Source organism: Stenotrophomonas sp. Iso1 (assembly GCF_027497995.1).
In the GTDB taxonomy this organism is placed as follows: domain Bacteria; phylum Pseudomonadota; class Gammaproteobacteria; order Xanthomonadales; family Xanthomonadaceae; genus Stenotrophomonas.
The window spans coordinates 1-115,343 of sequence record NZ_JAODBT010000003.1 but is presented as its reverse complement, the minus strand read 5'-3'; the positions used below and the strand labels follow the sequence as shown (position 1 = coordinate 115,343).

Annotated in this window: 95 protein-coding genes, 3 tRNA genes and 2 pseudogenes (1 of these 100 running past the window's edge); 68 read left to right on the top strand and 32 right to left on the bottom strand. The window is 63.0% G+C overall.

From position 1 onward, the window contains the following. From PAN08_RS13440 to PAN08_RS13420, 5 genes are all read left to right on the top strand, one after another. A protein-coding gene (locus tag PAN08_RS13440; RefSeq protein WP_269792016.1) for a phosphoglycerate kinase crosses the window boundary here: on the top strand, positions 1–1,092 show its 3' portion. Its footprint begins 87 nt before the window's first position; only the last 1,092 of its 1,179 coding nucleotides appear in the window; the start codon falls outside the window, past its left edge; its stop codon occupies positions 1,090–1,092. Then, positions 1,089–1,733, top strand: a complete 645-nt coding sequence (locus PAN08_RS13435; protein WP_269792015.1) for an HAD hydrolase-like protein — start codon at positions 1,089–1,091, stop codon at positions 1,731–1,733. The genes PAN08_RS13440 and PAN08_RS13435 overlap by 4 nt, the downstream gene beginning before the upstream one ends. A gap of 455 nt (positions 1,734–2,188) precedes the next feature. Next, positions 2,189–3,655 (top strand): pyruvate kinase, encoded by a 1,467-nt coding sequence (gene pyk, locus PAN08_RS13430; RefSeq protein WP_269792014.1) that lies wholly within the window; start codon positions 2,189–2,191, stop codon positions 3,653–3,655. Positions 3,656–3,815: 160 nt separating this feature from the next. Next, on the top strand, positions 3,816–4,820 hold the full coding sequence (locus PAN08_RS13425; protein WP_269792013.1) for a class I fructose-bisphosphate aldolase: 1,005 nt from the start codon (positions 3,816–3,818) through the stop codon (positions 4,818–4,820). 198 nt (positions 4,821–5,018) lie between these two features. After that, positions 5,019–6,347 (top strand): M1 family metallopeptidase, encoded by a 1,329-nt coding sequence (locus PAN08_RS13420; protein ID WP_269792012.1) that lies wholly within the window; start codon positions 5,019–5,021, stop codon positions 6,345–6,347. Positions 6,348–6,473: 126 nt separating this feature from the next. Here the strand turns inward: PAN08_RS13420 and PAN08_RS13415 are convergent, their stop codons facing one another. The 3 genes from PAN08_RS13415 to cysG form a co-directional block, all read right to left on the bottom strand. Beyond that, on the bottom strand, positions 6,474–7,049 hold the full coding sequence (locus PAN08_RS13415) for an O-acetyl-ADP-ribose deacetylase (protein WP_269792011.1): 576 nt from the start codon (positions 7,047–7,049) through the stop codon (positions 6,474–6,476). 171 nt (positions 7,050–7,220) lie between these two features. Beyond that, positions 7,221–8,180 carry a cysteine synthase A gene (cysK, locus tag PAN08_RS13410; protein ID WP_269792010.1) on the bottom strand — a complete coding sequence of 320 codons (960 nt, stop codon included), beginning with the start codon at positions 8,178–8,180 and terminating at the stop codon, positions 7,221–7,223. A gap of 21 nt (positions 8,181–8,201) precedes the next feature. After that, positions 8,202–9,677 (bottom strand): siroheme synthase CysG, encoded by a 1,476-nt coding sequence (gene cysG / locus PAN08_RS13405; protein ID WP_269792323.1) that lies wholly within the window; start codon positions 9,675–9,677, stop codon positions 8,202–8,204. Positions 9,678–9,830: 153 nt separating this feature from the next. Here cysG and PAN08_RS13400 point away from each other — a divergent pair, with 153 nt between their 5' ends. The 6 genes from PAN08_RS13400 to PAN08_RS13375 all read left to right on the top strand — a co-directional run bounded on the left by PAN08_RS13400 (position 9,831) and on the right by PAN08_RS13375 (position 15,252). Then, positions 9,831–10,814, top strand: a complete 984-nt coding sequence (locus PAN08_RS13400) for a LysR family transcriptional regulator (protein WP_269792009.1) — start codon at positions 9,831–9,833, stop codon at positions 10,812–10,814. Between the two features lie 15 nt (positions 10,815–10,829). Next, the gene (locus PAN08_RS13395) at positions 10,830–11,129 is read left to right on the top strand and encodes a hypothetical protein (RefSeq protein ID WP_269792008.1); all 300 of its coding nucleotides are present in this window, start codon (positions 10,830–10,832) and stop codon (positions 11,127–11,129) included. A 213-nt stretch (positions 11,130–11,342) separates the two neighbouring features. Then, positions 11,343–12,044, top strand: a complete 702-nt coding sequence (locus PAN08_RS13390) for an alpha/beta hydrolase (RefSeq protein ID WP_269792007.1) — start codon at positions 11,343–11,345, stop codon at positions 12,042–12,044. Positions 12,045–12,162: 118 nt separating this feature from the next. Continuing rightward, entirely contained in the window at positions 12,163–12,600 is a 438-nt protein-coding gene (locus tag PAN08_RS13385; protein WP_269792006.1) for a DUF2946 family protein, read from the top strand. A 72-nt stretch (positions 12,601–12,672) separates the two neighbouring features. Next, positions 12,673–14,733 carry a TonB-dependent copper receptor gene (locus tag PAN08_RS13380; RefSeq protein WP_269792005.1) on the top strand — a complete coding sequence of 687 codons (2,061 nt, stop codon included), beginning with the start codon at positions 12,673–12,675 and terminating at the stop codon, positions 14,731–14,733. An 87-nt stretch (positions 14,734–14,820) separates the two neighbouring features. Beyond that, complete coding sequence (locus tag PAN08_RS13375) at positions 14,821–15,252, top strand: BLUF domain-containing protein (protein WP_269792004.1); 432 nt, start codon at positions 14,821–14,823, stop codon at positions 15,250–15,252. Positions 15,253–15,465: 213 nt separating this feature from the next. Here PAN08_RS13375 and PAN08_RS13370 read toward each other — a convergent pair whose 3' ends face one another. The 3 genes from PAN08_RS13370 to PAN08_RS13360 all read right to left on the bottom strand — a co-directional run bounded on the left by PAN08_RS13370 (position 15,466) and on the right by PAN08_RS13360 (position 19,829). Next, on the bottom strand, positions 15,466–16,197 hold the full coding sequence (locus PAN08_RS13370; protein WP_269792003.1) for a phosphoadenylyl-sulfate reductase: 732 nt from the start codon (positions 16,195–16,197) through the stop codon (positions 15,466–15,468). Then, on the bottom strand, positions 16,194–17,900 hold the full coding sequence (cysI, locus tag PAN08_RS13365; protein WP_269792002.1) for an assimilatory sulfite reductase (NADPH) hemoprotein subunit: 1,707 nt from the start codon (positions 17,898–17,900) through the stop codon (positions 16,194–16,196). Before cysI ends, PAN08_RS13370 begins: the two co-directional genes overlap by 4 nt. A gap of 90 nt (positions 17,901–17,990) precedes the next feature. Continuing rightward, complete coding sequence (locus PAN08_RS13360; protein WP_269792001.1) at positions 17,991–19,829, bottom strand: assimilatory sulfite reductase (NADPH) flavoprotein subunit; 1,839 nt, start codon at positions 19,827–19,829, stop codon at positions 17,991–17,993. A gap of 79 nt (positions 19,830–19,908) precedes the next feature. Here PAN08_RS13360 and cysD point away from each other — a divergent pair, with 79 nt between their 5' ends. The 7 genes and pseudogenes from cysD to PAN08_RS13325 all read left to right on the top strand — a co-directional run bounded on the left by cysD (position 19,909) and on the right by PAN08_RS13325 (position 30,773). Next, complete coding sequence (cysD, locus tag PAN08_RS13355; RefSeq protein WP_269792000.1) at positions 19,909–20,937, top strand: sulfate adenylyltransferase subunit CysD; 1,029 nt, start codon at positions 19,909–19,911, stop codon at positions 20,935–20,937. Next, positions 20,937–22,802, top strand: a pseudogene (gene cysN / locus PAN08_RS13350) (sulfate adenylyltransferase subunit CysN); the annotation flags it as partial. The gene cysD and the pseudogene cysN, both read left to right, overlap by 1 nt. A 773-nt stretch (positions 22,803–23,575) precedes the next feature. Further along, the gene (locus PAN08_RS13345) at positions 23,576–24,658 is read left to right on the top strand and encodes an efflux RND transporter periplasmic adaptor subunit (RefSeq protein WP_269791998.1); all 1,083 of its coding nucleotides are present in this window, start codon (positions 23,576–23,578) and stop codon (positions 24,656–24,658) included. After that, positions 24,655–27,780 carry an efflux RND transporter permease subunit gene (locus PAN08_RS13340; protein WP_269791997.1) on the top strand — a complete coding sequence of 1,042 codons (3,126 nt, stop codon included), beginning with the start codon at positions 24,655–24,657 and terminating at the stop codon, positions 27,778–27,780. Before PAN08_RS13345 ends, PAN08_RS13340 begins: the two co-directional genes overlap by 4 nt. Beyond that, on the top strand, positions 27,773–28,318 hold the full coding sequence (locus PAN08_RS13335) for a GNAT family N-acetyltransferase (protein WP_269791996.1): 546 nt from the start codon (positions 27,773–27,775) through the stop codon (positions 28,316–28,318). The genes PAN08_RS13340 and PAN08_RS13335 overlap by 8 nt, the downstream gene beginning before the upstream one ends. A gap of 88 nt (positions 28,319–28,406) precedes the next feature. After that, positions 28,407–29,909 (top strand): alanine/glycine:cation symporter family protein, encoded by a 1,503-nt coding sequence (locus PAN08_RS13330; protein ID WP_269791995.1) that lies wholly within the window; start codon positions 28,407–28,409, stop codon positions 29,907–29,909. 15 nt (positions 29,910–29,924) lie between these two features. Continuing rightward, positions 29,925–30,773 (top strand): TrmH family RNA methyltransferase, encoded by an 849-nt coding sequence (locus tag PAN08_RS13325; protein ID WP_269791994.1) that lies wholly within the window; start codon positions 29,925–29,927, stop codon positions 30,771–30,773. A 403-nt stretch (positions 30,774–31,176) separates the two neighbouring features. On the opposite strand, the gene PAN08_RS13320 is transcribed toward PAN08_RS13325, so the two are convergent. From PAN08_RS13320 to PAN08_RS13305, 4 genes are all read right to left on the bottom strand, one after another. Further along, complete coding sequence (locus PAN08_RS13320) at positions 31,177–32,592, bottom strand: M20/M25/M40 family metallo-hydrolase (protein ID WP_269791993.1); 1,416 nt, start codon at positions 32,590–32,592, stop codon at positions 31,177–31,179. Positions 32,593–32,688: 96 nt separating this feature from the next. Further along, a complete protein-coding gene (gene mscL / locus PAN08_RS13315) occupies positions 32,689–33,102 on the bottom strand; it encodes a large-conductance mechanosensitive channel protein MscL (protein ID WP_269791992.1) in 414 nt (137 codons plus the stop codon). Positions 33,103–33,160: 58 nt separating this feature from the next. Beyond that, a complete protein-coding gene (locus PAN08_RS13310) occupies positions 33,161–33,865 on the bottom strand; it encodes a fumarylacetoacetate hydrolase family protein (protein WP_269791991.1) in 705 nt (234 codons plus the stop codon). A gap of 155 nt (positions 33,866–34,020) precedes the next feature. Continuing rightward, positions 34,021–34,302, bottom strand: coding sequence for a hypothetical protein (locus tag PAN08_RS13305; RefSeq protein ID WP_269791990.1), 282 nt, complete (start codon positions 34,300–34,302; stop codon positions 34,021–34,023). 183 nt (positions 34,303–34,485) lie between these two features. Here PAN08_RS13305 and PAN08_RS13300 point away from each other — a divergent pair, with 183 nt between their 5' ends. Next, positions 34,486–34,824 (top strand): Rieske (2Fe-2S) protein, encoded by a 339-nt coding sequence (locus tag PAN08_RS13300; RefSeq protein ID WP_269792322.1) that lies wholly within the window; start codon positions 34,486–34,488, stop codon positions 34,822–34,824. 70 nt (positions 34,825–34,894) lie between these two features. Here PAN08_RS13300 and PAN08_RS13295 read toward each other — a convergent pair whose 3' ends face one another. The 4 genes from PAN08_RS13295 to thiS all read right to left on the bottom strand — a co-directional run bounded on the left by PAN08_RS13295 (position 34,895) and on the right by thiS (position 38,761). Further along, the gene (locus PAN08_RS13295) at positions 34,895–36,742 is read right to left on the bottom strand and encodes an SLC13 family permease (RefSeq protein ID WP_269791989.1); all 1,848 of its coding nucleotides are present in this window, start codon (positions 36,740–36,742) and stop codon (positions 34,895–34,897) included. 110 nt (positions 36,743–36,852) lie between these two features. Continuing rightward, a complete protein-coding gene (gene trmB, locus PAN08_RS13290) occupies positions 36,853–37,611 on the bottom strand; it encodes a tRNA (guanosine(46)-N7)-methyltransferase TrmB (RefSeq protein ID WP_269791988.1) in 759 nt (252 codons plus the stop codon). Continuing rightward, complete coding sequence (locus PAN08_RS13285) at positions 37,611–38,405, bottom strand: thiazole synthase (RefSeq protein WP_269791987.1); 795 nt, start codon at positions 38,403–38,405, stop codon at positions 37,611–37,613. Before PAN08_RS13285 ends, trmB begins: the two co-directional genes overlap by 1 nt. 155 nt (positions 38,406–38,560) lie before the next feature. After that, complete coding sequence (thiS, locus tag PAN08_RS13280; protein WP_269791986.1) at positions 38,561–38,761, bottom strand: sulfur carrier protein ThiS; 201 nt, start codon at positions 38,759–38,761, stop codon at positions 38,561–38,563. Between the two features lie 171 nt (positions 38,762–38,932). On the opposite strand from thiS, the gene PAN08_RS13275 reads away from it, so the two are divergent. The 6 genes from PAN08_RS13275 (at position 38,933) to PAN08_RS13250 (ending at position 44,834) form a co-directional block, all read left to right on the top strand. After that, on the top strand, positions 38,933–40,720 hold the full coding sequence (locus PAN08_RS13275) for an autotransporter domain-containing protein (RefSeq protein WP_269792321.1): 1,788 nt from the start codon (positions 38,933–38,935) through the stop codon (positions 40,718–40,720). A gap of 141 nt (positions 40,721–40,861) precedes the next feature. Further along, a tRNA-Gly gene (locus tag PAN08_RS13270) sits at positions 40,862–40,935 on the top strand. Between the two features lie 189 nt (positions 40,936–41,124). Next, entirely contained in the window at positions 41,125–42,000 is an 876-nt protein-coding gene (gene rimK, locus PAN08_RS13265; protein ID WP_269791985.1) for a 30S ribosomal protein S6--L-glutamate ligase, read from the top strand. Positions 42,001–42,219: 219 nt separating this feature from the next. Continuing rightward, the gene (locus PAN08_RS13260) at positions 42,220–42,684 is read left to right on the top strand and encodes a hypothetical protein (RefSeq protein ID WP_269791984.1); all 465 of its coding nucleotides are present in this window, start codon (positions 42,220–42,222) and stop codon (positions 42,682–42,684) included. A 145-nt stretch (positions 42,685–42,829) separates the two neighbouring features. Next, positions 42,830–43,507, top strand: coding sequence for a response regulator transcription factor (locus tag PAN08_RS13255; RefSeq protein ID WP_269791983.1), 678 nt, complete (start codon positions 42,830–42,832; stop codon positions 43,505–43,507). Continuing rightward, positions 43,500–44,834, top strand: coding sequence for a HAMP domain-containing sensor histidine kinase (locus PAN08_RS13250; protein ID WP_269791982.1), 1,335 nt, complete (start codon positions 43,500–43,502; stop codon positions 44,832–44,834). The genes PAN08_RS13255 and PAN08_RS13250 overlap by 8 nt, the downstream gene beginning before the upstream one ends. 57 nt (positions 44,835–44,891) lie before the next feature. Here PAN08_RS13250 and PAN08_RS13245 read toward each other — a convergent pair whose 3' ends face one another. The 4 genes from PAN08_RS13245 to PAN08_RS13230 all read right to left on the bottom strand — a co-directional run bounded on the left by PAN08_RS13245 (position 44,892) and on the right by PAN08_RS13230 (position 48,193). Continuing rightward, on the bottom strand, positions 44,892–45,071 hold the full coding sequence (locus PAN08_RS13245) for a hypothetical protein (protein WP_269791981.1): 180 nt from the start codon (positions 45,069–45,071) through the stop codon (positions 44,892–44,894). Between the two features lie 160 nt (positions 45,072–45,231). Continuing rightward, positions 45,232–45,876, bottom strand: coding sequence for a dephospho-CoA kinase (gene coaE, locus PAN08_RS13240; RefSeq protein WP_269791980.1), 645 nt, complete (start codon positions 45,874–45,876; stop codon positions 45,232–45,234). Between the two features lie 189 nt (positions 45,877–46,065). After that, a complete protein-coding gene (locus tag PAN08_RS13235) occupies positions 46,066–46,926 on the bottom strand; it encodes an A24 family peptidase (protein WP_269791979.1) in 861 nt (286 codons plus the stop codon). A 7-nt stretch (positions 46,927–46,933) separates the two neighbouring features. Next, entirely contained in the window at positions 46,934–48,193 is a 1,260-nt protein-coding gene (locus tag PAN08_RS13230; protein WP_269792320.1) for a type II secretion system F family protein, read from the bottom strand. 624 nt (positions 48,194–48,817) lie between these two features. Between PAN08_RS13230 and PAN08_RS13225 the strand changes: the two are divergent. The 3 genes and pseudogenes from PAN08_RS13225 to pilB form a co-directional block, all read left to right on the top strand. Beyond that, positions 48,818–48,907: pseudogene (locus tag PAN08_RS13225) on the top strand (prepilin-type N-terminal cleavage/methylation domain-containing protein); the annotation flags it as partial. A 526-nt stretch (positions 48,908–49,433) separates the two neighbouring features. Then, complete coding sequence (locus PAN08_RS13220) at positions 49,434–49,766, top strand: prepilin-type N-terminal cleavage/methylation domain-containing protein (RefSeq protein ID WP_269791978.1); 333 nt, start codon at positions 49,434–49,436, stop codon at positions 49,764–49,766. A gap of 111 nt (positions 49,767–49,877) precedes the next feature. Next, positions 49,878–51,608: a type IV-A pilus assembly ATPase PilB gene (pilB, locus tag PAN08_RS13215; protein ID WP_269791977.1), complete on the top strand. Its 1,731-nt coding sequence runs from the start codon at positions 49,878–49,880 to the stop codon at positions 51,606–51,608. 189 nt (positions 51,609–51,797) lie between these two features. Here pilB and PAN08_RS13210 read toward each other — a convergent pair whose 3' ends face one another. Both PAN08_RS13210 and PAN08_RS13205 read right to left on the bottom strand, forming a co-directional pair. Next, complete coding sequence (locus PAN08_RS13210) at positions 51,798–53,195, bottom strand: sigma-54 dependent transcriptional regulator (protein ID WP_269791976.1); 1,398 nt, start codon at positions 53,193–53,195, stop codon at positions 51,798–51,800. A gap of 60 nt (positions 53,196–53,255) precedes the next feature. Further along, positions 53,256–54,875 (bottom strand): ATP-binding protein, encoded by a 1,620-nt coding sequence (locus PAN08_RS13205; protein ID WP_269791975.1) that lies wholly within the window; start codon positions 54,873–54,875, stop codon positions 53,256–53,258. 257 nt (positions 54,876–55,132) lie between these two features. Here PAN08_RS13205 and sucC point away from each other — a divergent pair, with 257 nt between their 5' ends. Further along, positions 55,133–56,302: an ADP-forming succinate--CoA ligase subunit beta gene (gene sucC, locus PAN08_RS13200; RefSeq protein WP_269791974.1), complete on the top strand. Its 1,170-nt coding sequence runs from the start codon at positions 55,133–55,135 to the stop codon at positions 56,300–56,302. Positions 56,303–56,327: 25 nt separating this feature from the next. Beyond that, positions 56,328–57,203, top strand: coding sequence for a succinate--CoA ligase subunit alpha (sucD, locus tag PAN08_RS13195; RefSeq protein WP_269791973.1), 876 nt, complete (start codon positions 56,328–56,330; stop codon positions 57,201–57,203). Between the two features lie 228 nt (positions 57,204–57,431). Here the strand turns inward: sucD and PAN08_RS13190 are convergent, their stop codons facing one another. Then, positions 57,432–57,803, bottom strand: coding sequence for a hypothetical protein (locus tag PAN08_RS13190; protein ID WP_269791972.1), 372 nt, complete (start codon positions 57,801–57,803; stop codon positions 57,432–57,434). Between PAN08_RS13190 and PAN08_RS13185 the strand changes: the two genes are divergently transcribed. Further along, positions 57,802–58,182 carry an endonuclease domain-containing protein gene (locus tag PAN08_RS13185; RefSeq protein ID WP_269791971.1) on the top strand — a complete coding sequence of 127 codons (381 nt, stop codon included), beginning with the start codon at positions 57,802–57,804 and terminating at the stop codon, positions 58,180–58,182. The two genes, PAN08_RS13190 and PAN08_RS13185, sit on opposite strands and share 2 nt — an antisense overlap. A gap of 1 nt (position 58,183) precedes the next feature. Then, on the top strand, positions 58,184–59,821 hold the full coding sequence (locus PAN08_RS13180) for an NAD+ synthase (RefSeq protein WP_269791970.1): 1,638 nt from the start codon (positions 58,184–58,186) through the stop codon (positions 59,819–59,821). Positions 59,822–60,190: 369 nt separating this feature from the next. Here PAN08_RS13180 and PAN08_RS13175 read toward each other — a convergent pair whose 3' ends face one another. Further along, positions 60,191–61,072, bottom strand: coding sequence for an outer membrane protein assembly factor BamD (locus tag PAN08_RS13175; protein WP_269791969.1), 882 nt, complete (start codon positions 61,070–61,072; stop codon positions 60,191–60,193). 113 nt (positions 61,073–61,185) lie between these two features. On the opposite strand from PAN08_RS13175, the gene rluD reads away from it, so the two are divergent. From rluD to PAN08_RS13155, 4 genes are read left to right on the top strand one after another with little or no spacing between them, the layout of a single operon-like run. Continuing rightward, a complete protein-coding gene (gene rluD, locus PAN08_RS13170; RefSeq protein ID WP_269791968.1) occupies positions 61,186–62,175 on the top strand; it encodes a 23S rRNA pseudouridine(1911/1915/1917) synthase RluD in 990 nt (329 codons plus the stop codon). Then, on the top strand, positions 62,175–62,954 hold the full coding sequence (gene pgeF / locus PAN08_RS13165) for a peptidoglycan editing factor PgeF (protein ID WP_269791967.1): 780 nt from the start codon (positions 62,175–62,177) through the stop codon (positions 62,952–62,954). The genes rluD and pgeF overlap by 1 nt, the downstream gene beginning before the upstream one ends. Beyond that, positions 62,951–63,490 (top strand): DUF4166 domain-containing protein, encoded by a 540-nt coding sequence (locus PAN08_RS13160; RefSeq protein WP_269791966.1) that lies wholly within the window; start codon positions 62,951–62,953, stop codon positions 63,488–63,490. The genes pgeF and PAN08_RS13160 overlap by 4 nt, the downstream gene beginning before the upstream one ends. Beyond that, positions 63,480–63,884 (top strand): thiol-disulfide oxidoreductase DCC family protein, encoded by a 405-nt coding sequence (locus PAN08_RS13155; RefSeq protein WP_269791965.1) that lies wholly within the window; start codon positions 63,480–63,482, stop codon positions 63,882–63,884. Before PAN08_RS13160 ends, PAN08_RS13155 begins: the two co-directional genes overlap by 11 nt. 13 nt (positions 63,885–63,897) lie before the next feature. On the opposite strand, the gene otsA is transcribed toward PAN08_RS13155, so the two are convergent. From otsA to PAN08_RS13130, 5 genes are all read right to left on the bottom strand, one after another. After that, complete coding sequence (gene otsA, locus PAN08_RS13150; RefSeq protein WP_269791964.1) at positions 63,898–65,268, bottom strand: alpha,alpha-trehalose-phosphate synthase (UDP-forming); 1,371 nt, start codon at positions 65,266–65,268, stop codon at positions 63,898–63,900. Then, positions 65,265–67,046, bottom strand: coding sequence for a glycoside hydrolase family 15 protein (locus PAN08_RS13145; RefSeq protein ID WP_269791963.1), 1,782 nt, complete (start codon positions 67,044–67,046; stop codon positions 65,265–65,267). Before PAN08_RS13145 ends, otsA begins: the two co-directional genes overlap by 4 nt. A 16-nt stretch (positions 67,047–67,062) precedes the next feature. Next, on the bottom strand, positions 67,063–67,818 hold the full coding sequence (otsB, locus tag PAN08_RS13140) for a trehalose-phosphatase (protein ID WP_269791962.1): 756 nt from the start codon (positions 67,816–67,818) through the stop codon (positions 67,063–67,065). Between the two features lie 311 nt (positions 67,819–68,129). Next, positions 68,130–69,461: an OmpA family protein gene (locus tag PAN08_RS13135; RefSeq protein ID WP_269791961.1), complete on the bottom strand. Its 1,332-nt coding sequence runs from the start codon at positions 69,459–69,461 to the stop codon at positions 68,130–68,132. A 209-nt stretch (positions 69,462–69,670) separates the two neighbouring features. Next, positions 69,671–72,106 (bottom strand): TonB-dependent receptor, encoded by a 2,436-nt coding sequence (locus PAN08_RS13130; RefSeq protein WP_269791960.1) that lies wholly within the window; start codon positions 72,104–72,106, stop codon positions 69,671–69,673. A 187-nt stretch (positions 72,107–72,293) separates the two neighbouring features. Between PAN08_RS13130 and PAN08_RS13125 the strand changes: the two genes are divergently transcribed. The 6 genes from PAN08_RS13125 (at position 72,294) to PAN08_RS13100 (ending at position 80,766) form a co-directional block, all read left to right on the top strand. Next, positions 72,294–72,776: a DUF3574 domain-containing protein gene (locus tag PAN08_RS13125; RefSeq protein ID WP_269791959.1), complete on the top strand. Its 483-nt coding sequence runs from the start codon at positions 72,294–72,296 to the stop codon at positions 72,774–72,776. Positions 72,777–72,831: 55 nt separating this feature from the next. Further along, positions 72,832–73,713, top strand: a complete 882-nt coding sequence (locus PAN08_RS13120) for an SH3 domain-containing protein (protein WP_269791958.1) — start codon at positions 72,832–72,834, stop codon at positions 73,711–73,713. Between the two features lie 64 nt (positions 73,714–73,777). Next, positions 73,778–75,358: a hypothetical protein gene (locus PAN08_RS13115; protein ID WP_269791957.1), complete on the top strand. Its 1,581-nt coding sequence runs from the start codon at positions 73,778–73,780 to the stop codon at positions 75,356–75,358. A gap of 90 nt (positions 75,359–75,448) precedes the next feature. Then, complete coding sequence (locus PAN08_RS13110) at positions 75,449–76,264, top strand: DUF3014 domain-containing protein (RefSeq protein WP_269791956.1); 816 nt, start codon at positions 75,449–75,451, stop codon at positions 76,262–76,264. 176 nt (positions 76,265–76,440) lie between these two features. Next, positions 76,441–79,029: an ATP-dependent chaperone ClpB gene (gene clpB, locus PAN08_RS13105; RefSeq protein ID WP_269791955.1), complete on the top strand. Its 2,589-nt coding sequence runs from the start codon at positions 76,441–76,443 to the stop codon at positions 79,027–79,029. Positions 79,030–79,479: 450 nt separating this feature from the next. After that, complete coding sequence (locus PAN08_RS13100; protein WP_269791954.1) at positions 79,480–80,766, top strand: aminotransferase class V-fold PLP-dependent enzyme; 1,287 nt, start codon at positions 79,480–79,482, stop codon at positions 80,764–80,766. Positions 80,767–81,114: 348 nt separating this feature from the next. Here the strand turns inward: PAN08_RS13100 and PAN08_RS13095 are convergent, their stop codons facing one another. Beyond that, the gene (locus PAN08_RS13095) at positions 81,115–81,765 is read right to left on the bottom strand and encodes an NAD(P)H-binding protein (RefSeq protein ID WP_269791953.1); all 651 of its coding nucleotides are present in this window, start codon (positions 81,763–81,765) and stop codon (positions 81,115–81,117) included. A gap of 123 nt (positions 81,766–81,888) precedes the next feature. Between PAN08_RS13095 and PAN08_RS13090 the strand changes: the two genes are divergently transcribed. Both PAN08_RS13090 and PAN08_RS13085 read left to right on the top strand, forming a co-directional pair. After that, positions 81,889–82,815 carry a LysR family transcriptional regulator gene (locus PAN08_RS13090; protein WP_269791952.1) on the top strand — a complete coding sequence of 309 codons (927 nt, stop codon included), beginning with the start codon at positions 81,889–81,891 and terminating at the stop codon, positions 82,813–82,815. Between the two features lie 43 nt (positions 82,816–82,858). Continuing rightward, the gene (locus tag PAN08_RS13085) at positions 82,859–83,746 is read left to right on the top strand and encodes a GyrI-like domain-containing protein (protein WP_269791951.1); all 888 of its coding nucleotides are present in this window, start codon (positions 82,859–82,861) and stop codon (positions 83,744–83,746) included. Here the strand turns inward: PAN08_RS13085 and ybaL are convergent. Next, complete coding sequence (gene ybaL, locus PAN08_RS13080) at positions 83,716–85,434, bottom strand: YbaL family putative K(+) efflux transporter (RefSeq protein ID WP_269791950.1); 1,719 nt, start codon at positions 85,432–85,434, stop codon at positions 83,716–83,718. The genes PAN08_RS13085 and ybaL overlap by 31 nt on opposite strands. A gap of 281 nt (positions 85,435–85,715) precedes the next feature. Beyond that, positions 85,716–88,094, bottom strand: coding sequence for a TonB-dependent receptor (locus tag PAN08_RS13075; protein ID WP_269791949.1), 2,379 nt, complete (start codon positions 88,092–88,094; stop codon positions 85,716–85,718). A 310-nt stretch (positions 88,095–88,404) separates the two neighbouring features. Between PAN08_RS13075 and PAN08_RS13070 the strand changes: the two genes are divergently transcribed. Further along, positions 88,405–90,282: an ATP-binding cassette domain-containing protein gene (locus PAN08_RS13070; protein WP_269791948.1), complete on the top strand. Its 1,878-nt coding sequence runs from the start codon at positions 88,405–88,407 to the stop codon at positions 90,280–90,282. A gap of 138 nt (positions 90,283–90,420) precedes the next feature. Here PAN08_RS13070 and PAN08_RS13065 read toward each other — a convergent pair whose 3' ends face one another. Beyond that, positions 90,421–91,296: a LysR family transcriptional regulator gene (locus tag PAN08_RS13065; protein ID WP_269791947.1), complete on the bottom strand. Its 876-nt coding sequence runs from the start codon at positions 91,294–91,296 to the stop codon at positions 90,421–90,423. A gap of 166 nt (positions 91,297–91,462) precedes the next feature. Here PAN08_RS13065 and bla point away from each other — a divergent pair, with 166 nt between their 5' ends. The 3 genes from bla (at position 91,463) to PAN08_RS13050 (ending at position 96,044) form a co-directional block, all read left to right on the top strand. After that, positions 91,463–92,353, top strand: a complete 891-nt coding sequence (bla, locus tag PAN08_RS13060) for a class A beta-lactamase (protein ID WP_269791946.1) — start codon at positions 91,463–91,465, stop codon at positions 92,351–92,353. 202 nt (positions 92,354–92,555) lie between these two features. Continuing rightward, positions 92,556–95,195 carry a serine/threonine-protein kinase gene (locus tag PAN08_RS13055; RefSeq protein ID WP_269791945.1) on the top strand — a complete coding sequence of 880 codons (2,640 nt, stop codon included), beginning with the start codon at positions 92,556–92,558 and terminating at the stop codon, positions 95,193–95,195. A 264-nt stretch (positions 95,196–95,459) separates the two neighbouring features. After that, positions 95,460–96,044, top strand: a complete 585-nt coding sequence (locus PAN08_RS13050; protein ID WP_269792319.1) for a hypothetical protein — start codon at positions 95,460–95,462, stop codon at positions 96,042–96,044. A gap of 52 nt (positions 96,045–96,096) precedes the next feature. On the opposite strand, the gene PAN08_RS13045 is transcribed toward PAN08_RS13050, so the two are convergent. Further along, positions 96,097–97,041, bottom strand: a complete 945-nt coding sequence (locus tag PAN08_RS13045) for a DUF3011 domain-containing protein (RefSeq protein ID WP_269791944.1) — start codon at positions 97,039–97,041, stop codon at positions 96,097–96,099. Positions 97,042–97,228: 187 nt separating this feature from the next. Between PAN08_RS13045 and aspS the strand changes: the two genes are divergently transcribed. The 20 genes from aspS (at position 97,229) to PAN08_RS12945 (ending at position 114,395) form a co-directional block, all read left to right on the top strand. Then, positions 97,229–98,983: an aspartate--tRNA ligase gene (gene aspS, locus PAN08_RS13040; RefSeq protein ID WP_269791943.1), complete on the top strand. Its 1,755-nt coding sequence runs from the start codon at positions 97,229–97,231 to the stop codon at positions 98,981–98,983. A gap of 79 nt (positions 98,984–99,062) precedes the next feature. Beyond that, positions 99,063–99,581, top strand: coding sequence for a GNAT family N-acetyltransferase (locus PAN08_RS13035; protein WP_269791942.1), 519 nt, complete (start codon positions 99,063–99,065; stop codon positions 99,579–99,581). 262 nt (positions 99,582–99,843) lie between these two features. Further along, positions 99,844–100,494, top strand: coding sequence for an alpha/beta hydrolase (locus PAN08_RS13030; protein WP_269791941.1), 651 nt, complete (start codon positions 99,844–99,846; stop codon positions 100,492–100,494). 64 nt (positions 100,495–100,558) lie between these two features. Continuing rightward, on the top strand, positions 100,559–101,287 hold the full coding sequence (locus PAN08_RS13025) for a YebC/PmpR family DNA-binding transcriptional regulator (RefSeq protein WP_269791940.1): 729 nt from the start codon (positions 100,559–100,561) through the stop codon (positions 101,285–101,287). A gap of 67 nt (positions 101,288–101,354) precedes the next feature. Then, on the top strand, positions 101,355–101,876 hold the full coding sequence (ruvC, locus tag PAN08_RS13020; RefSeq protein WP_057632726.1) for a crossover junction endodeoxyribonuclease RuvC: 522 nt from the start codon (positions 101,355–101,357) through the stop codon (positions 101,874–101,876). 136 nt (positions 101,877–102,012) lie between these two features. After that, entirely contained in the window at positions 102,013–102,600 is a 588-nt protein-coding gene (ruvA, locus tag PAN08_RS13015) for a Holliday junction branch migration protein RuvA (protein ID WP_269791939.1), read from the top strand. Positions 102,601–102,638: 38 nt separating this feature from the next. Then, a complete protein-coding gene (locus tag PAN08_RS13010) occupies positions 102,639–104,555 on the top strand; it encodes a potassium transporter Kup (protein ID WP_269791938.1) in 1,917 nt (638 codons plus the stop codon). Between the two features lie 141 nt (positions 104,556–104,696). Continuing rightward, a complete protein-coding gene (ruvB, locus tag PAN08_RS13005; RefSeq protein ID WP_269791937.1) occupies positions 104,697–105,734 on the top strand; it encodes a Holliday junction branch migration DNA helicase RuvB in 1,038 nt (345 codons plus the stop codon). Then, positions 105,727–106,149: a tol-pal system-associated acyl-CoA thioesterase gene (ybgC, locus tag PAN08_RS13000; protein ID WP_269791936.1), complete on the top strand. Its 423-nt coding sequence runs from the start codon at positions 105,727–105,729 to the stop codon at positions 106,147–106,149. The genes ruvB and ybgC overlap by 8 nt, the downstream gene beginning before the upstream one ends. A gap of 20 nt (positions 106,150–106,169) precedes the next feature. After that, entirely contained in the window at positions 106,170–106,949 is a 780-nt protein-coding gene (gene tolQ, locus PAN08_RS12995) for a protein TolQ (protein ID WP_269791935.1), read from the top strand. Between the two features lie 38 nt (positions 106,950–106,987). Beyond that, a complete protein-coding gene (gene tolR / locus PAN08_RS12990; protein WP_269791934.1) occupies positions 106,988–107,416 on the top strand; it encodes a protein TolR in 429 nt (142 codons plus the stop codon). Then, on the top strand, positions 107,406–108,479 hold the full coding sequence (gene tolA, locus PAN08_RS12985; RefSeq protein ID WP_269791933.1) for a cell envelope integrity protein TolA: 1,074 nt from the start codon (positions 107,406–107,408) through the stop codon (positions 108,477–108,479). The genes tolR and tolA overlap by 11 nt, the downstream gene beginning before the upstream one ends. A gap of 172 nt (positions 108,480–108,651) precedes the next feature. Beyond that, positions 108,652–109,971 carry a Tol-Pal system beta propeller repeat protein TolB gene (tolB, locus tag PAN08_RS12980; RefSeq protein WP_269791932.1) on the top strand — a complete coding sequence of 440 codons (1,320 nt, stop codon included), beginning with the start codon at positions 108,652–108,654 and terminating at the stop codon, positions 109,969–109,971. Between the two features lie 65 nt (positions 109,972–110,036). Continuing rightward, on the top strand, positions 110,037–110,555 hold the full coding sequence (gene pal / locus PAN08_RS12975; protein WP_269791931.1) for a peptidoglycan-associated lipoprotein Pal: 519 nt from the start codon (positions 110,037–110,039) through the stop codon (positions 110,553–110,555). A 3-nt stretch (positions 110,556–110,558) separates the two neighbouring features. Beyond that, on the top strand, positions 110,559–111,365 hold the full coding sequence (ybgF, locus tag PAN08_RS12970; protein ID WP_269791930.1) for a tol-pal system protein YbgF: 807 nt from the start codon (positions 110,559–110,561) through the stop codon (positions 111,363–111,365). A gap of 40 nt (positions 111,366–111,405) precedes the next feature. Beyond that, the gene (gene queE / locus PAN08_RS12965) at positions 111,406–112,095 is read left to right on the top strand and encodes a 7-carboxy-7-deazaguanine synthase QueE (protein ID WP_269791929.1); all 690 of its coding nucleotides are present in this window, start codon (positions 111,406–111,408) and stop codon (positions 112,093–112,095) included. 192 nt (positions 112,096–112,287) lie between these two features. Then, positions 112,288–112,953 carry a 7-cyano-7-deazaguanine synthase QueC gene (gene queC / locus PAN08_RS12960; protein ID WP_269791928.1) on the top strand — a complete coding sequence of 222 codons (666 nt, stop codon included), beginning with the start codon at positions 112,288–112,290 and terminating at the stop codon, positions 112,951–112,953. Positions 112,954–113,014: 61 nt separating this feature from the next. Further along, positions 113,015–113,090: transfer RNA gene (locus tag PAN08_RS12955), tRNA-Lys, on the top strand. Positions 113,091–113,539: 449 nt separating this feature from the next. After that, positions 113,540–113,752: a hypothetical protein gene (locus PAN08_RS12950; RefSeq protein ID WP_269791927.1), complete on the top strand. Its 213-nt coding sequence runs from the start codon at positions 113,540–113,542 to the stop codon at positions 113,750–113,752. A 548-nt stretch (positions 113,753–114,300) separates the two neighbouring features. After that, positions 114,301–114,395 (top strand) — tRNA-Lys (locus PAN08_RS12945). Positions 114,396–115,343: the final 948 nt, after the last annotated feature.

The window sequence follows — 115,343 nt, the reverse complement described above, 5'->3', positions numbered from 1 at the left end:
GGCAAGATCACCTCCGAGCAGCGCATCACCGCGTCGCTGCCAACCCTGAAGCTGGCGCTGGAAAAGGGGGCCGCCGTGCTGGTCACCTCGCACCTGGGCCGCCCGAAGGAAGGCGTCTGGAGCGAGGCCGATTCGCTCGCGCCGGTGGCCAAGCGCCTGTCCGAACTGCTCGGCGTGGACGTGCCGCTGGTCAAGGATTGGGTGGACGGCGTTGAAGTAGCCCCGGGCAAGATCGTGCTGCTGGAAAACTGCCGCATGAACGTGGGTGAGGGCAAGGATGACGAGGCGCTGTCGAAGAAGTACGCCGCGCTGTGCGACGTGTTTGTGATGGACGCCTTCGGCACCGCGCACCGCGCGCAGGCGTCCACCCACGGCGTGATCCGCTTCGCCCCAGTTGCTGCCGGCGGCCCGCTGCTGATGGCCGAACTGGACGCGCTGGACAAGGCGTTGGCCAACCCGGCGCGCCCGCTGCTGGCGATCGTCGCCGGCTCCAAGGTGTCGACCAAACTGGAACTGCTGTCCAGCCTGGTAAGCAAGGTTGACCAGCTGATTGTGGGCGGCGGCATCGCCAACACCTTCATCGCTGCCGAAGGCCACGGCGTGGGCAAGTCGCTGGTGGAGAATGATCTGCTCGACACCGCGCGCAAGATCGACGCCGACACCAGGGCGCGCGGCGCTGAAATCCCGTTGCCGATCGACGTGGTGGTGGCCCCGGCTTTCGCTGCCGATGCGCCAGCGACGGTCAAGGCGGTCAACGCGGTGGAAGCGGACGACATGATTCTGGATATCGGCCCGCAGACGGCTGCGCAGTACGCCGAGCTGATCGCCAAGGCCGGCACCGTGGTGTGGAACGGCCCGGTCGGCGTGTTCGAGTTTGATGCATTCGGCAAGGGTACTGAGGCGATGGCGCGGGCGATTGCCAGTTCCAGCGCGTTCTCGATTGCCGGCGGTGGCGACACGCTTGCAGCGGTCGACAAGTACGGCATCGCCAAGCAGGTGAGCTACATCTCCACCGGTGGTGGCGCGTTCCTGGAGTTCCTGGAGGGCAAGACCTTGCCGGCCGTCGCGGCCCTGGAGGCTCGCGGTTCGTGAGCCGCGATGTGTTCTTCTTTGATCTGGACGGCACGCTGATTGATTCCGCCGTCGGCATCACCAGCTGCGTGGCTTATGCGCTGGAAAAACTGCAGCAGCCGGTGCCGCCGATGGTTGAGCTACGCAAGTGGATCGGCCCGTCGCTGCGTACCAGCTTCACGCCGTTGTTGGGTGATGCGCAGCAGGTGGAACACGCGGTCGCGTTGTACCGCGAACGCTTCGAGGTGATTGGCTGGCAGGAGCACGACATCTACGCCGGTATCGGTGATGTGGTGCAAGGCCTGCACGCGGCGGGGCATCGCTTGGCCGTGGTCACCGCGAAAAACGAACCGCACGCACGCCGCATCGTCGAGCATCTGCCGTTCGGTGGTTGCTTTGAAAATGTGATTGGCGCAACGGAAGACGGCTCGCGCAGCAACAAGCCAGAGTTGATCGCCGAGGCATTGCAACGGTTGTCGTTGCAGCCTGCACAGTGCTGGATGATCGGCGACCGACGCATGGATATCGAAGGTGCGCGTCATCACGCCATGCGCAATGTGGGCGTGGCGTGGGGCTTTGGTGGCCGTGAGGAGCTGGAAGCGGCGGGCGCCGGGGCGGTGGCTTCGACGCCGGATGAGCTGGCGGTATTGCTGCGCGGCTGATTGGATCGCACGTGATGGGATTCAGGGCTCCGGTTTCCGGAGCCCTTGTTCTTTGAGGGGTGTCATTTTCTTCGATTCGTTATTCCCGCCTGCGCAGGAAGGGCGATCCGGCCATTGGCAAGGGAGCTCACACACCAACGTCGCACGCGACACGCTCCCGTTTCATGGCCCGGCCATGTCTTCTCTGTCCGCAGCTAACGACAATGCATGTCCGTCCATTCCGCCCACGTCATCGCGGTGTAACGGCAGCTTCCATTGCGGGCTGTCGCCAGAATCACCATGGCCTGATCAAGCCGGTGATAGGACTCGCGTTGTCATACCGTACGGTATGTCCAGACAGGCTGTCCGGACTGTCTTTGGGACAGCGCAGAAAGTGTTTTATGAAATCGTATGCGACATCGTTGTCATGCAGTGGATGTGCTAATTTCGATGGCTTCATAGGGAGATTGAGCACCATGACCGAACGCCAGCGCCGCACCAAGATTCTTGCCACCCTCGGACCGGCTACGGATGCGCCAGGGGTGCTGGATGAGCTGTTCCGCGCCGGCGTCAACGTGGTCCGCCTGAACTTCTCCCATGGCGATCCGGCCGGCCAGGCAAAGCGTGCCGCCGACGTGCGCGCCGCCGCCCAGCGTGTGGGCGTGGAAGTGGGCATCCTGGCGGACCTGCCGGGCCCGAAGATCCGCATCGAGCGCTTTGCCGAAGGCAAGGTGCAGCTCAAGGCCGGTGATCGCTTCGACCTGATCGCCAGCAGCACCGCTGTACCGGGCGACGCCACCCAGGTGGGTGTGAGCTACCTCGGCCTGCCGCAGGACGTGGGCCCGGGCGACGTCCTGCTGCTCGACGATGGCCTGATGCAGCTGCAGGTGGTCGAAGTGCAGGGCGAGCGCATCATCAACACCGTGCTCAACGACGGCGTGCTGTCCGATCGCAAGGGCCTGAACAAGCAGGGCGGCGGTCTGTCGCTGGGCGCGTTGACCGAGCGCGACAAGGAATTGATCGGCATCGTCGCCAAGATTGGCGTGGACTTCATTGCCGTGTCGTTCTGCCGCAATGCGCAGGACATGAACGATGCCCGCGCAATCGCCGAATCACATGGCTGCTACGCCGCGTTGGTCTCCAAGATCGAGCGCACCGAAGCCATCGAGAACCTGGAAGAAATCGTTGACGCCAGCGACGTGGTGATGGTGGCGCGTGGTGATCTGGGCGTGGAAATCGGCGATGCCGAACTGCCAGGCCTGCAGAAGAAAATCATCAAGGCCTCGCTGGCGCAGAACAAGGTGGTGATCACCGCCACGCAGATGCTGCAGTCCATGGTCGAAAGCCCGATCCCGACCCGTGCTGAAGTGCTGGACGTGGCCAACTCGGTCATCGACGGTACCGATGCAGTGATGCTGTCGGCCGAAACTGCCGCCGGTGCGTATCCGGTGAAGGCCGTCGAGGCGATGGCCCGCATCTGCCTGGGTGCCGAGCGCCAGTTCCAGACCGAGACCGACTTTGGCGCGTCGCCGCGCAACCTGGAACGTGCCGATCAAGCCATCGCCATGGCCACCATGTTCCTGTCCCAGCACGTGGGCGTTCGCGCGATTGTGGCGATGACTGAATCCGGTGGTACCGCGCGTTACCTGTCGCGCTTCCGTGCTTCGGCCCCGGTGTTTGCGGTAACCCGCCACGACGGCGCGCGCCGGCAGATGGCGCTGATGCGCGATGTATTCCCGATCAACTTCGACAGCCGCGGCTTCACCCCGCGCGAAGCGGCACGCGGCAGCATCCGCCTGCTGGTCGAGGCTGGGTTGCTGGAAGCGGGTGACCGCGTGGTGTTCACCAGCGGCGAACACATGGAAACCCACGGCGCCACCAACACCCTGCGTCTGCTGGAAGTGGGCGCCGATGGGCGTGCCAGCGGCCTCGGCGGCCTCTGAGCGGACAAAGCAAGCCACCGCCCCGGTCAAAAGCTGATCGGGGCGGACAGGAATTGTCCCAGCGACAGCTTGAAAGCGGTTCCAGACCTCGCGGGCAGCCAGCCCACGAGCGGGGCGGGCTATAATCCCGGTTTTCCCGCACCTTGGTTACAGGAATCTCATGAGCATCGAACTGCTGGCTGAAACCGCCCAGGCAATGGTCGCCCCGGGCAAGGGCATCATCGCCATTGACGAATCCACCGGCACGATTGCCAAGCGCTTTGCCAGCGTGGGCATCGAGAACACGGAAGAGAATCGCCGTGCTTACCGCGAGCTGCTGCTGACCACGCCCAAGCTCAACGAGCACATCTCCGGCGCGATCCTGTACGACGAAACCATCCGTCAGTCGACCAAGGACGGCGTGCCGTTCGCCAAGTACATGACCGACAACGGCATGATCCCGGGCATCAAGGTCGACAAGGGCGCGCACCCGCTGGCCGGTTGCCCTGAAGAGCTGGTGACCGAAGGCCTGGACGGCCTGCGTGAGCGCCTGCAGGAGTACTACAAGCTCGGTGCCCGTTTCGCCAAGTGGCGTGCGGTGATCAACATCGGCGAAAACATCCCGTCTGGCACCTGCATCGAGTCCAACGCCCACGCGCTGGCCCGTTATGCAGCCCTGTGCCAGGAATGCGGCCTGGTGCCGATGGTTGAGCCGGAAGTGATCATGGACGGCGACCACGACATCGAGACCTGCTACGAAGTCACCGAAGCCACCCTGCGTTCGCTGTTCGACGCCCTGTACCAGCAGAACGTGGTGCTGGAAGGCACCATCCTGAAGGCTTCGATGGTCATTCCGGGCAAGCGCTGCGACGAGCAGGTTGACGTGGAAGAAGTGGCCGAGTCGACCGTGATGTGCCTGAAGTCGACCGTGCCGGCAATCCTGCCGGGCATCGTGTTCCTGTCCGGTGGCCAGAGCGACGAGCAGTCCACCGCTCACCTCAACGCCATGAACCAGATGGGCAACCTGCCGTGGCCGCTGAGCTTCTCCTACGGCCGTGCCATGCAGCAGGCTGCACTGAAGCTGTGGGCCAAGGACGTCAAGGGCAACTACGCCGCCGCACAGAAGACCGTGTACGAGCGCGCCAAGGAAAACGGCCTGGCTGCACTGGGCAAGTGGGAAGACTGATAGGTCTTTCTGCGTGATGTGATCAAAACGCCGGCCCTGTGCCGGCGTTTTTTGTTGTCGGCCCCGCGCATCGCAGGGTCACTGCGGGAAAGGGGCAAGCGGCCCAGCTTGCAGGCCGTTCCACTTCATCACTGCGTAGACGGGGGAGAAAGGCGCATTGACATGCCTACAATCGGCGTTTCCGTTCAGGGCAGTCGGATGCGAAGCAAGATCAATCGCGGATTGTGCATGGCCGTGTCGATGGCGCTGGCGGTACCGGTGTTCGCCGCACAAACGCGGGCCTTCGATGTCCTGCACTACGCGGCCACGCTGGACTTCGATATTCCTGCGGGCGAAGTGCGCGGTGAAGCAACGCTGCGCTTCCGCGCCGGAGAGACGCCGCTATCGCAGTTGTCGCTGGACAGTGGAGAACTGGTGATCGATTCGGCCACGCAGAACGGCGTGCCACTGGCTTTCGAGCACGCGGAGGGAAAGCTTTCCATCACGTTGTCCGAACCATTGCGCGCCGGTGGCGAAAGCCGCGTGACCCTGCGTTACCACGGCAAGCCCGCCTATGGTCTGGAGTTTGCTGCCGAGCGCAACGAGGTCTACACGATTTTTTCCACTAGCCAGTGGATGCCATCGGTGGATGCGCCGGACGAGCGCGCCACACTGGAACTGGCCTTGCGCCTGCCGAAGCATCTTCAGGCAACCGCAGTGGGAGAGGCATTGCCTTCGCGACGGCTGGAGGATGGACGCATCGAGCACCGTTGGCATCTGCGCGCGCCCATGCCTGGCTATGTGTATGGTTTCGCGGCTGGTCCGTATCAACACGCCGTGCAGGCGCACGGCGGTAAGCAATTGCACTACTACGCGGTGGACCGTTCCCCGGCGGAACTGCGCGAGGTGTTCGCCGCCAGCGGCGACATGCTGGACTTCTTCGCTGACCGCGCCGGGCTCACCTATGAAGGTGATTACCACCAGGCGTTGGTGGCGCGCACCATCGGCCAGGAAATGGCGGGTCTGTCGCTGATGTCCGAGGCCTACGGAAAGCGCGTACTGGACGATCCCACGCAGTTGGGCCTGATGGCGCATGAGGCCGCGCACCAGTGGTGGGGTAACCGGGTGACCTGCGCGGGTTGGGAGCACTTCTGGCTCAACGAGGGGTTTGCCAACTTCATGACCGCTGCGTGGCTGCAGCATGCGCAAGGTGAAGCGGCTTACCAGCAGATGGTGACGGGGTGGCGTACCCGCGTACTGGCGTTGCGGGAAAAGGGCGCGGACCGCGCGCTGGTTTTCCCGGATTGGAACAAGCCCACGGCAGATGACCGCGCCGTGGTCTACCAGAAGGGGGCCTTGGTGTTGCACCTGCTGCGTCAGGAACTGGGCGAAGAGGTGTTCTGGCGTGGGCTGCGGGCTTATACGCAGGCCCATGACGGTCGCTCCGTGGTCACTGCGGATTTCCAGCAGGCAATGGAAACGGCAGCCGGTCGCTCGTTGCAGCCGTTCTTTGACGATTGGGTCTATGGAGCCGCTGGCCGCCTCTGAAATGGGCAGCCATCAGCGGGTGCGGCCACGCGGTCGCGTTGATGGCTGTCTGAGCGCGGAGTGGCCGCTACAGCGTTGTGGTGATGGAGAACATTGCAGTCCTTCGCCCAATCGCCAACGATGGGCTCAGCCCATTGCCGGTTTCAGATCATCAAGGAAAAGGTTTTTCTGTGACCCGCCCGCGTCCGCCAAGGCCTGTTGGTAGATCTTGAAGGCTGCTGCGTTGTAGGCGACCAGAATGATCCGCAATGGGCGCGCGTGGCTCTTCTGCCACGTGACGGTTTCGGTGACAGCGATGTTGGCGGCTTGATGCAGTGGGTAGCCATACACGCCACAGCTGATCGCGGGGAAGGCGATGGATTCCAGTTCCATGCGTTCGGCCAGACGCAACGATTGCCAATAACAGTTGGCCAGTAGCGCGGCTTCATCATGGCGGCCATCACGCCACACCGGGCCGACGGTATGGAACACGTGCCGGGCCGGCAACGCGTGCCCGGCGGTGGCGCGGACCTCACCGGTAGGGCAACGGATGCCGGAGCGAAGCTCCGGCAACTGCTCGCACTCGGCCAGCAGGCCGGGGCCAGCTGCACGATGGATAGCACCGTCCACGCCACCCCCACCCAGCAGGGTTTCGTTGGCCGCGTTGACGATGACGTCAACGGCCAATTGGGTGATGTCGCCTTGCCAGACTTCGATGCTCATGGGTGTGATCTTCCGCCGCCGTGTATGAGAGAAACGTGACGGGCGTATGCATCCACCCGGCGCCGGCAAAGCCTGACTGTGCGGCGTCTCACCGTGCGCGATTGGCGGCGACGGAAAGCACAAAGGCCGCGCGTGGCGGCCTTTGTACGGTATCAAAAACAGTAGCTGGAATTACGGAATGCCGGCCAACCAGTCGTCGTCCGAACCGTCGTTGATATCGGCGAACAGCGGCGTGGAGAAATAGCGTTCGCCGGTATCGGGCAGCACCGCCAGGATCACCGAGCCGGCCTGCGCCTTGGCCGCCACTTCCAGCGCGGTGGCCACGGTGGCACCAGCGGAGATGCCGACGAAGATGCCTTCTTCGGCAGCCAGGCGGCGCGAGGTTTCGATGGCGCGTTCATCCTGGATCGAATACAGCTCGTCGTAGACCTCACGGTTGAGCACTTCCGGCACGAAGTCCGGGGTCCAGCCCTGGATCTTGTGCGGGGTGAACTCCTTGCCGGCCAACAACGCGGCGCCGGCCGGTTCGGTGGCGATGATGCGGGTATCGGGCCGCGCAAGTTTCAACACTTCGCCCACGCCGGTGAGGGTGCCGCCAGTGCCCCAGCCGCTGACGAAGTAATCCAGGCGCTTGCCAGCGAAGTCACGCAGGATTTCGGCGGCAGTGGTCTGGCGATGGAAGGCCGGATTGGCGGGATTGGTGAACTGGCTGGCCAGGAACCAACCATGCTGCTGCGCCAGCTCCGCCGCCTTGCGCACCATGCCGGTGCCGCGCTCGGCGGCCGGGGTCAGGATGACCTTGGCGCCGTAGGCACGCATCAGCTTGCGACGTTCAATGGAGAAGGTTTCCACCATCGTCGCCACGAACTTGTAGCCGCGCGCTGCGGCGACCATGGCCAGTGCCACACCGGTGTTGCCGGAGGTCGCTTCGACAATGGTGTCGCCGGGCTTGAGCAGGCCTTTCTTCTCAGCGTCGAGAATGATGGCCAGCGCCAGGCGGTCCTTCACCGAGCCGCCCGGGTTGAACGATTCAACCTTGGCGTAGACATCCACGCCCGCCGGCGCCAGACGGTTGAGCTTGACCACCGGGGTGTTGCCGATGGTGTCCAGAATGCTGTTGTAAATGGCCATTGGGATCTCCGGTAAAGGCAATCAGGCGGCGTCGGCCAGTGTGGTCGTCGACGTCTTTGCGGGAAGTGAGGAAACGGTGGGCAAGGCGTGCAGCGGGGCATTGCCGAACCAATGCAGTTCGTCAGCCAGCGCCGCTACGTCGCCCAGAATGAGCAGGGCCGGGGACTGCACCTGATGGTGGCGGGCGGTACCGGGCAGATCGCGCAGTTGACCGGTGACCACGCGCTGATTGCTGCGTGAGCCGTTTTCGACCAGTGCGAAGGGCGTGCTCGCCGACAGCCCGGCGCCGGTCAGACGCTGTTGGATCTGTTCCAGCGCGGCCACGCCCATGTAGAACACCAGCGTTTGCCGGGCCTTGGCCAGTTCCGGCCAGTCCAGCGTGTCCATCGAATCCTTGCAGTGCGCGGTGACCAGACGCAGCTGCTGCGCGTGGTCGCGATGCGTGAGCGGAATGCCGGCATAGGCCGCGCAGGCCAGTGCGGCGGTGATGCCGGGTACCACTTCGTAGGGCACGTCATGGGCACGCAGGAACTGCAATTCCTCGCCGCCACGGCCAAATACGAAGGCATCACCGCCTTTGAGTCGCACCACCCGGCGGCCTGCACGGGCGTGTTCCAGCATCAGCGCATGAATGTGCTCCTGCGCGGTGCTGTGGCCCTGCGCGGATTTGCCGACTTCCACGTAGTCGGCATCGCGACGCGCCAGCTGCAGCACTTCAATGCTGACCAGACGGTCATAAAGAATCACGTCGGCCTGGTTGAGCGCGCGCAGGGCGCTGAGCGTGAGCAGGCCGGGATCGCCCGAGCCGGCGCCGACCAGCACTACCGAGCCTTTGCTGGTAGCGCTGTGGCCGGCAATCGTCTGTGACAACAAGGCCTGGGCTGCCCCGTCCTGACGGCGACGCAGCAGACCCAGCAAGGGGCTTTCAATCAGGCGGTCGAAGAACTGGCGACGTGGGCCCAGTTCGGGAAAACGGCTGCGGATGGCGCTGCGGTGTTGGCCCACCAACTCCACCAGCTGGCCCCATGCATGATCGAACAGCTGCTCCAACTGACGGCGGACATGGCGCGCGACCATTGGTGCTGCGCCGCCGCTGGAAATGGCGATCTGCAGCGGGCCGCGTTCGACCACGGCAGGCACATGGAACGTGGACAACTGGGCATCGTCGACCACATTCACAAACAGGCGACGTGCTTCAGCGGCTTCGGCGACCGCACGGTTGGTGGTGGCGTCGTCGGTGGCAGCGATCACCAGCCAGATATCGTCAGCCAGCCATTGCGGATCAAACCGGCCCGACAGCCACTGCACACGCTGTGTCTGCGCCAGTTCAGTTAGCGCGGGCGACAGCTCGGGTGAGCCGATACGGGGCAGGGCACCGGCATGCAGCAGGGCCAGCACCTTGCGTTCGGCCACCGCACCACCGCCAACCACCAGCACAGCCCGGCCTTTGAGGGCGGCAAACAGGGGAAACAGGGCGGTGTCCAAGGCAGTCGGCAGGCTCAACAGGAGGCCGCTGACCGTAGCGCTGGGCTTGCCAGCCCCGGAAATGACTTGCGTCGCGAATTAAATAACTTTCGGTTATAAGAACGAACGGAAATTTGACCTACAGTCAGCCGACACCTTCTTTTGACGTTTTCCGATGACGCCGCAATGACCCTGACCCAATTGCGCTACCTCGTTGCCATTGCCGATGCCGAGCTCAACATCACGCTCGCTGCAACGCGGGTGCATGCTACACAGCCGGGTTTGTCCAAGCAGCTCAAACAACTGGAAGACGAGCTGGGCTTCCTGTTGTTCGTGCGCAAGGGGCGCAGCCTGGAAACGGTGACGCCGGCCGGTGAGGAAGTCATTGCCCGGGCGCGCGCTGTACTGGCGGAAGCCAACAATATCCGTACCTATGCCGCCAACCAGCGCCGCGAAAGCCACGGCCAGTTGATCCTGACCACCACGCATACGCAGGCGCGCTTCGTCCTGCCGCCAGCGGTGGCGCGCATCAAGCTGGCGTACCCGCAGGTCAGCGTGCACCTGCAGCAAGCCGCCGAAAGCGATGCGCTGGATCTGTTGAGCCAGGGCGATGCGGATATCGCCATCATCAGCACCGCCGGCAGCGAGCCGACCACCGGCATCGCGGTGCCGCTGTACCGCTGGCGACGGCTGGTGCTGGTGCCCAAGGGACACGCGCTGGATCGTGCCGGCAAAACCCCGGACATGGCTGCATTGGCTGAGCACCCGTTGATCAGTTACGAATCCTCCACGCGTGCGAGTTCGTCACTGCGACGTGCATTTGCCTCGCAGCAATTGGAGCCGGACCTGGCGCTGACCGCGCTGGATGCGGACCTGATCAAAACCTATGTGCGCGCGGGGCTTGGTGTGGGCCTGCTGGCGGAAATGGCCGTCAGCGGCAACGACACCGATCTGCGGGCCTGGCCGGCTCCCGCAGCGATTCCCGAGTGCATTGCGTGGGCCGTACTGCCGCGTGATCGCGTGCTACGCGACTACGCATTGGAACTGGTGCATGTGCTGGCACCGCAGATCGACAAGCGCGACCTGCGCCGTGTGCTCGATGGCAACCAGAGTGCGAACTGGCCATTGCCGCCAACGTGGGAATCGTTGACGCAGACGATTACGAGTTGAGTCGAGGCACTCGGCGTGACCTTTTTCCGGGTAAAGCTTTCGGGTTCGGGGATTTGCCTGCCGTTTGACGATCCGTCTGGCGACATCATTGGCTTCTTCGTCACGCGCCAGGTCCGTGCCAAGAGCGTAGAAGAAGCGGGCATTCTCGCCAAGCGCCTAGTCCTTTCCGAATGGCAGCCAGGTGCGCTCTATGCAGAAGCAAACAAGGGATCGTCGCTCGAGCCGCTGATAGAGGAGGTCTGGAAGGTGGGTTTCCTCGTGGGGATATTGCAGCGCGATTTTGGCGGTTACACCTTCTATCAGCGTGATGATTGAATGAGAAAGGCTGCTTTGCAGTCTGCCCCACGTTGCATTGGGCATGGCCCCTTAGGTGATACTTCGATGAAGCAGGGGCCTGACTGACTTGCATCACGGGTGTCGGTCATCCGTATCCTCACTATCCATCATCATGACGAACATGAACTTGTAGACGATGAAGTCACAGATGGCGGTGACCATACGTGTCGTCCCTGACAGCGGAAGGCTGCCATGACCGAGCTCGTTATTCTTCCCGGCCTGGATGGCACAGCAACGTTGCACGCAACGTTCATTGCTGCACTCGGTAGTGCGTTCGATTCGGTGCATGTGATGCGGTATCCCGTCGATGAGATGTTGGACTACGCGGCGCTGGAGCGGCGGGTCCGCGACGGGTTTCCTACTGCCAAGCCGTTTGTCTTGCTGGGGGAATCCTTCTCCGGGCCGCTGGCCATTTCCATTGCTGCCGATCCACCGGCCAACATGGTGGGCCTGATCCTGTCCACGACCTTTGCCAAGGCACCAATCCCACTGTCCGGCCTGTTAGGGCCGTTGGCGTCTTTCGCGCCGGTGCGGAGCGTGCCGCTGTCCGTGATGACCTGGATGCTGCTCGGACGATGGAACTCTCCCGAGCTTGAAGAAGGCTTGCGCCATGCTTTGAAGAGTGTCAGCCCGAAGGTGCTGCAGCACCGTGCCGGTCTCACGATGCGGGTCGATGTGTCCGCGCTTCTGGATAAGGTAAAGCTCCCTACGCTTTATCTGAGGGCAGTCGACGATCGATTGTTGTCGTCATCAGCGCATCGCTCAATCGCATTGGAGATCGAACATTGCACCGTGGTTGATGTGACCGGCCCGCATCTGTTGCTGCAGGCCGCTGCTGCTGAATGCGCGGAAATCGTGAAGCGCGCGGCGCGTGAGCATCGTTGGCTGCGATGAGGCGTACAAGGCAATGACGACCGGATGCGTGGTCGAGCTGCATCTCAACGTCATGCGTCAAACGGTCGCACCTCACCTGAGCGGGAGAATCCCCGCTCCCCGCTAGAATTGCGCGGTCATGCGTTCCGCCCGTTTCCAATCCTTCCTGCTCCTGCTGGCATTCGTCGCTGCGTTGTTGATGGCGGTGGCGCCGGTGGTCAGCCGCTGGGTGCAGGCCGGGCATACGCAACATGCGGCGATGATGGAAATGGCACCTGCGGCAACGAGTAGTGTGCATGCCGGCCATCACGACATGACTGCCGAGGAACATGCGCGGCATATGGCGGCGGCTGCACCCGCCAACATGCCGCAGGCTCCAGTCGATCCGCACGCCGCACATGGCGAAGCCTGCGACTACTGCACCATGGCGTCGCGCCTGCTGCCTTGGCTGGCGGTCTTGCTGGTGCTGGCACCGCTGTTGTATCGGCTTGCGCCCGAATCTCCCCGCACCCTCCGCTTGCCAGCCGATCTGCGCTGGCCGGCACATCTGGCGCGCGGGCCACCGCAGTTCTCCTGAAAGACACCCACCTTTCTTTTCGTCGCGCGCTGCCCACCGGCAAGGCGTGACGGTGTCGTATTGGAGAACCTTATGTACGTTGCTTCCCGCATGCCGGGTGTCCCGGCGTGTTTGTCTGTCTGCGTCTGTATCGCGCTGTTTCCTTTGCTCGCCCGTGCTGACGAGCGCGCTTCCACTCAAACCCTGGACACGTTGGTGGTTACCGCCGCTGCGCCTTCCTCGCCGCTGCATTGGGAGACCGATCCGCGTCTGCCACGGCAACCGGTGCCGGCCAGTGATGGCGCCGATTACCTGAAGACCATCCCCGGTTTCGCGGCTATCCGAAATGGCGGCACCAATGGTGATCCAGTGCTGCGCGGCATGTCCGGTTCGCGGCTGAATATCCTCAGCAACGACGGCAATCTGATTGGCGCCTGCCCGTCACGCATGGACAATCCGTTGTCGTACATTGCGCCGGAAACCTACGACCGGTTGGTCATCATCAAGGGCCCGCAAAGCGTGCGCTGGGGCGCGGGTGCGTCAGCAGGCACGGTCCGGTTTGAACGCGACACGCCGCGCTTCGATGCGCCGGGGATGGAGCTGAAGGCGAGTGCGTTGGTCGGTTCCAACAACCGCAACGATCAGATGCTTGATGGCAGTTTTGGCAGTACATCGGGCTATGTACGGATCAACGGCAATCGTTCCGAGTCCGACGATTACCAGGATGGCAACGGCGACGTGGTGCCATCGCGCTGGCGTAAATGGAATACCGATGCCGCCATCGGCTGGACGCCCGATGCCGACACGGTGCTGGAACTCAACGCCGGCACCGGCGATGCACTGGCACGCTACGCCGGGCGCGGTATGGACGGCGCATCGTTCAAGCGCAACAGCTACGGCCTGCGCTTTGAGAAGAACAACCTGCCCGGTGCGTGGGACAAGTTGCAGGCCAATCTGTACTACAACAGCGCCGACCACCTGATGGACAACTACACGCTGCGCACGCCCAACCCTGACAGCAGCATGCCCATGCCGATGGCATCGAACGTGGAACGGCGCACCACCGGCGGCCGCGTGGCGTCGGAATGGCGCTGGCAGGAGGTGGCGATCGTCGCCGGCATCGATGCCCAGGAAAGCCGCCATCGCCAGCGTAATGGCATGGGCCGTAATACCTGGCAGCAGCAACCGTGGACCCGCGATGCCGACTTCAGCACGCAGGGCGTGTTCACCGAACTCACCCTGGGTGAGGGCACCGCGCAACGCTGGCTCAGCGGACTGCGCCTGGACAAGGCAGAAGCCAAGGATCTGCGTTTGAGCACCGGCATGATGAACATGCCCAACCCCACCGCCGGGCAGACACGAAAGGAGACGCTGGGTAGCGGTTTCCTGCGCTACGAGCGCGATTACGGCCAGGCGTGGACCTGGTACGCCGGGCTTGGCCACAGCGAACGCATGCCCGACTACTGGGAACTGTTCTCCGCCGACGCCGGCCCGACGGGCAGCGCGAATGCCTTTGCGGGCGTGAAACCGGAAAAAACCACACAGTTGGATTTCGGCCTGCAGTTCCGCAGCCAAAAACTGGATGCCTGGGTGTCGGCGTATGCCGGTCAGTTGCAGGACTACATCCTGTTCAACTACCGCAGCGGCGGCATGATGGGGAGCAGTACGCAGGCGAGCAATGTTGATGCACGTATTGCCGGTGCCGAAGCGGGTGTGGAATGGCGACCGTCGCAGGGGTGGAAACTGGGCAGTACGCTGGCCTATGCCTGGGGTGAGAACCGCGATCAGAACCGTCCGCTTCCGCAGATTCCGCCACTGGAAGCCCGCTTGAACGCGAGCTACGAGCGGGAGCGCTGGTCGGCCGGTGCGCTGTTGCGTGCCGCTACCCGCCAGAACCGCGTGGCACCGGATCAAGGCAATGTGGTCGCCCGAGACCTCGGCCCGAGTGCGGGTTTTGCCACGCTGTCGCTCAATGGTGCCTATCGCATCAACCAGGGCCTACGCGCCAGCGTCGGTGTGGACAATCTTTTCGACCGCGTTTACGCCGAGCACCTGAATCTTGCTGGTAGCGCCGATTTTGGCTTCCCGGCGGACCCAGTGCGGATCAACGAGCCGGGGCGCGCATTCTGGTTGAAGCTGGACTATCGCTACTGATCGTCGCCCACAGCGCCCCGCGACGGCTTACCGCCAGCGGGGCGCTGTGGCATGCTCGCCGCACCTGAGCAAGAAGTGATACCGCGCATGAGCAACCGTGCAGTGGCCTATGTGAGCACCGCTGTGTCCGGGTTGACCCCGGTCGAGATCGACCACCTGTTGGTGGATGCGCGCGCACACAACCAGCTGGCCGGCGTTACCGGCGTGCTGCTGTATGACGGGCAGCAGTTTTTCCAGTATTTCGAGGGGCCGGAAGAGGGCATGGCGCGCATCTACGAGCGCATCCGCAATTCACGCATGCATGTGCACCTGCAGGAGCTGCACAACGGCCCGGTCGAGAGCCTGTACTTCAGCCATTGGCATATGGGTTGCAGCCTGACCGACGGCAGCATGTTGCAGAAGATCAGTACCCAGCAATGGGAGCATGAAGTGGGAAACCTGCAGGACGACATTGCGCAGGATGCCGCATCGCCGGCGCTACGTGAGTTGCTGGCGTTCTGGGAGCAACAGCCGCAGTGAGGTGGCGGCAACGCAGCCGTGCCCAACCGGGGGAGTCATGCCGAGCATGGCCCGGTATGACAGAGGGTGCTGTTGGAGACTGCACCTCATCAAGAAATTCAATGAACCGATGCTCGTCGGTTGAAAGCCCCGCGTATGCGGGGATGGCGGGATTCTGCACGCCGGGCTTCTTTTCCAGCAGCCCGGTTCCCCCGGTCCTTCACTGCATCCTGCTCAGATCTCTTCGTGCAGCCCGCACTCGCGCTTGAGGCCGAAGAAGCGGGTGTCCTCTTCGCGCATGCCCGGTTCCCAGCGGCGGGTGGTGTGGAAATCGCCGATCGAGACGTAACCCTGCTCCCATAAGGGGTGATAAGGCAGCTGGTGCTCCTGCAGGTACTTCCACACGTCGCGATCATTCCAGTCGGCGATCGGGTTGACCTTGTAACGCTCGCCACGACGCTGCAGCACTGGCGTGCTGGAGCGGCTTGCCGACTGGCTGCGGCGCAGGCCGGTGAACCAGGTGCCGACCTGCAGGTCATCCAGCGCCCGCTTCATCGGCTCAACCTTGCGCAGGTTGTTGTACTGCTCGATGCCAACCACGCCTTGTTCCCACAGGCGACCATGGCGGGCTTCCATCCACGCGCGGCTGACCAGCGGGCGGTAGACCTTGAGGTTGAGCTTGAGGCGGTCGGTCAGTTCGTCGGCGAAGCGGTAGGTTTCCGGGAACAGGTATCCGGTGTCGATCAGGATCACCGGGATGTCCGGGTGCTGGCTGGCCAACAGATGCAGGGTCACGGCTGACTGCGCGCCAAAACTCGACGACAGGACATGCGCGCCAGGTGCGTTCTGCAGTGCCCAGCGCACGCGGGCTTGCGCATCCATTGCATCCAGTTCGGCGTTGAGCGGGCCCAGGTCGTCCGGCAGCGTGGTAACGGAATCGTTCAAGGATCGGGGCAGGGCGCTCATGCGTGCAGTTCCACGGGAATCTGGCGGTGGGTAGGGTAGGACGGCAGGCCGACGATGCCGGCGCGGTGGAGAAAGTCGCCGAAGCCCTCATCACGGGAACGCTCGCCGGCATAGCGTGCGAATAGCGGTTCCAGCGCGGCAAGGATGTCCGGCTCGGTGATGTTTTCGCGGTACAGCGTGTTCAAGCGCTGGCCGCGGTGGTCGGCACCGAGCATCAGGTTGTAGCGGCCCGGTGCTTTGCCGACGAGGGCGATTTCGCCCAGGTACGGGCGCGAACAGCCGTTCGGGCAGCCGGAAATGCGCAGCAGGATCGGTGCGTCGGCCAGCCCATTCTGTTCAAGCAATGGCTGCAGTTTTGCGCTGAAATCTGGCAGGTAACGCTCGGCTTCGGCCATTGCCAAGCCGCAGGTGGGCAGGGCAACGCAAGCCATCGCCGCGCGTGCCAATGCAGTGGGGGCTTGATTGCCAGCATCCAGGCCGGCGTCCTTCACCAGCGCATCAACGCGGTCGCGCTGATCGGCCGGCACGCCTGCGATGACCAGGTTCTGGTTGCCGGTCATGCGGAATTCGCCTTCGTGGAAGCGAGCGATTTCGCGCAGTGCGGTCAGGTGCGATGCGCCTGGCAGGTCGGCGATGCGGCCGGCCGGCAGCGACAGGGTCAGATGCCAGCGGCCATCGTCACCTGCATTCCAGCCATAGCGGTCACCGTTATGGGCGAACGGTTGCGAGCGGCTGGGTACAAAAGCGATGCCTGCGCGGCGCTCGATCTCGGCGATCACGGTGTCCAGACCATGATCGTCGATGGTGTACTTGAAGCGCGCACGCTTGCGCAGCTCGCGGTTGCCAAGGTCGCGTTGGGTGGTGACCACGGCGGTGGCGACATCCAGCAGCGCGTCGCGCGGAATGAAACCGACGAGGTTGGCGATGCGAGGATAGGTTTCCGCATCACCATGCGTAGCGCCCATGCCACCGCCGATGCTGACGTCATACCCCAGCAGTTCACCGGCGCCGTCCATCACGCCGATGAAGCCCAGGTCATTGGCGAACACGTCCACGTCGTTGACTGGCGGTAATGCAAAGCCAATCTTGAACTTGCGCGGCAGGTAACGGTCGCCGTAGATCGGCTCTTCCTCGGCACCACTGCCGGCCACGCGTTCTTCATCCAGCCAGATTTCGTAATAGGCGCGGGTGTTGGGCAGCAGGTGCTCGGAGGTGCGCGCCGCATCGGCATACAGGGTTGCATGGGCGCTGGACAGCAGTGGGTTTGCGGCCACCAGCACGTTGCGATTGACGTCGCCGCAGGCGGCCAGCGTGTCGATCAGCGCGGCATTGATCGCCTGCATGGTCGCCTTCAGTTCGCGCTTGATCACGCCGTGGAACTGGAATGCCTGGCGGGTGGTGATGCGCAGCGAATGATTGCCGTAGCGGGTGGCGATGCTGTCCAGCTTGAGCCACTGCGCCGGGCTGATGACACCGCCGGGCGTGCGCGTGCGGATCATGAACTGATAGGCAGGCTCCAGCTTCTGGCGGCGGCGCTCGTCGCGTACATCGCGGTCATCCTGCTGATAGCTGCCGTGGTACTTGATCAGGGTCTGGTCGTCCTCACGCAATGCGCCGGTGATCGGATCGGCCAGACTCTCCAACAGCGAACCACGCAGGCGGTTGCTTTCGGCTTTGATGGATTCGACGGAGTGGGTGCTCATGTTCTGTTCGCCATGCTTGGAACGTGTGTAGGAACGCCTTTCAGGCGCAAAGCCCGCATCGCCGCACGTCGCGGCGACACCGCTCAACCGTCAATACACATCCCGGCCATAACGCCCCTCCGTGTGCAGCTGTGTCAGGTAGTCGCGGGCGCCGTCTTCATCCAGCCCGCCGTGCTCGCGCAGCACGTCCAGCAGGGCGGCGTGCACATCCTTGCCCATGCTGATGGCGCCGCACACGTACAGGTGCGCGCCGTTCTGCAGCCAGTCGTACAGGTCGCGCCCACGTGTGCGCAGACGCTGCTGCACATACACTTTGTCGGCTTGGTCGCGCGAAAACGCCAGATCCAGACGATGCAGTTCCTTGCGGCGCAGCGCGTCCTGCCATTCGGTTTGGTAGAGGAAATCGCTGTTGAAGTGGCGTGCGCCGAAGAACAGCCAATTTCGGCCGGTTGCGCCAATCTCCGCACGTTCCTGCACAAAGCCACGGAACGGCGCCACACCTGTGCCCGGGCCAATCATGATGACGTCGCGGCTGCTGTCGGCCGGGACCCGGAAGCGTTCATTGGGCTCGATGAAGACCGGCAGCTGGCTGCCTTCTTCGAGTGCTGCCAGGAAGCTGCTGGCAGCACCTTGATGTGCACTGCCATGCGCGTCATAGCGCAGTTCATCGACGGTGAGATGGACTTCCTCGCCCACGCGCTTGCGGCTGGAGGCGATGGAATACAGGCGATGGGTTGCAGGGCGCAGGGTGCTGACCAGTGCATCGGCGCTCCAGTCCGCTGGCCAACGGCGCAGCACATCGACCAGTTGGTGATCATCGAACACACGGGTCAGTTCGGCCTTGTGTTCCGGCTCCAGCAGGCGTGCCAGTTCGGCATGCGCGCTGCGCTCGCCCACATTGATCAGCAGTGGGCGCGAGATGCGGGTGAGTTCGCGGTGCTCGGCCAGCCACAGCGACAGCGGCCGACTGTGACCGTCGTGGGTGACCTCGGTATCGCCATTCAGGCCGGTGGCAGCCAGCACCGACGCGACCAGCGCCTGCGGGTTGCGATGCACGATGCCCAGCGCATCGCCCGGCTCGTAGTGCAGCCCGCTACCTTCCAGCGACAGCTCCAGGTGATGCACCCATTTGTCGGCAACGCCGTAGCGGGTATAGGCCGGGCCCTTGAAGTCGCGGCCGCTGATGACCTGTCGCGACAACACTTCGGCCGTGAACGGATGCTGCGCGCTGTAGGTGCTGGCATGGCGCAACGGGGTGACATTGCTGGGCGCGGGGCTTGCTGCTTCGCTGATGTTGGACCGGGCATCGGCCAATGCCTGGCTGCGCCACGGAGTGGCCACGGTCTCGATGTCCAGGTCGGCTTCACCGGCTGGCTGCAGACGGGTGGCGCCCAGTTCGGCCAGACGTGTGTCCAGCTTGCGGGCGATGCCGCAGAACTCGGCATAGCTGGAGTCTCCCAGACCGAGCACGGCGTACTTGAGCTGCGGCAACTTGGGCGCGCGCTTGCCGGCGATGAATTCGACCAGACCGATCGCATCATCCGGCGGGTCACCTTCGCCCTGCGTGCTGATGACGATGTACAGCAGGCGCTCGGTGGCCAGCTCACGGGTGGGGTAGGCGTCGGCGCGCAGCAGCCGCACCGGCAGACCGGTGGCCTCCACATCGGCGGCCAACTGCTCGGCGGCACGGCGGGCGTTGCCGGTCTGGCTGCCGTAGATCACCGTAAGCCGCGACTGCGGGGCTGGTGCAGCGGCTTGGCCGCCGGGGATGATCGCCAGGGACGGGGGAGGGTTTCCCTGGGCCAACCCGGCGGCAAAGCCGGACAGCCACCACAAACTGTTGCCATCCAAGCCTTCCACCAGTCGCGACAGCAGGACCTTGCGGTCCTCGGGCAAGGGGCTGGGTGGAACGATGGCGGCGGCGGTCATTTCCGGTCCGGTCTGGGGTGGGATGAAGGATGCTAGATAGCTCTTTGGTCCAGCGGAAAGGACCAGCGGTTATCGCTTCATGCCCTGCGTTTATTTCAACCGGCCCGGCCGCCGGCCCACACTCGCCGTCCTGCCCCGGGTCCACCCGGCCACGCTGTTACCCTTCATCTGGGCTTCGCCTCCAAATCGCCACGCAATGACTGCCAACGCACCTCTGTCGCACCTGGACCGGCTGGAAGCCGAAAGCATCCACATCCTGCGGGAAGTCGCCGCAGCCTTTGATAACCCGGTGTTGCTGTACTCGGTGGGCAAGGACAGCTCGGTGCTGCTGCATCTGCTGATGAAGGCCTTCGCCCCCGGCGTGCCGCCGATCCCGCTGCTGCATGTGGATACGCGCTGGAAGTTCGGCGAGATGATCGCCTTCCGCGACCGCCGCGTGGCCGAGACAGGCACCGAGCTGCGGGTGCATATCAACCCGGACGGCATCGCCCAGAACATCGGCCCGGTGACGCACGGCGCCAGCGTGCATACCGATGTGATGAAGACCCAGGGCCTGAAACAGGCGCTGGACAAGTGGAAGTTCGATGCCGCCATTGGCGGCGCACGGCGCGACGAAGAAAAGTCGCGGGCCAAGGAGCGGGTGTTCTCGTTCCGCAATGATCGCCACCGCTGGGACCCCAAGAACCAGCGTCCGGAGCTGTGGAACCTCTACAACGCCCGCATTCACCAGGGCGAAAGCGTGCGCGTGTTCCCGCTGTCGAACTGGACCGAGCTGGATATCTGGCTCTACATCTACCGCGAGAATATCCCGGTGGTGCCGCTGTATCTGGCGGCCGAGCGGCCCGTGGTCGAGCGCGACGGCAGCCTGATCATGGTTGACGACGAACGCCTGCCGTTGCATCCGGGTGAAGTACCGCAGCTGCGCAAGGTGCGTTTCCGCACGTTGGGTTGCTACCCGCTGACCGGCGCCATTGAATCAGACGCCGACACGCTGGAAAAAATCATTGCCGAGATGCTGGTGTCCACCAGCTCCGAACGACAGGGCCGCTTGATCGACCACGACCAATCCGCCTCGATGGAAAAGAAGAAGCTGGAGGGCTATTTCTGATGAGCGCGGTTGCCACTTCTTCCGATATCTCGGCCTACCTGCAGCAGCATGAAACCAAGCCGCTGCTGCGTTTCATCACCTGCGGCAGCGTGGATGACGGCAAGAGCACCTTGATCGGCCGCCTGCTGTATGAAAGCAAGCGTCTGTTCGATGACCAGCTGGCCGCATTGGAGGCGGACAGCCGACGCCATGGCACGCAGGGCGAGCGCATTGATTACGCGCTGTTGCTGGATGGCCTGGCCGCCGAACGCGAGCAGGGCATCACCATCGACGTGGCCTACCGTTACTTCGACACCGACCGTCGCAAGTACATCGTCGCCGACTGCCCGGGGCATGAGCAGTACACCCGCAACATGGCTACTGGCGCATCCACGGCGGATGTCGCGGTGGTGCTGGTGGATGCACGCAAGGGCCTGCTGACGCAGACCCGTCGCCACAGCTACATCATTTCCCTGCTGGGCATCGACCAGGTGGTGCTGGCGGTGAACAAGATGGACCTGGTCGACTACGACGCCGAGGTGTTCACGCGTATCCGCGAGGAATACCAAGCGCTGGCCGAGCAGCTCGGCATCGCCCATGTGCAGGCCATTCCGTTGTCAGCACTGGAAGGGCAGAACCTGTCCGCGCGTTCGGCATTGATGCCGTGGTATGCCGGCCCCAGCCTGATCGAGCATCTGGACACGGTGCAGCTCAGTGAGCGTGACGCAGCCAGCGGCCTGCGCCTGCCGGTGCAGTGGGTCAATCGCCCCCATCAGGACTTCCGTGGCTTTGCCGGCACCATCGCCGGTGGGCAAGTGCGTGTGGGTGACGCGGTGGTGGTGTTGCCTTCCGCGCGCCGCTCCACGGTCAAGCAGGTGCTGGGCGCGGATGGCCCATTGGACCTTGCGATTGCCGGGCAAGCGGTGACGCTGACGCTGGCTGATGAAGTGGATGTCAGCCGTGGTGATGTGATCGCGGCCGCCGACGACCCGCCAGAAGTGGCTGACCAGTTTGCAGCACATGTGCTGTGGATGGACGATGCCGCACTGCTGCCCGGCCGCCCCTACTGGCTGCAGATTGGCAGTCGCACCGTTTCGGCCAGCATCAGCGAGATCAAGCACCGCGTGGATGTGAACACGCAGGAGCGGCTGGCCGCCAAACGCTTGGAATTGAATGAAGTGGGCTACTGCAATCTGGCGTTGGACGAGCCGGTGGCATTCGCTCCGTATGCGCAGAATCGGGCCTTGGGCGGATTCATCCTGATCGACCGGCAGACCAATGCTACGGTCGCCGCCGGGACGCTGGATTTTGCCCTGCGCCGGGCCGGCAACGTGCACTGGCAGCATATGGACGTGGACAAGCCCGCACGTGCTCGTATCAAGGGCCAGCAGCCCAAGGTGCTGTGGTTCACCGGCTTGTCCGGCGCTGGCAAGTCCACCGTTGCCAACCAGGTGGAGAAGCGCCTGCACGCACAAGGCCGGCACACCTTCCTGTTGGACGGTGACAACGTCCGTCATGGCCTGAACCGCGACCTGGGTTTCACCGACGAGGACCGCGTGGAGAATATCCGCCGCGTGGCCGAAGTGGCGCGGCTGATGGCCGACGCGGGGTTGATTGTGCTGGTCAGCTTCATCTCCCCGTTCCGTGCGGAGCGGCAGATGGCGCGCGAGCGTTTCGAGCCGGGCGAATTTATTGAAGTGTTCGTCGACGTCCCGCTGGAAGTCGCCGAAGCCCGCGACGTGAAGGGCCTGTACCGCAAAGCGCGGGCAGGGCAGATCCCCAATTTCACCGGTATCGATTCACCCTACGAAGCGCCGGAAACCCCGGAGCTGCATCTGCGCGCTGACAGTGACAGCGTACCGGCGATGGTGGAGCAGGTGCTGCAGGCGTTGGAGCGGAGCTGATAGGGAGGCGCTGCGAGACCGATTCGCTGGTGTTTTTGGGCCGTCCTTTCTCCCGATGGGGGAGAGGAGGCCATTGGGCTACTGCGAGCGGTGAGCATCGGCATCACGGCGGTAGGCGTGAAGAGCTCCCCTCATCCGGTGCTGCGCACCACCTTCTCCCGTAAACGGGAGAAGGGAGCAGCGGAGCCAGTGCTAAAAGGCCAAAGCCAAAGCCAAAGCCAAGGCCAAAGCCAAAGCCAAGGCCAAGGCCAAAGCCAAGGCCAAAGCCAAGGCCAAAGCCAAAGCCAAGGCCAAAGCCAAGGCCAAAGCCAAAGCCAAGGCCAAAGCCAAGGCCAAAGCCGAAGCCGAAGCCGAAGCTCAGGGCCGACAGATGCCGGGGCAATGCCGTTACGCCTGACGTCCCTTCTCCCGCGTGCGGGAGAAGGTGGTGCGCAGCACCGGATGAGGGGCATCTGTATGAGGGGCATCTGTGGCGCGCTGTCGCAATGCCGGCAAATAGCAGACCTCATCCGCCTTGTGGACATCGCGCTCCTGCGCGGGGTTCAGCCACACGTGGGCCAGTCGCTCGTAAGCCGTATGCCTTCACCTCGCAAACGGGAGAAGGGGGGCAGAGCCGAAGCAAAACGCAGACCGCCCAAGGCATGGTTTTGGCGCACTCCAGTTCAGACACAAGTCGGCATTCCCCCCCTAACGGCACATTCGGCCGACATCTACCGTCGTTAGACTGCTGGATCGTGTATCAGGCGGGACTGCGTATGTTGGGGCGTTTTGCCGTCACCGTTGTGGGTGGCACTGTCTTGGCGCTGGCATTGGCCGGTTGCAATCGAAAGAGCGCTGAAGCACCGCGTAGCGCGGGCGAGGCGGTGCTTGTCACCACCCAGTTGGTGCAGACATCGGCATGGAGCGACACGCTGCAGGCCATTGGTACCGCCAAGGCGCGTGAGTCGATCATCGTCACTGCCAAGGTCAGCGAGATCGTGGATAAGGTGCATTTTGAAAGCGGCCAGCAGGTCACTGCGGGTACACCGCTGGTCACCCTGCGCGGCGACGCACAACAGGCCGCGCTGGCCCAGGCCCAGGCGACTTTTGCCGAAGCTGACCGGCTGTACCTGCGGCAACGTGAATTGGCCGCGCAGCAATTGGTGGCGCACTCCACATTGGATACGCAGAAGTCGATCCGCGACGGCGCCGAAGCCCGCGTGCGGCAGATGCGTGCGGACATCACCGACCGTCAGGTACGGGCGCCATTTGCTGGCGTCATGGGCATCCGCCAGATCAGTCCCGGTTCGCTGGTCAGCCCGACCACCACTATCGCCACGCTGGATGACATCTCGCGCGTGCACGTTGATTTCCATGTGCCTGAGGCCGAATTGGCCTCGCTCAAGCCGGGCGACAAGGTCACGGGCAGCAGCATCGCCTACCCAGGCCGTAGCTTTGAAGGTGAGGTGAGCACGGTCGAGGCTCGGGTGGATCCGGGCAGTCGCGCGGTCACCGTGCGCGCCGATTTCGCCAATGCAGACCACGCCCTGCGACCGGGCATGCTGCTGGACGTGCGCCTGTTCCGTCCCGAGCGCCAAGCGTTGGTGATTCCGGAAATCGCGGTGGTGCAGGTCGGGCGTGACTCCTTTGTCTATCGGGTGAAGGACGATGCCAGCGTTGAGCGCGTGGATGTCCGCACCGGCACCCGTCGCTCCGGCGTGGTGGAAATCGTCGAGGGCCTGAGCGCTGGAGATCGCATCGTGATTGATGGCACCGGCAAGTTGCGCCCAGGCATCCGTATCCAGGATGCCAAGCCGGCCAAGGCCGCTGCGCCGGTTGCACAGGCGACCGCCGGATGAAGCTGTCCGATCTTTCGATCAAGCGGCCGGTACTGGCCGTGGTGATGAGCCTGTTGTTGGTAGTGCTGGGCGTGATGTCGTTCAATCGCCTGACTCTGCGTGAGTTGCCGGCCATCGACCCGCCCATCGTTTCGGTGTCGGTGGATTACACCGGTGCTTCGGCGGCGGTGATCGAAAGCCGTGTCACCCAGGTGCTGGAAGACGCGCTGGCCGGTATCGAAGGCATCGATACTATCAACGCGCGCAGCACCAATGGCCGCGCTTCAGTGAGCATCGAGTTCACTGCCAACCGCGATATCGAAGCGGCCGCCAACGATGTGCGTGACGCGGTCAGCCGCGTTGCTGATCGCATGCCGGAAGAAACCCGCCCGCCGGAAATCGCCAAGGTTGAAAGCGATGCCGATCCGATCATCTGGTTCAACATGTCGTCCTCGGCGATGGACACGCTGGAGCTCAGCGACTACGCCGAGCGTTACGTGGTGGACCGCTTTTCCAGCATTGATGGTGTAGCGCAGGTACGCATCGGCGGCCGTCAGCGTTATGCCATGCGCATCTGGTTGGACCGCGACCAGTTGGCCGCGCGTGGGCTGACCGTCGGCGAGGTGGAAACCGCGCTGCGCAACGAGAACGTGGAACTGCCGGCCGGCCGCATCGAGTCGGCTGACCGTGATTTCACCCTGCGCGTGGAGCGCAGCTATGTCGCGCCAAGTGACTTTGCCAGCATCCCGCTGGGCAAGGGCAACGACGGTTACGTGGTGCGGCTGGGCGATGTGGCCAAGGTGGAACTGGCGTCGTCCGAGCGCCGTGCCTATTACCGCAGCAACGGCGAACCGGGTATCGGCCTTGGCATCGTCAAGACCTCCACCGCCAACGCGTTGGATGTGGCCCGTCTCACCCGCGCTGAGGCCGAGCGCATCGGCGCAACCCTGCCCAAGGGCACGCAGATTTTTGTCGCCTTCGACAACACCACCTTCATTGAGGCGGCCGTCGAGCGCGTGTATTGGACGCTGGCCGAAGCCATGGTGCTGGTGCTGGCGGTGATCTGGCTGTTCCTGGGCAGCCTGCGCGCGGCGCTGATTCCAGCGGTGACGGTACCGGTCTGCCTGGTGGCTGCGTTCATCGCGCTGTTCGCGTTCGGGTTCTCGATCAACCTGTTCACTTTGCTGGCGCTGGTGTTGTGTATCGGCCTGGTCGTGGATGACGCCATCGTGGTGGTTGAGAACGTGCAGCGCCGCATCGACCTTGGCGAGCCGCCGTTGGTTGCCGCCCGTCGCGGCACCACGCAGGTAGCCTTCGCGGTGATTGCCACCACGGCGGTGCTGGTGGCGGTGTTTCTGCCGGTAGGCTTTCTGGAAGGCAATACCGGGCGCTTGTTCCGCGAGCTGGCGGTGGCCTTGGCGTCGGCGGTGGCGTTGTCGGCCTTCGTTGCGTTGACGCTCACCCCGATGATGGCGTCCAAGCTGCTCAAGCCGCACAGCGAACAGAAGACCAGCCGTCTACATGGCTTCATCAATCGCCAGCTGGGGCATGTGTCGGCTGCTTACGGTCGGGTGCTGGACAAGCACGTGCAGCGCACCTGGATCTTCGGCCTGGTGATGCTGGCTGCACTCGGTACCAGCTGGGGCTTGTTCAAACTGCTGCCGTCGGAGCTGGCCCCGGCCGAAGACCGTGGCTCGTTCCAGATCACGATCGATGGCCCGGAAGGTGCGGGTTACGACTACACCGTCGGCCAGGTGCAGCAGGTCGAGCAGATCGTCTCGCGTTTCGTCGGGCCGGACGAACCCATCGTCCGCGCCAACCCGCGCGTGCCAGGTGGCTGGGGTAACAGCGAGGAAATGCACACCGGCCGCATCAGCGTGTTCCTGCAGCCATGGCGCAACCGCAGCGAAGCCACCACCGATGTGGCCAATGACCTGCAGAAAGAACTCAACAACCTGAGCGGCGTGCGGGTGCGCACGATGGTCGGTGGCGGCCTGGTGCGCAGCATGGGCCAACCGTTCCAGATCGTACTGGGTGGCCCGGAATACGCAGAGATCGCGCAATGGCGTGACCGCTTGTTGGAGCGCATGGCCGATTACCCCGGCCTGGTTGGCGCCGATTCGGATTACAAGGAAACCCGGCCGCAGATGCGGGTCAACATCGACCGCCAGCGTGCGGCCGACCTGGGTATCTCGGTCACCGACATCGGCCGGGCACTGGAAACCATGATGGGCTCGCGTCGCGTCACCACCTTCGTCGACAACGGCGAGGAATATGACGTGCTGGTGCAGGCCGGTCGCGAAGGCCGTACCTCGCCGGCAGATCTGGCCGCTATCCAGGTGCGTGCGCGTTCGGGCGAACTGGTGCCGCTGTCCAACCTGGTCAGTCTGAGTGAAGTCGCCGAGGCCGGCAGCCTCAACCGCTTCAACCGCCTGCGTGCGATCACCATCAGCGCCAACATCGCGCCCGGGCACACGCTGGGTGAAACCATTGCCTGGGTGCAGGACGTGGCGCGCGAGGAATTGCCGGACTACGCGCAGATCGACTGGAAGGGCGAATCACGCGAATACCAGAGTGCGGGCGGCGCGGTGCTGCTGACCTTCGCCATGGCATTGCTGGTGGTGTACCTGGTGCTGGCCGCACAGTTCGAGAGCTTCATCCACCCGTTGGTGATCATGTTGACCGTGCCATTGGGTGTGCTCGGTGCGTTTGTCGGCCTGTATATCAGTGGCGGCACGCTCAACCTGTTCAGCCAGATCGGTATCGTCATGCTGGTGGGTCTGGCGGCCAAGAACGGCATCCTGATCGTCGAGTTCGCCAACCAGTTGCGCGACGAGGGTCGCAACGTGCATCAGGCCATCGTCGAGTCTTCGGTGGTGCGTCTGCGGCCGATCCTGATGACCTCCATTGCCACGGTGGTTGGCGCGATTCCATTGGTAGCCGCAGGCGGCCCGGGTTCGGCCAGCCGCGGCACCATTGGTATCGTGGTGATCTTCGGTGTTGCCGTTTCCACGTTCCTGTCGTTGTTCGTGGTGCCGGCGTTCTACGCATTGCTCGCGCCGTACACGCAGTCGCCGGAAACGGTGGCCAACGAGCTGGAGAAACTGGAGCAGCAGACCCCGTCGGTGGGCGGCCATGCCTGACCGCGACTGGCGGGTGCATGAGGACCGCGTACAACTGCGGCCATGGCAGCAGGACGATCTCGAATCCCTGTTGCTGCATGCCAACGATGCCGCTGTGTCGCGGGGCCTGAGCACACGCTTCCCCTATCCCTACACGCACACCGATGGGCAGGACTTTCTGGCGGGCAGGGTGATTGATCTGACCGGGCCGGTGTTCGCACTGGTCATTGACGGCCACGCCTGTGGCGGGATCGGCGTCACCCAGGGGCAGGGCGAGCGTCGCTTCGGAGCGTCACTGGGTTACTGGCTCGGCCAGCGGCATTGGGGGCAGGGCATCATGACCTCGGTGGTTGCCGCCTATGCACCGTGGGTGATGCGGGAGCGGGGTCTGGCGCGGTTGGCGGCGCAGGTCATGCTGCACAACCCGGCCTCGGCGCGGGTATTGCTCAAGAACGGATTCGTCGAAGAAGGCGTGGAGCGCCAATCGGTGTTCAAGGACGGGGCGTTGCATGACATGCGCTGCTTCGCCCGTTTTGAGTCATTTAAGCAATTGCCGTAAGGGCTCTGCACATCACGGCTTAATCGTGGAAGAATCGGTCGGTCCCGGGACCCGGGGCTTGCTCACCTTCAGCTTTCCGGGGAACTACGTGGAATCTATCGTCGAATACATCAACGGCATCATCTGGAGCAATGCGCTCATTTTCATGTGTCTGGGCGCGGGCCTGTGGTTCACCGTACGCACCCGCTTCATGCAGATCCGTGGCTTTGCTGAAATGTGCCGTCTCACCGTGCGCGGGCAGAAGTCCGAAGCCGGTGTGTCCTCTTTCCAGGCATTGGCCATGTCGATGGCGGGGCGCATGGGCATCGGCAACATCGCCGGCGTGGCCACGGCCATTGCCTACGGTGGCCCGGGCGCAATCTTCTGGATGTGGGTGATGGGCTTCCTCGGCGCGTCCACGTCCTACGTGGAATCCACGCTGGCGCAGATCTACAAGGTCAAAGACGCCGAAGGCCGTTACCGTGGCGGCCCGGCGTATTACATCGAAAAGGCCATGGGCCTGAAGTGGTATGCCGCTGCCTTCGCGGTGGCTACCATCATCGCCACCGGCTTCCTTCTGCCGGGCGTGCAGGCCAATGCCATTGCTGACAGTGCGGTCAACGTGCTGTGCAAGGGCGCCGAGGCCTGTGCTTCGGTCGGTGGCGTCGCCAGCATGAAGCTGTGGATCGGCCTGGCTGTCGCACTGCTGCTGGGTGTGATCATCTTCGGCGGTGTCAAGCGCATCGCCAGCTTCGCTGAAGTGATCGTGCCGTTCATGGCACTGGCCTTCATCCTGATGGCCGTCGTGGTGATGATGCTCAACGCCAGCAAGGTGCCGACGATGTTTGCCGACATCTTCAGCAGTGCGTTTGGTGCGCATGCGGCATTTGGCGGCATCATCGGCCAGGCCATCGCCTGGGGCGTCAAGCGTGGCATCTACGCCAACGAAGCCGGCCAGGGCACCGGCCCGCACGCCGCCGCCGCCGCCGAGGTCTCGCACCCGGCCAAGCAAGGTTATGTGCAGGCGTTCGCCATCTATTTCGACACCATGCTGGTGTGCACCTCCACCGCGTTCCTGGTGCTGTCCACGGGCATGTACAACGTGTTCCGTTCGGTAACGGTGGACGGTGTGGAGAAGCTGGAAGCCATTGTCACCGGCGTACCGGGCGTGGCCCCGTCCGAAGGCGCGTTGTTCACTCAGGCGGCCGTGGAGTCGGTGATGCCGGGCTGGGGCGCGGGTTTCGTCGCGCTGGCGTTGTTCTTCTTCGCCTTCACCACGATCATGGCCTACTACTACATGGCCGAAACCAACCTGACCTATCTTGCCGGCAGCAACCGCACCCATCCGGCGGCGACGCTGGTACTGCGCCTGGGCATCATGGGCATGGTGGTGTTTGGCGCGTTCCACAATGCCAAAATGGCGTGGGCGCTGGGTGACATCGGCGTTGGCCTGATGGCTTGGCTGAACGTCATTGCCATCCTGATCCTGCAGAAGCCGGCCATGCTGGCCCTGCGCGATTACGAACAACAGAAGAAACAGGGCCTTGACCCTGTTTTCAATCCGGATGCCCTGGGCATCAAGAACGCCGATTTCTGGCGCAGCAACAAGTAAGCGAGCACAACAGCAGTGAGCAACCCCTGGAACAACCGTCGTCCTTCCGTCCGCCCGCCGCGGGCAACGCCAATGCCGGCCGGCACCCGCGACAATGCCGGTGCCGGCGGCCCGCCAGTGCGCGGCAGTGATGAGCTGCGCCTGTACGGCTTCAATGCCGTGCAGGCCATGTTTACCCGTCGCCCGGAGGCCTTGCGCAAGCTGTATCTGGCCGAGGACATGATCCCGCGCATGCAGCCGGTGTTGAAATGGTGCGTGGACAATCGCGTGGGTTACCGCGTGGTAGCCGACGGCGATCTCAACAAGCTCGCTGCCACCACGCATCACGAAGGCGTCGTCGCTGATGTCGTGCGCCAGGAGCCGTTGGCATTGGCCGCATGGCTGGCAACGGTGGGAGAGGAAGGCCCGGCACTGGCCCTGTGGCTGGATGGCGTAGGCAACCCGCACAACTTCGGCGCCATTCTGCGCTCGGCCGCGCATTTTGGTGTTTCAGCCATTCTGCTGCCGGCCGAATCGACCCTGGCCTTGTCCGGGGCCGCCGCGCGCGTGGCCGAAGGCGGCGCGGAATCCGTACCGCTGGTGCGTTTGCCGGCGCTGCCGCAAGCCGTTGCGCAGCTGCGTGATGCCGGCTTCCATCTGGCTGCAACCCTGGTGGAAGACGGCGAGAACCTGTTCACCACCGCCTTGCCTGAGCGCATGGTCTACGTGATGGGCGCCGAAGGCGAAGGCATGGACCGCAGCTTCGCGCAGAGTTGCGATCTGCGTCTGTCCATTCCGGGTACGGGTGCGGTAGAAAGTTTGAACGTGGCTTCTGCCACGGCGGTGTTGCTGTCCAGCTGGTGCAGCCGCCAAGCCAAGCGCTGATCCGTTTGGTTGTTTGAACAGAAAAGGCGCCTTTGGCGCCTTTTCTGTTTCTTTCGGGGACTGGAACCCTGCCGCCTAAGAGTGGAAATGCCTGAGAGTGGGAATGCCTAGGCTTGTCCCTTCTCCCGTTTACGGGAGAAGGTGCCCGAAGGGCGGATGAGGGCCGCTTTTTGACACTGTCGTAAGCTCGGCATTCATTGCGGATAGGCCGGCCATTGACGCATTTGATCTGGCTTCGACGGCCGCTCTGCCCACCCTCCGCTCCATGTCCCGGCCCTTGCGTTGTCGCAAGCTGGCTTCGCCCCGCAACGGGAGAGTGGTCAGGCCCCATATGCGGAAACGGTAAAAAGAAAAGGCGCCCTGCGGCGCCTCTTTTTTCGTTCACGCGGTCAACGTGCGGCCCTCATTCCTTCGGTGGCACCACATCCTTGGCTTCGCTGCCAAACGTACCGTCCGACTCGGCGGCCAGATAGGCAAACACGGTGTAAGCGGCAACGTTCTGCGCCAGTGCTTTGGGATCGATCTTGTCCAAGGTGTCATCCGGGGTGTGGTGCAGGTCGAAGTAATCCGTCCCGTCCTGCGCCAGCCATGCCCATGCGCCGCCCTTGGCAGCCAGCGGGCCGACGTCCGGGCCGGGGCCGCCTTCGTTGGGACGGTATTCGATGCCCAGTGGTGCCAGTGCTTCGCCGATCTGACGAGTCGCCTCGCGCGAATCCGCGGGATTGCCCGAGCCGGTATTGAACGCATAGATGCGTCCGGCACCGAAGTCACTTTCGGCAGCGATGTGCTGCTGGACGATCTCGCCAGCCTTCGCGCGCGCAGCGGCATACGCCTTGCCGCCGAACAGGCCCTGTTCCTCATTGGCGAAGGCGATCACGCGGATAGTGCGCTTGGGTGCCTGCTTGAGCTGGCCGATCAGATGACCGGCGGCCATAGTGATACCGACGCCGGCACCGTCATCAATCGCGCCGGTGCCCAGGTCCCACGAATCCAGGTGGCCACCGATCACCACCACTTCCTTGGGCAGGCTGCGGCCGGTGATTTCGCCGATCACGTTCTGCGAGGTGTAGCTGCCATCCCAGCCGCAATCCAGCGCGATGCGGATGCGGGTGGCACCACGTGCGACCAAACGATTGAGCTGGTCGGCATCAGGGCCGGACAATGCCGCCGCTGGTACCGGTGTCAGGCCTTCATCGAAACGGGTGATGCCGGTATGCGGCATGCGATGCGAATCGGTGCCGGCCGAACGCATGATGTAGCCGATGGCGCCCTTGCGAATGGCCTCGGACGGACCACGGCTGCGCACGGTGCCACCGATGCCGTAGTCCTCACCGCTGCGACTGCGGTTCATGGTGAAGTCGACGTAGGCGATCTTGCCGGCCAACGAACCTTCCGGTGCGGCCTTCAGTGCATCCAGACCTTCGAAGCGCACCACTTCTGCTTCAACGGTGCCCGCTGGGCTGCCGCCAAGTGCGGTGATGGTCAACGGCTGCGGATGTGCGCCGAGCACCGAGGCATGTTCACTGCGGCGCTCCCACTTCGGGAAAGTAACCGGCTCGGTCCACACCTTGTCGAAGCCCAATGCCTTGAACTTTTCCTTGGCCCATTCCACGGCGCGTGCATCGGCTTCGCTGCCGGCCATGCGCGGGCCGATTTCGGTGGTCAGCGATTCCACGACCTGCCAGCCGGTGTTGTCGGCCAACGCCTGTTCGCGCAATTGCGCGGCCTTGGCGAGCGCCTCCTGCGGGATGGCCGTCGGCGCGGCGTACGCTCCGGCGCAGGCGAGGGTGGCGGCGATGGCAAGTGCAAGGCGACGCATGGCAGGCTCCAGAAACAGGGAAGCGGCGAGCATAGCGCTCGCAGCTCCGCTGTTACCGTGCTGGACGTCACCCGCAGGTGACGCGGCATGCCGGGCTTACTTCTTCAGGTTGTCGCGGATTTCGCGCAGCAACAGCACTTCCTCGCTCGGCTCCGGCGGTGCGGCCGGTGCTTCATCCTTCTTGCGCGAGAGCCTGTTGAGGGCCTTGATCACCATGAAGATGGCGAACGCCACGATGATGAACTGGATCAAGGTGTTGATGAAATCGCCGTAGCCGATCGCCACTGCGGGGATTTCCTTGCCGTCAGCGCCGATCTTGGCATCGGCCAAGGTCCACACCAGGTTGGAGAAATCGACCTTGCCGATCAACATGCCCAGTGGCGGCATGATGATCTTGTCCACCAGTGAGGTGACGATCTTGCCGAATGCGCCACCAATCACGACACCGACCGCCAGGTCGATGACGTTGCCGCGCATGGCAAATTCCTTGAATTCGCTGATCATACCCATGTGTTTTTCCTATGGTTGCAACTGGGGGAGCTGGCGCAGCGTACTCCACTGCATGTCATCAGGCGATCACGCCTTCGCAGCGGGCCAGATCACCCAGCCGTGCGCTGAAGTGATCGCCGCGCTGCAGGGCCGCGACTCCGGCCGGGGTGCCCATGTACACCAGGTCGCCAGCACGCAGGGCATACAGCTTGGACAACTCGTGCAGGATATCGGCCACGTTCCAGATCATCTGGTCCAGCGTGGATTTCTGTCGCAGCTGTCCGTTGATTTCCAGCGACAGTGGCAGCGAAGACAACTCGCCCACCTGGTCGGCCAACACCAGCGTGCTGACCGGTGCCGAGTGGTCAAACCCCTTGGCGATATCCCACGGGCCACCTTTGGCTTTGGCGGCGGCCTGCAGATCGCGGCGGGTCAGATCCAAGCCGACGCCGTAGGCCAGCACCAGCGACATCGCATCTTCGATGGGAAGTACACCGGCCGCTGCGTCCTTGCCGAGCGCGACGACCAGCTCCACTTCGTGGTGCAGGTCGGACGTGCCTGACGGGTAGGGTACGGGCGCATCGCCAATGACCACCGCATCGGCAGGCTTCATGAAGAACATCGGCTGGCCACGCTCGGCAGCAGAGGCGGGGGCTGCGGCGCCCATTTCGCGAGCGTGATCGGCGAAGTTGCGGCCCACACAGTAGATGCGGTGCACGGGGAAGGTGCCGCCACCAGCTACCGGTATGCGGGGTTGGGGCAGGGCGGGAATCAGATCGGTCATGGTTTGTGTCCGCAGTGAAACGACAGCGAAGTCTAGCGGATCAACTCATCAGGTCTGCGGCACGTTGCACGCCGTACGCGTACAAACAAAAGATCCCGCCTATAGCGGGATCTGGAGGGTTGCCAATAGCGGGCAGCGTGCCCGGTGCGTCGCGCTTAGTGCGGCTGCGGCAACGCGGCCTTGCGGACCACACGATATTCGGCGTCCACCACATTGGGCTCGGCCTTGCGAACGGCGCGCGCCTTGCGCGAGGCCACCAGCTTCCAGCCCAAACCGACGAGGATCATCGCTGCGCCTACAAACACGCCGGCCACGATCAACACCGCCAGAATCGCCAGGCCGAGCAGGCCCAGAGCGATCCGCACGAGCGGATTACGCGGCTTGCGCGGTGCGAACAGGTTGCGAAGTTTGGAAAATTGGACGTAGCGAATGTGCATGAAGATCTAATGACAGTGTGTCTGCGTGGAGTATCGGTGCCGACGCCGTCCAATGCGTAAAGTTGTCGTTAAATTTTGGCCACTTAGCGGTGGGGACACGTGTCGGGTCATGCGTCGTCCATCTGAGCGGCGCACGCATGCGACAATCGCGCCCCTGATTGTTGCGGTGTTCCAATGACCACGATCCACTCTCCCGAAACTGAATTGGCGCGGCTTGATGCCTTGCCGGATCAGGGCTTCCATGCGGTGACGGCAGTGCTCGATGGCGATGCGGAAACGCTGGTGCTGTATCGCGATGGTGATCAGGTACGTGCCTGGTTGAACGTCTGCCCGCATGCCGGCCGCGCGCTGGATTGGGCGCCCGGGCAGTTCCTCAAGAGCCGCGAAGGTCATCTTGTCTGCGCCGTCCACGGTGCTTCGTTCGAGTTGCAGGGCGGCGTTTGCGTGGCCGGGCCATGCCGTGGCGATTCGCTGCGTGCGGTGCCGGTGCAGGTGCGCGAAGGGCGCGTGTTGTTGGGCTGAGCGGAAGATTAGGCGTTTGCTGATCGCTGGTTTCGCGGTTGAAGCCGCTCCTGCACAAGCGGATTGATGCTTAGAACATGATGTTGATCATCACCACGACGATCAGCGTGTAGAGCAACGACAGCGGCCCTGCCACACGCCACATTTCGCGGGGCGTGTATTTGGCCGGGCCCATCGCCATCGAGATGACCGGATTGGATGCGGTCATCAGGTTGTTGGACGCCGACAGTGCCACGATCAACGCGAATGCGGTGGGGTTGCCGCCAGCCGCCAAGGCCAGGTTCACCGCGATAGGGACCATCACGATGGTTGCGCCGACATGGCTGATCACCAACGAGAACGCGGTGGTCAACAAGGCCAGTGCCAGTTCCAGCACCCACACCGGAATGCCGCTGGGCAATTTGTCGATGGTGTGGCCTGCAATCCATGCCGCTGCGCCACTGCTGTCCATGGCCCAGCCCAGCGGAATCAACCCGGCCATCATGAAGATGGTTTTCCAGTTGATCGCCGCATAGGCCTCGTCCATGCGCAGTACTCCGGTCAACAACATGCCGGCCACGCCGGTGAGCAGGGTCAGGGCGACTGGCAGGTGCGAGGTGAGCGCGATGATGATGGTGATGGCGAAGATCGCCATGGCGATCTTGAACTTGTGCGGACGCTGCTCGCCTTTCGGGTAGTCAGTAACCACCACGAAATCGCGGCTCTCTGCCGCAGTGGCCAGGTCCTGCCAGATGCTGTGGAACACCAACATGTCGCCGGCGCGCAGCGGCGTGTTGCGCACGTCTTCGCGAATCACCTGCTTGTCGCGGTTGATCGCCAGCAGGCTGATGCCGCGCTCCTTGCGCAGACGCAACTCACCAGCGGTCTTGCCGATAACGCGCGAGGTGGGCGGAACCACCGCTTCGGAGATGCCGGCGCGGGCCGGGTTGAACAGGTCGCCCAACTGTTTGAGGCGCGAGGACATGCGCAGGAACTGGTTCTGCGCGAAATCGGAAACCTGTTGTCGCGGCCCCATCACGCCGATGGCGCTGCCGACCCAGATACGCATGTCCGCAGGTGGCGACAAGCGCGTGTCGTCGCCGGTTTTCAGGGCGAGCAGCAAGGGGGCGTCAAACAGATTTTCTGCCTCGCCGACTGTCATGCCGACCAGCGGGCTTTCGGCAGTCACCAGCAGTTCAAAGACATCGCCTTCGATGCCGTATGCCTTGGCAAAATAGCTTTCGGTGCGCGCCGGGGCTTGGCCGTCTTCGCTGGCGCCTTCTTCTTCTTTCAGCTTGGCGCTGCCGTAGAAACGGAAATACAGCAACGACGCGATCAGCAGTGCCAAGCCGATCGGCAACGGCGCGAACATGCGCAGCGGCTCGATGGTCGCGCTGCCAGAGGGCAGATTGTTGTTGGCCGATACCAACAGATCGTTGAGCAGGATCAGCGGCGAGTTGCCGACCATGGTCAGTGCACCGCCCATCACGATGGCTGCCGAAATCGGCAGCAACTGGCGCTTGAGAGTGAGTGCGGTGCGTGATGCCAGGCGCGACGCCACAGGCAGATACAGCGCCATCACGGACGGATTCTGCATGAACGAAGAGTTCAAGCCGGCCGTGGCACTGGTGAGAAACAACAACCGTTTTTCCAGCCCATGCGAGCGTCGCAGCAGCCAACCGGCCAGGCGATTCAGGGCCCCGGTGCGGTCGAGCCCAGCGCCAAGAATCGTGGTGGCGATGATGCTCATCACCGCGTTGCCGGAGAAGCCGCCGAAGATTTCCTCCGGCGCGATCAGCCCGGTCACGCCCAGCACCACCATCACTACCAACGCCACCACGTCGGCGCGGATGCGCTCGAACAGGAACATCGCCATCGTGAAACCGACCAGCCCGAGGACGAGCTTCATGTCGGTGGTCAGCGTCAGCGCGGTATCCATTTAGGGTTGGGTGCGGCGAGTGGGGAACAGGGAATATGACACCCGCCGCGTGTCAGGCTGTGCTTCACAGCCAACGTTTGAGCGGATTTGCATTTCGCGTGACGTCGTCATTACGCCGTTTCCCCGTTCCCGGTTCCCTGCTTGTCATACAGCAGATCCCAGACGCCGTGGCCAAGCTTCTGGCCGCGGGTCTCGAAATGCGTCTGCGGGCGCCAGTCCGGGCGCGGCACCGCGCCACGTGGGCCGGCACGGTTGGTCAGCCCTGCGGTGGCGTCGAGCACGTCCCACATCTGTTCGGCATAGTCTTCCCAGTCGGTGGCGCAATGCAGGCGGCCACCGTCGCGCAGCTTGCGCACCAGCAAGTCGGCGAAGGCCGGCTGCACCAGGCGACGCTTGTTATGACGCTTCTTGTGCCACGGGTCTGGGAAGTAGATGCGCACTTCATCCAGCGTACCGTCGGCGATTTCCTTCTCCAGCACTTCCACCGCATCGTGGTGGTAGAGCTTGACGTGTTGGGCATTGTCATCAGCCAGTGCATTGAGCAGGCGGCCTACGCCGGGTGCATGCACTTCGATGCCGATGTAATCCTTCGAAGGATCGAACTGCACTGCATAGCGCAGCGCGGCGCCGTTGCCGAAACCAATCTCCAGCACTTTGGGCGCAGTGCGGCCAAAGGTGGCATCAAGGTCGCGCGGTTCACCATTGAAATCCAAGCCGAAGCGCGGCCAGCGTTCGTCGAACGCGCGCTGTTGGGCGGGGGTGAAGCGGCCTTGGCGCAACACGAAGCTGCGGATTTCACGGCGCCCTTCCTGGACGGTGAACGGCTTGGGCGGGGCCTTGGAACCAGCGCTTTCAAAGGGATTGGTCATCAGCCGATCAACCCTTCAAGCGGGGAGGAGGCGTTGGCGTAGCGCTTGCGCGGGATGCGACCGGCCAGGAAGGCCTCGCGGCCGGCTTCCACTGCTTTGCGCATGGCACTGGCCATCAGCACCGGGTTGCGGGCGCCTGCGATGGCGGTGTTCATCAGCACGCCGTCGCAGCCCAGCTCCATGGCGATGGCCGCATCGGACGCGGTGCCGACGCCGGCGTCGACGATGATCGGCACCTTGGCGTTCTCGATGATCTCGATCAGGTTGTACTTGTTCTGGATACCCAGCCCGGAGCCGATTGGCGCGGCCAGCGGCATCACCGCAGCGCAGCCGATTTCTTCCAGACGCTTGGCCAGGATCGGGTCGTCCGAGGTATAGACCATGACGTCGAAGCCGTCCTTGACCAGTTGCTCGGCGGCCTTGAGGGTGGCCATCACGTCTGGGTACAGCGTCTTCTGGTCGCCCAGTACTTCGAGTTTGGTCAGGTTGTGGCCGTCGAGCAGCTCGCGTGCCAGGCGACAGGTGCGCACGGCATCTTCGGCGGTGTAGCAGCCAGCGGTGTTGGGCAGGATCGCGTAGCGGTCCGGTGGCAGCACATCAAGCAGGTTGGGCTCGCCCGGGTTCTGGCCGATGTTGGTGCGGCGGATGGCCACGGTGACGATCTGGGCGCCAGCGGCCTCGGTGGCCAGGCGGGTTTCTTCCAGATCCTTGAACTTGCCGGTACCGGTCAGCAGCCGGGAGGAATAGGTTTTGCCGGCGATGACCAGCGAATCAATAGGTGCATTTGCGTTCATGCGTCGAATTATCACCCATCGACGCCTGCACCGGGCTGTCGTGGCAGTCACATTGATGGCAGCGGGACGTGTGGCGGTGGTGTCGCCACGCGCAATGGAAGCCTTGCCCGGACAGCTCCAGCACACCCTCACTCGCCGGTGCACCCGGGCTCCGCTCAGCCGCCTCCCAATGCATGCACGATCTCGACCACATCGCCGTCCTTGAGCCGATAGTCGCCGTGCTGGCTGCGCGGCACGATTTCATTGTTGACCTCCACTGCGACCCGGCGCTCGGCCAGGCCTTCTGCTTCCAGCAGTTCGATCAAAGTAACAAGGCCGGAAAGGGGGCGGGATTCGCCGTTGAGCTGGATGTTCATGCGGCCATTTTCGCCAGTGCCGCAACAAAAGCCCAGCGGTCATGCGGCGGCGCAGCGTGTGAGTCTTACGCCAGAATGAAAAACTAACACCGTGCGGCGGCGTATGCGCCCCGTTTCCCCTCACACCAGGAGTTCCACATGTCCGTTGTTTCCCGTCCGCTGCGTTCGGCCATGGCCCTCGCAATTGCGTTGGCAGCCGTGCCAGCCATGGCACAGTCGCCGTTTTCCAAGACCGTGTTCTTCGGCGACAGCCTGACCGACACCGGCTACTTCCGCCCGGTACTGATGAAGCTGGACCCGAATGCCGCCGTTGTTGGCCGCTTCACCACCAACCCGGGCTGGGTGTGGTCGGACTACCTGGCTGACCACTACGGCACCAACTCCCAGCCCAACGGCAATGGCCAGAGCGGTGACAACTACGCCGTCGGCGGTGCCCGCGTGGGCGTGGACGAAATCGGAGCGCTGGGCCCGACGCCGTCGCTGAAGACGCAGGCGGCAGGCTACCTGGCCGCCAATGGCGGCAAGGCCGATGCGAACGTGTTGTACACCGTGTGGGGCGGCCCGAACGATCTGTTCGCCGCACAGAAGGCACCTGCGCAGGCGCAGGCCATCATCGGTGCGGCGGTGAAGGACCAGATCACCCTGGTCGGAGGCTTGAAGGCCGCAGGCGCTGAATACGTGCTGGTGCCCAACCTGCCGGACATCGGCCTGACCCCGGACGCACGTGCCGGCGGCGCGCTGGGCATGGGCCAAGGTACGGCCATTGCCAAGCTCTACAACGACGCGCTGTATGGCGGACTGAAGCAGGCGGGCATCGAATTCATTCCGCTGGACACCTTCACCATCCTGCAGGAAATCGTCGCAACTCCGGGCGCCTATGGCTTCACCAACGTCACCGATAAAGCCTGCACCACGCCGTCGTCAGTGCTGTGCAACCCACTGACCCTGGCCAGCCCGAACGCAAACAACACCTATGTGTTCGCTGATGGCGTGCATCCGACCACGGCGGCCCACCAGATTCTGGGTGAGTACGCCATCTCGGTGCTGGAAGCCCCGCGCTTTCAGCAGATCCTGACGCATTCGGCGCAGACCACTGGCCGTGCTCGTGCCGACCAGGTGGGCATGCATTTGGCTGGCCGCCCGGCTGATGGCCTGAGCTGGTGGGGCAACGTGCGTGGCGACATGCAGCGTTACGCGCACGCCGACCTGTATGACGGCATGGCACCCGCCGGCCTGTTCGGCGTGGATTGGGCGCGCGACGGCATGGTCGTGGGCGGCTTTGCCGGCTACGGCCGCATGAATGCCGACTTCGGCAACAGCAAGGGCGACTTCACCCAGGACGACACCACGCTGGGCCTGTTCGCCGGCTGGTATGGCGACAACATGTGGGTCAACGGCCAGCTCAGCTACAGCTGGCTGGGTTATGACGTGACCCGCAAGGTGCAGCTTGGCCCGGTCACCCGTGAGCACACCGGTTCGCCGGACGGCAGCAATCTGACCGCTGCGATCAATGCGGGCTACGAGTTCGGCCAGCAGGGCGGCTTCCGCCACGGCCCGGTCGCTGCGGTGATCTGGCAGAAGGTCAAGCTCGATGGCTATACCGAGAGCAACACCAGCGCCACGGCGTTGGGCTATGGCGACCAGGATGCGGATTCCACCGTTGGCCGCATCGGCTGGCAGGCTCGTTTTGATGGCGGCACCGTGCAGCCTTACGTGCAGGTCACCTACGACCACGAGTTTGAAGACGGCCAGCAGGCCAGCGCATGGTTGCAGACCGTGGCCAACGTGGGCAGCTACAAGGTGCCGGGCCTGAAGTTCGACCGTGACTACGCCACCGCTGTACTCGGCGCGCGCGTGAATCTGTGGGGTCTGAACAGCAACATCGGCGTGAGCACCACCACGATGCAGAAGTCCGCACGTGACGCCACGCTGTTTGCCAGCTTCAGCGGCGGCTTCTGAGGAACCGCAACATCGGAGCATCGGTAATCGGAATGCAGGAAAGGCAGCGGCATCGCTGCCTTTCCCTGCTGCGGCACGGGACGCCGCTGCTCTCCAGCCCTTGCCCAGACTGGGCTGGGCCGCATAGACTTGCCACGCTGTGCGGGTGTAGCTCAATGGTAGAGCAGAAGCTTCCCAAGCTTACGACGAGGGTTCGATTCCCTTCACCCGCTCCAACGCGCCCAGCACTTCACTCTCCGGCGCCTTCCGCACATTGGCTTTTGCCATCCGCATTGGTTGCAGACTTCCTGCCGTGGTGTCTTGGGTCCACACACTTCCGTGTGTAGTGATGGCTGAGCTTGCAATCTTCGTCATGGCCCGCTTACGGCGCGCTATGCTGCGCGCCTCCTGCCGGCGTCGCCGTGATGAAACTCGCCATCCTCTCCCGCAACAGCAAGCTCTATTCCACCCGCCGTCTGGTTGAGGCCGGCCGCGCCCGTGGCCACACGGTACGGATTCTCGACCCGCTGCGTTGTTACATGCGTATCACCGCCGACGGTTTCAGCATGCATTACAAGGGTAAGCCGCTGTCCGGATTTGATGCGGTGATTCCGCGCATCGGCGCGTCCGTCACCCGCTACGGCACCGCGGTGCTGCGTCAGTTCGAGATGATGGGCGCACGCACGCCCAATCCTTCCGACGCAATCCTGCGTGCGCGCGACAAACTGCGTGCGCACCAGATCCTTGCCGCCAAGGGCATCGACATGCCGGTGACAGTGTTCGGCGACAACCCTGATGACACCGATGACCTGCTGTCCATGCTCGGGCCGCCGCCGCATGTGGTGAAGCTCAGCGAAGGCACGCAGGGCAGGGGGGTGATCCTTACCGAGAAACTCAGTGCCTCCAAAGGCACGGTGGAAGCCTTGCGCGGCCTATACGCCAACTTCCTGGTTCAGGAGTTCATCGCTGAGGCACAGGGCGCCGACCTGCGCTGTCTGGTGGTGGGCGACCGGGTGGTGGCGACCATGCGGCGTCAGGCCCAGGACGGTGACTTCCGCTCTAATCTGCATGCCGGCGGTACTGCCGATGCAGTGGTCTGCAGCAAGGCTGAGCAGCAGGTGGCGGTGCGGTCGGCCCGGGCGCTTGGTCTGGGGATCGCCGGTGTTGATCTGATTCGCTCCGAGCGCGGGCCGCTGGTGCTGGAGGTCAATTCGACCCCGGGGCTGGAGGGCATCGAGAGCGTTTCCGGCGGCGATGTGGCCGGGCAGATGATCGAATACGTGACCCAGCTCAAGCGCTGATGCGGCTCTGCAATTTGTTTGCATGGATTTAACAACCCTTTAATCCGCTTGGTTCTAGCCTGCTCCCACTGTACCCAGCCCTCCTCAGTGGGTCCGGTGATCGGGAATTCTTATGGCCCTGGCGGTTTTCGCCAGGGCCTTGTTTTTATTGAGAATTCTTTATGTTGTTGTGATGCTGAAGCAGCGCTAGAGTGGGACAAATCTAAGGAGAGAGTGCGTATGTCCCGGAAACTGCTTTTGTTGGTGATGTTGATGGCGCCTGGCGTTGCTTTGGCAAAGCCGGCGGAGTTGCCGTTCCGAGCAGGTGAGTCATTCCAGACGCAGCACCAGAAAGTGCGAGCGGACCTCAGCGGTGGCGAGGTTTACAGCGAAATATCAGTAGAGGACCGCCGGCGCGTGGTCGCAGCGCTTGATCGCATGTCAGACCTGATCGGTGAAGGCAGTGCGGATTCGCTTTCGCCTGAGCACAAGACTCAGGTGTTCAATGACCAGGAACTGGTCAATACCGTTTTGACCCAGGCGCGCGAAGACAGTCGCCTCATCTGCAAACGTGAGAAGACGATCGGTTCGAACATGCCATCCACGCAGTGCTTCACCGTGGCGCAGCGTGAGCGCATGCGACAGGATTCGGGGAACCGTTTGCAGTCCATGCAGAGCGGCAAGGACATAAAGGTTGGCAACTGATTCCCGCGAGCTTCAATCGGGTTTTCACGCCAGCCAGCCAGTGCTTATGGCTTGGATGTAAGAAATTAACGATGGCTGTGCTGTAATCCCAACAAGTGGGCTTTGAGCCCACTTGTACTTTCCAAGACATAAGGTACCCGCACACGTGCGCATTCTTGTAATCGAAGACAACAGCGACATCGCGGCAAACCTGGGGGATTACCTCGAGGATCGCGGCCATACGGTGGATTTCGCCGCCGATGGCGTCACCGGCCTGCATCTGGCCGTGGTGCATGATTTCGATGCGATCGTGCTCGACCTCAATCTGCCGGGCATGGACGGCATCGAAGTCTGCCGCAAGCTGCGCAACGATGCGCGCAAGCAGACGCCGGTGCTCATGCTTACCGCGCGCGATTCACTGGACAACAAATTGGCCGGTTTTGACTCCGGCGCCGACGACTACCTGATCAAGCCGTTCGCGCTGCAGGAAGTGGAAGTTCGCCTCAACGCTCTGTCGCGCCGTGGCAAGGGCGCACACACGCGCGTGCTGGAAGTCGGCGAGCTGGAGTACAACCTGGATACGCTGGAAGTGCGTCGTCAGGCCAAGTTGCTACAGCTCAATCCCACCGCATTGAAGATCCTGCAGGCACTGATGGAGGCCTCGCCGGCCGTGGTGACCCGGCAGGAGCTGGAAACCCGCGTATGGGGCGAAGAGCTGCCGGATTCGGACTCGCTGCGTGTGCATATTCACGGGCTGCGCGCCGTGGTGGACAAGCCGTTCGATGTCCCGATGATCCAGACGCGCCATGGCATCGGCTACCGTATCTGCGCTCCCGATGCCTGAAGCTGCATTGCCTGAGCCTGTTCGCAAGCGGGGGCGTTACCGTCGCCGCTTGCGCAGCCGCATCATCGTTTCTTTCGTGCTGCTGGGCTTCTGCCTGACGGCACTTTTTGCGTTTGCGACGAACTGGGCGCGTCAGCGCGTGGAGAACCAGTTGGTCGAGGATGTGATGAATCGAAACATCAACGAGTACGCGCGCCGATATGCGACGGACCCCAGTCGCAATCCAGATCTTCCTTTGCAGCAGATGCGGGCACGTCTGATCAAGCCGGATAAGTTTGAAGCGTTACGTGCGGAAGAACCGGATTGGTATGAGTTCAGGGACGGTATCCATGGGCTCTCGGGCGTTGATGAACAGGGAAATTCGTTCTCCTACAAATTGGCAGTACGAAAGACGCCGGATGCCTGGTTCTTCCTCGCTTACAACATGACCGATAGCATTCGCGGCGAGCAGCAACTCAAGCGCGCACTACTCTTGTCAGTGGTTGTTTTCAGCTTGCTGTCGTGGGTATTGGGTTGGTGGTCAGCTTCGCGGGTGATGCGTCCGGTATCAGATCTGGCGGCGCGTTTGCGTGCCTATCGAGGCGGTAACACGCATCCGGAGCCTCTGGCGCCGCGTTTTCCTGACGACGAGGTTGGGCAGTTGGCAGAGGCATTGGATGACTATTCGGCTCGACTCACCGAAGTTGTGCAGCGCGATCGTGAATTCAATGCGGATGTCAGTCATGAATTACGCACGCCGCTGGCTGTGATTCGGGGGGCTACCGAATTGCTGTTGGCGCGTCCAGGACTGGATGAGAAAGTGTTGCAACGTTTGCAGCGGATCCAACGTGCCGAACAGCAGTGTAGTGACTTGATTGGCTCGTTGCTGTTGTTGTCACGCAATGAGCGGGGGCATGGCAGTAGTAACGTGGCGCGTGTGGCTGAGCAACTGCTAGATGCACATCGCGCGCAGTTGGGTGGCAAGCCGCTGGAGCTGGAGCTTGAGGGCGAGCGGGATCTGGTCGTCGATGCGCCGGAAGCGGCGCTATCGGTCGCGCTGGGTAATCTGATCGGCAACGCGGTCAAGTACTCGCAGGAAGGCCGCGTGTTGGTGCGCGTGGGCGCTGGCGCGGTGGAGGTGATCGATACCGGTCCCGGTTTGAGTGAGAAGGATGCCGCCAGTCTGTTTCAGCGCGGTTATCGCGGAACGTATGCCGGGCATTCGCAAGGGGGGGGGATAGGTCTGTCTATCGTCAGTCGATTATGTGTTTTGTATGGATGGACTGCAGAGATCCATCCCGGAGCTGAACGTGGTGTAGTTGCGACGCTGAGGTTTGAAGCAATGTAGATTCTTCATCATCGGCATCGGAGCAGGCCCGCTCAAAAATGAGCGGGCCTGGGCTACTTAAATTTCTTGGTATTTTACGTAAGGAATTCCGCCGCCACTGCCGGGAGCAAATGGATTAGAGCCCTTGGTTTTGATCGTGCCGGGGGATGTGGTCAGCCGACTGTTTCCCCATGGGGCTGGGCACTGCTCGACGCCGCCAGATACGGTCTTAATTTCGGCTATGTTCAGTTCTTTCATCTGTCTTCCTTGGTATGTATGAACTTGGCGCGGGTTCTCTGAATTGCGCCTTGATCATAGAAAAACAATTCACATTGTTGATCAAGCGAGCAGTGCTTAAATTTGCGATTTACGAGAGTTGTACTGGCATCTTCGATACGGATCGCGCGGGAGACCGGGATTACCTTGGAGCTTGCGCGCGGGGGCGGTGCTTTAGAGAGCAGGCCAGTGTCAAATAGCGAGTGTGCAGTCGCGATACTTCGGCATCCAATGCGTTCGGATCTGAATTGTTGACGACCACGTCATCAGCCAAGGCCAGACGCTGCGCACGACTGGCCTGCGCCAGGATCATGCGATCCGCAAGCGCAGCATCAATATTGTCTCGACGTAGCAGGCGTGCATGTTGGACGGCCTCGGGCGCGTCCACCACGAGGATGCGATCCAGCCAATCGTAGGCTGCGCGCCCGCCGACTTCGGTCAGCAGGGGAATCGCTGCAATCGCATAAGGGCTTTCAGCCGCGCTGCAAATCTCACGCACACGGGCGCGGATGGCAGGGTGAGTGATGGCCTCCAGCGCTCGTCGTTCTTCGGTGTTGGCAAAGATGTGCTGGCGCAACCGGACGCGGTCCAGGTTGCCATCAGCCAGCAGGATGTCGGCGCCAAACCGCTGTGCGATCTCTGCAAGTACGGGGCTGCCCTGGGCGACGACTTCGCGCGCTGCGATATCGGCATCGGCCACGACAATTCCGAGTGCCTCAAAGCGACGGCTGACCTCGCTCTTGCCGGAGGCAATGCCGCCGGTCAGGCCGACGATGAAATCGCTCATGGATCAGCTCCACATTTCATTTTGCAAGGAAGCGGCGCTTTGTGCGGTCTTGGGCGATGGCTGCAAGGCTGGCCCTACAACTGCCCCGCAGTGCAGGGGCAGCTGCTGTAAATGGGCGGCCTTCGACGCTTTGGGCGAAGGCTGACCTCATAGGCATTGCAGCCTACATCGCCGTTTCAAGGCTTGGTGCTAAAAACCTGCTATCCGCTTGTAGCCATCAATCATCGGGTCGCCCCACATGAAGACCAGCCAGCCGGCAATCGCCAGATACGGCCCGAACGGAATGGGCGTGGCACGGTCGCGGCCGCGTGAGTACAGCCAGATCGAGCCGATGATGGCGCCGACCAGCGAGGACAGCAGAATGATCGGCAGGATGCCCTTCAAGCCGCACCACGCACCAAGCGCCGCCAGCAGCTTGAAGTCGCCGTGGCCCATGCCTTCCTTGCCGGTGAGCTGCTTGAACAGCCACCACACCGTCCAGAGTGATAGATAGCCAACGGCCGCGCCGATCAATGCCGGCTTGGCCGGCATGTACAGGTTGTCCATGCTGCCGATCAGGCCCAGCCACATCAGCGGCAAGGTGAGCTGGTCGGGTAGCAATTGGGTGCGCAGGTCGATGCCAGACAAGGCCACCAGGAAGCAGCTCAGCACAATCGCGCCAAAGCCCTGCCAGCCGAAACCGAATTGCCACACGCTGGCCAGCACCATGAGTGCGGTGACCAGCTCTACCAGTGGGTATTGCAGCGAGATCGGCGCCTGGCAATGCCGGCACTTGCCGCGCTGGATCAACCAGCTGAACAGCGGGATGTTCTCGTACCAGCTCAGCTTGTGCTTGCAGTGCGGGCAGTGCGACGGCTCGACCACAATCCCCGGGGGCGGCGGTTCATAGATGTCCGGCTCACCGAGGATCTCGCGCGCATCGCGCTTCCATTGCCACTCCATGCGCTTGGGCAAGCGCAGGATCACCACGTTGAGGAAGCTGCCAATCAGCAGTCCCAGTCCGACTGCGGCGGGATAGCCCAGACCGGGATGCTGGTCGAGAAATGCCATGCGTTAATTATCCAACAGTTGAGGCGAGCTTGAAGATCGGCAGGTACATGCCCACCACCATGCTGCCGACGACCACGCCGATGAACACCATGATCAGCGGTTCGAGCAGGCTGGTGAGCGCATCCACTGCGTTGTTCACTTCCTGCTCGAAGTACTCGGCCACCTTGAACAGCATCGTATCTAGGGCACCAGCCTCTTCGCCGATGGCGGTCATCTGCACAACCATATGTGGAAACAGATTCACCTGCTTCATGGCCATGTTGACGGGGTAGCCAACCGAGACATCGTCCCGCATACGAAGGACCGATTCTTCATAGACCTTGTTGCCGGTCGCACCAGCGACGATGCCAAGTGCTTCCACCAGTGGCACGCCCGCTTTGAATGTCACCGCTGTGGTGCGGGCAAAGCGAGCGATGGAGCTGTTGTGCATGATCTGACCAATGATTGGCACTTTGAGGATCACGTGATCCATCATGTGCTGCATCTTTGGTGTCCGTTTGTAGGCAAAAATGGAGCCGCCAACTACGCCGATGACCGCCAACAGAATCGCCCACCACCAGCCAACCATGAAGCGCGATGCAGTTACGATCATTTGGGTAAATACCGGCAGGTCAGTGCCAAAGCTCTTAAAAATGTCCTCGAACTGCGGCACCACCCAGATCAGCAATACCGAGCTGACCATCAGCGCCACTGCGATCACCATGGCGGGGTAGAACAAAGCCTTCTTGATCTTGCCCTTCAGCGTCTCAAGGTTTTCCTGGTAGTTGGCGATGGTTTCCAGCACCGTTTCCAGTACGCCAGCGCCTTCGCCGGCCTTGACCAGGTTGCGATACAGCTCATCAAACTGCACGGGGTGCTTGCTGATGGCCTCGTGCAGCGACGAGCCCCCTTCCAGATCGGCACGAATCGTACCCACCAGCTTGGCCATGCGCGGATTCTTATGGCCGCTGCCAATGATTTCCAGCGAGCTGACGATAGGCACGCCGGATTTCATCATCGTTGCCATCTGGCGGCTGAAGAAGGCGATGTCCTTGGGTTTGACCGGGCTGCCGGCGGAGCCGAACAGCGGCTTGGGCTTTGGCTTGACTACGGTAGGCGTGATGCCCAAGCGGCGCAGCTCGGCCCTGAGTAGATTGACGTTCTTGGCGTCCTGTTCGCCCTTCATTTTTACGCCACGCTTGTCTGTTCCCTCCCAGACAAACGGCTGCATCTGACTGGTGCTACGCCCAGCCGTCTCTTTACTGATCGCGTTGCGGGTAACAGCCATCATTTCTCTCCCCGTCCAGCCATCCCCAGGCCAGACAACAGCCGCATGGTAGCTGGTCAGGCGGTCGTAGGCACAGTCTGGCAATGGGCTTTGGCGGCACCGGTCACATCCGTGCCCCGTCCGCACCATATAGGGGTGCCGCTTCCCTCCGTCCGGGTGTCGATGGACGACTGTCCGGGAAGCTCCGACCACCGGACGGCCCGCACACAGCAAGCGTGTATAGGAGCGGCGTCCGCCGCGAAGCCGTTGAAGGCGCCGGTCGCAGAGCAGCTGCAATTGCAGATATCCCAGCCGCTATTGCATGGACGGGGCATGCTCTATGGCAAACATTCTTCCAATAGATGTGATGCGGGCCGACACCTTGCAGCCACGCACATAAGGTCGGTGTAATCCGGTCGCAGTCCATTGCAAATGATTGCGTCACAAAGTGACGCGGGAGGTCAGCCTGTGGCGCTGTTCCTGAATTGCACTATTGGGGCTTCCCTTCTTTATCGATGCTGCCATCATTGCGCCGGGGAGTAGGGGAGTGTTGAGCAGTTGGCACGCAACCTGCTTTGTAACCCCATGCGAGCAGGCATGCGCCTGCAACCATGCCCACAATCCAAACCTCTAGGGGATGTACTCATGAAGAAGCAACAGGGCTTTACCCTGATCGAACTGATGATCGTGGTTGCGATCATCGCCATCCTGGCCGCCATCGCGCTGCCGGCGTATAACAACTACCGCGTCAAGGCGGCTGAAAATTCATGCGCAGGCGAAGCAAAGGCTTGGGCTAATGCTTGGATTGCAGCAAATCACTCGGAAATGACTTTGCCGGTGCCGGGTACTGCCGGTGCTTGTATGACGGTGAGCGGTAGCCACACCGGGCATGTCACTGGCAATGAGGTTGCTGCTGCTGCTGCTTCAACCTTCGTTCCCAAGGAGCCAGGTCGCGCAGCTGCAACCACCGTTTGCAGCTTGGAGTCCGGCACCTGCACCACCACCACTCCTCCGTAATTAGCGGGTGGTGAAATCGGATGTGTTTTGTTTGGTGCATCCGTCGCTTTTTCTGGCAAGCCCTGCATATGCAGGGCTTGTTTTTTTTGCAGATTGGCGATTGATGATGATCCGTTGCGCCGTTGTATTTGAATCCCGTTGAGGTGAGTGGCTGTGTGGACGGTAATTAAGTTATGCCCGAAGAAGTTGGCGCGACACTTGCTTGGGTCGATGTGAGTTAGGTAGCGATTTTTAGGGGGAGAGGATGCGGCGCCATTTAGAAGGTTTTACGTTAATCGAACTGATGATCGTTGTAGCGATTATTGGAGTGTTGGCTAGCATTGCCCTTCCCTCCTACAATCAATACCGCGTCAAGGCTGCGGAAAGCGCTTGCCTTGCGGAAATGATCAATTACTCCCGTTTTTCTTTGGCAAGGCTTTATGACGAGGGTGTGCCGGATGCAGCACCACAGAGTGCGTGTGAAAGTGCAGATACGGCAACGGTCATCGGTGTGAGTATCTCCGCTACACCTAAAATTCCGGGTGTTCAAAGTGTTAGTTGCGATATGGATGCGGGAAATTGCAGTCTTAAGCCGTAGTGGCTTTTGGCGGCTGATTGGGGATGAATCCCAGCCGAGCATGGCTCGGCTCTACATGTGCCTGCAGCCGTGCGTACAATCACCGGGCTACCGTCCGGCCCAGGGGAAATCATGAATACCGCCATCACCGCCAATCTGGTTGGCATCACCGGGATTGCCCGTCGTCTGGTTCAGGACGGGGCGCTGGATGAGGCGGTTGCCCGTACGGCGATGACGCAGGCCGGGGACGCCAAGGTGCCGTTGGCGCAGTGGCTGTCCGACAAGAAGCTGGTTTCTGCGGCGAACATGGCTGCTGCCAATGCAATGGAATTCGGCATGCCGCTGTTGGATGTGTCGGTGTTCGACGCCAACCAGAATGCGATGAAGCTGGTCAGCGAGGAGCTGCTGCGCAAGCATCAGGTGCTTCCGCTGTTCAAGCGCGGCGGCAAGTTGTTTGTGGGCACCTACAACCCGACGCAGCCGCTGGATGAGATCAAGTTCCACACCAATCTGGTGGTCGAGCCGATTCTGGTTGATGAAGACCAGATCCGGCGCACGCTGGACCTGTGGCTGGCGAGCAATGACAGCATTGGCGGCGCGCTGGGTGGCGACGATGACGACGTGGGCGACCTGGATGTCAGTGCCGGTGATGAGGATATGTCCGGCGGTGGCGACTCGGGTATCGACGCCAAAGGCGACGACACGCCGGTGGTCAAGTTCGTCAACAAGGTGCTGGTGGATGCGATCCGCAAGGGCGCTTCGGATATCCATTTCGAGCCGTACGAAGACGATTACCGTGTGCGCTTCCGCATCGATGGTCTGCTCAAGACCGTGGCCAAAGCGCCGGTGAAGTTGAACCAGCGTATCGCGGCGCGCCTGAAGGTGATGGCGCAGCTGGATATCGCAGAAAAGCGCGTGCCGCAGGATGGGCGCATCAAACTCAACCTGTCCAAGAGCAAACAGATCGACTTCCGCGTCAGCACGCTGCCGACCTTGTTCGGCGAAAAGACCGTGCTGCGTATCCTGGACGGCAGTGCCGCCAAGCTGGGTATCGACAAGCTCGGCTATGAGCCGGATCAGCAGAAGTTGTTCCTCGATGCCATCCACAAGCCCTACGGCATGGTGCTGGTCACTGGCCCGACCGGCTCGGGTAAAACGGTGTCGCTGTATACCGCGTTGGGCATCCTCAACGATGACACGCGCAATATTTCCACCGCCGAAGATCCGGTGGAAATCCGTTTGCCCGGCGTCAATCAGGTGCAGCAGAACAACAAGCGTGGCATGACCTTTGCGGCGGCGCTGCGTTCGTTCCTGCGACAGGATCCGGACATCATCATGGTCGGCGAAATCCGTGACCTTGAGACCGCGGAAATCGCGATCAAGGCTGCGCAGACCGGTCACATGGTGCTGTCCACGCTGCATACCAATGATGCGCCGCAGACCATCGCGCGTCTGATGAACATGGGCATCGCGCCGTACAACATCACTTCGTCTGTGACGTTGGTTATCGCGCAGCGATTGGCACGCCGTTTGTGCAGCAACTGCAAGCGTCCGCAGCAGTTGCCGGAGAACGCGCTGTTGGCGGAAGGTTTCACCGCGGAGCAGATTGATCGCGGCATCCAGCTGTTTGAGCCGGTCGGTTGCGATGAATGCACCGAGGGCTACAAGGGACGTACCGGTATCTATCAGGTGATGCCGATGACCGATGAGATCGCAGCCATCGTGCTGGAAGGCGGCAACGCGATGGATATCGCCGAGGCGGCGCAGAAGGTCGGGGTGAATGACCTGCGGCAGTCGGCATTGGTGAAGGCGGCTGCGGGTACTACCAGCCTGGCCGAGATCAATCGTGTGACCAAGGATTGATGCGGGTTTTATCGCTGTAGTGCCGAGCGGCGCTGGCAAAAAACAAAGCGCCCTCACGCCAACCCCTCTCCCGTGAACGGGAGAGGGGCTTTTGTCATGGTGGTGCGTAGGGTGTCGGCTTGCGGTGATTCCTTCTCCCGCATGCGGGAGAAGGTGGCGCGCAGCGCCGGATGAGGGTGTTCTGCGCCGCTATTCCATTCCCAGCTTTTTGAGCTTGTAGCGCAGGGCGCGGAAGGTGATGCCGAGCTGGACAGCGGTCTTGGTCTTGTTCCAGCGGTTCTCTTCCAGCGCTTTCTGGATGGCGGCGCGCTCCATCTGCTCGATGTACGAGGGCAGGGCGCCGTTGCCGTTGTCGATATCTTCGATGTCTTCTTCGACCGCCGATGCGCTGCTGGCGATGACCGGCGGTTCTGCGCGGGTACTACTGACGGGCTGGGGTAAACGCAGGTCGCTGGCGCCGATGTTGTCATCGTCAGCCAGGGCGAGGGCGCGTTCGAGGATGTTTTCCAACTCGCGCACGTTGCCCGGGAAGGCATAGCCGGCCAGTGCGTCCAGCGCCGAGGGGGCGAGTTGTGGCGGTTGCTGGCCTTGGCCCTGAGCGAGCCGGTTGAGAATGGTGGTGGCCAGTAGCGGCAGGTCGCCACGGCGTTCCCGCAGCGGCGGCACCCGCAGTTCGATGACGTTGATGCGGTAGTACAGGTCGTGGCGGAAGCGCCCGTCTTGTATCAGCGTGCCCAGGTCTTTGTGGGTGGCCGACAGGATGCGCACGTCCACCGGCACTTCGGCGGACGCACCGACCGGGCGGATGGATTTCTCCTGGATGGCGCGCAGCAGCTTGACCTGCATCTGCAACGGCAACTCGGCGACTTCGTCCAGGAATAGCGTGCCTCCATTTGCGGCCTGGAACAGCCCCGGCTTGTCAGCATGGGCGCCCGTGAAGCTGCCTTTGCGGTGGCCGAAGAACTCGCTCTCCATCAACTCGCCCGGGATGGCACCGCAGTTGACCGGAATGAACGGGCCGTTGGCGCGGGCTCCCTGGTCGTGGATGGTGCGTGCGACCAGTTCCTTGCCCACGCCGGATTCGCCCAGGATGTAAACCGGCGCCTGGCTGCGGGCGACCTTGGCGATGGTGGTGCGCAGTTCGTCCATGGCGACCGAGCCCCCGAGCAGGCGGGTGGCGCTGTCCTGCGGTGGCGCTTGCGGGGCGCGGGATGTGTTGTTCAGTTCGAGCGCATGCCGCACCAAGCCGCGCAGAACGTTGATGTCCACGGGCTTGCTGACAAAGTCGAAGGCGCCGGCTTTCAGTGCCTCCACGGCCAGATCCATGCTGCCAAAGGCGGTGATCATGGCCACTGGCGTGCGTGGATGGTCGCGGGCGATTTCGGTGACCAGCTCAATGCCGTTGCCGTCGGGCAGGCGCATGTCGGTCAGGCACAGGTCAAAGGGGTTGCTGGCCAGCAATTCCCGCGCTTCGGCCAAGTTGGCTGCGGTACTGATGCGCAGGCCCATTCGCCCGAGTGTCAGAACCAGAAGCTCACGGATGTCGCGTTCGTCATCGACGATCAGGGCGCTGTGTGTTGCATTCATGGACAAAACGATAGCCGAGGAATACCCCGAGCTCCAAACCGACCGCCGTAGAGGCGGGCATCAAAGGGCGCGAGTGAAGGTGGATTGGGCAGTGGAGAGCGTGAGGCGGAAGCAGGCACCGCCGGCCGGGATCGAAACATAGTCCAGTTGTGCCTGATTGGCGCGACACAGTTCGCGGGCGATATACAGGCCCAGCCCGGTGCCGTGTTCGGAGGTGGTGTAGAAGGGGCGAAACAGCTGCGCGGCGACACCGTCGGCGATGCCCGGGCCGCGATCCATGATGTCGATGACGGCATGACGTTCGGCCGACGCGACGCGGATGCGCACTCGCGCAGGCTCGTCGGCAGTACGACCGTACTTGAGCGCATTGTGGACCAGCGCGGTGAGCACCTGATGAAGGTGACGTGGGTCCATCATCGCCGGCACCGAGGATTCCTGGATCATCACTTCCAGACTGTCGGTATCTGAAGACAGCGTTTGCTTGTGTTCAATCACGAAGCGGCGCACGAAGGCGGCCAGGTCCAGATTTTCGGGGTTGGCGCGTTCGCGTCTGGCCAGTGCCAGCACACTTTCGACGATGCCGTTGGTGCGTTGGCATTGCTGGTGAATGATTTTCAGCAGTCGGCGGTCGGCATCGCCGATGTCTTCGGATTCTTCCAGTAGCTGAGTGGCGTAGTTGATTGCCGCCAACGGGTTGCGGATTTCGTGGGCGAGGCTGGCCGAGAACCGGCCCAGGGTGGAAAGCGTCAACGACTCCGCGCGCTTGGACACCACCGTGGTGTCGTCCAGAAACACCAGTGTCATGTCGCTGTCGGCCAGCAGCCGTGCAAAACGCGGCAGCACTTCCACTTGTTCCGGTGCCAGTTGCAGCGGTTGTTGTTCTTCATGCGAGCCGTTGCGCCAACGTTGCAGGCGGCGTGCGAGCTCGGGCGATGCCGATGCCAGCGTGCTGCGTTCGGCCGCCAGGGTGCCTTCCATGTCACCCAATAATGCGGTGGCGGCTTCGTTGGCCAGGGTGATGCGGCCGTTGATGTCCACCACGAGTACGCCGGTGCGCATGCGGCGGATGATCAGTTCGTTGACCTCGACCAGGTTGGCCACTTCGGCGCCGCGTTGGTCGGCCAACTGCTGGGTGCGGCGGGTGCGGTTGCCGATCTGATAGCAGATGAAGGCCAGGGCGAGGTAGCTGGTGACGAACATCGCCAGCTCGGCCACCGTGCGGGTTGCGTCGATGGCCTCGAACGAGGCCCAGAGGAACTCGGCGACGTTGGCGATGCCGGCGAGCAAGGCCACCAGCAATGCGCGCGACAGCGGCAGCAACAGACTGGCTGCTGCGATGTTGAACAGCAGTGACATCGAAATGCCGGCGCTCGCTCCCGGCAGCGCGTGGCTGAGCAGGGTGGCGGCCACGATGTCGACCATCACGCTCCAGAACACGATGGCCTGCAGCCACCGCTCGTTGCGGCCCCACAGCAGCAACGCGGCGGCGAGGATCAGGTAACCGATCGAGACCGTCGCCGCCAGCAAGGGGTGGTGTGCTTCGCCCACCAGCGGTGTCAGCGGGCCGAACACCAGGGCGCAGAGCAGGGAGGCCACCAGCACCCGGTACAGAGCGAAGAAGTACAGCTCGCGCCGGGGGATCGATTCGATCCGGTCGATGAGCGAAGGGCTGGGGGCCAAGCCGGACTCCTATCCAGGGCGAATCAGGGAAGTATAGGTGCGCGCCGGCTCGCGCACGACACGCGAGCCGGCGACCGGCCGAGTTGGCAAGTTGCTGAAAAAACGTCAAAAAACGTGCCGGTCTTGGCCATTTGTACAGACTTCTTTGCGTGCTGCGGCCGGCTCAGCCACAATAGTGGGCCCGCCGCGGTCCATGCTGGCGCCCCAGCCGGGGCCCGAGGAGATGCGTGCGGTCGTTCCTATTCCCACGGTGACGCATGAATTTCCACGAATACCAGTCAAAACAACTGCTTGCCGAGTACGGCATTCCCGTCCCGGCCGGCAAGGTCGCGGCTACTGCGGACGAAGCGGTTACCGCTGCCCAGTCGCTGGGCCAGGGCCCCTGGATGGTCAAGGCGCAGATCCATGCTGGCGGTCGCGGCAAGGCAGGCGGCGTCAAGTTCTGCAAGACCACCGACGACGTGAAGGCCGCTGCGGCCAAGATGCTCGGCACCAAGATGGCGACCTACCAGACCGCAGGCGTCGAGCTGCCGGTCAACCTGGTGCTGGTGACCACGGCCGGTGAGATCGTCAAGGAGCTGTATCTGTCGGTGCTGGTTGACCGTGGCACCAAGACCATCACCTACATCGCTTCTTCGGAAGGCGGCGTGGAGATCGAGCAGGTTGCCGCTGAAACCCCGGAGCTGATCCACTCGCTCAACGTCGACTTCGTTGAAGGCGTGCAGGGTTACCACGGCCGTGATTTCGGCTTCAAGCTGGGCCTGACCGCCAAGCAGGCCGGCCAGTTCGCCAACATCATGGTGAACCTGTACCGCCTGTTCAACGAAAAGGACCTGGCGCTGGTTGAAATCAACCCGCTGGCCATCCTGGACGACGGCAACCTGTACGCGCTGGACGGCAAGTTCGACAGCGACGACAACGCCGCGTTCCGTCAGAAGGCGCTGGTTGCCATGCGCGACAAGACCCAGGAAGACGAGACCGAAGTGCTGGCCTCGGAGATGGACATCAACTACGTCACCATGGACGGCAACATCGGCTGCATGGTCAACGGCGCAGGCCTGGCCATGGCCACCATGGACGTCATCAAGCTCAACGGCGGCGAGCCGGCGAACTTCCTGGACGTGGGCGGCGGTGCGAACAAGCAGCGCGTCATTGAAGCGTTCAAGCTCATCCTGTCCTCGGACAAGGTCGAAGGCATCTTCGTCAACATCTTCGGCGGCATCGTCCGCTGCGACATGATCGCGGAAGGCATCATTGCTGCGGTCAAGGAAGTGGGCGTCAAGGTTCCGGTCGTGGTGCGCCTGGAAGGCACCAACGTGGAAGAAGGCAAGCAGCTGCTGCGTGACAGCGGCATGGCCATCATCCCGGCAGACAACATCAACGACGGTGCCAAGAAGGTCGTCGCTGCTGTCAAAGCCGCCGCCTGATCCACGACACCGAAGGAAATACCCCATGAGCGTTTTGATCAACAAGAACACCAAGGTGATCGTGCAGGGCTTCACCGGCCAGCAGGGCACCTTCCACGCCACTCAGATGATCGAGTACGGCACCCAGGTTGTCGGCGGCGTGACCCCGGGCAAGGGTGGCACCATCCACATTGACCTGCCGGTGTTCAACACCGTCGCTGATGCCGTGCAGAGCACCGGCGCTGATGCCTCGGTCATCTACGTGCCGCCGGCATTTGCTGCCGACGCAATCCTGGAAGCCGCAGCTGCCGGCATCAAGGTCATCGTCTGCATCACCGAAGGCATTCCGGTGCTGGACATGCTGCGCGTCAAGAACGTGCTGACCCGTTCGCATCCGGACACCGTGCTGATTGGGCCGAACTGCCCCGGCGTGATCACCCCGGGCGAGTGCAAGATCGGCATCATGCCGGGCCACATCCACATGCCGGGCAAGATCGGCATCGTGTCGCGTTCGGGCACCCTGACCTATGAAGCGGTCAAGCAGACCACGGAAGTCGGCCTGGGCCAGTCCACCTGCATCGGTATCGGTGGTGATCCGATCAACGGCCTGAACTTCGTCGACTGCCTGAAGCTGTTCAACGAAGACCCGCAGACCGAAGGCATCATCATGGTTGGCGAAATCGGCGGCGACGCTGAGGAAGCCGGCGCTGAGTACATCAAGCAGTTCGTGAAGAAGCCGGTTGTCGGCTTCATCGCTGGCGCGTCGGCTCCGGCTGGCAAGCGCATGGGCCACGCCGGTGCGATCGCATCGGGCGGCAAGGGCACTGCTGAAGGCAAGTTTGCAGCGATGGAAGCTGCAGGCGTCAAGACCGTCCGTTCGCCGGGCGACCTGGGTGCCGCCATCGCCGCGCTGGTCAAGTAAGACTCAGTTGCGACGTTGGTTTGAGAAGGCCGCCCTTTGGGCGGCCTTTTTGTTTGGCTTTTTAAAGGCAAGGGCTTGCCCTCACCCCTTCCCCTCTCCCGCAGGCGGGAGAGGGGAAAGCTAAAGCCATGCCAAGGCAACAGCCAGAGCAACGGCCAGGGCAACAGCCAGAGCAGCGGCGAGGGCAACGGCCAGAGCAGCGTGCATGGCAGTAGGCCCGGGTAGCAGCTAGTGCAATAGGCAGAGCAACAGCCAAGAGCAACAGCCAGGGCAACGGCTATTGAAACGGCTAAAGCAACAGCCAAAGCCAAAGCCAAGGCCAAAGGCAAAGGCAAAGGCAAAAGCAAAGGCAAAAGCAAAGGCAAAAGCAAAGGCAAAAGCAAAGGCAAAGGCAAAAGCAAAAGCAAAGGCAAAGGCAAATCTATCAAAGCAGACAGTACGAAGGCTGCAGCGCTTGCGCTTTGCTGTCCCCTCTCCCGCCTGCGGGAGAGGGGTAGGGGTGAGGGCAGCTTTCCGAGCAATACACACTGAAATCACCGATTCCCCCCTGCGCCGATAGCAAGCAATCGTCTCTCTCTTCAATAAGAGGGAGCGAACCATGCGCAAGGGAAACAAGACAGGCACCGCCAAAGCCCTGCGTCTGCGCATGACCGATGCTGAGCGGCGTCTCTGGTACTACCTGCGCGACCGCCGTTTGCGGGGAGGTAAGTTCCGTCGGCAACATCCTGTCGGACCTTACGTCGTCGATTTCATCTGCCTGGAGCACAAATTGATCATCGAGCTGGACGGCAGCCAGCACGCAACCGATCCCAACGACCCGAGACGTGAAGCCTTCCTGAGGGACAGGGGCTACCGCGTGCTGCGCTTCTGGAATAATGAAGCCCTGAAGCATGCCGCCGCGGTCTGCGAAAGCATCCTCCGCGAAATGTCGGTCAATCCAGCCCCCGCCGGGTGCGTGGGCCAAGCAGAAGGTTGTTGATATGTCCCAATCGCTACGCATCGCCATGGCCCAGTTCGATTTCCCGGTGGGAGACGTGGCTGGCAATACCGGCCGCATCATTGAGCTGATGCAGGAGGCGCGCGATGAGTACGGCGCCGATGTCGTGGTGTTCCCGGAACTGGCCATCAGCGGTTATCCGCCAGAAGACCTGCTGCTGCGCCCGGGGTTCCTGCGCGATTGCGAGCAGGCGTTGGGCCGCATCGCTGCCGAAACGCAGGGCATCGTCGCTGTTGTGGGCTGGCCGCAGAGCGCCGGGGCGGTGGTCTACAACGCCGCCAGCGTGCTGCGCGATGGTGCGGTCGCCACCACCTACCGCAAGCGCGAGCTGCCCAACTACGCGGTCTTCGACGAGCGGCGCTACTTCGATGTGGACCCGGACGGGGGCAACTGCGTGTTCGAGGTCAATGGCGTGCAGGTGGGGTTGGTGATCTGCGAAGACCTTTGGTTCTCTGAGCCGATGATGGGCAGCATCCAGGCCGGCGCCGAGCTGCTGTTGGTGCCCAATGCCTCGCCGTACGAGCGTGGCAAGCACGCCCAACGCGATGCGTTGCTGGCTGAACGTTGCGCCGAGGGCGGGGTGGGTATCGCCTATCTCAATACCGTGGGTGGCCAGGATGCGCTGGTGTTCGATGGCGCATCGGTGGTGGCTGACGGCGACGGCACGGTGCATCCGGCGGCAGTGGCATTTGCCGAGGAAATGCTGCTTGTCGAATACAACGTGGCTGCGCGCAGCTTCACGCCGTTGCGCTGGATCGACGATGGCGACGAGAGCATGGATGCGCTGGCCTGGCGCGCGGTGACCCGTGGCATCCAGGACTACTGCCGCAAGAATGGCTTCAGCACGGTATGGCTGGGTCTGTCCGGCGGTATCGATTCGGCGCTGGTATTGGCGCTGGCAGTGGATGCGCTGGGCGCGGAAAACGTCCGCGCAGTGAGCCTGCCGTCGCGCTACACGGCCGATTTGTCCAATGATCTGGCAGTGGAGCAATGCCGCGCGCTGGGCGTGAAGCTGGACACCGTGCCGATCGAGCCGGCGTTCCAGGGATTGATGCAGTCGCTGTCGGGGATGTTTGAAGGCCAGGCGGCCGACGTCACCGAGGAAAACCTGCAGTCCCGCAGTCGCGGTGTGATCCTGATGGCGCTGTCGAACAAGCTGGGTGGCCTGCTGCTGACTACCGGCAACAAGAGCGAATACGCGGTTGGTTACGCAACCATCTACGGCGATATGTGCGGTGGCTATGCGCCGTTGAAGGACCTCTACAAGACCGAGGTCTATGGCCTGTCCAAGTGGCGCAATACGGTGGGTGGTGCGCCGGTGATTCCGCCGGCGGTAATTTCACGGGCGCCCTCGGCCGAATTGCGCGAGAACCAGACCGACCAGGATTCGCTGCCAGCCTACGATGTGCTGGACGGCATCCTGTACCGCTACATCGACCAGGAACAGTCGCGTGAGGACATCCTGGCTGCCGGCTATGCGACGGACGTGGTGGATCGCGTGCTGCGGCTGGTGCGTATCAGCGAATGGAAGCGCCACCAGGCTGCGCCGGGGCCCAAGGTGTCGCGCCGGGCCTTTGGACGTGAGCGCCGGTATCCGATCAGTAATGGTTATCGGGGGTGAGGTAACGTTGAGCGGCTGATGGCCCCTGGGGCGTGCTCAAGCGGTAGGAGCGCTCTGGAAGCCGCAAAGCGCTGTCATCCGCCCTTTTGGGGCGCACGCTCCGGGTCCCCACCTCGCGCAGCGCAGCGCGTTCAGTCATGCCGAGCCAGTGGCTCGCAATCCGCGTCCCTTCGCCCGGCATGGGGGAAAAGGGCGGGGAAACTTGCCCCGGAAGGGGCCACGCATCTCGGGCTTTTGGCCTGCGGGCGGATCAGCCCAGCCGGACTCAGTGATCCAAAGAAAAAGGCTCTTCGCCCATCCGAGGGGGGAAGAGCCAAAGAAAAGGGGCCGTGAGGCCCCTTTCTTGTGTCCGTTGCGGGAGCGCTGAGCTTATTTGCTCATCGTGGCATTGCGCTGGCCAGTGGCCACCGACTTTTCGCCAGCAAACGGGTTGAGCTTGCGGATCATCCACGGGTACTTCGGCCAGTTGCCGGCCAGCCAGGGGTGCTGGGGCTGGTTCAGCTCAAGCACGCGGCGGGCGTCATCGGCCAGGGTCTTGTTGCCCAGGTGGGTGTAGGCCTCGCCCAGCAGCGCTACGGCGTCGTACTGGAAGGCGCTCTGCGGGTAGGTTTCCAGCAGGTAGTTGGCGCGGCCGGCGGCCGACACCCAGGCGCCACGGCGGGCGTAGTACAGGCCGTCGTCCAGCTCGTGCTGGGCAAACACGTCGCGCAGTTCGACCATGCGCTGGCGCGCGTCGGCGGCGTAGCGGCTGTTCGGGTAGCGGTCGGCGACGATGTTGAAGTCGGCGTAGGCCTGGCGCGGGGTGGACAGATCACGACGGCTGGCGTCCAGCGACCACACGCGGCGCAGGAATACCGTGTCGCGGTTGCCGTTGGCCAGGCCGCGCAGGTAGTACATGTAGGCGATATTGCGGTGGGTCGGGTAGGTGCGGATGAAGCGATCAACGCTGGAGACCGCGTCGTCGTTCTTGCCAGCCTTGTACTGGGCGTAGGCGCTTTCGATCATCGCCTGCTCGGTGTACGGGCCGTACGGATACTGCGCAATCAGGCGTTTGAAACTGTTTTCGGCGCCGGACCAGTTGCCGCCTTCCATGAGCTTGTGGCTCTTCTCGAAGAGCTGCTCAACCGGGGCGCCTTCGTCGGCGTCCTTCTTCTTATCGCCGCGGTGGCAGCCTGTGGCGGCGAAAACCAGAACCAGCAGCAGGGCGGTGAGGCGGACGGGCGCGGACAGCAGCGAAGAGCGTCGGATCATGGGTTCAGGGCAGGACGCGGCAGGAATACGAAGGGGCGATGATAGCCTAGTGGCCTGTCCTGCGACTGACTGTTGCCGTCAGGACCCCCAATTTCGTCTCCGTTGGTCTAAACATGTCCGAAAACGCCTCCTCCAACCTGCGCCAGGCGCAGGTCCCCGATTCGGCCGCTGGCCGCCGCTTTGATGCGGTGCTGGCCGAGCTTTTCCCTGAATTTTCGCGCTCGCGGCTGACCGAGTGGATCAAGACCGGCGCGGTGCTGCTGGACGGCGAGCCCGCGCGGCCGCGCGATCCGGTCCGTGGCGGCGAAGTGGCCACCCTGAACGTGGTGCTGGAAGTGGAGACCACCGCGCAGCCGGAGGATATCCCGCTGTCCATCCTCTATGAGGACGAGCACGTCTTCGTGATCGACAAGCCGGCTGGCCTGGTGGTCCACCCGGGCGCCGGCAATCCGACCGGTACCCTGGTCAATGCGCTGCTGTTCCGCGACGCGGAGATGGCCAAAGTGCCGCGCGCCGGCGTGGTCCACCGCCTGGACAAGGACACCAGCGGCGTGATGGTCGTGGCCCGTACCGTGCAGGCGCAGACCGCGCTGGTCGAGCAGCTGTCCGCGCGTGAAGTGCACCGCCAGTACCTGGCCGTGGTGGTTGGGGCCATGGTGTCCGGTGGCAGCGTAGATGCCGCCATTGACCGGCACCCGCGCGACCGCCTGAAGATGGGCGTGCGCGAGGACGGCAAGGATGCAGTCACCCATTACCGCCTGCGCGAGCGCTTCCGCGCCCATACCGCGCTGGAATGCCGCCTTGAAACCGGCCGTACTCACCAGATCCGCGTGCATATGGCGCACTTGAAGCACGCGATCATCGGCGACCCGCTGTACGGCGGCGCGCTCAAGCTGCCCAAGGGCGCCAGCGATGAGCTGGTCGCACAGCTGCGCAGCTTCAAGCGTCAGGCGCTGCATGCCGAGACGCTGGAGTTCGTACACCCGATCACCGGCGAATCCATCCGCAACACCGCACCAACGCCGGCCGACCTGCTGGCGTTGATGAAGGCGCTGCGTGAAGACACGCAGGCCTTTGCCGAGCGTGACCGGAACCGTTGGTGATGTGCGCGGCATCGCCGCTGTGGATGGCGGAATGGCCCGCGCCGGCAGGCGTACAGGCGTTCACCACGCAGCGGCACGGTGCTGGCGGCTCGCTACCGCCATTTGACAGCTTCAACCTGGGCAACCGCACTGCGGCTGATGGCGATGACCCGGCGCAGGTGCAACGCAACCGCGATGAGCTGGAGCGTCTGGCGGGTTTGCCGTCGGCGCCGCATTGGCTGCGTCAGGTGCACGGTACGGGCGTGCTGCGTTTCGATGCGCCGCCGCAGGCGCAGGGCATCGAAGCGGAGCCGACGGCCGACGCAGCGGTGACCTCGGTTCCCGGCGTGGTGCTGGCGATCCTGACCGCCGATTGCCTGCCCGTGGTGTTTGCCGCGCGCGATGGCAGCGAAGTGGCGGCCGCTCATGCCGGTTGGCGCGGGCTGGCAGACGGCATGCTGGAGCAAACACTGGCCGCGATGCAGGCCCCGTCAGAGGCGGTCATCGCCTGGCTGGGCCCGGCCGCTGGGCCGGCGCATTACGAAATCGGTACCGACGTGCGCGAGGCTTTTCTGGCGCATTCGGCCGCGGCGGAAGCGGCCTTCACCGCTACCCGGCCCGGGCATTGGCGGGTGGATCTGTACGCGCTGGCCCGTCAGCGGTTGCAGGCAGTCGGGATGAACCCGGCCGACATTCACGGTGGTGACCTATGCACCATCGCCGACCCGGCGCGTTGGTTCTCGCATCGCCGTGATCGCCGCAGCGGCCGCATCGCCACTCTGGTGTGGATGGCGCAGTGACCTCGCCGTTGTTCGCGCAGGTGCTGGGCCCGGCGTTTGAACGCCTGTCGCCGCAGGTGCGGGCATTGCATTCGGTACGTCACCGCCAGCGTTGGAGCGGGCAGGGCGAGGTGCTGCGGGGTACGCATTGGCTGGTGGCTCCCTGTGCGTGGCTGGCGCGGTTGCCGCCGACGTCCTCGGTACCGGTGAGCGTTGAGTTCGAGGTTGAGGCACGCGGCGAACAGTGGAGGCGGCAGTTCGGGCCGGTGCGCATGCATTCGCGGCTGTGGCAGCGCGGCGGGCGCTTGTTCGAGCAGTTGGGCGCAGTGCGCTTCCGTTTCGGCCTGCGCGAGGAAGCGGGGCAGATCTTGTGGCGCGCTGAGCGGGCCTGGGCGTTCGGCCTGCTGCCGTTGCCGGCACGCTGGTTCGCGCAGGTGCAATGCCGCGAGCGCGAACAGGCCGGACGTTATGAATTTCTGGTAGATGTCTCGATGCCGCTGATCGGGCGGTTGATTCGCTACGAAGGTTGGCTGCTACCGTTGCCCGATGAAGGCTGAGGGCGCGGTAATCGTCTTCGACGGCGTCTGCGCGCTGTGCAGTCGCTGGGTGCGATTTCTGCTTCGTTTTGATCGCAGGGGGCGTTATCGCTTTGCCGCGATGCAGGGCGAACAGGGGCGTCGCTTGCTTCTGGCACATGGGTTGGACCCGGACGATCCCTTGTCATTCCTGCTGGTGAAAGGGGACGCCGCATATACCGATACCGATGCCATCGTGCGCGTGATCAGCGGCCTGGGCGGTGTGTGGCGGTTGGCGGGTGTGGCGCGCTGGATTCCGAAGGCATTGCGCGATCGGGGTTATCGGTGGCTGGCGCGCAATCGCTATCGCTGGTTTGGGCGGCATGAGACCTGTTTTCTGCCGACGCCGGAGCAGAGAGGGCGGTTCCTGGAGTGAGCGCGGGCTCTGCTCAATGCACGTCCTCCAGCGCCTGCAGGTAGTCCTGTCGCCAACGGTTGATGTCATGTGTGCTCAGGTGCTCAAACATGGCCCGCCAGCGTTCAATGCGTTCGGCGCGGGGCATGTTGGCGGCAGTGGCGATGGCATCGGCTACGCCATCCAGGTCGTGTGGGTTGACCAGCAACGCTTGCTTCAATTCATCCGCTGCGCCGGCCAGCAGCGATAAGACCAACACGCCGGGGTTGTCAGGATTCTGCGAGGCTACATATTCCTTGGCGACCAGGTTCATGCCGTCGCGCAGCGGTGTCACCAAGCCGACCGCCGCCTCGCGATAGAAGCCGGTGAGCGTGCTGTGTGCGTAGTTCTGGTTGACGTAACGCAGTGGCGTCCAATCGGCTTCGGCGTGGCTGCCGTTGATGTGGCCGGCCAGCTGTTCCAGTTCCAGGCGCAGCTTGCGGTACTCATTGACGCCGCCGCGCGATACCGGCGCAATCTGCAGGTAAGTCATGTTGCCTTTCTGCTGCGGGTAGCGGCGCAGGTAGTGCTCGAAGCCATGAAAGCGCTCGGGCAGACCCTTGGAATAATCCAGCCGATCCACTCCGATGGCGAGCTTGCGGTTCTCCAGACTTTGGCGCAGCGCACGCACGGATTTGTTGCTGGTAGCCGTTCGCGCCTGCCGGGCGATGTGAGCGGTGTCGATGCCGATGGGAAACGCTGACGTGCGCACGCGGCGGCCATCGGACGCCTGTATCCAGTTCGCGTCGATCAACCTGCCGCCGCCGAACAGGCGGGCATAGGACTGAAAGCGGTCCACATCGCGCCGCGTCTGGAACCCCAGCAGATCGTAGGAATACAGCGTGGAAAACAGCGCCCTGTGGTCAGGCAAGGCCTGGATCAGATCAGCCGACGGCACCGGCACATGCAGGAAGAAACCCATACGGCAACCGACGCCGCGTTCGCGCAGTAGCGCGGCCAGCGGAATCAGGTGGTAGTCGTGAATCCATACGGTGTCGTCTTCGCGCAACAGTGGCGCGAGCTTGTCGGCGAACAATGCGTTGACCCGCCAATAGCCTTCGCGTTTGCTGCGGTCGTAATCCACCAGATCCAACCGGAAGTGCAGCAGTGGCCACAACGTGCGGTTGGAAAAACCGTTGTAGTAGTTGTCCAGATCCTTCTTGGACAGGTCCATCGTGACGTAGCGAATGCTGCCTTCACTCTGCTCGTGCATGTCGCCGCTTTCGCCCTGCACGCTGCGCCCGCTCCAGCCGAACCACATACCGCCGCGTTCCTGCAGTGCTGCCAGCAGGCCCACAGCCAAACCACCAGCGCGGGATTCGCCGGGAACGGCCACCCGGTTGGAGACCACAACCAAACGGCTCACGAGGCCTCCTGCCAGTTGCGCGACAAGCGCATCGCGGCGGTGATCAGCCCAACATGTGAGTAGGTCTGCGGGAAATTCCCCCATTGCTCGCCGTCGCTGAAGGCCAGGTCTTCTGACAACAGGCCGACGTGGTTGCGCTGTGCCAGGACGTTCTCGAACATCTGACGCGCTTCCTCCAGGTGGCCGATGGCAGCCAGCGCGTCGATGTACCAGAACGTGCAGATGGTGAAGCTGGTTTCCGGCGTGCCGAAGTCATCGGGGGCGATATAGCGGAACAGCGCGTTGCCATGTTTGAGGTCGCGGCCGATGGCGTGGACCGTGGCAACGTAGCGCGGGTCCATCGCGTCGATGAAGCCGATGTCGGCCAGCAGCAGCAACGAGGCATCCAGATGCTGGCCGTCCCAGGTGTCAGTGAAATGGCCGCGCAGCGGATTCCAGCCGCGCGCCAGCACACGCTGTTGAATGGCGTCGGCACGTTCGCGCCAATGCGTGGTGCGTTCGTGCAGTTGCAGGCGGTTGGCGATCTTGGACAGGCGGTCGCAGGCTGCCCAGCACATCGCTGAGGTATAGGTGTGTACGGAAGTGCGGCCACGGAACTCCCACAAGCCGGCGTCGGGGACATCGTGCAGGGCGAAGGCGCGTTCTCCCAGCGGCTCCAGACGCGCGAACATGTGGGCATCGCCCTGTGCTTCCAAACGTTGGTCGAAGAACAATTGCGTTGAAGCCAACACCACCGAGCCATAGACGTCGTGCTGTTTCTGCACCCAGGCCAGGTTGCCGCGTCGTACCGGGCCCATACCGCGATAACCGGCTAGGGACGGCACTTCGTGTTCGTCCAGTTTGTCCTCCATCCCGATGCCATACAGCGGCTGCAGGCTGCCATCGCTGGTGGCGAGATTGAAGATGTAGTGCAGGAAGCCTTCCATCGAACGGGTGGCGCCCAAGCGGTTGAGTGCGCGCACGACGAAGGCGGCATCGCGCAGCCAACAGTAGCGATAGTCCCAGTTGCGGATGCTGCCTGGTGCCTCCGGGATGGAGGTGGTCATGGCGGCGATGATCGCGCCGCTGTCCTCGTACTGGCACAGTTTCAAGGTGATGGCACTGCGGATCACTGCGTCCTGCCATTCCAGCGGGATGGAGAGATAACGCACCCATTCGCGCCAGTACTCCGTGGTGCGCTGCTGTGCTTCTTGCGCGTATCCGGCGAGGGTGCGGTCCAGCGTCTCATCGACGCCGAGGATGAATTCCATGGGATGCGAGAGCACAAACGGCGTGCCGTCACGAACGAAGCGCACCGGCACGTCGGTGGTCAGGCGCAGGGTGAATTCGGGCAGCAACCAACGCATGTGATTGCTGCCCCAGGTGGTTTCAGGCACGCGTGCGCCCCAGTCGGCCAGCGGCCGCGCCCGCACGCGAATGCGCGGGCTGCCCGACAGTGGGCGAATGCGACGGATAAGGCTCGGTGGCCGGTAAAGGCGGCCATTGCGCTTCCAGCGCGGTGCAAAATCGATGACTTCTACTTCAGCGCCTTGGGCGTCGCGAAGTACGGTGCGGAGGATGGCGGTGTTGGCGATGTAGTGCTGCTCGCTGTCGGCGAAATCTTCCAGCTCGATGCCAAAGTCACCGCCGTCATGATCGCGAGGGGACAGCAGCGCGCAGAACGCGGGATCACCATCAAACGCAGGCAGACAACCCCAGACCACGCGTGCACGTTTATCGATCAATGCACCGTAGCTGCCATTGCCGACGACGGCCAGATCAAGGTTGGCCTGGTACATGAATGTCCTCCTGGGTTCATATGGGATGAGGTGCGGCATCGCGTAGCCAGGCATGCACCGCTGCCACATTGGGCAACGCATAACGGGCATGGCTGTTGGCACGCGTGCCGACCAGAACGCCGTGGCCGTGCAGTTGTTCGGCGATGGCGAAGCCGTGCTCGTCGGTCAGATCGTCACCCACGAATACCGGGCGACGGCCGGCGAAAGGCGCCGAATCCATCAGTGCGAGCAGTGCCTGGCCTTTGTCGTGTTCGGCGGTGATGAACTCGATGACGTGGTTGCCGGGCTGCAATCGAACACCGGGCAAACGGGGAAGCTGTGCATGCGCGAATGCGTGGACGGCTGCCGCTGCATCGGGCGCGTTGCGCCAATGCAGGGCAAGCGCCTGGCCTTTGTTTTCCACCAGCATGCCGGGGTGTTGATGCGCCAGCTTCTCCGCCTGAAGATGCAGCGCGTGCAGCCAATGGGCAGTCTCAGATTGAGGTGTTTCGTCCGTGGCGTGGCGTCGCAACTGGGCGCCGTGCAGTCCGGCGGCTGGTAGGCGGAGCGGGGCGAACAATGTGTCGAGCTGCGCGATACTCCGCCCACTGACCAAAGCCAGTGCACCGTTGAGCTGGAGCGCGAGTACGGACAACAGGTGCGGCAGTTCGTCGGCTGGCATCACTTTGTCAGGATGGTCGGCAAACGCGACCAAGGTGCCATCGACATCCAGAAACAGCGCATCGTTGTTCGCCAGCGCCGGGGGTAGCGGCCGCTGTAGTTCTTCGAGCATGCGGGCACTATGCCGCAATGGTTGTTAGGGGGAGGTAAGGGCGGTTGGAAGTGGTCTCATTTCGGCCGTTTAGAAGCACCTTCACCCCTTAGAAAAGCACCCTCACCCCAACCCCTCTCCCGCGCGGGGGAGAGGGGAGTAGATCATTTTTGCTTGGGGCTTGGGCCTTTTCGCCATCACTGCGCAGGATGTAAGCCCCTCTCCCGTTTGCGGGAGAGGGGTTGGGGTGAGGGCAGCTCTTAAGTTTTTTTCGTACAAGCAAAAACAAACCGGCCTGTCGGCCGGTTTGTCGTCAACCATTGCATCAGACCTTACTTCGCCACTGTGAACTCGATACGACGGTTCTGCGCTTTGCCCTCGTCGGTATCGTTGCTGGCACGCGGCTTGTCCTGGCCATAGCCCTTGGCGGTCAGCGAATCCGCTGCCACGCCCAGTTCGCCGAGTCTTGCAACCACCGCGTCGGCACGTTGCTGGCTCAGGGTGACGTTGGCAGCGGCATCGCCGGTGTTGTCGGTGTGGCCACCCACTTCGATGCGGGTGCCGGCCGGTGCCTGCTTGATCGCATTGGCAGCATTGGTCAGCGTTTCCGAGCTGTCACGCGAGATCGTCGCCGAACCGGTGTCGAAGTAGATGTTCATCAGGTTCAGCGCCTTGACCAGATCGTCGCCACTGAAACCGGCCTTGAGCCCGGCCATCGCAGCGGCGGCGCGGTCCCACAGCCCGCTGATCTCGAAGCCACCGAACAGGCTGCGCAGTTTCTCGCTGACGGTGAAGCGGTCCGCCTCCGGGAGGCCACTGGTGTCGATGTTGAGCTTGTTGCCATCGAACCCGAACTTCAGTCCGCTTGCCTTCAAATCCGGCAGCGCGGTGATCAGCTTGTCCATCCAGTCTGCCGGGAGCGTGGTCGGGTCCACCGCAATGTTGCCGCTGAGGTTGGCCTCACCGAAGGTGGCTTTCAATGCATCCCACAGGCGGGTTTTGTCGGCGTCGCTGGCCACTTGGCCATTGACCATCACCTTGCCATCGACGTTCTCGAAGCCAAAGCGGGGGTTGGTCTGCGCGACGGGTGCAGCGGGTTGCGTGGTGGCGGCAGGTTCAACCGGTGGAGGTACGACGGCTTCTTCCTTCTTGCAGCTGCGGAACGCCAGGAACGCGGCCAGCAGGATCAGTAAAGGGATCAGCCATTTCCACCAACCACCGGAGCTGGCGGTGGCAGCCGTGGCCGAGCCGGCATAGCCCGCGGCAGGTGTGGTGGCTCCAAACCAGCGGTCGTAGTCGGCCGGGCGAGAAGTGGGGACGCTGCCGCCAGCGGTCAGTTGGCCGACCATCTTGGGTAGTAACCAGGCACCGGCCATGTTCACCGCTGCAGCGGGGATGCCGAGTTTGCTGGCGATGCCGCTTGCCAGGTTCTGGCCGAAGCCGGCACTGAATTGGTCCGGTTGCAGCACATTGTCGCCGGGTGTTTTGCCGATCCATGAGGCGAACAGATCGTCCAGGCCAGCGTCTGCAAAGCGCTTTCGCAACCCGGAAAAGCCGCCGTTGGCAGGATCGAAGATGGTATCGGCAAGCAGGCGCACGAGGCGTCCTGCGTTGTCGCCCAGGTGAAAGCGGTTGGCCGCTTCGCGAATCAGGGACTCGAACATATGCGCCTCCAAACGACGGGATGGACCGGGCGGAGTTCGACCGGTAGGCGTAAGGGACGCGCAGGGCTGTTAAATCGGGATGAATGATGTTTAAACGCTTCCCTCACCTGGAGGCTGTTTCGCGCATAAAAGCGGTGAATCGATTCGTGCTGAACCAATGCCTCTCCCGCGCGCGGGAGAGGCGTGAATAGGCTTGGTTTTTTCTCGCCTTAGAAGGTGTAGCGCACCCGTCCATACCAGTACGCGCCATTGCTGCCGATCGGCGACAGCACGTCGTAAGGCAGGTTGCCGAAGTAGTAAATGTCCTCGTTCGACTTGTCCGGGTAGTTGTCGGTCAGGTTCTGCCCGCCGATGGCCACGCTCCACTTCGGCGTAATGCGGTATTCCGCTTCTGCATCCAGCTGCCATTCCGCGCGGTAGGTCTGGGTCGGAATGTAGCCATCGCCGAAGTCGAACACACGCTTGGCGCTGCCGTGACGGCTCACGCGGCTGCTCAGTGACCAATCGTCGTTGCCCCAGCTGGCGGCGAACTGTGCACGGGTACGCGGTGCCGCATCGGTTAGCGTGTTGCTTTCTTCGACGCCGAATAGCACGTAGTCCGGGTCCAATGCGAGCAACTGCGCCGGTGTGGCCAGCACGTTCTTCAGCTCGGTCTTGGCGTAGCTCCAGGTGCCGGTCAGCAGCAGGTCGCCATTGCCCAGCGACTGCCGCCAGTTGGCGACGAACTCTGCGCCACGGGTGCGGGTGTCGGCGGCATTGACGAAGTAATGCGCGCTCTCCAGCCCGCCCACGCCGAACTGCTGCTGCACGAAGTCGGTCAGCGCATCGCCGGTGATGCTCTCGGACAATGCGATGCGGTCGTCGATATCGATCTGGAACAGATCCAGCGACAGATCCAGGTGGCTGCCAATCCGGCTGGTGAAGCCGAGGCTGTAGTTGATGGACTTCTCCGGCTTCAGGTCGGTGGCGCCCAGTGCGCGTGCGATCGGGTTGTTCACCGAGAGCAGGCGGCCCTGCACCAGCTGGCCGCCAGCGGTGTACCCGGTGGAGGTGGATTCGTAGCCGATCTGGCTCAGCGATGGCGCATGGAAGTTGTTGGACACCGAGCCACGCAACGCGAATGCGGGCACAAACTCATAGCGCGCGCCGATCTTGCCGGTCAGCTCACCACCGAAGTCTTCGTAGTGTTCGTAGCGTGCGGCGATGTCGGTCGAGAATTTTTCGCCGAAGGTCGAAGACAGGCTGGTGTAGGCACTGAGCACATCGCGCGACAGGTCTGCCTCGTCCTGCGGGGTCAGGCCGCCACCGGCCTGGGAACCGGTCGGTCGGTCGGTGTACGGGCCAGCGGCATAGCTGGCCGGATCGCCGGCACCGGTTTCGTAGCGTTCGTGGCGCGCTTCCACGCCGAAGCCGAGGCTGTGGCTGTTGGACTCGCGCACGAAGACGCGGCCCAGGTCGAAGTTGGCCACGGTCTGATCAAAGCTGAAATCGCCGGTCTTGAAGCGGGTTGGGCTGTTCGGGCCGAGCGAGGCATTGAGTGAATCGCGCAGGCGGAAAGTGAATTCGTTGCGGCCATGGTCGAGGCTGGCGTCGTAGTTCCAGTCGCCCCACTCACCGCGTGCGCCGGCAACCAACTGCACGTCGAGGTTTTCGCCTTCGGAAATCGGGCGGTAGCCGTTGGGATACAGCTCTTTCCAGTTGGCCTCGCCGTCCGGATAGCGAAAGTAGTTGGCGCCTTCGGTATCGCGCTGGTTGTAGGTGCCGAACGCGTAGACCTTGGAGGTGGCGCCGAAAGGGATTTCAGCGTTGAACCAGGCGTTGAGGTCTTTGCTGGCGCCATCGCCCAGCGCGTAATTGCGCTTGCCGGCCAAAGCCAGGTTGTCCGGAGTCTGCGCTTCCCACGGCGGAATCTGGTCGAAACCGGCACGGTTGGTGGCTTCGCGGTTTTTCAGTTCCAAACCCACGCGCAGGAAGCCGCCATCGTCAGTCAACGTGGTGCCCACCTTGGCGCTGACGTAGCTGGTCTGGCCATCGGTGAGCGTGCGGTTGATCGGCTTGAGGTCGGTGTGATGCGCGCCGAAGCTGGCTTCGATGGCGCCGCCTTCCGGCGCGTCGTCGAGGATCACGTTGATCACACCAGCCACCGCGTCGGAGCCATACAGCGCGCCGGCGCCGTCACGCAGCACTTCGATACGCTTGATCGCGCTGACCGGAATAGCGTTGAAATCCACCGGCGTGGTGCCCTTGCCGATCTTGCTGTCGGTGTTGACCAGCGCGCTGTTGTGGCGGCGCTTGCCGTTGATCAGCACCAGCACCTGGTCCGGCGACAGGCCGCGCAGCTGCGCCGCACGCACATGGTCGGCACCGCCGGAATTGGACTGGCGCGGGAAGTTGAACGACGGAAGCAATGCCTGCAGCGCGCTGCCGAGCTCACCATTGACCACGCCGGCCTTGCGGATGTCCTCGGCGCTGAGCACGTCCACCGGGGAAGTGGATTCGAGCACGGTACGGTCCACGGCGCGGGTACCGGTGACGATCACCGTGTCCAGCGTGGTGGCCTGACTGGCGGCATTCTGGGCGAAAGCGGGGGAGGACAGCACCAGCGCAATGGCCAGGCCAAGCGGGGCCGAGGTAGGGCGGGACATGGAAACTCCGGGAGACATTGGGGAGGGGAGAAAGAAATGCTTACATCCATCCGGATGAAGCGATATATTATCTTCGCGTTAACGCACGGTCGGTGGCAAGCCCTATTGGTAATCAGGTCATGGCCAAGTGCGATATCCCCAGCGGTGCAATGGATGCCACCGTATTTCCTGTTCTCGGAGGTTTTCCATGAAGTTGCATGCCGTTGTTCTTCCCCTGCTGCTGTGCGTTGCCGGCACTGCCATTGCCGCGTCGCCGGCCAAGCCCTCGACCGAGCCGCAGGCCAGCGCCGCATTGCATGGCGATGCGCAGCGCCCGGCGGAAGCCGGTGGCTGGGTGCGCAGCGAGCTGTACTTCGGCGTGGGCGAAGAAAGCGGCGTGTCCGCGCGTGAGCAGACGGATGCGATCAGCGATGCGCAGTGGAAGGCCTTCCTGGACAAGGAAGTGACGCCACGCTTTCCGGATGGCCTGACCGTGTTCGATGCCTACGGCCAATGGCTGTTCCGTGGTGCGCCGGAGCCGAACCGCCTGCGTACCAAGGTGCTGGTGGTATTGCATGAGGACACCCCGCAGCGGCGCAACGACATAGAGGCCATTCGCCTGGCGTGGAAGCAGGCCACCAAACACCAGTCGGTGCTGTGGGCCAGGCAGGCGGTGGAGGTTTCGTTCTGATCACCGCCGGATCGGCTAGCCTGCGTCCCTGTCCCCGCCGCAAACGACGCATTTGATGACGCAACTGAACTTCTTACGCCACGCCGCACGCTGCCTGCTGCTTGCAGGCATGGCGCTTCTGCCGCTAGGCGCGCTCGCGACCGATGACAGTGACATCCGCTTCGACGTATCACCGGGCGTGACCGCGCATGCGCGGTTGCTGGAGGACGGCCGCATCGAGGTTGGCACCACGCGGTCGGCACATCGTCAGCAGCTGCAAGCGGCATCCGACGAGGAAGGTCACTCGCGGCTGGGCCACGCCGATTACAACTTCGATGGTTATCAGGACCTGGACTCCAGTGCCACGTTGGGCCAGGTCAACGAATCCGTGGTCGTGTATCTCTACGAGCCCGCCAGCGGAGCGTTCCGCGCGCTGGCCCCGCCTAGCGGCGCCAACCTCAATTGCGATGGTTTCTGGTCGCTACAGCCGGACGCGACAACCCGCACCCTGACCAGCAGCTGCCGCAGCGGGCCGATGTGGTACACCGACATCTACCGCTACAACGGGCCGACGCTTTACCTGTTCCGCACCATGCGTACGGCGTTTGTGGATACCGAGTTGCTGGCGCGCGTGCTGGCGGTGGATGCATCCGAAGACATGGACGTGCCGGCGGTCTGGAGCACCCACGACCCCGCCGGCAAGATGCTCGAACATGCGATCAGCAATGGCCTGGAGGCACCCGATTCCAACGCACCGTTGAAAGGCCGTATCGCAAGTGTCGTTCCGGTACGGTTGCCGCTGTACAGCCGCTCCGGCGATGCCACCACCAAGCGTTATCTGGTCAAGGGTGACAAGGTGGAACTGCTGGACGCGGCCGATGGTTGGCTGCAAGTGCGTTACCAGAATCCCGCGCGTGACCCGATCCTGGGCTGGGTGAAACTGCCTGAGCAGCCATGAGCCTTCGCCTTCCCCAACCTTTCCCGCTGGCGCTGACCGTGCCGGCCCTGCAGACGATATCCCCATGAATTCCCCCGCATCTTCAGCATCGCGCACGCGCTGGTTCGTCGCCGGTGACCTCAACGGTTTCTTCGGCCTGGTGGTCGATAACCTGTCCATCCTCGGCTTCATCGCGATGGCGCTGGTGGGCATCTTCCAGTTCCCGGCCGATGTGGTGTTCGGCCGCATGTTCCCCGGCACCGCCTTCGGCGTGCTGATCGGCAACCTGATGTACACGCTGATGGCGCACCGTCTGGCAGCGCGCACTGGCCGCGACGACGTCACCGCGATGCCGTTGGGGCTGGATGCGCCGACCAGCATCGGTATGGCGCTGCTGGTGCTGGGCCCGGCGTTTGTCGGCTTCAAACAAGTGGGCATGGATCCACACACGGCGGCGATGGCCACATGGAAGTTGGGCATGGCCTCGCTGGTGGTGATGGGCCTGCTCAAGCTGGTGCTGTCCTTCGTCGGCGATGCGGTCACCCGGCATGTGCCGCGTGCTGCGCTGCTGGGTTCCATTGGTGGCGCCGCGCTGACCCTGCTGGGTTTCCTGCCGTTGATCGAAAGCATGCGCCAGCCGCTGGTCGGCCTGGTGACGCTGGGTGTGCTGCTGTACGTGCTGGTCGCGCGCGGCGTGGTACCGCTGCGTCTGCCGGGCGTGCTGTTTTCTCTACTGGTGGGCGTGGCGCTGTATTACGGCTTGGGTGCGGCCGGTGCCCTGACTGGCTTCCAGTGGCCGCCTGCGATTTCGTTTGCCGTCGCCTTGCCGCTGCCGACGCTGGGTTTTGTCGAAGGCCTGCCACTGACGGTGCCGTATCTGTCGCTGTTGTTGCCGTTCGGCCTACTGATGGTGGTGGGCGGTATCAATGTCGCCGAGAGCGCACGCGCTGCCGGCGACGATTACCGCACCCGCGACGTGCTGCTGGTTGAAGCCATCGCCACACTGGTGGCGGGCGTCTGCGGCGGCGTGGCGCAGACCACGCCTTACATTGGCCAGCCTGCGTACAAGCGTCTGGGCGCGCGGACTGGTTACACGCTACTGACCGGCCTGTTCATCGGCATCGGCGGGATGCTGGGTGTGGTGGCGGGGCTGGTCCAGTGGCTTCCGGTGGCAGTGCTGGCACCAATCATCGTGTTTGTCGGCCTCGATATCACCGTGCAGGCCTTCCAGCAGACCAAGCGCGAGCACGCAATCGCCGTGGCACTGGCGTTCCTGCCCGCCATTGCTTATCTGATCAACATCAAGTTCGGCACGTGGGTGAGCCCGGAGGCGGCTGCCGCACTGTATGCCGCCGTCGATGGCCACGGGCTGTCGGATGTGGCCACGCTGCAGCTACTGGGCAACGGCTTCATCATCAGCGCGATGTTGTGGGCGGCAGCCCTGGTGGCCTTGATCGAGCGCCGCCCGGGCGTGGCGGTGAGCCTGCTGCTGGCGGCGGCCGTGCTCAGTGTGTTTGGTGTGATCCATTCCACCGATCCACGCGGCGGCATTTATCTGCCGTGGCAGTTGGAAGGCCTGCGCCAGTCGATCACCCTGCAGGTGAGCGCGGCTTATGCAGTGCTGGCACTGGTGATCGGCCTGATGTCGCTGCAGAAACCGCGCTGAATTTCGCGCTGGATCTGATGAATTGAACCGGTGGGGGAACCCGCCGGGATTGCCCGGGTCACACCATCACATGCAATAGAGGTGCAAGTGATGGAAAAACGCAAAACAATCGTGTGGCCGTGGGTCGTGGTGGGCGTTGTCGCTGTGGGCGGTGCGGGGTGGTGGTTGTTCCGCGATGACGTGGCACAGCTGCGTCAGGCCGCGTCAGCAACAGTGCCGCCGCTGGAGCCCCCCGTAAGCCCGGCAACGCCAGCAACATCTGCGCCGGAACAACCCGTGGGGCCGCATCACCCGCTGGAAGCGGCCGCCGATGCGGCGCTGCCGGCGTTGGCTGACAGCGATGAATCGGCGTGGCAAGCGTTGAGTGGGCTGCTCCCGGGCGAGGCCTTGTCCCTGTTGCTGCGCGAGCACGTGATCCAGCGTGTGGTGGTGCATATCGACAACCTCACCCAGCCGAGCATGCCAAGCGCAGCCATGGCACTGCGACCGGTACCCGGCACGTTGGTGCTGGAAGCAGGCACTGCCGGGGGCGAGCAACTGGCCGCCGCCAATGCCGCACGTTATGCACCGTGGGTGGATGCCTTCACCCGCACGGATGCTTCGGCCATCGCTGCGGCCTATGTGCGCTTCTACCCGCTGGTGCAGCAGGCGTACCGCGATATCGGCCATCCCGATGGGCATTTCAATGACCGGCTGGTGGCGGTGATTGATCACCTGCTGCAGACGCCCGAGCCGGCACGGCCGCTGACGGTCGAGCCGGATGGCAAGGGCAAGTACCGTTTTGTCGATCCTGCACTGCAGTCGCTGTCGGTGGGGCAAAAGGCTTTGCTGCGCATGGATGCCGCGCAGCAACAAGCCGTCAAACAACAACTGCGGGCGATCCGCGCGGCGATAACGCGCGGCTGAGCCCTTCCGGATACGTGTGCGGGATCGATGATGGGCCGGGTTGGCTGGCGATACGGGGCGGAAGAGCGATTGCAGCTGAATGAGGGCGCTTGCCGCCCTTGAATCACACGGTTGCAACCGCATCTGAATCAGTATCGCCAGCAACGCTGGTACCCAGACATTGAGGAAGAAGACCCATGCGGATGGATAAGCTCACCTCCAACTTCCAGAAGGCGCTGTCCGACGCGCAGTCTCTGGCCGTTGGCCGCGACAACAACATCATCGAACCGGTGCATGTGCTCAGCGCGCTGCTCGACCAGACCGGTGGCAGCAGCCGTCCACTGCTGGCGCAGGCCGGTGTCAATGTGCCGGTGCTGCGCGAGCGCCTGGCCGAATCATTGGATGCATTGCCCAAGGTGTCCGGCCAAGCCGGCAACCTGTCGATGGGCAATGACCTGAGCCGCCTGCTCAACAACACCGACAAGCTGGCCCAACAGCACAACGATCAGTTCATCGCCAGCGAGTGGTTCCTGCTGGCGGCGGTGGATGACGGCGGTGCGGCCGGCATGGCGCTGCGTGCCGCAGGCGGCGACAAGAAAAAGATAGAAGCCGCCATCGACAAGCTGCGCGGCGGTGAAACCGTGCAGAGTGAAAACGCCGAAGAACAGCGGCAGGCGCTGGAGAAGTACACCATCGACCTGACCGCGCGTGCCGAGAGCGGCAAACTCGATCCGGTGATCGGTCGCGACGAGGAAATCCGCCGCACCATCCAGGTGCTGCAACGCCGTACCAAGAACAATCCAGTGCTGATCGGCGAACCCGGCGTGGGCAAGACCGCCATTGTCGAAGGCCTGGCCCAGCGCATCATCAACGACGAAGTGCCTGAAGGCCTGCGCGGCAAGCGCGTGCTGTCGCTGGATATGGGCGCGTTGATTGCCGGTGCCAAGTTCCGTGGCGAGTTCGAAGAGCGGCTGAAGGCCGTGCTCAGCGACCTGTCCAAGAACGAAGGGCAGATCATCCTGTTCATTGACGAACTGCACACCATGGTCGGCGCCGGCAAGGGCGAAGGCGCGATGGACGCGGGCAACATGCTCAAGCCAGCATTGGCACGCGGCGAGCTGCATTGCATCGGTGCGACCACGCTGGACGAATATCGCCAGTACATCGAAAAGGATGCCGCGCTGGAGCGTCGCTTCCAGAAGGTGCTCGTGGGTGAGCCGACGGTGGAAGACACCATCGCGATCCTGCGTGGGTTGAAGGAGCGCTACGCGGTCCACCACGGCGTGGAGATCACCGACCCTGCTGTCGTTGCTGCGGCCACGCTGTCGAACCGATACATCACCGACCGTCAGTTGCCGGACAAGGCCATCGACCTGATGGACGAAGCCGCCTCGCGCATCCGCATGGAAATTGATTCCAAGCCGGAAGAGTTGGATCGTCTTGAGCGTCGTCTGATCCAGCTCAAGATCCAGCGCGAGATGTTGAAGAAGGAGAAAGACGACGCTTCGCGCAAGCGTCTGGCGGATCTGGAAGCGGATATCGACACGCTGGAGCGTGAGTTCTCCGACCTCAACGAGATCTGGAAATCGGAGAAGGCGGCATTGCAGGGCGCCACCAAGATCAAGGAACAGGTGGAGCGCGCCAAGCTCGACCTGGAGGCCGCACAGCGCCGGCAGGATTTCGCCAAGATGAGCGAGATCCAGTACGGCGTGCTGCCCAATCTGGAAAAGCAGCTGGCCGCCGCGCAGGAAGTGGATCGCAAGGACTTCCGGCTGGTGCAGGACAAGGTGACCGACGAGGAAATCGCCGAAGTTGTCTCGCGTTGGACGGGCATCCCGGTCAGCAAGATGCTTGAGGGTGAGCGCGACAAGTTGCTGCGCATGGAAGACATGCTGCACAACCGCGTGGTCGGCCAGGAAGAGGCGATCCGCGTGGTGTCCGATGCAGTGCGTCGTTCGCGTGCGGGTCTGTCCGATCCGAATCGCCCGAGCGGCTCGTTCCTGTTCCTCGGCCCGACCGGCGTCGGCAAGACCGAGTTGACCAAGGCTTTGGCGGACTTCTTGTTCGATTCGCCCGACGCGATGGTGCGTATCGACATGAGTGAGTTCATGGAGAAGCACAGCGTGTCGCGCCTGATTGGTGCGCCCCCGGGTTATGTGGGCTACGAAGAGGGTGGCTACCTGACCGAGGCCGTGCGTCGCCGCCCGTACAGCGTGATCCTGCTGGACGAAGTGGAGAAGGCGCATCCGGATGTATTCAACATCCTGCTGCAGGTGCTGGACGACGGCCGCCTGACCGATGGGCAAGGCCGCACCGTGGACTTCCGCAACACCGTCATTGTGATGACCTCGAACCTGGGCTCGCACCAGATCCAGGACATGAGCGGTGATGACAGCCCGGAGGCTTACACGCAGATGAAGGCGGCAGTGATGGGTGTAGTGCAGGCGCACTTCCGCCCGGAGTTCATCAACCGTCTTGATGACATCGTCGTGTTCCATCCGTTGGACAAGCAGCAGATCAAGCAGATCGCGCGCATCCAGATGCGTGGTTTGGAGAAGCGTCTGGGTGAACGTGGGTTGGCACTGGCGGTGTCCGACTCGGCGTTCGATCTGTTGAGCAATGTCGGCTTCGACCCGGTCTATGGCGCACGCCCGTTGAAGCGTGCGATCCAGGCACAGCTGGAGAACCCGTTGGCGCAGAAGATTCTGTCCGGCGAGTTTGTCAGCGGGGACACCATCAAGGTGGAAGCCGGTGCGGGTGGGCATCTGGTGTTTGCCAAGGGCTGAGAAGCAAGAGCTACCCTCACCCCAACCCCTCTCCCGTAAACGGGAGAGGGGCTCTTCAAGCGATCTGACCGACATCCCCTCTCCCGCATGCGGGAGAGGGGCTCAGGCCTGCGTCTGCTGTTGCTCGAAACCCTTCTCCCGTAAACGAGAGAGGGGCTCTTCAAGCGATCTGACCGACATCCCCTCTCCCCCATGCGGGAGAGGATCAGGTCTGCGTCTGCCGTTGCTCGAACCTTCTCCCGTAAACGGGAGAGGGGCTGTTCAAGCGATCTGACCGACATCCCCTCTCCCGCATGCGGGAGAGGGGTAGGGGTGAGGGCGCTCTAGCGCTTCAGAAACCAACACGCATTACCTCATTCCAACCCCTCACAAGTAACCCCTGCAACTGTCCCCGGCACCATGCATGCATTGGGCTATGGTCAGCGATTCTCTTTCGCCTGAGCCCTCCCGATGACCAACCCGCAGTGGAAGCCTGAAACCATCGCCGTGCATGGCGGCTATTCGCCGGATCCAACCACCCGCGCGGTGGCGGTGCCGATCTATCAGACAGTGGCCTATGCCTTCGACGACACCCAGCACGGTGCGGATCTGTTCGACCTGAAAGTGCAGGGCAATATCTACACCCGCATCATGAATCCGACCACCGATGTGCTGGAAAAGCGCATCGCTGCGCTCGAAGGCGGCATCGGCGCATTGGCATTGGCCTCGGGGCAGGCGGCCATCACCTACGCCATCCAGACCATCGCCGAAGTCGGCGACAACATCCTGGCCTCCAGTGCGTTGTATGGTGGCACCTACAATCTTTTCGCCCACACGTTGCCGCAGTTCGGCATCCAGACCCGCTTTGCCGACTACCGCGATCCGCAGGCGTTCGCCGCCTTGATCGACGAGCGCACCAAGGCGGTGTTCGTGGAATCCATCGGCAACCCGCGTGGCAACATCACCGACATTGAAGCCATCGCCAAGATCGCGCATGCACACGGCGTGCCGGTGATCGTCGACAACACCGTGGCTACGCCGTATCTGCAGCGCTCATTTGATTTTGGCGCGGACATCGTTGTGCATTCGCTGACCAAGTACCTCGGTGGCCATGGCACCAGCCTCGGCGGCGCCATCGTGGATTCCGGGCGCTTCCCGTGGGCTGAGCACAAAGAGCGTTTCCCGAGGCTCAACACGCCGGATGTGAGCTACCACGGCGTGGTCTACACCGAAGCGCTGGGGCCGGCCGCGTATATCGGCCGCGCGCGCGTGGTGCCGTTGCGCAATACCGGCGCAGCGATCTCGCCATTCAATGCATTTCAGATATTGCAGGGCATCGAAACGCTGGCGCTGCGTATGGATCGCATCAACAGCAACACGCTGGCCGTGGCGAACTATCTGCAGAAGCATGCCAAGGTTGCCTGGGTGAACTACGCCGCGCTGCCGGATCATCCCGAGCATGCGCTGGTGCAGAAGTACCTGCGCGGACATGGTTCGGGTGTGCTGACATTTGGTCTGCCAGGGGGGCGTGAGGCCGGTGCGCGTTTCCTGGATGCACTGCAGCTGTTCACCCGATTGGTGAACCTGGGCGATGCGAAATCACTGGCGACGCACCCGGCGTCCACCACGCACCGACAACTGGATGCAGCGGAACTGGAGAAGGCCGGTGTCACGCTGGATACGGTGCGGCTGTCGGTGGGCATCGAGCATATCGATGACTTGCTGGCGGATCTGGAGCAGGCGCTGGGCAAAGCTTGAAGAAACAGATCAAAGACGGCCCTCATCCCAACCCCCGCTCCGCGCCCCGGCCCTTGCGTCAACGCAAGGGCGTTCGATAGGCAGCGAACCCGTGGTTCGCAAGCTTCGCCCCTCTCACCCCGCAGGCGAGAGAGGGGCTTGGAATGCATCGACGGGTAGCGCACTGGCGCCTCTCCCGCAGGAGGGAAAGTGGTTCGGAATGCATCGGTAGGTAGAGTGCACTAGCCCTCTCCCGCACGCGGGAAAGGGGCTCGGATGCGTCGGCGGGTAGTGCACTAGCCCCTCTCCCGCCTGCGGGAGAGGGGTTGGGGTGAGGGGAGGCTTTTAGCAGCAAGCAGTCCCAAAAACTCACCAAGCAACCGTAAACCGACTACCCACATGCTTCGGCGTTTCCAGCTCATCAACCACCGCCAACGCCAGGTCAGGCGCGCTGATGGTGCCCGGGCCGTCGCCGGTGTTCAGCGGCGTGTCGCTGCCGACGCGGTACTTGCCGGTGCGCTCACTGGGGCCACCGGCATGGAAGGCAACCGGCGGGCTGAGCTGAGTCCAGTCCAGCGTGGACTCCTGCTTCAGTTCGGTCAGACCATCGCGCGCGGCACTGGCACCGGGGTAGATAGCTGCCGGGAAGTTGGGTGAATCCACCAGCTGGGTGCCGTCCGCGGCGTACAGGCTGCCGGCGCCACCAATCACGATGTAGCGCTTCACGCCTGCCGCCTTGATGCCGGCAACAATCGCGCGGGTGCCGCTCATGAAGTCCTGGTAGATGTTCGGGTTGGCCCAGCCGGGATTGAAGGCGCTGATAACGGCGTCATGGTCGGCGACCGCCGCCTGTACCTGAGCGGCATCCTGCACGTCGGCTTTGACCACCTGCAGCTGCGAGCGGGTTACCAACTTGTCCGGGTTGCGGACCAGTGCGGTGACTTGGTGACCACGGGCCAGTAGTTCTTCCAGCAGGGCATTGCCGACGAAACCGGTGGCGCCAATCAGTGCGACTTTCATGGGGAGTTCCTGAGGGGGTGGGGATTGGCGACAGTGTCCTCCTGCATTGGCGGAGAGGGCAGTCGCTCAAATCCACAATCACCTTGAAGCCTTGCTTCACAATGGCAGCCAAGGAGGTGGCCGATGGACAGCTTCAAAAGGATGGCTCTGTTTGCCCAGGTAGTGCAGCGCGGCTCGTTGAGTGCGGCGGCACGCGCGCTGGGCATGAGTACCTCGGCGGTCAGCCAGCAGCTGCGTGCGCTGGAGCGCGATGCCGGGGTGCCACTGCTGCATCGCTCGACGCGACGGCTGGCCCTGACCGACGTTGGCAGCCGCTACTACGCGGCCTGTGCGCGTCTGCTGGATGCCGCTGGTGAAGCGCAGGCCGAGTTGTCGGCTGCGCGTGAGGCGCCCAGCGGCGAGCTGCGGTTGTCGGCACCGTTGGGCATGGCCGATCACATTGGCCCGGCCTTGGGCCCGTGGCTGCGCGAGCACCCACAGTTGCGCGTGCACCTGTATTTCGAAGACGGTTGGACTGACCTGTTGCAGGCGCGTATTGATCTAGCACTGCGTTTCGGGCAACTGCCGGACAGCGATTGGATGGCGCAGCGCATCGGCACGCTGCAGCGTTGGCCCTGCGCCGCGCCGTCGTGGCTGCAGGCGCATGGCATGCCGGATGATCCGCTACAGGTGCCGGCCGCTGAATGGCTGGGCTTGCCGCAGGTGCCGGGTTTGGCCTGGCGACATTCCAGTACGGGCGAGGAACGCCTGATTCCCGCACACCCGCGCATCGTCAGTCAGAATCAGCCGGCAGTGCGGCAGTTGTGCACGTCCGGCCTGGGCGTGGCGGTGCTCACCTGCGTGGATGTCGTGCCGCTGCTGGACAGCGGTGCGTTGCTGCGGTTGTTGCCGGAGTGGGAGGTGCTGTCGCTGCCCGTCTGGGCGGTGACGCCGCACCGGCAGACCCAGCCGGCCAAAGTGAAGCAGGCCATCAGCCTGTTGCAGGCACACCTTGCTTGCATGCCAGGTGGCGGTGCTGAAGAAGCGCAAGATCGGGAACGCGGCGGTTGAGCCATCGCGCTTGAATGTGCCCACCGACCTACGGAGAACATGGATGAAAGCTCAAGCCTCACACCTGCCGAAACTGGACCGCGTCATTGCCTGCCTGCAACAGGCCGTTGCCAGCGGCGGGCCATTGCCTGACCTGGATGCGCTGGCTGCCGTGGCGCATTACTCGCCGTACCACTTCCACCGCGTGTACCGCGCCATGACCGGTGAAACCGTCGGCCGCACCGTGCAACGGTTGCGCCTGCTCAAAGCGCTGCAGCGTCTGGGCGAAAGCGATGCCAGCGTTACTGAGATCGCCTTGCTGGCTGGCTATGACACGCCGCAGGCGTTGGCCCGGGTATTGCGCGAGACGCTGGATGCCAGTCCCACTGAGTTGCGGTCTGATCCTGCACTGTTGACGCGGCACGTACAGCAGCTCTCACGCCCGGCGTTGCCATCGGCGGTGCAGATGGCGCCATTGAGCGTGGAAGTGGTGACGCTGGAACCGTTTGAAGTGGTCGCACTGCGCGCGCAAGGCGCCTTCGACGATCTGGACGGCAGCTTCGGCGAATTGTTTGGCTGGGCGGCGGAGCAGGGTCTGGTTGAACACGTGCAGCAACTGATCGGTTTCCCGCTGGGCGACCACCGTGAAATGCCAGCGGAGGATCTGTTGTTTGATTGCGCGGTGACGTTGGATGCCGAGTTGCCGCAGCTCCCTGCGCCGTTGCGCCGCTTGCGCGTGGCCGGTGGCGCGATGGCGCGGCTGCGGCATGTGGGCAGTTACGGCCTGCTGGAGGACGCGACCGACTGGCTGTTGTCGCACTGGTTGCCGGAAAGCGGCTACGCCTTGCGCGACGCACCGCTGCACTACGACTTCCTGGATGACCCCGAGCAGACGCCCGAGGCCATCCTGCGTGGCGATGTTTACGTGCCGCTGGTCGCGGCGGGGGGCTGAACCGCGCCCGGGCGCAGGCTGCGGTAGGGCGGAGTGGCCATGATCATTTCCGCCAACGAATACGCCAGCTCGCGCTCGGCCATTACCGTGCCATCGGCACCGTGCGCCAGCAGATGCTTCACTTCGGCATCGCTGTGCGCGCGGGCCAGCAGGGTGAGGTTGGGATTGATGGCGCGTAGCTTGGCCAGGGCCTCGCCCGATTCCAGCGGTTGCGGAATGGCCAGAACCGCGATCTTGGCGCGCTCGGGATGAGCTTCGGCCAGCACCTTGTCGGCAGCAGCGCTGCCACGGATACCGGGGATGCCGGCCGCATGCGCGCGCACGACGTGCTCGCGGTTGTCGTCGATTACCAGCACCGGTACGCCGCGGTCACGTAGCACTTGCGCCAGCTCGCTGCCGACGCGGCCGTAACCGACCACGATGGCGTGGTCCTGCAGGTCCAGTGACGGGCCCGGCGGGATGTCCAGGATCTCCGGCTCCGGCGTGGTTTCCTTGTGGCGCGACTGCCAGCGGTCGAGCAGCCCGAATATCAGGGGGTTGAGCATGATCGACACCAGCGCGCCGGCCAGCACCAGCGATTGGCCCTCCGGCGGCAGGATTTTTAGTGCAACGCCGAGGCCGGCGATGATGAAGGCGAATTCGCCGATCTGAGCCAGTGAGGCGGAGATGGTCAGCGCGGTGCCCTTGCTGTGGCCAAACGCCCGCACGATGAAGAACGCGGCCGCCGACTTGCCGACCATGATGATCAATACCGTCGCCAGCACCTGCCACGGGTGTTCGACCACGATCATCGGATTGAACAGCATGCCGACCGAGACGAAGAACAGCACCGCGAAGGCATCGCGCAGCGGCAGCGAATCATGTGCTGCCTTATGGCTGAGCTCGGACTCGTTGAGCATCATGCCGGCGAAGAACGCACCCAGCGCGAATGACACGCCGAACAATGCCGCCGCACCGAACGCCACGCCCAACGCGATGGCCAGCACGCACAGCGTGAACAGTTCGCGCGAACCGGTGCCGGCCACTTTTTCCAGTACCCACGGAATCACCCGGCGGCCAACCACCAGCATCACCGCCACGAACAGGCCCAGCTGCACGAACGTCCAGCCGATGGAGGCCAGCAGGCCGGTCAAGGAAGGGCTCTTGCCGCTGGCATCCGGGCCGAATACTTCGGCGATCACCGGCATCATCACCAGTGCCAGCACACAGGCCAGGTCTTCGACGATCAACCAGCCCACTGCGATTTTTCCGCGCGTGGTTTCCAGCAGGCGTCGTTCTTCCATGGCGCGCAGCAGCACCACAGTGGACGCGGTGGCCAGCGAGAAGCCGAAAATCACGCCGTGCAGCGTCGGCCAACCCATCACGGCAGCCACGCCCCAGCCCAGCAGGGTGGCGACCAGGATCTGGCCGATGGCGCCGGGGATGGCGATCGCTTTGACCTCCATCAGGTCCTTCAGCGAGAAGTGAAGGCCTACGCCGAACATCAGCAGCATCACGCCGATCTCAGCCAACTGGTTGGCCAGCGCCTGGTCGGCGACGAAGCCAGGGGTAAACGGGCCAACGACGACACCCGCGACCAAGTAGCCCACCAGCGGCGACAGCCGCAGTTTGTTGGCAAGGGCCCCAAACACAAAGGCGAGGCCCAAGCCGATGGCAAGCATGTTGATCAGGGCGGTGTCATGGTGCATCGAGGCTCGCTTGGTGATTCGGGGGCAGTGCTCGATTCTAAAGGTGCACCGGTGTACATATCTGGAAGATTTTGAAAAATCTCACTTTTCGGGGCGATGGGTGCGAGCAGGAGAGTGGGTTCGCGCGGTGTCCCTTGAAAAGCTTGCCCACGTTCCGATCCTTGCTCCTGCGCTGGCGCAAGGGCGGGGCGCGGAGCGGGGGCAGGGCCGCTTCTAAAACAGCAGACAAAAAAATGCCCCGGTTTCCCAGGGCATCTTCCTTCCACGACGCGGCTGCGGCCTTACCAGGTGTAGCTGATGCGGCCGTACACGTAGGCGCCGTTGAAGCCGAACGGCGAGTAGTTGCTATACGGCAGCATGCCCCAGGTGGAGTTCTGCAGGTCGGTGGTGCGGTCCGGGTACTCGTCCAGCAGGTTGTCCGCACCCAGCGTCAGCTTCCACTGCTCGCTGGGCTTGAAGCTGGCCGAGGCGTCCAACACCCACTTGGCATCGTACGTCTGGTCGCGGGTAGCGGTGGCCGAGTTGCGCACGGTGAAGCTGCCGTAGCGGGTGGCAGCCAGGCCCAGCTCCCAGCGGTCCGAACGCCAGGTGCCGCTGAGGATGGCCTTGTCACGCGGGAAGCTGTCCTCGATGCGGCCGATCTCGTCGCGGCCGATCAGCGACTGGGTGATGCCCAGCGTGCCGAATACCGCCGGCGAACCCATGAACTTCTTCACTTCGGTTTCGTTGTAGCTGTACGCAGCGGTCAGCTCCAGTGAGCTGGCGGCGAACGGCAGCGTGTAGCTGGACACGGCGTCAACGCCGCGGGTGCGGGTATCCACACCGTTGGTGAAGTACGAGAACGCGGTGACCTGCGGCAGGCCAAGGCCGGCCAGCAGCGAGTTGGCGGCGGCGTTGGTGGTGATGTTGGTGGACAGCACGATGCGATCGTCGATGTCGATCTGGTACGCATCCACGGTCAGGTACAGGCGGTCGGTTGGCTGCAGCACCAGGCCCACGCTGTAGGACGTGGAGCTCTCCGCCTTCAGCGGGGTGGCACCCAGTGCCTGTGCGGCGGCGCTGGTGGTGGGGAAGGTGCCCCGGTCAACGAACACGCCGTTGATGATGGTGCTGGTCACCGCCTGGTAGCTCTGCTGGGCCAGCGAGGGAGCGCGGAAACCGCTGGAGGCGGTAGCGCGCAATGCGACCTTGTCGGTGAAGGCGTAGCGCGCCGACGCCTTGCCGGAGAACTTGTCGCCGAAGTCGGAGTAGTCCTCGTAGCGACCAGTCAGGCCGGCGGAGAACTTGTCCGTCAGGTCGGCCTCCAGGCCTGCGTAGACGGCATAGTTATTGCGGTCCTTGTCGACTTCATTGCCCGGCAGGAAGCCGCCAAAGCCCTGCGCGCCGCTGCCGAAGTACGACTCTGGCTGGCCAGCGGACTGCTCCCACTTCTCGCGCCGGTACTCACCACCGAAGGACAGCGTTACCGGGTAGGCCAGGCCCCAATCCAGAGTCTTGGTGAAGTCGGCGTTGAAGATGTCCTGCTGGTACTTCAGTGTGCCGTCGTAGAACGCGCTCGGGCTGGCCGTGCCGAGGCTGTAGTTGATGCTGTTGCGGGTGTGGAAATCGAGAGTGTTTTCGCCATGGTTGGCGCTCACGTCCCAGGTCCAGCCGCTTTCAGTGCTGCCCTTGACGCCGGCCACCAGCGAGCGGTCCTTGGAGTACTGGTTGATCTGAGGTACGAAGCCGTCCGGGTAGGTCTGTGCCAGCAGCGCAGTCTGGCTGCTGTGATTGGGCGAGCGGTAGAACGCGAAGGAGGTGATGTCGCGGTTGCTCAGCAGCGCGTTGGCATAGCCGGTGATGTTGTCGCTGAAGTCGAAGCTGAGGTTGGCCGACGCGGCGGTGGCATCCACGCGCGGGTCGCCGACCACGAAGGTCTTCTCGCCGATCGACGGGAAGTTGCCGGTGTTCGGGGTCGTGCCCAGATACGGGCCAGCACGGTTGCTTTCGTCCTGCTGGCTGACCTGACCGGCCACATGCAGGCTGCCACGGCCATCGGCAAAGCTGATGCCGGTGTCGCCGGAGAGCTGGTACTTGTTGCCGTCACCGGCCGAGTACTGGCCGTAGTCCACGGCCAGGCTGCCGCCGCTGCCACTGCCCTTGAGCACGATGTTGATCACGCCGGCGATGGCATCGGAACCGTACTGGGCCGAGGCACCGTCACGCAGCACTTCCACCCGCTCGATGGAGGCGATTGGAATGGTGTTGATATCGACTGCGGCCGAGCCACGGCCGATGCTGCCGTTGACGTTGATCATGGCCGAGGTGTGGCGGCGCTTGCCGTTGACCAGCACCAATACCTGGTCCGGGGACAGGCCGCGCAGCTGTGCCGGGCGCACGCCGCTGGTGCCGTCGGTCAGCGCCGGGCGCGGAAAGTTCAGCGAGGGCAGGGCGCGCGACAGTGCGGTGGCAAGCTCTGAGGTGCCGGTGGACTGCAACGCCTCGGGAGTAATGATGTCGATGGGCGATTGCGATTCGGCCACGGTACGGTCGGCCACACGGGTGCCGGTGACGATGACGGTATCAAGCGTTTTCGCGCCGGACTGGGCGAGCGCGGGGAAGGCGGGGGAGGCGAGTGCGATGGCAATGGCGACAGCGAGCGTACTGGACGAACGGTTCATCAGATTGCAGCTCCGGTTTGAAAAGGCGCACTGGCGAGCGGTCAAGAGGCTGCCGTTGCTGTGGTGCGCCATTACGGATTAATGGAATTTTTACCTTCTGTCAAACATTGGGTACACCGCTAAATTGTTGCTTTTGAAAGCAATTTTCTGCGGAAAAACCATGCGATGACAGGGAAAGGGATGTCCAGCGGCTAAATTCGTTGAGGGTTTTATGCGCGCGGGAAGCCAGTCAAGTATTCGTTAACGCTAGAATCACGTCGCAGGAATGCTGCTCACATGCACATTCCGTTTCGTTATAACGGACCTATTCATGATTGCCCTTCGTAATTTCGCCCTTCGCCGGGGCGAGCGCCTGCTGTTGTCCAATGTCGACCTCACCCTGCATGCCGGCTACCGCGTGGGCGTGGTGGGCCGTAACGGTGCAGGCAAATCCAGCCTGTTTGCTGCTGTGCGCGGTGAGTTGGAAGCCGACAAGGGCGACGTGTCGCTGCCGGGCAAGATCCGCATTGCCGACGTCGCCCAGGAAACCCCGGCACTGCCAGACCGCGCCATTGACTACGTGCTTGGCGGCGACGACGAAGTTGCAGCCGTACTGAAAGAAGAAGCCGCGGCCGCTGCACGCGAAGATTGGGAGGCGGTTGCCAATGCCCACCAGAAAATGGCCGAGCTCAACGCCTATGACGCCGAGGCCCGCGCAGGCAAGCTGCTGCACGGCCTGGGCTTCCCGGCCGATACGCATTCGCGCCCGGTGGCGGCGTTCTCCGGCGGCTGGCGTGCGCGTCTGAATCTGGCGCGTGCGCTGATGATGCCCAGCGACCTGTTGCTGCTCGACGAACCCACCAACCACCTTGATTTGGACGCGGTGTACTGGCTGGAACAGTGGCTGCTCAAGTATCCCGGTACGCTGCTGCTGATCTCGCATGACCGCGAGTTCCTCGACAACGTCGCCACGCACACCCTGCATCTGCACAGCGGCACCGCAAAGCTCTACGTCGGCGGTTACACCGATTTCGAGCGCCAGCGTGCCGAACACCTGCGTCAGCAGCAGATCACCCACGAGAAGGAACAGGCCGAGCGCGCTCACCTGCAGAGCTTCATCGACCGCTTCAAGGCGCAGGCCAGCAAGGCCACGCAGGCGCAAAGCCGCATGAAGCGTCTGGCCAAGATGGCCGGTACCGAAGCCGTGCGTGCCGAGCGTGAGTTCCGCATTGAGTTCTCACCGCCAGCCAAGCTGCCGTTCTCGCTGATCCGTCTGGATCACGTCAACGCCGGTTATGGCGCGGATGCAGTGATCCTGAAGGATGTCGGTTTTGGCCTGGAAGCGGGCCAGCGCGTGGGCCTGCTCGGTCCCAACGGCGCGGGTAAAACCACGCTGGTGAAAACCCTGGTCGGTGACCTGCAGCCGTTGTCCGGTGAGCGCAATGCGCACCCGGACATGAAGATCGGCTACTTCGCCCAGCACACGGTGGAATCGCTGCGCGAAGGCGCCACGGCGATGGATCACTTCCGCGACATGGACCCGGACGGCATCAATCAGAACTTCCGTGACTTCCTCGGCAAGTGGAATTTCGCGGGTGATCGCGCGTTCGAATCGGTGGATGGTTTCTCCGGTGGCGAGCGCGCGCGTCTGGCGCTGGCGTTGATTGCCTGGCAGCAGCCCAACGTATTGCTGCTCGACGAACCGACCAACCACCTTGACCTGGAAATGCGCGAAGCATTGGCCGAAGCGTTGGCCCTGTTTGAAGGCGCCATCGTGATGGTGTCGCATGATCGCCATTTGATTGGTCTGGTCTGCGATACGTTCTGGCGCGTGGCCGATGGCGTGGTTGAGCCATTTGCCGGCGACCTGGACGAATACGCCGCATGGCTGCGCACCCGCGCCAGTGCGCAGGGCTCACGCAGCAAGGCCGACCGCACCGAGAAAGTTGAACTGCCCACGCCCGTGCAGGTGGTGGCACCGGTGAAGCCGGCGTCCGGCAAGAAGCCGGTCAATCCGCACAAGCTGGAAGCGGCAGAGAAGAAGGTGGAGCAACTGGGTGCGTCGCTGGCAGATGTGGATGCCCAGCTTGCTGATCCGGCCAACTATGCCGACAGCGGCAAGATGACTCGACTCGGCGGCGAACGCGATGTGCTCGCGCAGCAGCTGGAACAGGCAGAAGCGGCCTGGATGGAAATGCTGGAAGACTGAGGCTGCAGTGTTGTCGTGGTTTCCGCATAGGCGGAAACCGCTTCACTAAGGCTCAACGGTCAGCGCCTTCCCAGTCCTCCCTTTGGCGAAGCCAAGTGCGGGCGGGGAAGGCCGGCTTTTCAAACCCGGCAGACAGGCCTAAACCGCCAACCCTTCCTGCGCCAACAGCCACACCCGGAACCTGCGCAGCGGCTCGCGCTCGTTGCGCGAGCGCAAACGCGTGAGCCAATACCGACCCAGCGTCAGTGTCTGCGCAAACGGCTGTAGCAAACGGCCTTCTGCCAGTTCCTGCTCGAACATGCGCAGCGGCAATAACGCCACGCCAGCGCCACCCGTCGCCGCACTGGCCAACGCCAGCGATGAATCAAACACCGGCCCGCGAGCTTCCACGCCCGTTACACCCGCCGCTTGCAACCAGCGCGGCCACTCATCATTGCGATAGGAACGCAGCAAGGGCAGCGCACCGAGATCGCGCGGCTGCCGCAGCTTTCGTGCCAAGGCTGGTGCGCACAGCGGCGCGAATGGTGCATCGACAATGGCCATGCATTCCTGTCCCTGCCAGTCGCCGTCGCCGAATCGGATTGCCAGATCCAGGCCTTCGCCGGCCAGATCGATACGGTTGTTGTGGGTTTGCAGGCGCAGTTCGATGTCCGGATGTGCCGCTTCGAACGCTGCCAGCCGGGGCAATAGCCAGCCGGTGGCAAAGGTGCCCACCACGCCCACGGTAAGCACCTCGCGGAAGCTGCCGCCGGTGAAGCGGTCCAACGCGATCGCAATGCGGTCAAACGATTCGGTCAGTGCTGGATACAGCGCTGCACCTTCGTCAGTCAGCGCAACACCGCGCGGCAGGCGGTGGAACAAACTCACCTGCAAGCGATCCTCCAACGAACGGATCTGGTGGCTCAACGCCGCTTGGCTGACGCACAGCTCCAAGGCGGCGCGGGTGAAATTCAGGTGCCGGGCCGCGGCCTCGAAGGCACGCAGGGCGTTGAGCGGGAGTTGGGGGCGGATCATGCTGAGCCATTACGAGGGGTGATGGGCGACGCCATTATTCCGTCTTTCATGGCCGTATTTTGACCTGAGCAGCAAATTTATCTAATGGCTCTCGCTGAAATTTCGCGCTGGTGGTCGCTTGCCGAGGCTTCGGATAATCGGCCCACCCAATGCCGAGGAGCGTCCCATGTTTGCCCGTCGTCAGTTTCTGAAGTTTGGTGGTGCCGCCCTGGCCAGCGCGGTTGCGCTCCCCGCCTTGGCGCAGATGGCCGCCGCCACTGCAGCGGCCCCTACCGCCCGTGACTTCACCGCGCTGGAAGCTGAAAGCGGCGGCCGCTTGGGTGTATGCCTGTGGCACCCGGCCAGCGGCGCGCGTTACGGCCACCGCATGGATGAGCGGTTCCCGATGTGCAGCACCTTCAAGTTCCTGCTCGCGGCGGCGGTACTGCATCGCGCCGATCATGGCCGGTTGTCGCTGGACCAGCGTGTGCCGGTGCGTGCGACGGACATTCTCAGCCATTCACCCGGCACCGAGCGCCACGTCGGCAAGGACATGACCGTGCGCGATCTGTGCCGCACGACGCTGGTCACCAGCGACAACGCTGCGGCCAATCTGCTGCTGCCATTGGTTGACGAGCCGGCCGGACTTGCCGCATTCCTGCGTGCGCAGGGCGATGCGATCACTGTCACCGCGCGCTATGAGCCGGACGTCAATCGGTTTGCGATGGACGACCCACGCGACACCACCAGCCCGGCAGCGATGGCCGGCAACCTGCAGCGGTTCGTGCTGGGTGATGTGCTCAGCACGGCCTCGCGTCAACAATTGGCTGACTGGCTTATTGACAACGAGACCGGTGACCAACGTCTACGCGCGGGTCTGCCGCAAGGCTGGCGGGTCGGCGACAAGACCGGCAGCAACGGCAAGGACACCACCAACGACATCGCCGTGCTGTGGCCCGAAGCCGGCGGTACGCCATGGTTGCTGACCAGCTACCTGCAGGGGTCGAAGCTGGATGATGACGGCCGCAACACCATCCTGCGTCGCGTGGGTGAGCTTGCCAGCGCCCGCCTGCGTTGACGGATACACACGCTTGCGTGGCAGTGAATTCACGGTGGAACAGGGCGGCGGATGTGGATCTGCCTGGAAAATCGTAAGAGACGTCGATAGCGTGCGCATTCTTGACGATCCGATTCGGTAATCGCACTGAGCCTGCAAAACGGCCGCTATCATCCCCCCGGGAAGCGCGACACGACAATGCCGTGCGTAGCAGGGGATGGGGATGGATCGCGACAGTTGGCAGCAGGTGCGAAAGCTTTTTGATGCGGTGTGCGAGCTTGAGCCATCGCAATGGCAGACCGAGTTGGCGCGTCGGAGCATCGACCCGGATGTCATCGCAGAAACACTGGAACTGCTGCAGGCGCAGACACGCGATCTAGGCAGTGCGCGCGCGCCGCTGGAACACCTGCTCACTGCTTCCATGGCATCGGAGTTGAACGAAGGCGACCTTATCGGCCCGTGGCGTTTGTGCGGGCGGCTGGCCAGTGGTGGCATGGGCATCGTGTTTCGTGCCGAACGTGGCGATGGTTTGTATGCGCAGGAGGTGGCGATCAAGTTCCTGCTGGGCGAACCTGGCCCGCGTGTGGCCGAGCGTCTGGCTGCGGAGCGGCGCATCCTTGCGGGCCTGCAACATCCCAACATCGCCCGTTTGTACGACGGTGGCACCACGCCGGCGGGGCATCCCTATCTGGTGATGGAGTACGTTCACGGCGAACCGTTGGACGTGTACTGCGCGCGTCACAAACTGGATCTGCGTCAACGGCTGGATCTGTTCCTGAAGGTATGCAATGCGGTGCAAGCCGCGCACGCACGGTTGGTGCTCCACTGCGATCTCAAGCCTTCCAACATTCTGGTGCGCGCGGATGGCGAGCCGGTGTTGCTGGACTTCGGGGTATCGCGTTTGCTCGATGATGGCGACGGTCAAGCGCGGGCGCAGTTTTTCACGCCGGCCTATGCATCGCCGGAACTGCAGGCCGGGCAAGCAGTGGGGGTTGCCAGTGATGTTTTCAGTCTTGGCGCGGTGCTGGCCGAGCTGCTGGCGGGCAAGGGTGGCAGGCGCGATGGCAGCGATGCAGGTAAGGCCGTGTCGCCGCCCAGCGCGTTGGCGGGTGCGGACTGCACGTGGGCGCGCGCGCTGCGCGGTGACCTGGACGCTATCGTGGTGCGAGCCGGTGCATTGCCGCCGGAGCAGCGCTATCCGTCGGTGGAAGCCTTGGCGGCAGATGTCGTGCGCTGGCAGCAGCACCGGCCGGTGCAGGCGCGCGGCGGTGGGCGTTGGTATCGCGGTGGTCGCTGGCTGCGTCGCAACTGGCGCGGCATGAGCCTGTTGCTGGCAACGGCGCTGATGGCAGCGTGGTTCGTGTGGCGCCTGGCCGAAGCCCATGCCGCTGCTGAGCGCGAGGCCAAAGTGGCCGAGCAGGTGAGCGCCTTCATGGTGTCCATGTTCGAAGCCGCCGATCCGCGCGCGAAAGGCTTGCGCGGTGGTGAAAGCATCTCGGCCGGCGAGGTGCTGGACCGCGCCGCCACCCGCATCGATGAAGAGCTGGATGCCTCACCCGAAGTACGCGCGCGACTGAAGGGCACCATCGGCCTGGCCTACCGCAACAGCGGCGATCTGCTGCGTGCCGAACCGTTGATGCGGGATGCCGCTGAAGCGATGGCGGCCAGTGGCGGTGAACGCAATCGGGATGAAGCGGCCAAGCTGTTCAATTTGATGGCCGGCAGCTTTGCCAACAATCGCAATGGCGCCGAAGGCACGCGGCTGGCGCAGCGCGCTTTGGCGCTGCTGGGAACGCAGCCTGCCGATAGTTTCCGGGTGGCGCAGTCGTATAACTCGCTGGGCTTGTCGCAGTTGTCCGAGCAGCGTTATGACGCTGCCGAGGCTGCCTTCCGTCAGGCCCTGCAGCGGCACGAGTTGGCCAAGCGCGATCAGTTCATCGGTGTGAGCCTGGACAACCTCGGAATGATGTACCGGCGCAAAGGTGATCTGCAGGCGTCGGCGGCAGCATTCGATCGCTCCACGCCGATGTTCAAGCGCATGTTCGGCGAAATGTCTTACGAGTTCTGGTCCAGCAATACCGAGCGCGCGTTGATGTTGCTGGACCGCGGTGATCTGGATGAGGCCATCACCACGCTGGAAGCCAATCTGGCGCGTGCGCCGAAAATTTTTGGTGAGCACAGCGTCTATTTCATCAGCGAGAACAACCGTCTGGCATTGGCGTTGATCCGCAAAGGCCAGTTTGAGCGCGCGCGCCCGTACGTCGCCACGGCGCTGCACCAATCGGCGCAGGTGATGGGCCAGGACAGCTACAACTATTCGGCGATGCTGGAAACCGCCGCCATGCTTGCCGCTGCCACGGGTGACACCGCCAACGCTGAAACGGATTACCGGCGAATGCTGGCCATCCGCACCGCCGCCATTGGTCGCGATCATCCCGACACGCTCGACGCGACCCTGCAGCTGGGTTTGTTTCTCACCCGGCAAGGTAAGGCCGAAGGTGACGCGCTGGTGCAACGTGCCCAGCAGCAGTGGTTGCCCCGCATTCCTGCCGACAGCGCCAACGGCATCCGCATCCGCCAGGGCTGGGCCGAGTGGTTGTTGGCCAAGGGACGATTGGATGAGGCAGCGACCACGCTGGCCGCCTTGCAGCCGATGCTTGCCAGCAGCCCGTATGCCGCAATCAATCAGCAGGTTCTGCAGGCGAGGTTGATGGAATCGCGCGGCAAGACAGCAGACGCAGTAGCGCGTTGGCAGCAGGTGGTGACGTTGGCCGAAGCGCTCTACGGCAAGGATTCGGTCCTGCCAGCCCGATGGCAAGAAGACTTGGAAAGCGCGCGGGAAAGGCCGCCTGCAGCGCATTGAACGCGTTCGCCACTTTCAATGCACCGTTGCCTCCGACAGGCGTGTGTTTCGGGGAAGTTGTCTTTTCCCCGCCTGGCGCTTCGCCGCCGGCACCGCGAGGGCGGCATCTGTGCGCAAGACGGCTGGGCTACACGGGTTTTGAACGACGCATTCACCGCAGTCCTGCCGTCGTAAGCGCGCGGCTGGCTTGCCTGCTGACGGGCCAGCGGATACGGTCGGGCCATGAACATCAAACTTTTTCCCGTAGTGTTGTGCGCGCTGGCGATGGCCGGCGCGTTTGTCTCCACCCCTGCAAATGCACAGGGCAACGTCGACCCGATGGCGGCGGATCAGTTCATGGCGACCCTGGCCAGCCACTGCGGCAAGGCATTCGCCGGCCGCATCATCAACAACCTGCCTGCCTCGGCTACGCCGGATGCCTTTGAAGGCAAGGCACTGGTGATGCATGTACGGGGCTGTGACGCACCCGAGCGTGAGCTGCGCGTGCCTTTCCATGTGGGTGACGATCACTCCCGCACCTGGGTGCTGACCCGCACCGGAAGCGGCCTGCGCCTGAAGCACGATCATCGGCACGAAGACGGCACGCCCGATGCGGTGACGATGTATGGCGGCGAGACAGCCGATGCCGGCACCGCAGCGCGTCAGGCGTTTCCGGTGGATGCCGAATCCGTGGCGATGTTCGAGCGCGAAGGCATGAACGCATCACTCAACAACACCTGGGCAATGGAAGTGGAGCAGGGCAAGCGTTTCGTCTATGAACTTTCGCGGCCGGGTGGCCGCTTGTTCCAGGTCGAGTTTGATCTGAGCCAGCCAGTGGCATTGCCGCCGGCTCCATGGGGTGCGCAGTAATCCACCAAAAAGGGCGCCGATCAGGCGCCCTTCGTTTCATGCCTTGCGGGGTTCAGCGCGTGCCGAAGCGTGCGCGGCAACCGCCGTTCACCCACAGGCTGTTGCCGTTGTAGCCCCAGTTGCGGCCTTCGATGCACGGTATGGGCGAGAGCTGCTGGACGATAACGGGCCGGCCCTGGCGGCGATCCCAAGCGCAGGAGCGCACGCGATTGCCGTCGCTGGCGCAGTCGACGATGTAGTTGGAACCACCACCACCACCCCATCCGCTGCCATTGCGGGCCTCGGCGAACTCGCCACGGCAACCGCCGCTGACCCAGATCGTGCCGTTGCCGCTGCGCCAGTTGCGCCCTTCGATGCAACGGGTGTCGGAGAGCTGGCGGACCAGCACAGCGCCACGGCGCCAGCCGGTATTGCAAGTCTGGGGACGGTTGCTGTTGCTTTCACAGCGGAGGGTGCCGTGGTTGCCACCTGGACCGCCACCGCCCCAGTTGCCGCCGTTGCGATCCTCCGCGAATTCACCACGGCAGCCGCCATTGACCCAGATCGTGCCGTTGCCGCTGCCCCAGTTGCGGCCTTCGATGCAGCGGGTATCGGAGAGCTGGCGTACTAGCACGGCGCCACGGCGCCAACCGGTATTGCAGGTCTGCTGACGGTTGCTGTTGCTTTCGCAGCGGATCGTGTTGCCATTGCCATTGCCATTGCCGCCACCGGCGTTGCTCCGGCCCTGAGCAAACTCGCCACGGCAGCCGCCGTTGACCCAGATCGTGCCGTTGCCACTGCCCCAGTTTCGGCCTTCGATGCAGCGCGTGTCAGACAGCTGACGCACCAGAACCGCGTTGCGCCAGCCGGTATTGCAGGTCTGTTGGCGGTTGCTGTTGCTCTCGCATCGGATGGTGCCGGCCTGGCCCATAAGGCTGGTTTGTGCGGCGGCAGAGGGGATGGTCAAAGCCAGTGGCAGCGCGGCCAGCAGGCAGGCAAGCAGGAAGCGGCGGTTCATGGCGGCGGCCCTGTTCAGGTTTGGGACGCGGAACTATAGGGCCAATCCCGCTTAAAACGACGTGACTAACCGCAGGATTTGCCCCAGCCCCCGTGCGGCCGCAAAATACCGGGCTTGTCCGGCCATTGGCTGGCGTAAAACCTTTACCGGCGCGCTCCGCGCGTCGGCATCCCCTGCGGAGTTTTCCATGCGTACCCATTTCTGCGGCCTGGTCGATGAGACCTTGATTGGCCAAACCGTGACCCTCGCCGGCTGGACCGACGTTGCCCGCAACCTCGGCGGCGTCTGCTTCATCGATCTGCGAGATCACGAGGGCATCGTCCAGGTCACCGTCGAGCCCGACAACGCCGAGGTGTTCGCGGTTGCTGCCAGCCTGGGTTACGAGGATGTGCTGCAGGTTGAGGGTGTGGTGCGTGCGCGTCACGCGGTCAACGACAAGATCCGCAGCGGCAAGGTGGAAGTCATCGCCACGCGCATCACCATTCTCAACAAGGCCGCGCCGCTGCCGTTCCACGCGCACGAGAACCCGGGCGAAGAAACCCGCCTGAAGTACCGCTATCTGGACCTGCGCCGCCCGGAAATGCAGCGCATGCAGCGCACCCGCATCAAGCTGGTGCAGGCGCTGCGCCGCCACCTGGACGCACGCAGCTTCCAGGACATTGAAACCCCGATCCTGACCAAGGCCACGCCAGAAGGTGCACGCGACTTTCTGGTGCCGGCGCGCATGCACCCGGGCGAGTTCTACGCCCTGCCGCAGAGCCCGCAGCTGTTCAAGCAGATCCTGATGGTGGCCGGCTTCGACCGTTACTACCAGATCGCCCGTTGCTTCCGCGATGAAGCGCTGCGTGCAGACCGCCAGCTGGAGTTCACCCAGCTGGACATGGAATTCGCCTTCGTGCGCGAGCGCGACGTGCAGGATTTCGTCGAAGACATGATTCGCGTCATCTTCAAGGAAGTGGTCGACGTCGAGCTGGCGACACAGTTTCCGCGCATGACGTGGGCTGAGGCGATGCGTCGCTACGGTTCGGACAAGCCGGACCTGCGCATCGCGCTGGAGCTGGTGGACGTGGCCGAGCTGGTCAAGGCCAGCGAGTTCCCGGTGTTCACCGCCGCCGCCAATGATGCCGACGGCCGCGTGGCCGCGCTGCGCATTCCGGGCGGTGCCACACTGTCGCGCAAGCAGATCGACGAATACGCTGCCCATGCCGCCAAGTACGGCGCCAAGGGCCTGGCTTACATCAAGCTCGGCGACAACGGCGAAATCAGCTCGCCGATTCAGAAGTTCTTCGGTGAGGAAGCGTTCGCTGCATTGCTCAAGCACGTGGGTGCCGGCAACGGCGACATCGTGTTCTTCGGTGCTGGCGGCTACAACAAGGTGTCCGATTTCATGGGCGCGCTGCGTCTGAAGGCCGGCAAGGACTTTGGCCTGGTCGCTGATACCTGGGCGCCGTTGTGGGTCACCGACTTCCCAATGTTCGAATGGGACGAAGAAGCGCAGCGCTACGTGGCCCTGCACCATCCCTTCACCGCACCGGCGGTGGACGATGTGGCGGACCTGCGCGCGCACGCCAAGACAGCCGTCTCGCGTGGCTACGACATGGTGCTCAACGGCAACGAGATCGGCGGCGGCTCCATCCGTATCCACCGTCCGGAAATGCAGAGCGCGGTGTTTGAACTGCTGGGTATCGATGCCGATGAGGCGCGCGCCAAGTTCGGCTTCCTGCTCGACGCGCTGAACTACGGCGCGCCGCCGCATGGTGGTATTGCCTTCGGTATTGACCGTATCGCTGCGCTGATGGCCGGCACCGAGTCAATCCGTGACGTCATTCCGTTCCCGAAGACCACCGGCGCCCAGTGCTTGATGACGGACGCCCCGTCGCCCATCGCCGACGCGCAGCTGGCTGAAGTGCACGTGCAGGTCCGGGCCAAGAACAAGGAGTGAGTGGATGGGAGTGAGAAGTGGGGGGAGCCGCAGCTTGGGTCTTCCACCTTTGTTCCTTCTCACTCCTGGCCCCTGATGTATGTCCATCCGCCGCGCGACCCCTGCAGACGCCGCACGCTTGTGCAGCCTGGCCGAACGTACCTTCGTGGAGACGTTCGGCCATTTGTATCCACCGGAAGACCTGGCCGGTTATCTGGCCGATGCCTATCCGCTTGAGCTGCAACGTCAGCAGCTGGAATCCGGGGATTACGCGGCCTGGTTGTTGGAAATTGAAGGCGAGGCGGTCGGTTTTGCCTTTGCCGGCCCTTGCGGCTTGCCGCATGCAGACGTGCAGCCGGGTGATGGCGAGTTGAAGCGTTTGTACGTGCTGCGCGCGCACCAGAATGGCGGCAGTGGGGGGCGCCTTTTCGCCGAAGCGCTGCAGTGGCTGGAGTCGGGCGGTGATCGCATGCTGTGGATCGGCGTGTGGTCGGAGAACCTCGGTGCACAGCGCTTCTATGCACGGCATGGTTTCGAGCGGGTAGGCACCTACGAATTCCCGGTCGGGCGCGTGCGCGATAGGGAGTTCATCCTGCGCAGGCCCGCCAAGGCGCGCTAAGCGTACCCGGCGCCAATGTGTACCCCGTGACAGCGCAGTGCGTCCCGTGTTGCTTTCAGCGCCCCGGGGGGAAAGTGCCCCTTCCCAGTGCTTCGTTAAAGTAAAAGGAAGGGATGGCCGAAGGTGGCGACGCTTTTCACTCCTTACCCTTTCGCGAGGCGAAGAGGTAAGGGGAGGGGGCTTTCGCAGCACCTCACCACTGCGAAGGCAATTCAACCATTCTCTGCTTGGCGTGTCCCCCGGCATCAGACAGACTGCATCCATGTCGCCATCCCCCACGCGCCATCCCCGTGTGCTGTTGCTGCACGGTATCTGGAACACCCGCTCCTGGCTGATCCCACTGGCGTGGCGTCTGCGTACGCAGGGCTTTCAGGTCGATATCTTTGGTTACCCCAGTGTTTCGGGCGGGCCGGACGTGGCAGTGCCGCTGCTGCTGGAGCGTTTGCGGAGCAGCGGGCCGATCAATCTGGTGGGGCACAGCCTCGGCGGGCTGGTTGCATTGGAAGCCTTGCGCCAGGCGCCGGAGCTGGAGGTGCCGCGCGTGGTCTGTCTGGGCTCGCCGTTATGCGGTAGTGAAACCGCGCGTAGCCTGGCTGACCACGGTTGGTCGGCCGCGCTCGGTCGCAGTGGCAATCTGCTGCAGCACGGGTTGCCGGATTGGCGCGGTCCCGCGCAGGTGGGTTTGATCGCAGGTTCCGTAGCCCACGGCCTGGGGGCATTGATGGGGGCTTTGCAGGGCGATTCGGACGGCACCGTCGGCCTGGCCGAAACCTGTTTGGCCGGCCTGGCCGACCACTGCATCGTGCCGGCCAGTCATAGCGGGCTGGTGCTTTCCCATGAGGTGGCCGAGCTGACCGCCACCTTCCTCAGGCAGGGGCAGTTTCCGAGCGAGGCGGTTCGTCGCGCGTCGTAACGGGCCGTGGCCGGGGGATCAGGTAGAATTCGCGTCCTGTTCCTGACAGATGTACGGCATTCCCATGGGTAGAGGTCCTTCCATCGAAGGCCGCAAAAACGCGTCTGACGCGAAGCGCGGCAAGATTTTCACCAAGATCATTCGTGAGATCAGCGTTGCTGCTCGCGGCGGTGGAGGCGACCCAAACAACAACCCACGGCTGCGCGTGGCCATGGACAAGGGCCTGAGCGCCAACATGTCCAAGGACGTGATCGAGCGCGCCATCAAGAAGGCCACCGGCGAGCTGGAAGGTGTCGAGTACGAAGAGATCCGTTACGAGGGGTATGCCCCGGGCGGCGTGGCGGTCATCGTCGACTGCCTCACTGACAACCGTGTGCGGACCGTGGCTGACGTGCGCCACGCCTTCAGCAAGTGCGGCGGCAACATGGGCACCGAGGGTTCGGTGGCTTTCATGTTCAAGCGTCTTGGTGTGCTGAGTTACGCGCCGGGTGCCGATGAGGAAAAGATCACCGAGGCAGCCATCGAAGCCGGCGCCGACGACATCGCGGTGTACCCGGAAGATGGCTCCATCGACGTCATCACCGCGCCGGATGCATTCCAGTCGGTGAAGGATGCGATGGATGCTGCGGGTCTGGTCAGCGACCACGCTGAAATCACATTCCGTGCGGAAAATGACATCGCAGTCGATGCCGATACCGCGCCTCAGGTGAGGAAGTTGCTGGACATGCTTGAGGACCTGGACGACGTGCAGGACGTGTACTCCAACGTCGACCAGGCCAGCCTGGAAGGCTGATCCAGTCCCGGCAGGTGAGACGGCGCGCTGCAATGCTGTGCGCCGTCTTTCTTCCACAGGCCCTTACATGACCCGCATCCTCGGCATTGACCCCGGTTCACAACGCACCGGCGTCGGCATCATCGACATTGATGCCAGCGGCAAGGCGCGGCATGTTCATCATTGCCCGCTGGTGTTGTTGGGTGCGGCCGATTTTCCGCAGCGGTTGAAGCTGTTGGCGCACGGGCTGCATGCGTTGATCGAGGAATACCAGCCGCAGGAAGTGGCCATCGAAAGAGTGTTCATGGCCAAGAACGCCGATTCGGCGTTGAAGCTGGGCCAGGCGCGTGGCGCCGCCGTGTGTGCGGTGGTGATGCGCGACCTGCCGGTCAGCGAGTACGCCGCCACCGAGATCAAGCTGGCCGTGGTCGGCCGTGGTGGCGCGGAAAAGCAGCAGGTGCAGCACATGGTCGGGCTGATGCTCAACCTGCAAGGCAAGTTACAGGCCGATGCCGCCGATGCGCTGGCAGTGGCCATTACCCACGCGCATGTGCGCGCCACCGCCAACCGGCTGGGCGTGGACGTGCGTCAGGCATGGAGTCGCAAATGAATCTGGAAGCAGGGAATCGGGGTCAGGGAGCGGCGAATGCGCGTTCCCTGCAATGTGGGCACCATTGTGCTGCCGAAGCGATGAGTGGTCCTTCCTCGTTCCCCATTTCCGGTTTTTCCGCCCAGAGGGCAGAGCCATGATTGGCCGACTGCGCGGCATCCTCGCTTACAAGGCACCGCCGTGGCTGGTGATCGACGTCAATGGCGTTGGTTACGAGCTCGAGGCGCCGATGAGCACTTTCTACGACCTGCCTGACACCGGCCGCGAGGTCATTCTGTTCACTCACTACGCGCAGAAGGAGGACAGCGTTTCGCTGTACGGCTTCCTGCGCGAGGGTGAACGGCGCTTGTTCCGCGACGTGCAGAAGGTGTCGGGTATTGGCGCCAAGATCGCGCTGGCGGTGTTGTCCGGCGCCAGCGTCGATGAGTTCGCGCGTTTGATCCAGAGTGGTGACATCACTGCACTGACCCGCATCCCCGGCATCGGCAAGAAGACCGCCGAGCGCATGGTGGTGGAACTGCGCGACCGCGCAGCCAATTTCACCGGTGGCGGCGCCCCTATCGCCGGGCAGCTAGGCAACGACCCGGTGTCCGAGGCGACGGTGGCTTTGCAGCAACTAGGCTATAAACCGGCCGAAGCGGCAAAGATGGCACGTGATGCGGAAGCCGACGGCGATGATGTCGCCATGGTGATCCGCAAAGCGCTGCAAGCTGCGCTGCGCTGAATCCTTCCACGGCTGCATGATGCCAACCCGAGATTGCCATGTCCCACGCTTCCCCCGCCCCTGAATCCAGTGGGCATCACGTCAGTCATGGCCCCGCAGGAGGCATGGCGCTGGTTGTCGGCGCCATTGGCGTCGTGTTTGGCGATATCGGCACCAGCCCGCTGTACACCCTGAAAGAGGCGTTCTCGCCGCATTACGGGCTCAACAGCGACCACGACACCGTGCTGGGCGTGCTGTCGCTGGCATTCTGGGCGTTGAACATGGTGGTCACGCTCAAGTACGTGACCATCATCATGCGTGCCGACAACGACGGCGAGGGCGGCATCATGGCGCTGATGGCACTGGCCCAGCGCACCCTGCGCAATGGCTCGCGCTCCGCGTACGTGGTGGGCATCTTGGGCATTTTTGGTGCCTCGTTGTTCTTTGGTGATGGCGTTATTACGCCGGCCATCTCGGTGCTGGGCGCGGTGGAAGGCCTGGAAGTGGCCGCGCCGGGGCTGGGGCATTTCGTGGTGCCGATCACCTTGGTGGTGTTGGCGGCCGTGTTCGCAGCACAGCGTTTCGGCACCGAAAAAGTAGGCAAGGTGTTCGGCCCGGTAATGACCATCTGGTTCCTGGCACTGGCGGCCATCGGCATCTGGAACGTGGTGGCTGCGCCGGAAGTGTTGAAGGCTTTCAACCCGATGTGGGCCGCACGTTTTTTCATGGAGAACGGTTGGCACGGCATCTTCATCTTCGGTGCGGTGGTGCTGGCGGTGACCGGCGGTGAGGCGCTGTATGCCGACATGGGCCATTTCGGCGCGCCGCCGATTCGCCATGCCTGGTACTTTTTTGTGCTGCCGTGTCTGGTGTTGAACTACCTGGGGCAGGGCGCGTTGGTGCTGCAGCGGCCGGATGCGGTGTCCAATCCGTTCTTCGAGGCCGTGCCGGAGTGGGCGCTGATTCCGATGATCCTGTTGGCGACGATGGCGGCGGTGATCGCCAGTCAGTCCGTCATCACCGGGGCGTTCTCGGTATCGCGGCAGGCCATGCAACTGGGCTACATCCCGCGCATGCGCATTCTGCACACCTCGCACGACACCATCGGCCAGATCTACATCCCGGGCATCAACTGGGGACTGGCAGTGATGGTGTTTGGCTTGGTGCTGGCCTTCCAGAGTTCAAGCAATCTGGCCGTGGCTTATGGCATCTCGGTGTCGGGCACGATGCTGATCGATACGCTGCTGCTGGCGCTGGTGGCGCGCGCGCTGTGGCCACGGGCACGGCACGGCATCGTCGCGTTGTGCGTGGTGTTCTTCGTGATTGACCTGTGCTTCGTCATTGCCAACGGCGCCAAGCTGCTGCAGGGCGCATGGTTCCCGGTGGCGCTGGGCCTGGTGCTGTTTACCATGATGCGCACCTGGCGGCGCGGCCGTGAACTGCTGCGTGACGAAATCCGCAAAGACGGTATCCGTATCGATACCTTCCTGCCTGGCCTGATGCTGGCGCCGCCGGTGCGCGTGCCGGGCGCGGCAATATTCCTCACCGCGGACCCATCGGTGGTGCCGCACGCGCTGATGCACAATCTCAAGCACAACAAGGTGCTGCACGAGCGCAACGTGTTTCTGCATGTGGAAACCTTGCCGATGCCGTATGCGCCGGAGGGTAAGCGTTTGAAGATCGAATCCATCGGAGATGAGTTCTACCGCGTCAACCTGCGCTTCGGCTTCATGGAAACCCCGGACGTGCCGCAGGCGCTGATGGGCTCTTGCGACCATGGCGGCGTCTACTTCGACCCGATGGACACCACGTATTTCGCCAGCCGCGAGACCATCGTGGCCAGCGCTAACCGTGGCATGCCGATCTGGCGCGACAAGTTGTTTGCCTTCATGCATCGCAACGCCGCCCCGGCCACCGGCTTCTTCCGCATTCCGGGCAACCGTTTGGTTGAGCTGGGCGCGCAGGTCGAAATCTGAGGGGTGGGAACGGGTGCAGAAGGGGAGGGCGTGGGAATGGTAATGACAACGGCACTGCGCGAAACCGCGAAGTTGCAGCCGTTGCTGTTGCTCTCTTTCGCTTCCCGCCCATTCACTCACTTCTGGCCTTAACATAGCCGGATGACTGACGACCGCATCATCGGCGCTGGCGCCACCCGCGAAGACGAGGTGGCCGACGCCAGCATCCGCCCACGCAGCCTTGCCGACTACCTCGGCCAGGTGCCGGTGCGCGAGCAGTTGGATATCTTCATCCAGGCCGCCAAATCACGTCGCGAGGCACTGGATCACGTCCTGATCTTCGGCCCGCCTGGCTTGGGCAAGACCACGCTCAGCCATGTCATCGCCAACGAGTTGGGTGTGAGCCTGCGGGTGACCTCCGGCCCGGTGATCGAAAAAGCCGGCGACCTCGCGGCGCTGCTGACCAACCTGCAGCCGCATGACGTGTTGTTCATCGACGAAATCCATCGCCTCTCGCCTGTGGTCGAGGAAGTGCTGTACCCGGCGATGGAAGATTTCCAGATCGACATCATGATCGGCGACGGCCCAGCCGCACGTTCGATCAAGCTCGACCTGCCACCGTTCACGTTGATCGGTGCCACCACCCGCGCCGGCCTGTTGACCGCACCGCTGCGCGACCGCTTCGGCATCGTGCAGCGCCTTGAGTTCTATTCGGCCGAAGAGCTGACCCGCATCGTGCGGCGTTCGGCCGGCATTCTTGGCATTGATTGCAGTGCCGAAGGCGCAGGCGAGATCGCTCGCCGTGCGCGCGGCACCCCGCGTATCGCCAACCGCCTACTGCGCCGCGTGCGCGATTACGCGCAGGTCAAGGCTAGCGGCCATATTGATCATGCCGTGGCGCAAGCTGCGATGCAGATGCTCAAGGTGGACCCGGAAGGCTTCGACGAGTTGGATCGGCGGCTGCTTCGCACGATGGTGGAGTATTTCGATGGCGGCCCAGTCGGCATCGAGTCGCTGGCTGCGGCGCTTTCCGAAGAGCGCGGCACGCTGGAAGACGTGGTCGAGCCATATCTGATACAGCAGGGCTTCCTGGTGCGCACCGCACGCGGCCGCATGGCCACGCACAAGGCCTACCGCCACTTGGGGCTCAAGCCCAAGGTCGCGCCAACGGATATGTTTGCGGAACAAGCGGATGAGTGAGCCCCGGTTCAGTTGGCCGACACGCATTTACTGGGAAGATACCGACGCTGGTGGGGTGGTCTACCACGCCCGCTATGTCGCCTTCATGGAAAGGGCGCGCACCGAATGGATGCGGGCCTTGGGCTATGGACAGGAGTCCATGCGCAGCGGGGGCGGCCAGGTGTTCGTGGTTCGCGCCATGGCCCTGGATTTCCTCAAGCCTGCCAAACTGGACGATGTGCTGACCATCACGGTGGAGCTGGCGCAGTGTCGGCGGGCAAGTCTGCTGATGGATCAGGCGGTGCTGCGTGGGGAAGAAGTACTGGTCACCGCGCAGGTACGCCTGGCAGCGGTGGGTGCCGTGGATTTCCGCCCGCAAGCCATTGATGACACGTTGTATGCAACGCTCAAACCCCTACAAACCAAACTCGCGTAAGTAAGATTGAGGAAGATCGGATGATCGCTTTGCTTCTGGCCCTGCAGGCCACCGTAACCGAGGCTTTGCCGGCTGACGTCAGCGCCGCTGCCGCGCAGACCGTTGCGCAGGCCAGCCATGGCGGTGGCATCAACTACCTGGACCTGATGATCAAGGCCAGTATCCCGGTCAAGCTGATCGTGCTGCTGTTGCTGGCCGGTTCGTTCATCAGCTGGGTCATCATTTTCCGCAAGGCGCGCGTGTTCAAGGCCGCCGACCGTGAAGCCAGTGACTTCGAAAACCGCTTCTGGTCCGGTGCTGACCTCGGCAAGCTGTACGCCGCAGCCACCGACCGCAATCGCTCGGTGGATGGCCTGGAAGCGATCTTCGAATCCGGCTTCCGCGAATACACCCGCATGCAGAACCGCCGAGGTCTGGATGGCCGCAGCCAGCTGGAAGGCGCGCAGCGCGCCATGCGGACCACCTACGCCCGTGAAGTGGATGGGCTGGACCGCAACCTCGAACTGTTGGCCAACATCGGTTCCACCGCACCTTACGTGGGCCTGGTCGGTACCGTGTTCGGCATCATGGTGACCATGCACGACATGATCAGCAGCGGTGAGCAGGCCGGCATCGCTTCGGTCGCGCCGGGTATTTCCGAAGCCTTGTTCGCCACCGCCATCGGCCTGTTCGTGGCCATTCCGGCAGTGTGGGCCTACAACCGTTTCACCACGCGCGTGGAGCGCCTGTCGGTGCGTTATGAAACCTTCGCCGAAGAGTTCAGCTCCATCCTGCAACGCCAGAGCGGCGCTGACGAGTAAGCGCATCCGCGCTTTCCTCTGACCGCAGGAGCCCAGACATGACCGCCGCCATACCCCGCCGCAAGCGCCGCAAGCTCAAGTCCGAGATCAACGTCGTGCCGTACATCGACGTGATGTTGGTGCTGCTGATCATCTTCATGGTGACCGCGCCGCTGTTGACGCTCAGTTTTGAAGTCGACCTGCCCAGCTCCACCGCCAAGGCGCTTGAGAGCAAGCAGGATCCGGTGATCGTGTCGGTGCGCGCCGACGGACAGCTCAGCCTCACGCTGCCCGGTGCCAAGGATCCCGAAGCGATGGACCCCGGTGCGCTTCAGGCGCAGCTGGGTGCACTGGCCTCGCAGGACAAGGACCTGCGCGTGATCGTGGCCGCCGACAAAGCCGTGGCTTATGAAAAGGTCGTGTCCGCCATGGACGTGATCAAGGCCGCAAAGATCGAGAAGGTGGGTCTGGCGACCGATGCACGCTGATTCCCTGCCGCCGCCGCGCGAGACCAGCAACGAGTGGGGCCTTCCGGTCGTCCTCGCGCTGTTGGTGCACCTGTTGGTGGCGGCGATCTTCATCATTGCCTGGGTGTGGTCACCCGCCCGCAGTACCGAGGCCGCCGCTGGCGATCCGGCGGTAGAGGCGAGTCTGCAGGTGTCCTCCGCCGAAGCTGCGGCTGCGCGCCAGGCGTTGCGCGCCTCGGAGAAATTGCCAGATTTGCCCGAGCCGGTCGAAGACGTACCGCCCGAGCCGGTGCCGGAAGACACCGTGCCGCCGCCACAGCCCATTCCCGAGCCGCGTCCACAGGATGCGCCCACGCCGCAGCAGCACAATGCGCAGGAGCGCATCGCGCAGCCGGACAACGTGGATCAGGAGCGCGTCAGCGCCTTGGCGATCTCGCAGGAAAAGGCCAAGCAGGAACAGGAAGCCAAGCGTCGTCAGGAGCAGATTGACCTCACCGAGCGCAAGCGCGTGGAAGAGGCCGAGCAGAAGCTGCGCCTGGCCAAGCAGCAGGAAGAGGCTGATCGCCAGAAGAAACTGGCCGATGAGCAACGCCGGGCGACTGACAGCGCCGAGCAGGAGCGTCAGCAGAAGATCGCCGAGATCCGCCGCAAGCGTGAGCAGGCCGAGCGCGAAGCCAAGTTGGCCGAGCAGCGCCTGCGTCAGGTAGCGGATGCCCGCGCCCGCGCCCAGGGTGCGTCATCCAGCAGTACTGCCAGCAGCGGTCCGGCTTCGCCATCACCGGGGCAGGGCGGCACCAGCAATGATCTGACCGCCAAGTACGCTGCTGCCATCCAGCAGGCCGTGCTCAACCAGTGGGTGCGTCCGGATTCGATCCCGCGAGGACAGCGCTGCCGCCTGACCATCCGCCAGCTTCCCGGCGGTGACGTAATGCGGGTCGAGTTCTCGCCCAGTTGCCCTTATGACGAAGCAGGCCGGCGTTCGGTGGAGGCTGCCGTGCTGCGTGCTCAACCGCTGCCTTATCGCGGATACGAGTCGGTGTTCCAGCCCAATCTCAATTTTAATTTTGAAGCACAGGACCGTTGAGTTCTGAGAAGCCTCCCTGGGCTTGCTGGTTTCACTGGTAACTTTTTTGTAACGTCTCCGTGTTCATTCACAGGGGTGGATTTCACGCGGTATTCGTTCACGATTGCGAAAATGTTCATACGCCTGCTGCTATCCCTCTTTCCTGCATTCATTCCGTACCGTTGAGCGCCTAATGAAGAAACTGCCTCGCTGGCTGGTCACCCTTACTGCCTTGTTGTTGCCGCTTGCGGCTATGGCACAGCAGAAGGGCTTGGAAATCGACATCATTGGCGGCAACGCCTCGGCCCTGCCGATCACCGTCGTGCCAATGCCGTATCAAGGTTCGGCCGGCGCGCCGCAGACCGACGTGGCCGCAGTGATCCGCGCCGATCTGGACCGTTCCGGCCAGTTCCGCAACCTGCCGGAGGCGCAGATCGTTGAGCGCCCGACCCGTGGCAGCGAAGTGCAATACCCGACCTGGCGTGCGCTCAAGCAGGATTATCTGGTTGCCGGTCGCGTGCTTGATGCCGGCGCCGGTGCCTACCGCGTGGAGTACGAGCTGTTCGACGTGGCCAAGGGTGAGCGCATCCTCGGTCTGGCGATGACCGCACGTTCCAACGCGATGCGCGATGTCTCCCATCAGATGGCCGATGCCATCTATGAAAAAATCGTTGGTGTGCGTGGTGCGTTTTGGACCCGCATCGCCTACATCACTGCCAGTGGCAGCGGCGCCAACATGCGCTACGCGTTGATGGTTGCCGATTCGGATGGCTACAACCCGCAGACCATCGTGCGTTCGGCCGAGCCGCTGTTGTCGCCGAGTTGGAGCCCGGATGGGCGCAAGCTGGCCTATGTCAGTTTCGAGCGCGGCAACTCGGCGATCTACATGCAGGACATCGCCACTGGCGCCCGTGAGCTGCTGACCAGCTTCCGTGGCATCAACAGTGCACCGGCGTTCTCGCCAGATGGCCGCCGTCTTGCCCTGGCGCTGTCGCGCAGCGGCAACCCGGAGATCTACGTCATGGACCTGGGCAGCAAGCAGCTGACTCAGCTGACCAACCATTTCGGCATCGACACCGAGCCGACCTGGGCTGCTGATGGCGGCTCGGTCTACTTCACCTCCGACCGTGGCGGCCGCCCGCAGATCTATCAGGTGGCGGCCAGCGGTGGCAGTGCAAACCGCGTGACCTTCCAGGGCAATTACAACGCCAAGGCCACCGTGTCGTTCGACGGCAAGAAGATTGCCGTGGCGCAGGGCGCAGGCAGCAGTTACAAGATCGCGATGATGGACAGCAGCTTGGGCGCGCCGCGCTGGAGCACGTTGTCCCCGGGGTCGCTGGACGAATCACCGAGCTTCGCGCCCAATGCGAGCATGGTGTTGTATGCCGCCCGCGAAGGCGGACGTGGTGTTTTGTACGAAGTGTCTGCTGATGGCCGTGTGCGTCAGCGTCTGGTGCTTGCTGATGGCGATGTGCGGGAACCCGCGTGGGGCCCATACCGCACCGCGCGTTGATAAAGTGTTAACATCCGACTCGGATTAATCCCAAAAAATTGGCCCAGGAGCCTCTAGGTATCGCCATGAACAAATCCACTCGTGTTTTGCTCGTTTCGCTGCTGTCCGTCGCCGCTCTGGCCGGCTGCTCGAAGAAGGTCAAAGAACAGCCGGTCGCCCCGCCGGTCGACAATGGTTCGACCACTCAGCCGACCGGTCCGTCCACCTCTGGCCTGTACGGCCCGGGCGACCTCGATACCGACGCTTGCCTGCGTCAGCGCGTTGTTTACTTCGACCTGGACAAGGAAGAAGTGAAGTCGGAGTTCCAGCAGATCATGGCTTGCCACGCCAAGTACCTGCGTGACCGTCCGTCTTCGCGCATCACCCTGCAGGGCAACACCGACGAACGCGGCAGCCGCGCTTACAACCAGGCACTGGGTGAGCGTCGTGGCAACTCCGTGAACTCGGCGCTGCAGGCCAACGGTGGTTCGGCTTCGCAGCTGACCGTCGTCTCCTACGGTGAAGAGCGTCCGGTGTGCACCGAATCGAGCGAGTCCTGCTGGTCGCAGAACCGTCGCGTCGAAATCGTCTACACCGCGCAGTAATCGATGCGTATCGGCATCAATAAACTGATGCTCGTGGTAGCGGCAGCCCTTGTGGCTGCCGCTCCTGCGTATGCACAGCGGCAAAGTCTGGCTGACCGTGTTGGCGCCCTGGAACAACAGGCCAACAACACGCAGGCCAATACCGACATGCTCAATCAGCTGCAGCAACTGCGTGGTGAAATGCAGACGTTGCAGGGCACGATCGAGCAGCTTCAGCACGAGAACGAACAGCTGAAGCAGCGCGGCCGTGACCAGTATCTTGATCTGGACGGGCGTTTGAACCGCCTGGAAGGCAATGGCGGCACCGATGCCCCAGCGGCATCGGCTGCTCCCGTGCTTCCGGCGAGCAAGCCCGCGGCCGCAAGCAACGAGCGCGTGCCGACGGTGCGTGGCGATGCCGGCAGCCAGGCTGCGGCCGGTGACGAACGTGCCGCCTACAACGTGGCGTTCGATGCGTTGAAGGCTGGCAACTACGCCGATTCGGCACAGCTGTTCCAGAGTTTCCTGGAGTTGTATCCGAACGCGGCATACACGCCCAATGCGCTGTATTGGCTGGGCGAAAGCTATTACGCAACACGCAATTTCAAGATGGCTGAGGCGCAGTTCAATGACCTCATCGCCCGTTATCCCACCCACGACAAGGCCGCCGGCGGTTTGCTGAAGCTGGGCCTGTCGCAGTTTGGCGAAGGCGATGCCGTGCAGGCACAGCAGACGCTGGAGCAGGTGGTTTCCCGTTTTCCCGGCAGTGATGCGGCCCGTACCGCCCAGGATCGTTTGCAGTCGATCCGGGTAGGCCAGCAACTGCGTTGATTGGTACCGGGCTGCGGCAACGCGGCGCGGTTGAAGTGAAATGAACTCTCCCGCCGCCGCTGTTCCCAGCGAGATCGTGCAGTCGCCATTGCCGCGACTGAAGATCACCGAAATTTTCCTGTCCCTGCAGGGCGAAGCCGATACCGTCGGCTGGCCTACCGTGTTCGTGCGCCTGACCGGTTGCCCGTTGCGCTGCAGCTACTGCGATACCGAGTACGCCTTCCACGGCGGCACCTGGTGGGACATCGACGACATCGTCGCTGAAGTGTTGAAGCAGGGCGTTCGCCATGTCTGCGTGACCGGTGGCGAGCCGCTGGCGCAGAAGCGCTGCCTGATCCTGCTGCAGAAGCTGTGCGATGCCGGGCTGGATGTGTCACTGGAAACATCCGGCGCGCTCGATATCGCTGCGGTGGATGCGCGCGTGTCGCGGGTGGTCGACCTGAAGACACCGGACTCGGCGGAGATGGCGCGCAATCGGCTGGAGAACATTCCGCTGTTGACCACGCGCGACCAGCTCAAGTTCGTGATCTGCAGCCGCAGTGATTACGACTGGGCCAAGGCGATGCTGGCCGAGCACGGCTTGCCTGAGCGTTGCATGGTGTTGTTCTCACCCAGCAAATCGCAGGTGAGCGCGCGCGAGCTGGCGGACTGGATCATTGCCGACCGCTTGCCGGTGCGCTTCCAGATGCAGCTGCACAAGCTGCTGTGGGACGACGAACCCGGCCGCTGATAAGGCAGCGTGGCGTGGCGCTTATCGCACGCCGCTTGCTCGGTATCCACGGGTACGACGCGTAAACTTTGTTTCCTGCGGGCGGCTGGCAGCTTGCTGATGGTCGCTCGCAACCCCGTGGACTGCCGTCCACGGCTACATCCCGGCGCGGGACAGCGTGCTGGCTTTGATCCCCCAACCGGATGAAATCCCATGAAGAAAGCAGTCGTGCTTCTTTCCGGCGGCATGGACTCGGCCGCCGTCGTCGCCATCGCTCAGGAACAAGGTTTTGAGGTGTACGCCCTGAGCGTGCGCTATGGCCAGCGTCACACCTCGGAACTGGAGGCCGCCGCACGCGTGTCCGCCGCACTCGGCGTTGCCGGGCACAAGGTGGTGGATGTGGACCTGCGCAGCATTGGCGGTTCTGCACTTACCGACGATATCGACGTGCCGGAAGCTGGCGGCGAGGGCATTCCGGTCACCTATGTGCCGGCGCGCAACACCATCATGTTGTCGTTGGCATTGGGCTGGGCCGAGGTGCTGGGCGCCAATGACATCTTCTGCGGTGTGAACGCAGTGGATTACTCCGGCTATCCGGATTGCCGCCCGGAATTCGTGGCTGCCTTCCAAACGCTGGCCAACCTGGCTACCAAGTCCGGTGTAGAAGGGGCGGGCATCGTCGTCCACGCGCCGCTGCAATACCTGAGCAAGGCGCAGATCGCCGCCGAGGGCCAGCGGTTGGGCGTGGACTTCGGGCTCACCGTGTCCTGCTACCAGGCCGATGCTGAAGGACGTGCCTGTGGTCACTGTGATGCCTGCCGTCTGCGCGCGGAAGGTTTCGACGCAGCGGGCATGGCAGACCCCACGCATTACATTTGAATTCCGATTTTCGGATTCTTGCGTTAGAATACGCGCCCCGGCTACGGCCGGGTCGTTGTTTGGGCCGTTAGCTCAGTCGGTAGAGCAGAAGACTTTTAATCTTTTGGTCGAAGGTTCGAATCCTTCACGGCCCACCAATCAGATCAGATGCTTAGCTGCCTCCTGGGTGCTCCGGGGTAGCATTTTTTGGGAAAATTCTTGGGAAAATCGCACTCTGGGCGAGAGAATTTTCTTCATCTAATCAATACGATGAGGCGTCCGAGCAAAAGATTGTGGGATGCCCAGTAGCTAACTTGCTTGGCGTTTCGATCGCTTCTCGGAGTGCTGCGACCACCGAACGTGTGGATCGGTTACGCCCCCAAGTGTCTGGCTACTTCTTGGTAATTCGCTTGGCGATCTTGCTTGGCCTTGCGTCAGCTGTCGGCCAGTAGCGGACGCTCAACGCCTGAGTTAAGCCGCACCGCGAAGCGGCGTCGGCTTGAGTGAATTGTTAGGCGCGTGGCAACAGACCTTCACTGCCTAGCGCCTCCATGACCGCAGGCAAAGTGTACTTTTGCCAGCTGATCGTACCTGGGAGATCGCCATCATGCAGAAACTCTCCAGAGTCAAATGCCTCGTAGATGGTCTCTGCGAATGGGTGCTGTCCCCACACAGCCTCCGCGCCGGACAGGCGATTCATTGCGGTGTCGGCTTGGCGGTAAGAGAAGATTCCTTCCGCGAACTCAAGTGCTACGTACTTGGAAAAGTGATAGCTAAACGCCTTTCGGCCGATCTGATGCTCGGTACAGAAGCGCTCTAGCCTATCGGGCCATAGCAGGTTCCCCGGCCCCGGCCTGGTGCACTCTTCTACGAGTCTTCGAAGGGCTTTTTCCACGTGCCTAACTACCTAATAGACGGACCCGTGGGTCCGGTTATACGACTTATTCACAAGGCGCCGTATGGTGGGCTTTTCCCTTGATACAGCTCGATCTTAGGGCGGCGGGGTCCGGCTAACAAGCCAGCGTATAACCGGACCGAGCAGAGGGCTCATGACCACCGCAAGGCGGTTCCGGGAGAAATGCAGATGTCCGCTTTGGGTCGGAAGCAGTCGCTCGCAGCGCTCTCCGCTCTTGGCTACAAGCAGGCACCGGGGTCCAATCCATCTGGTGCCACTCCCCAGGTTTTAGCGCCGCGGTGTCCATTTGTTTGGCGATCAGTGTCCAATTGGTTGGAGCTTTGCAGGAGCAGGCTGGGGTCGTTGACCCATTGGCCCAGCTCCACGCCCGGGGGAAGGCTTAGGTTCAAGGTCGACATTGGGAAAAAATGCGTTGTGCACGAAGCATTTCAAAGGCTTATACGCGGTGACTTGGGAAAAAGAACATCGGCAACCTACGGATTTAAAAGCATAGTTGAAAGAACTTTTAATCTTTTGGTCGAAGGTTCGAATCCTTCACGGCCCACCAATCAGATCAGATACTTAGCTGCCTCCTGGGTACTCCGGGGTAGCATTTTTTGGGAAAATTCTTGGGAAAATCGTGCTCCGCGCGCGAGAATTTTCTTCATCTAATCAATACGATGAGGCGTCCGAGCAAAAGATTGTGGGATGCCCAGCAGCTAACCTGCTTGGCTCTTCGATCGCTTCTCGGAGTGTTGCGACCACCGAACGTGTGGAGCTGTTACGCCCCCAAGTGTCTGGCTACTTTTTGGTAATTCGCTTTGCGATCTTGCTGGGCCTTGCGGCAGCTATCGGCCAGAAGCAGTCGTTCGTAGCAGACACTCAGGCCGACCCGCGAAGCGGGTTCGGCTTGAACGAATTGTTAGGTGCTTGGCCCGGATGCTCGAAGTCTATGCCGAGTGTCATGGGTGGCATTATGTGACGGAAAGTGATCCGTGCCCCTGTGGAGCTCACAAACGACAGCTCGCTCGTCGACCCCTCCCCGAGCGAGTCTGACTCCGTGACGGACTGCACCGTGAAGGGCAGCAGTGTCGCCACAGGGGCGAGCGTCGACATGACGTAGGTCTTGCCACTTGGCGCGTGCCATTGACGGGCACCTGCGCCGCACTCCGAAATGCCAATACCCAGAGAGGGATATTCGCCTGGATCAAATTCGACCTCTTGCGGCGCCACGAGGAGCAGTCGGCCGTCCGCGAGCTGGAGCACCGCCATCGAGGTGGCGATAGGAGTGGTGTGCGCGTCTACCCACGCAGGGTGGACCGGCTCGCACGCGAAAGTGTCAATCGCTTGGATGGTGCTGCCGACTACCGATGATGTGTCCACAAGCGCCTAACGCCTTATGTCTTGAGTTTCCCCTAGCCTAGGTGCCGAGAGCCCGACGTGCGAGCCCGATAACGCCTCGGTGTCAGCACCACCGTAATTCAGCAGGGGCCGCACGTCGGATCTCGCGTCCAGC

Excerpts from the sequence above, each read along its gene's own strand:
- pyk (WP_269792014.1), top strand. The coding sequence starts at position 2,189 with ATGACCGAACGCCAGCGCCGCACCAAGATTCTTGCCACCCTCGGACCG.
- PAN08_RS13425 (WP_269792013.1), top strand. The coding sequence starts at position 3,816 with ATGAGCATCGAACTGCTGGCTGAAACCGCCCAGGCAATGGTCGCCCCG.
- PAN08_RS13420 (WP_269792012.1), top strand. The coding sequence starts at position 5,019 with ATGCGAAGCAAGATCAATCGCGGATTGTGCATGGCCGTGTCGATGGCG.
- PAN08_RS13415 (WP_269792011.1), bottom strand. The coding sequence starts at position 7,049 with ATGAGCATCGAAGTCTGGCAAGGCGACATCACCCAATTGGCCGTTGAC.
- cysK (WP_269792010.1), bottom strand. The coding sequence starts at position 8,180 with ATGGCCATTTACAACAGCATTCTGGACACCATCGGCAACACCCCGGTG.
- PAN08_RS13400 (WP_269792009.1), top strand. The coding sequence starts at position 9,831 with ATGACCCTGACCCAATTGCGCTACCTCGTTGCCATTGCCGATGCCGAG.
- PAN08_RS13390 (WP_269792007.1), top strand. The coding sequence starts at position 11,343 with ATGACCGAGCTCGTTATTCTTCCCGGCCTGGATGGCACAGCAACGTTG.
- PAN08_RS13385 (WP_269792006.1), top strand. The coding sequence starts at position 12,163 with ATGCGTTCCGCCCGTTTCCAATCCTTCCTGCTCCTGCTGGCATTCGTC.
- PAN08_RS13380 (WP_269792005.1), top strand. The coding sequence starts at position 12,673 with ATGTACGTTGCTTCCCGCATGCCGGGTGTCCCGGCGTGTTTGTCTGTC.
- PAN08_RS13375 (WP_269792004.1), top strand. The coding sequence starts at position 14,821 with ATGAGCAACCGTGCAGTGGCCTATGTGAGCACCGCTGTGTCCGGGTTG.
- PAN08_RS13370 (WP_269792003.1), bottom strand. The coding sequence starts at position 16,197 with ATGAGCGCCCTGCCCCGATCCTTGAACGATTCCGTTACCACGCTGCCG.
- cysI (WP_269792002.1), bottom strand. The coding sequence starts at position 17,900 with ATGAGCACCCACTCCGTCGAATCCATCAAAGCCGAAAGCAACCGCCTG.
- PAN08_RS13360 (WP_269792001.1), bottom strand. The coding sequence starts at position 19,829 with ATGACCGCCGCCGCCATCGTTCCACCCAGCCCCTTGCCCGAGGACCGC.
- cysD (WP_269792000.1), top strand. The coding sequence starts at position 19,909 with ATGCCCTGCGTTTATTTCAACCGGCCCGGCCGCCGGCCCACACTCGCC.
- PAN08_RS13345 (WP_269791998.1), top strand. The coding sequence starts at position 23,576 with ATGTTGGGGCGTTTTGCCGTCACCGTTGTGGGTGGCACTGTCTTGGCG.
- PAN08_RS13340 (WP_269791997.1), top strand. The coding sequence starts at position 24,655 with ATGAAGCTGTCCGATCTTTCGATCAAGCGGCCGGTACTGGCCGTGGTG.
- PAN08_RS13335 (WP_269791996.1), top strand. The coding sequence starts at position 27,773 with ATGCCTGACCGCGACTGGCGGGTGCATGAGGACCGCGTACAACTGCGG.
- PAN08_RS13320 (WP_269791993.1), bottom strand. The coding sequence starts at position 32,592 with ATGCGTCGCCTTGCACTTGCCATCGCCGCCACCCTCGCCTGCGCCGGA.
- mscL (WP_269791992.1), bottom strand. The coding sequence starts at position 33,102 with ATGGGTATGATCAGCGAATTCAAGGAATTTGCCATGCGCGGCAACGTC.
- PAN08_RS13310 (WP_269791991.1), bottom strand. The coding sequence starts at position 33,865 with ATGACCGATCTGATTCCCGCCCTGCCCCAACCCCGCATACCGGTAGCT.
- PAN08_RS13305 (WP_269791990.1), bottom strand. The coding sequence starts at position 34,302 with ATGCACATTCGCTACGTCCAATTTTCCAAACTTCGCAACCTGTTCGCA.
- PAN08_RS13295 (WP_269791989.1), bottom strand. The coding sequence starts at position 36,742 with ATGGATACCGCGCTGACGCTGACCACCGACATGAAGCTCGTCCTCGGG.
- trmB (WP_269791988.1), bottom strand. The coding sequence starts at position 37,611 with ATGACCAATCCCTTTGAAAGCGCTGGTTCCAAGGCCCCGCCCAAGCCG.
- PAN08_RS13285 (WP_269791987.1), bottom strand. The coding sequence starts at position 38,405 with ATGAACGCAAATGCACCTATTGATTCGCTGGTCATCGCCGGCAAAACC.
- thiS (WP_269791986.1), bottom strand. The coding sequence starts at position 38,761 with ATGAACATCCAGCTCAACGGCGAATCCCGCCCCCTTTCCGGCCTTGTT.
- PAN08_RS13275 (WP_269792321.1), top strand. The coding sequence starts at position 38,933 with ATGGCCCTCGCAATTGCGTTGGCAGCCGTGCCAGCCATGGCACAGTCG.
- rimK (WP_269791985.1), top strand. The coding sequence starts at position 41,125 with ATGAAACTCGCCATCCTCTCCCGCAACAGCAAGCTCTATTCCACCCGC.
- PAN08_RS13260 (WP_269791984.1), top strand. The coding sequence starts at position 42,220 with ATGTCCCGGAAACTGCTTTTGTTGGTGATGTTGATGGCGCCTGGCGTT.
- PAN08_RS13250 (WP_269791982.1), top strand. The coding sequence starts at position 43,500 with ATGCCTGAAGCTGCATTGCCTGAGCCTGTTCGCAAGCGGGGGCGTTAC.
- PAN08_RS13245 (WP_269791981.1), bottom strand. The coding sequence starts at position 45,071 with ATGAAAGAACTGAACATAGCCGAAATTAAGACCGTATCTGGCGGCGTC.
- coaE (WP_269791980.1), bottom strand. The coding sequence starts at position 45,876 with ATGAGCGATTTCATCGTCGGCCTGACCGGCGGCATTGCCTCCGGCAAG.
- PAN08_RS13235 (WP_269791979.1), bottom strand. The coding sequence starts at position 46,926 with ATGGCATTTCTCGACCAGCATCCCGGTCTGGGCTATCCCGCCGCAGTC.
- PAN08_RS13230 (WP_269792320.1), bottom strand. The coding sequence starts at position 48,193 with ATGGCTGTTACCCGCAACGCGATCAGTAAAGAGACGGCTGGGCGTAGC.
- PAN08_RS13220 (WP_269791978.1), top strand. The coding sequence starts at position 49,434 with ATGCGGCGCCATTTAGAAGGTTTTACGTTAATCGAACTGATGATCGTT.
- pilB (WP_269791977.1), top strand. The coding sequence starts at position 49,878 with ATGAATACCGCCATCACCGCCAATCTGGTTGGCATCACCGGGATTGCC.
- PAN08_RS13210 (WP_269791976.1), bottom strand. The coding sequence starts at position 53,195 with ATGAATGCAACACACAGCGCCCTGATCGTCGATGACGAACGCGACATC.
- sucC (WP_269791974.1), top strand. The coding sequence starts at position 55,133 with ATGAATTTCCACGAATACCAGTCAAAACAACTGCTTGCCGAGTACGGC.
- sucD (WP_269791973.1), top strand. The coding sequence starts at position 56,328 with ATGAGCGTTTTGATCAACAAGAACACCAAGGTGATCGTGCAGGGCTTC.
- PAN08_RS13185 (WP_269791971.1), top strand. The coding sequence starts at position 57,802 with ATGCGCAAGGGAAACAAGACAGGCACCGCCAAAGCCCTGCGTCTGCGC.
- PAN08_RS13190 (WP_269791972.1), bottom strand. The coding sequence starts at position 57,803 with ATGGTTCGCTCCCTCTTATTGAAGAGAGAGACGATTGCTTGCTATCGG.
- PAN08_RS13180 (WP_269791970.1), top strand. The coding sequence starts at position 58,184 with ATGTCCCAATCGCTACGCATCGCCATGGCCCAGTTCGATTTCCCGGTG.
- PAN08_RS13175 (WP_269791969.1), bottom strand. The coding sequence starts at position 61,072 with ATGATCCGACGCTCTTCGCTGCTGTCCGCGCCCGTCCGCCTCACCGCC.
- rluD (WP_269791968.1), top strand. The coding sequence starts at position 61,186 with ATGTCCGAAAACGCCTCCTCCAACCTGCGCCAGGCGCAGGTCCCCGAT.
- pgeF (WP_269791967.1), top strand. The coding sequence starts at position 62,175 with ATGTGCGCGGCATCGCCGCTGTGGATGGCGGAATGGCCCGCGCCGGCA.
- PAN08_RS13155 (WP_269791965.1), top strand. The coding sequence starts at position 63,480 with ATGAAGGCTGAGGGCGCGGTAATCGTCTTCGACGGCGTCTGCGCGCTG.
- PAN08_RS13145 (WP_269791963.1), bottom strand. The coding sequence starts at position 67,046 with ATGTACCAGGCCAACCTTGATCTGGCCGTCGTCGGCAATGGCAGCTAC.
- otsB (WP_269791962.1), bottom strand. The coding sequence starts at position 67,818 with ATGCTCGAAGAACTACAGCGGCCGCTACCCCCGGCGCTGGCGAACAAC.
- PAN08_RS13135 (WP_269791961.1), bottom strand. The coding sequence starts at position 69,461 with ATGTTCGAGTCCCTGATTCGCGAAGCGGCCAACCGCTTTCACCTGGGC.
- PAN08_RS13130 (WP_269791960.1), bottom strand. The coding sequence starts at position 72,106 with ATGTCCCGCCCTACCTCGGCCCCGCTTGGCCTGGCCATTGCGCTGGTG.
- PAN08_RS13125 (WP_269791959.1), top strand. The coding sequence starts at position 72,294 with ATGAAGTTGCATGCCGTTGTTCTTCCCCTGCTGCTGTGCGTTGCCGGC.
- PAN08_RS13120 (WP_269791958.1), top strand. The coding sequence starts at position 72,832 with ATGACGCAACTGAACTTCTTACGCCACGCCGCACGCTGCCTGCTGCTT.
- PAN08_RS13115 (WP_269791957.1), top strand. The coding sequence starts at position 73,778 with ATGAATTCCCCCGCATCTTCAGCATCGCGCACGCGCTGGTTCGTCGCC.
- PAN08_RS13110 (WP_269791956.1), top strand. The coding sequence starts at position 75,449 with ATGGAAAAACGCAAAACAATCGTGTGGCCGTGGGTCGTGGTGGGCGTT.
- clpB (WP_269791955.1), top strand. The coding sequence starts at position 76,441 with ATGCGGATGGATAAGCTCACCTCCAACTTCCAGAAGGCGCTGTCCGAC.
- PAN08_RS13100 (WP_269791954.1), top strand. The coding sequence starts at position 79,480 with ATGACCAACCCGCAGTGGAAGCCTGAAACCATCGCCGTGCATGGCGGC.
- PAN08_RS13095 (WP_269791953.1), bottom strand. The coding sequence starts at position 81,765 with ATGAAAGTCGCACTGATTGGCGCCACCGGTTTCGTCGGCAATGCCCTG.
- PAN08_RS13090 (WP_269791952.1), top strand. The coding sequence starts at position 81,889 with ATGGACAGCTTCAAAAGGATGGCTCTGTTTGCCCAGGTAGTGCAGCGC.
- PAN08_RS13085 (WP_269791951.1), top strand. The coding sequence starts at position 82,859 with ATGAAAGCTCAAGCCTCACACCTGCCGAAACTGGACCGCGTCATTGCC.
- ybaL (WP_269791950.1), bottom strand. The coding sequence starts at position 85,434 with ATGCACCATGACACCGCCCTGATCAACATGCTTGCCATCGGCTTGGGC.
- PAN08_RS13075 (WP_269791949.1), bottom strand. The coding sequence starts at position 88,094 with ATGAACCGTTCGTCCAGTACGCTCGCTGTCGCCATTGCCATCGCACTC.
- PAN08_RS13070 (WP_269791948.1), top strand. The coding sequence starts at position 88,405 with ATGATTGCCCTTCGTAATTTCGCCCTTCGCCGGGGCGAGCGCCTGCTG.
- PAN08_RS13065 (WP_269791947.1), bottom strand. The coding sequence starts at position 91,296 with ATGATCCGCCCCCAACTCCCGCTCAACGCCCTGCGTGCCTTCGAGGCC.
- bla (WP_269791946.1), top strand. The coding sequence starts at position 91,463 with ATGTTTGCCCGTCGTCAGTTTCTGAAGTTTGGTGGTGCCGCCCTGGCC.
- PAN08_RS13055 (WP_269791945.1), top strand. The coding sequence starts at position 92,556 with ATGGATCGCGACAGTTGGCAGCAGGTGCGAAAGCTTTTTGATGCGGTG.
- PAN08_RS13050 (WP_269792319.1), top strand. The coding sequence starts at position 95,460 with ATGGCCGGCGCGTTTGTCTCCACCCCTGCAAATGCACAGGGCAACGTC.
- PAN08_RS13045 (WP_269791944.1), bottom strand. The coding sequence starts at position 97,041 with ATGAACCGCCGCTTCCTGCTTGCCTGCCTGCTGGCCGCGCTGCCACTG.
- aspS (WP_269791943.1), top strand. The coding sequence starts at position 97,229 with ATGCGTACCCATTTCTGCGGCCTGGTCGATGAGACCTTGATTGGCCAA.
- PAN08_RS13035 (WP_269791942.1), top strand. The coding sequence starts at position 99,063 with ATGTCCATCCGCCGCGCGACCCCTGCAGACGCCGCACGCTTGTGCAGC.
- PAN08_RS13030 (WP_269791941.1), top strand. The coding sequence starts at position 99,844 with ATGTCGCCATCCCCCACGCGCCATCCCCGTGTGCTGTTGCTGCACGGT.
- PAN08_RS13025 (WP_269791940.1), top strand. The coding sequence starts at position 100,559 with ATGGGTAGAGGTCCTTCCATCGAAGGCCGCAAAAACGCGTCTGACGCG.
- ruvC (WP_057632726.1), top strand. The coding sequence starts at position 101,355 with ATGACCCGCATCCTCGGCATTGACCCCGGTTCACAACGCACCGGCGTC.
- ruvA (WP_269791939.1), top strand. The coding sequence starts at position 102,013 with ATGATTGGCCGACTGCGCGGCATCCTCGCTTACAAGGCACCGCCGTGG.
- PAN08_RS13010 (WP_269791938.1), top strand. The coding sequence starts at position 102,639 with ATGTCCCACGCTTCCCCCGCCCCTGAATCCAGTGGGCATCACGTCAGT.
- ruvB (WP_269791937.1), top strand. The coding sequence starts at position 104,697 with ATGACTGACGACCGCATCATCGGCGCTGGCGCCACCCGCGAAGACGAG.
- ybgC (WP_269791936.1), top strand. The coding sequence starts at position 105,727 with ATGAGTGAGCCCCGGTTCAGTTGGCCGACACGCATTTACTGGGAAGAT.
- tolQ (WP_269791935.1), top strand. The coding sequence starts at position 106,170 with ATGATCGCTTTGCTTCTGGCCCTGCAGGCCACCGTAACCGAGGCTTTG.
- tolR (WP_269791934.1), top strand. The coding sequence starts at position 106,988 with ATGACCGCCGCCATACCCCGCCGCAAGCGCCGCAAGCTCAAGTCCGAG.
- tolA (WP_269791933.1), top strand. The coding sequence starts at position 107,406 with ATGCACGCTGATTCCCTGCCGCCGCCGCGCGAGACCAGCAACGAGTGG.
- tolB (WP_269791932.1), top strand. The coding sequence starts at position 108,652 with ATGAAGAAACTGCCTCGCTGGCTGGTCACCCTTACTGCCTTGTTGTTG.
- pal (WP_269791931.1), top strand. The coding sequence starts at position 110,037 with ATGAACAAATCCACTCGTGTTTTGCTCGTTTCGCTGCTGTCCGTCGCC.
- ybgF (WP_269791930.1), top strand. The coding sequence starts at position 110,559 with ATGCGTATCGGCATCAATAAACTGATGCTCGTGGTAGCGGCAGCCCTT.
- queE (WP_269791929.1), top strand. The coding sequence starts at position 111,406 with ATGAACTCTCCCGCCGCCGCTGTTCCCAGCGAGATCGTGCAGTCGCCA.
- queC (WP_269791928.1), top strand. The coding sequence starts at position 112,288 with ATGAAGAAAGCAGTCGTGCTTCTTTCCGGCGGCATGGACTCGGCCGCC.
- PAN08_RS12950 (WP_269791927.1), top strand. The coding sequence starts at position 113,540 with ATGCAGAAACTCTCCAGAGTCAAATGCCTCGTAGATGGTCTCTGCGAA.